Origin of the sequence: Ralstonia sp. Ralssp110 (genome assembly GCF_047325135.1) — a bacterium.
GTDB classification, from domain to species: domain Bacteria; phylum Pseudomonadota; class Gammaproteobacteria; order Burkholderiales; family Burkholderiaceae; genus Ralstonia; species Ralstonia mojiangensis.
This window is the reverse complement of record NZ_CP168609.1, coordinates 1,189,118-1,304,460: the sequence shown is the minus strand read 5'-3', so window position 1 is coordinate 1,304,460 and position 115,343 is coordinate 1,189,118. Positions and strand designations below refer to the sequence as shown.

Here is a 115,343-nt window from a genome sequence, read left to right as displayed (position 1 = left end):
CAACGGCACTGGATCGGCGGCCTCGTTCCGACAGCCGAGCGGTATTGCGCGAGACGCCTCAGGCAACCTTTATGTGGCGGATTTCGGCAACCACGTCATCCGCAAAATCGCACCGGGCGGCGTGGTCACGACCCTGGCAGGCACAGGAAGCCCGGGCCACGTCGATGGCATGGCGGGCAGTGCCAAGTTCGCGACTCCGGTCGGCATTGCGGTGGCAGCCAGCGGCAACCTCTATGTGTCGGAGTTCTACGGCAACGATATTCGCAAGATCACGCCAGGCGGCATCGTGACGACGCTTGCCGGTTCGGCAACTGCGGGCAGCGCCGACGGCATCGGCGCAAGCGCTTCGTTCAACAACCCGCTGGGCATCGCGGTGGATGCCAACGAAAACGTCTACGTGGCGGATTACAGCAACAACATGATCCGCAAGATCACGCCAGCCGGCGTGGTGACCACGCTGGCCGGCACAACAACAGCTGGCAGCGACAATGGCGCGGCTGCGCTCGCCACCTTCAATGGCCCTTCGGGCATCGCGCGCTCTCCGTCTGGCACGCTGTATGTGACGGAGTGGTTCAACAGCGATATCCGGCAGATCTCATCGTCAGGTGTTGTCACGACACTGGCGGGCTCCGGCGCGACTGGCAGTGATGATGGAGTGGGTACTGCGGCAACGTTCGCCCTACCGGTGGGCATCGCGATCGGTACCAACGGCGTGCTTTATGTCGCCGACGACGGCAACAACTTGATCCGCATGGTGACCCCGGCGGGTGCCGTTGCCACACTGGCGGGCTCCATCAACGCGGGCAGCGCCGACGGCGCCGGTAGCACCGCGATGTTCAACCAACCATCCGGGATCGCGGTCGACACCAACGGCAACCTGTACGTCGCCGACCAAGCAAATAACCTGATCCGCAACGTCGCACCCAGCCAGTAAATGTACGGCGTACCCACCACCTGATTCTGTTTCGTTTTCGCCCTATCGAAAAAAAAAAAAAGAAAGCCCCAAGGCGCTTGTAACCGCCCCGGGGCTTCTTGACCGCTCTTCACGGAGGCACGTGAATCATGGCTACGGATCAGTTTATTGGATCATCGCCTGCCAACGAACGTTGATGAGATTATTTGAACAACGCGCGCCTCACCGCCATGAAGCATTCTTCATTCAGTGCACCAAGCGATTTAATAAAGCGCTCGCGCTATTGAGTCGCCATTAAGCTAACGGCAGACAAACAAGAGAGACACAATCTATCCAATCGCTTGGAGTCCAATTGACCAGTGCATTTAGCGCCTGGCCGGCACCAGCATCACCGGAATCGACTTTGAAGTCGGCGTGCGAGCCTGGTCAGCGACGGAAGAGAGCGGCACCAGCGGGTTGGTTTCGGGGTAATACGCCGCCAGACACCCGCGCGGAATGTCATACGCCACCAGACGGAAGCCATCGGCGCGGCGCGTAGTGCCGTCTTCAGAGAGCGTCACCATGTCGACCCACTCGCCGTCTTTCATGCGGATCGTGTGCAGGTCTTCCTTGTTGATGAAGACCACGCGGCGCTGGCCGAACACGCCACGGTAGCGGTCGTCCATGCCGTAGATGGTGGTGTTGTACTGGTCGTGCGAGCGCACCGTAGCCAGCGTGAAGACCGTCGTATCCGCATGGCGCTCGCGGGCGCGATGGACTGGCGTGTCGGTCGGCACGGCGTGCGTGTGGAATTCCGCCTTGCCCGACGGCGTGCTCCACACCCGTTCGGATGCGGTGTTGCGCAGGCGGAAGCCGCCCGGCACGCGGATCTTCTCGTTGAAGCCGGCAAAGTCGTCGAACACGGCTTCGATGCGCTCGCGGATGCGGTCATAGTCTTCCACCAGCCAGCGCCACGGGATGGTGCTCTCGGGCAGCGTGGCTTCCGCCAGCCGCGCCACGATGGCCGGCTCCGACAGCAGATGCGGCGAGGCCGGCGGATTGATGCCTGCCGACATGTGCACCATGCTCATCGAGTCTTCCACCGTCACGCCTTGCGTGCCGCCAGCCTGCTGGTCGACCTCGGTACGGCCCAGGCAGGGCAGAATCAGCGCGGCCTTGCCGTGCACGATGTGGCTGCGGTTGAGCTTGGTGGTTACGTGCACGGTCAGGTCGCACTGGCGCAGGCCGGCCCACGTGGCGGCGGTGTCCGGCGTGGCCGCCGCAAAGTTGCCGCCCATGGCGAAGAACACGCGCGCCGCGCCATTGCGCATCGCCTCGATGGCGCCGACGGTGTCGTAGCCATGTTCGCGCGGTACTTGAATCCCGAAGACCTGCTCCAGCCGATCCAGAAACGCGGGGGCGGGCTTCTCGTAAATGCCCATGGTGCGATCGCCCTGCACGTTGCTGTGGCCGCGCACGGGCACGCGCCGGCGCCCGGGCGGCCGATGTTGCCGCGCAGCAGCAGCAGGTTGACGATCATCTGGATCGTCGCCACAGAATGCTTGTGCTGCGTGATGCCCATGCCCCAGCAGGCGATGACGCTGCCGGCCTTGATGTAGGTGTCGCCGGCCTGGCGGATTTCGTGTTCTGGCAGGCCCGATTCGGCTTCGATGGTTGCCCACGATTCGGCGCGCACGTCGGCGGCGAAGGCGTCGTAGCCGCCGGTGTGCTGGGCGATGAAGGCGTGGTCGATGATGGCAGGCTCTCCGCGGCTGCGTGCCACGTCGTCACGCTCGATCACGTGTTTGATGATGCCTTTGACGGTGGCCAGGTCGCCGCCGATGCGGACTTGGTGGTACTCCGTGCTGATGCGCGTGGAGCCCAGCGTCAGCATCTCGATCTTGCTTTGCGGATCGGCAAAGCGCTCCAGCCCGCGCTCGCGCAGCGGGTTGAACGAGACGATGGCCGCGCCGCGCTTGGAGGCCTCGCGTAGCTCACCGAGCATGCGCGGGTGATTCGTCCCCGGGTTCTGGCCGAAGATGAAGATGGCATCAGCCTTGGTGAAATCGTCGAGCGTGACGGTGCCCTTGCCGACGCCGATGCTGCCCCGCATGCCCGTGCCGGAAGGCTCGTGGCACATGTTGGAGCAGTCGGGGAAATTGTTCGTGCCGTAGGCGCGCACGAACAACTGGTAGAGGAAGGCCGCCTCATTGCTGGTGCGGCCGGAGGTGTAGAAGATCGCCTGGTTCGGATCGGGCAGCGCGCGCAGATGCTGCGCGATCAGCGCGAAGGCGGCGTCCCATTCGATCGGTACGTACTTGTCGCTGGCTGCGTCGTAGACCATCGGGTGCGTGAGGCGCCCCTGGTCTTCGAGCGCGTAGTCCGACCACTCCGTCAATTCCCGCACGGTGTGCTGCGCGAAGAACTCCGGCGTAGTGCGGCGCGACGTCGCTTCTGCAGCTACGGCTTTGACGCCGTTCTCGCAGAACTCGAAGGTGGAGGCGTGGTCGCGATCGGGCCAGGCGCAGCCGGGGCAGTCGAAGCCGTCGGGCTGGTTGGCCGACAGCATCGTCTTGGCGCCCTTGGCCGCGATGCCCTGCGACAGTAATTGATGCGCAACGCTTTTAAGCGCGCCCCAGCCACCGGCCGGGTGACGGTAGAACTCGATCTTCTGGTGCTTCACAGCGACCTCAATACAGCACGACCGAACGGATCGACTCACCGCGCTTCATCAGCTCGAAGCCCTCGTTGATGCGCTCCAGCGGCAGCGTGTGCGTGATGAGGTCGTCGATGTTGAGCTTGCCTTCCATGTACCAGTCGACGATCTTCGGCACGTCCGTGCGGCCACGTGCGCCACCGAAGGCGGAACCCTTCCACTCACGACCCGTCACGAGCTGGAACGGGCGCGTGCTGATCTCCGCGCCCGCCTCGGCCACGCCGATGATGATCGATTGGCCCCAGCCCTTGTGGCAGCACTCCAGCGCCTGACGCATGACCTTCGTGTTGCCGATGCATTCGAACGAGTAATCCGCGCCGCCGTCGGTGAGCTGGATGATGTGGTCGACCACGTTGTCCACATCATTCGGGTTGATGAAGTGCGTCATGCCGAATTTGCGTGCCATGGCTTCACGTGCGGGGTTCAGATCCACGCCGATGATCTTGTCTGCACCCACCATCTTCGCGCCCTGGATCACGTTCAGCCCGATGCCGCCCAGGCCGAACACGACCACGTTGGCGCCGGCTTCCACTTTGGCCGTGTAGACCACCGCGCCCACGCCCGTGGTAACGCCGCAGCCGATGTAGCAGACCTTGTCGAACGGCGCATCGGGGCGGATCTTTGCCAGTGCAATCTCCGGCACCACGATGTGATTGGCAAACGTGGACGTGCCCATGTAGTGGAACAGCGGCTTGCCGTCGAGCGAGAAACGCGACGTGCCGTCCGGCATCAGGCCCTTGCCCTGGGTGGCGCGAATGGCCTGGCACAGGTTCGTCTTGCGCGACAGGCAGAACTTGCACTGGCGGCATTCCGGTGTGTAAAGCGGAATCACGTGGTCGCCGGCCTTCAACGATGTGACACCTGCGCCCACCTCCAGCACGACGCCCGCGCCTTCATGGCCGAGGATCGCCGGGAAGATGCCTTCCGGGTCGGCGCCCGAGAGCGTGTAGTAATCGGTATGGCAGATGCCGGTCGCCTTGATCTCGACGAGCACCTCACCGGCGCGCGGGCCTTGCAGGTCGACTTCTTCCACGGTGAGCGGAGCACCGGCTTTCCAGGCGATGGCGGCTTTGGTTTTCATCAAACACGTCCTTACTCTTGATCTGAATGGGTTAACCACATAGTCAATCGGGCATTCGTCGCTCATGGCTCGGGGCGTAGCCAAACTGGGCCCGATACGCCTTGCTGAAATGGCATTGCGAGTGGAATCCGCAGACCGACGTCACGCGCGCGATCGACGCGTTTGTCGTGCGCAGCAGATCGCGCGCACGCTTCAGACGCAGCGTCAGGTAGTAATGCGTTGGCGACACGTTCAGGTAGAACCTGAACATCCGCTGCAGATGGCGCTGAGATAGATTCACGAGCCGTGTCAACTCCTCAAGTGACAGCGGTTCTTCAATATTCGCCTCCATCAATCGCAGCACTTCGATCAACTCGGCGCGCAGGAAGCCCACACGAACGTCAACCGGTATCGGCTGTATATCCGTCGTGCCGCGGATGCGCTCGAGGATGAACTGTTCAGCAACCTGCGCGGCCATGCGCTGGCCGAAGCGCAGACCCACGAGATTGAGCATCATGTCGATGGGTGCCGTACCGCCCGTGCACGTGAGCCGGTCACGATCGACCGCGAACAGCTCATCGGCAAACTGTACGTGCGGAAACTCTTCCTGCAGCGCACTCCGGTTTTCCCAGTGAATGGAACAGCGGTAGCCGTCGAGCAACTGACTCGACATCAGCGCATACGCACCGGTGCAGATGCCGCCAAGAGGAATGCCTCTCTCTGCAATGGAAGCAAGCAAGCCGCGCAACGAAGGATCAACGACGTCGCGAATGCGTGTGCCGCCGCAAACAATCATCACATCCGGGAGGTTCGCTCGGTCGACAGCCTGAGTCGGATGGAAAGCGATGCCGTTGCTTGCAGACACCGCTGCACCATCGAGTGAATAGATGGACCACGTGTACTGCTCGGCACGGCCAACGTAGTTCGCCATGCGCAGGACTTCCACTGCGCTGGAGAACGCGATCATCGAGAAGTTTGGCAGCGTCAGAAAACCGAAATGCGCGAGTGAGGACATCGATCGGGAACCGCTGACAGCCGGTTCAACCAAAGCGGAGGCAACAGACGCCATAGCTCTGTCTCCTGACGAATGAACGCACTCAGAAGGGCTCCGCAGCGGCACGCCGCGGATATCGATGGGAAGCGCGAAGGTTTTGGCTACCGCTCTCGCGCACGGGCAGATAGCCCCTCAGGTTTGCACGGGCGCCGCTTTGGCGCTGAAGAGGTGTCGCAGTCCAGTGAAAAGCGGGGCTCTTTCCGTACCGGGTGCGCGGCCGAAGCTTTCCGTAATGCGGTCCAGCACGATGGCCAGGAGCACCACCGACAGGCCACTTTCGAAGCCGAGCCCAATATCAAGCCGCTGGATGCTGGCGAGCACTTCATTGCCGAGGCCGCCGGCGCCCACCATTGACGCAATGATGACCATCGAGAGCGCCATCATGATGGTCTGGTTCACGCCTTGCATGATCGACGGCAGGGCGTTCGGAATCTGCACCTTGTACAACAGTTGCCGTGGCGTACAGCCAAACGCCAGGCCGGCTTCAACAAGCTCCATGTTGACCTGTCGGATACCGAGGCTCGTCAGACGGACTGCCGGTGGCATGGCAAAGATCACGGTCGAAAGAATGCCCGGCACACGGCCCAGGCCGAACAGCATGGCGGCCGGAATGAGGTAGACGAATGCGGGCATCGTCTGCATCAGATCCAGAATCGGACGCACGACAGCTGAAACGACCCGGCTTCTCGCCGCCCAGATCCCAAGCGGCACGCCAAGCGCCAGGCTGATGATGGTGGACGACAGCGTCAGGCCCAGCGTGACGATGGTCTGGTCCCAGAACCCCGTAGCGGAAATGATGAAGAACGACGCCGCTGTAAAGAGCGCGAAGCGCCAGCCCACGCGCCAGAGGCCAATGCCAATGAAGACCGCCATCATCAACCCCATCGGCACGGCCTGAAGGCTACGTTCGATGAGCGCGGCGAGCCCCTCGATGGCACGGCCGACCGTATCGAACGCGGCCGCGTCGTGATCCAGAAGGTAGTGGACTGCCTGGTCGACCCAGTGGCCGATAGGAAGGGTGTCAGACATGGTGGCCTCGCGATCGCGTAATGGCTTTCAGGATGAGGGCACGGCTCACCGAGCCGCAGTAGCAACCGTCGTGATCGACAACGGGCAACGCATTCGGATTCTCGACAACGCGATCCACGACCTGCTCAAGCGGCGCGTCGTACCGGATGCTCTCGACGGGTTGCATGTGTGGCGCGGCGCTTCGCGTGACACAACCGCGGATCCGGCGTTGCGCATCCAGCACAAAGGCATAGTCGATGCTGCCGTCCAGCGTCGCGGCGATGCTTGCCGCATCAAGCTTTGAAACCGTGGGCACGGCGTCCATCTGCATCAGGTCGCCTGCGGTCAGGTATCGGCTCGTGTCGATACCGTCGAAGAACGTGCGGACATAGTCGTTGGCAGGGCTGGTGATGATCTCCTGCGGGGTCCCGACCTGCACCAGACGACCGCCTTCCATGATCGCGATCCGGCTGCCGATGCGCAGCGCTTCTTCCAGATCGTGCGAGACAAACATGATCGTTCGCTGGTGGTCTTTCTGCAGTTGCAGCAGCACGTTCTGCATTTCCTTGCGCTTGAGCGGATCCAGCGCCGAAAACGCCTCGTCCATGATCATCAAGGAAGGATTGACGGTGAGCGCGCGCGCCAGGCCGACACGTTGCTGCATGCCCCCGGACAGTTCGCGCGGCAGCTTTTGCGCGAAGGCCGCCAGGCCAACCTGCTCCAGGATCTCCATGGCGCGCCGCTCACGTTCCACCCGGCCAACGCCCGCCACTTCAAGGCCAAATGCGGCGTTCGACAGCACCGTGCGCTGCGGCATCAGCGCGAACGACTGGAACACCATGCTCATGTCTTTGCGCCGCAGCGCGATCAGCTCCGATCGGCTGACGGCCGCCACGTCGCGGCCGCCGATCAGCACCTTGCCGGCGGTGGGCTCCACGAGCCGGTTCACAAGGCGGATCAACGTCGACTTGCCGGAGCCCGACAGGCCCATCATCACGAAGATTTCACCCTCTTTCACGTCAAACGATACGTCGTGCACGCCGACGACCTGACCGGTGCGCCTGAACACTTCGTCTTTCGTTGACCCGGCAGCGAGCATGTCGAGGGCTTGGCGGGGATTGCTTCCAAACACCTTGCTCAGACCTTCGACTACGACCTTGGGACTATTCATCGAACCCTCTCCTGGTACTGCTGGACCTACACGTCACATGGCGTGCCCGCACTTCCCTGGCATCTGGAAAGCGCCAGCGCTGCATCCCTATTTCTGTTGGTTTCCCTTCCCGAAACGCCAGGGTAAATCTGACGAATTGCATCCCCGCTTTATCGGTGCGATTTCCCTACATAGTTGCTAGAAACGACCACCATCTGCCGACGATTTCCGACAAGTGCTTGTTCAAATACGACACTGAAAACCCGACAAACCGATAGATGACATCGGCTTGTCCAGGAGCGACATCGACTGCCAGCGGCCATGGTCGACGCGCGGCTCCACGACACAACCAAAGTACACCTTCCCCGCTCACGTGGCGAACCAATACCAGCCACTCGGCGGTTCGGTTCTATCTGTGCACCGGGCGCCCTGCTCTACTTTCAGCGTGGCGGGCGTTTGCACGCTGCAAACGCCCCAGTCAACCGAGAAAGAGGAATCGCATGAACGCGCCATCCCGTTCACCATCATTCATTCTGACGCTGTCATGCCCGAGCGGCCCCGGCCAGGTGGCCGCCGTCGTCGGATTGCTCGAGCGCCATCAGTGCTACATCGACGAGCTGAACGTTTTCGACGACGAACTGAGCCAGCATTTCTTTGTGCGCTGCGTGTTTCATGCGACGGATGCACACATGCTGCACGTTGACGAACTGCGGCGAGAGTTTGAACCGATCGCGCAAACCTTCGGCATGCAATGGGCCATTCACGACGCGCAGGCGCGTCCGAAAGTCCTCATCATGGTGTCGAAACTGGAGCATTGCCTGGCCGATCTGCTGTTCCGCTGGCGCATGGGTGAACTGAAAATGGACATCGTCGGAATCGCGTCGAACCACCCCGACTTCGAGCCAATGGCACGCCAGCACGGTCTGCCATTCCGCCATTTTCCGATCACGGCCGAAACGAAGGCGCAGCAGGAGGCGCAATGGCTCGACCTGTTCGAATCGAGCGGCGCGGAACTCGTGATCCTCGCACGCTACATGCAGGTGCTTTCGCCAGAGACGAGCGCGAAACTGATCAATCGCGCGATCAACATCCACCACTCCTTCTTGCCCGGCTTCAAGGGTGCAAAGCCTTACCATCAGGCGCATGCGCGCGGAGTCAAGCTCATCGGCGCGACCGCGCACTTCGTTACCGACGATCTAGACGAAGGCCCGATCATCGAGCAGGTCGTCGAGCGGGTTGATCATTCCTACCGCCCCGAGCAATTGCTGGCGGTGGGCCGAGATGTCGAATGCCTCACCCTTGCACGCGCGGTCAAGGCGTTCATTGAGCGCCGCGTGTTCCTCAACGGTGATCGAACCGTCGTCTTCCAGTAGACCCAACGGAAACCGGCCACGATCGCAGGGCGATGGTGGCCGGTACTACTTCGATGCCGGTCGACAGACCGGGTTGGACAGTTACTGCGACTGCGCGCCTTCAAGCCATGCGTTCACACGATCCGCATGCGCGGCGATCCATGCATCGGCAGCCGCGTCCGGCTTCGTGCCATTTTGGATTGCCAGCATCACGCTATCGATCTCACCCGGCTTCCACTGAAATTTCTTCAGGAACGTGACCACCGGCTTCGCCTTGGTTTCCAACCCCGGATTGACAACGTTGTCGACGTGCTCCGCATCACCGAAGACCTTCTTCGGATCTTCAAGGAAACGCAGCTTCCATTTTGCGAACATCCAGTGCGGGGCCCACCCTGTGACGACAATCGGCTTATTTGCGTTCATTGAACGCGCCAGCTCAGCCGTCATTGCGCTGCCCGAACTCGGCATCAGAGAGTAGTTGAGCCCATAGGTCTTGATGGCATCGCCCGCCTTGCGCATCACGCCCGCACCAGCGTCAATACCGACGATGCGACCTTCGAATGCCGACTTCTGTGCGTTCAGGTCTTCGATGGTCTTTGCGCTCACGGATTCGGGAACGATCAGACCGATTCGCGCATCAGTGAAGTTCGGCCCGAGATCCACCACTTTGGTCTTGAACTGATCCCAGTAGGCACCTTGCGTCACGGGCAACCACGCGGACAGCGTAGCGTCCAGATCGCCCCGGGCGACGCCTTGCCACATGACACCCGCCGCCACCGGCACCAGTTGCACCGGATACCCCAGCTTCTTTTCAATGATCCGTGCGGCGACGTTCGTCGTTGCGACGCTGTCGTCCCACCCTTCGACATAGCCGATCTTCAGGCCGGGCTTGGTCGCTCCAAGCGCGAATGCACTCCACGTCAACATCACAGATGCCGCACTGGCAAAGACCAGCTTTTCGAGAAACTTCATGGTTATTCCTCCTTTGATTGGCACACAAGCGCCTCCGTTTATTCACTACCGACCCTGCGTCGCGACCCTGTTGTAATGCACGGCGCGACGTCGGTTCTTATTTGTCGATCACCAGATCCGACAGCGGTTTGCTGCAGCACAACAACACCATTCCCTGGTCGATCTCGCGCTGGCGGATCCCGCCGTTGTGCTTCATATCGACCTGGCCAGATACCAACCTGACCTTGCACGTTCCACACATGCCCTGGGTACACGATGCGGGCAACCGAACTCCGGCCTGGCGCGCCGCATCCAACACGTGCTGCGCCGCGCCACAGGCGATTTCCCGCCCCGTTTTCGCAAAGCTGACACTGAACTGCGGTGCGTCAGCGTCAGGGCTTTCCGCTGGAGCGGCATCCTGTACTGTCGCCTCTGGCGCCGCTTCGGCAGCCAATGATTCGAACGAGAAACTCTCTTCGTGGTAGTGCGTGCGGTCAAACCCGGCTTCGTCGAGCAGACCGCGCACCGCCTTCATGTACGGGGCAGGGCCGCAGGTAAAGATCTCGCGTTCCATGAAATCCGGCACGACAAGCTTCAGCAGCGGCAGTGACAAAAAACCCGTGATGCCGGGCCAGTTGGTGCGTGTACCAAGGCGCTCGACCACGAACGATGTACGAAAATTCGCGTGGTTCGATGCGATCAGATCCAGCTCGCGCCCAAAGATGATGTCGTCGGGCGTGCGCGCACTGTGCACGAATACGATGTCGCGATCTTCGGCAAGATCGTGATGCGCGCGGCTCATCGACATGAGCGGCGTCACGCCGGAGCCGGCAGAGAGAAACAGGTACTTGCGTGCTGGATGCCGCGCGCAGGTGAACTCTCCGGCAGGTCCCAGCACCCGGATTGCAGCGCCAGGCTGCAGATTGTCGTGCAGCCAGTTCGACACCTTGCCGCCCGGCACACGCTTGACGGTGATCGATATCGTATGCGGACGTGCAGGCGACGACGAGATCGTGTAGCAACGGTTGATCGTCTCGCCCTCGATGGCGAGTTCGAGGGTAATGAACTGACCTGGCTCGAACAGGAACATGCGACCCATCGGCGAACGGAAGAAGAAGCTCTTTACGTCGTGCGTCTCCTGCCTTACGTGGCAGCACACCAGCGTTTCTTCGGCATCGCTCGTCCAGCGTTCAGGAAGCGCGCTCCAGAACGCGAGCTGCGTCACCCGGCTGTCCATGACGTCCAATTGGCCCGCATCTCGCATCATGTCTTGCTCCCGTTTACAGGCTTAGTGCGATTCTGCGATCTGGTCGGCGAGTCGGGCGACGTACCAGGCCGCGAACTTCTCGACAAGACCTTCGGTGTACGGCGAATACGGACCCGGCTCGTACGCACTGCTTGCTGAACCCGCCTGGGAATACTCCACCAGCGCGCGATCCTGATCGTTGGTCGCGTTCCACACGGCGGTGAGGTTCTTCACGTCATAGTCAACGCCCTCGACCGCATCCTTGTGCACGAGCCATTTCGTGCGCACCAGGGTCTCTCCGGCGGACAGCGGAATCACCGAGAACGCCACGATATGGTCACTCATGAAGTGGTTCCAGGAGTTCGGCTGCGTCCAGAACGACAGCCCACCGAGATCCGCCTGCTTGAAACCGCCGAGCAGCTTCCTGGACGCAACCTTGGCATCCAGTGTTTGGGACTCACCGCTGCGATCAAGCGGCAGGCGTTGCGTACGGAAGCCGGTGGTATCGAGCAGGCGCTCGATCTCTTCCGATGGCAGCCCCATCTCCGCCCACTCCTTGCCTCGCTCGATGCAGGTCTGCACAAACGCATCCATGCCTTCGGCGTTGGCATCGGAGCGCTGATAGCCGAAGCCGTATTCATACAGCGAGATTGTCAGCTCAGGATGGTTCGCAACGCAGTGATAGCACTCGCGATTGTTCTCGAGCGTCAGCTTCCAGTTGCCTTTCTCAATGATGTCGACCTGCGCGGCGATCTTGGTGTTCGGCAAATCGTGCGGCAGCAGATACGGCTCCATGGCCTCGCGCATTGCAGAAAAATCGGGCGGGTTGTCTGCCAGGCAGATGAAGATCAGGCCCGCGAGGTTCTGCGTGTGCACCGATTTCAGACTGTGCTTGCAGCGGTCGAACTTCTCGCCCATGTGTTCCGCAAACATGAGCTGGCCTTCGAGGTTATACGTCCAGCTGTGATACGGGCATACGATATTGCCCACCGTGCCTTTCTCTCCGTTGCACAAGCGCGCGCCGCGGTGGCGGCACACGTTGTGAAACGCGCGAATCTGCATGTCGTCGTCGCGCACGATCAGGATTGAATCGCTGCCCAGCTCTACCGTGACGTAATCGCCCGGCTCTGGCATGTCCGGTTCAACCGCCACCTGGATCCAGTGCTGGCGGAAAATCGCCTCCATATCGAGCGCGAAGATCGCTTCACTATGGTAGAAGGGCGCCTCGAGGCTGTAGCCTGCTTTGCGTCGTTCGATCAACTCGCGAATATCTGCCGATACCTTCATCGTCTGCTCCGGATTCCTTGCGTCTCTTTAGTTCTTGCCGACAGGTTCAAATCAGTAGTCGATGAGCTGATGCTCGCGCAAATAAGCCAGGATGACTTGCGCTTTTTCGACAGAACTTCCGTCAATTACGACGTTGCCACCCCGGCTTTCGGTGGTGGTTGCCGAAAGCATCCGCGCGTGGCCGGAACGCTTCTCCGCCGCCGCGAGCTTGACCGGCTTGCGCTCGATCGGGCCGAGCGTCCACGCAGACGCCTCGGCATCTGCAACGGCCGTCACACTTGCCCAGCGCACATCGCCTGCCCGTAACCGCGCGTACGCGTAGCGGGGATGTGCATTGGCCAACGGGTGCACTGCAATGACGGCCGGCAACGAGGTATCGACGCGTCGGCGCAGCCCCTTGGGTAGGAACTGCCGCACAGCAGCACGGCCATCATTGACTGCAATGTCGACGGCCGCGCCAACAATCGGGTAGCCCAGCAATGCGGCAACGCGATACGGCAACACACCGGTGTCGTACGCACCTTCGGCTCGCACGCCGGTCAGGACCAGGTCGCAGCCCTGCAACCGCGCCGCGAGCATGGCCGCTGCATCGTCCCCCTCACTGCAAGTCAGCACATCGACTTCGCGTGCGCCGAGCGCGAGATATTCGGCAAGCGCCGGATTTGCCGGATCGCCCGCATGGATGACGTCAAGTTGTGCAACATGGCGATCGGCAAGCTGGCGGCCGATCTCAAGAGCAACCGCATCGTTGCGGCTGTAACGCAAGGCGCCGCTGACCGGATGACGGCCAACCGACACCAGCACCGCAATGCGCTTCAACTGTCGCGGGGCGCTCATGCTGCAACTCCTTCCGGTTCACGGTTACCCACCGCAGCCGGCGGCTGTCCGCGGGCCGCGTGGGCTGCGCGTGCGCTCTGAACCTGCTCGATCAGCGCCGCGATCGTTGCCTGAGCATCGCCCACCACGGTCAAGTCAGCACGCTTTGCAATTGGGGCGCTGCCGTCAAGATTCACGGCAATCACGTGGCGGCAATCCTTGATGCCTTGCAAGTGCTGCACGGCGCCGGAAATGCCAAACGCGATGTAGACGCTCGCGTCCACTGTCTTGCCTGTGGCGCCTACCTGTTTATCGCGCTTGAAATGTCCGTTGTCGACCGCGACCCGACTCGCTGCAACCGCGGCGCCCAGCACATCAGCCAATCGCTCGAACGATGGAATGTCGGATACGCCATTGCCGGCCGAGACAATGAAATCCGCTTCCTCCAGCGCCACCTGCGCAGCGTCGAGGTCTTCCAGGCCAAGATCGCGTGTTCGTTGCGCTGCAGGGGCCGCAACGTCTATGAAATCGCTGGGCAGCCGCTCGCCGGCGCCCACGAACGGCAGCTTCGCATCCACCGCGTTCTGTGCGAGCAGGATCACGTCGGGCAGCGAGCGCGTTGCGAACGCCCGCTTGGCGTGGGCATAGGCGCCAACATGCTGCGCGTTGATTTCGACGATGTGCGCGCCAATGCTTGCGCCGGCGGAAGCTGCATAGCGGCGGCCGAGGTCACCGTCGCCGATCGCGTTGTCAGGCAGAAATACGTTCTTCGGTGCAAATGCGGCAACGCACGCCTGCAGCGCCTGCAGTTCGCTTTCTGGAGCAAACACCCGGCGGTCAAAGCCCGCAAGCTCGACGAGCTTGTCGACACCAAGCGCCGCCGCGTCATCCTTCAGCTCACCGAAGACCACCAGCACGACTTCAGTGTGTGTATCCGCCAGCAGCGCAGCAGCGGCAACGGCTTGGCATGCGTGCTCGTCCAGTGCGCCGCGCTCGCTGTGCGCCGCGACGAGCAGCACATGCTTTGGGTCGGTCAACGTGCGGCGCGGCTTGGCCGCAGTGCCACCGTGGCTGAGCGTGGGCCAGTGCGCCACGTTGGCATCCGAGCTGCCGATCTCCCCGAGTGTGATCCGCTTCAGCCCGGCGGCCGTGATGATGAACGGCCGGCGCGGATCGATTCGTTTGATCGTGTTCATCGATTCACTCCAGCGAAGCAGCAACCAGTTCAGCCACGTCGAGCACGTCTGGGCGTGGGCCCACCACACCTTCGAGCATCGCAGTGCAGTTCGGGCAGGCAACCGCAACAACATCCGCGTTGACGGCACGCGCATCGGCAATGCGGATATCGGGAATGCGCTGCTTGCCGGGGATGTCCGTCAACGGAGCGCCGCCACCACCGCCGCAACAGCGGCCGCGCATGCCGTTTCGCTCCATCTCGACCACCTGGATGCCGATCGTCTTGAGAAGCTTGCGGGGGGCGTCTGTCTCGCCGTTGTAGCGCCCGAGGTAGCACGGGTCGTGATAGGTCGTGCGCTTCTCGCGCAGTGAGTCGACGGCCTTCGGCGCAATCTTTCCGCTGGCTGCAAGCTCCGCCAGGTACGTTGTGTGATGCTTGACGGTCACACGCAACCCGAGTGCGCGGTATTCGTTGCGCAGGCTGTGCATGACGTGCGGGTCAGCGGTGACGATCTGCTTGTAAGACAGCGTCGACAATGTGCCGATCAGCGTCCTCGCCATCTTCTGAAACGTTGCTTCATCGCCCAGCCGGCGCGCGACGTCACCCGTGTCCGTTTCCACGTTGCCGAGGACGGCGTAGTCGACGCCCGCCTTGTTCAGCACCTTGACGACCGCGCGCAAGGTACGTTGGTAGCGCATCTCAAACGCACCCTCGCCCGCTACGAAAAGCACGTCGACAGGCTTGCGAGCCTGAGCAATGGGCGCATTCAGATCGACCGCCCAGTCGTAACGCGCCGCCGTGTCATAACCACCCATGGTGCCGGTCTCGCGCAGGTTGGCCAGCACTTCAGCGCCCTTGCCCGGCACCGTGCCATGCACGAGAGTCTGGTTGCGCCGCATGTCGACAATCGCGTCTACATGTTCGATCAGCATCGGGCACTCCTGCACGCAGGCGCGGCAGGTTGTACACGACCACAGCGTCTGCGCTTCGATCAGCCCAGACACGATGGAACCGTTCGGCTCGCCACGATGCTGGCCGACCGCGAGACCTGGCGTGGGGCTGCCCGCATAGGCGGCATCGGTGCCGCCTGCCATTCCGACGACAAGGTCCTGGATCAGCTTCTTCGGGTTCAATGGCTGGCCGGAGGCGAACGCGGGGCAAGCCGCTTCACACTTGCCGCATTGCACGCAGGCGTCAAAGCTCAGCAGCTGGTTCCAGCGGAACTCGACCGGTTTGGCAACGCCGTATTCCTGGTGCTCGATGTCGGGCAGCTTCAACGCGGTCGGCGGCGTCGCCGTTCCGCTGCCGGTGAACGCTTCGGGCGTGCCAGCGAAACGCTCCTGACGCGGGTGGAAGGCCAGATGCAGCAGACCCGCCATCGCGTGCTTCATCGGCCCGCCCTTCGCGGCACCAAACGTCATCGCGAACGCACCGACGCCGATCAGCACTGCGCACAGCACGGCAAACGCACCTGACATCATCTCCGTCGGCACGACCACGAACAGAACAAGGCCGAGCGCGAACGCGCCGAGCAGCCATGGCAGCGTATTCCACGGACCGCGTGACAGGCGCGCAGGCACATCCTTCGCTGCACGACGTCGCCAGACGAACACCACACCAATCAGCATCGCCAGCGCTGCGACGAAGATCAGTTTGTCGAGCCACGGCGAATAGATGGCAAAGCCGTAGTTGACGAACACCAGCGCGAGTGCGGCAATCGCGCCGCCCGCGGTCGCCACGTGCGTCTTGGCGATGTACGGATCACGCGCCACCACGTGGTGCAGGTCGACAAAGTAGCGTTTCGGAATCGTGAACAAGTTTGCAATGCCGAACTCATCGCCCGCAGCCGCGCGCCCCAGACGCCAGTACGAGGCACGCTTGGCCACCGCAAACACGAGCCCCGCCACCGACAGCCACAGCAGCGCGGTAATCAGAAAGGCCGGATTCATGGTCAGAAATCCTTCACGAGGCGCAGCGCGTCGTAGATCGCGCCGTGAATGTTGTGCATCGAAATGCAGTCGCCAACGCGGAACAGCAGAAACCGGCCATTGCCCAGTTCCTCCGACAGCCACGGCTGCGGCTCGGCCGCAAACAGCTTATGCACGTCGATCTGCCCGCTGTTCACCGACTCCGGCTTCAGCTTCCAGTACAGCGCGTCGTTGGGCGTGCTGCCGTTCTCGATGACCACCTGGTCGACGGCTCGCTCCTCCAGTTCCTCGGTGTATTCGTTACGCAGCACCGCGATCTTCTTGCCGTCTTCCTCGTACACCCGGTCAAGCCAGTAGTTGGGCGTGTGGATGACCCCTTGCGCGTACAGGCGCCGGTAGAAGATCGGGAATGTCGTGCCGCCGCAATCGTCGGCAACCTTCACATCGGGCGTGACAATCTCGACCTTGGAGCCGCGGCTGGCGATGAAGTCGGCGACACCCGCGCCGGCGTGCGTGCTGACGCCGTCATAGACGAGTACGTTCTGCTTCGGCTCGACCTTGCCGGAGAGGATGTCCCACGAGCTGACCGCCAGCCCGCCGGCGACGCCCCAGTCCGGCACCTGATCAGAGAAGGCCCGGCCACCCGTGGCGAGCACGATGATGTCAGGCCGTTCGGCCATGATCGCCTTCGTGTCGACTTCCACTCCAAGCCGTCGGTCCACGCCCAGGCGCTTCGTCTCCATGTCGAACCACCGAACGATGCCCGACATCTGCTCGCGCTGCGGCGCCTTGGCAGCGAGCATGATCTGCCCACCCACCTCCTGATTTTTTTCGAACAGCACAACGTCGTGGCCACGCGATCGCGCAACGCGTGCCGCCTCGAGCCCAGCGGGCCCGGCTCCCACGACGACCACCTTGCGCTTCGGGCCGCGCGATTTCTCAATCACGTGCGGCATCGTCTGTTCGCGCGAGGTCGCAGCGTTCTGGATGCACAGAACATCAAGGCCGTTGTACTGGCGGTCAATGCAGTAATTCGCGCCCACGCACTGCTTGATCTCGTCCTCGCGGCCATCGCGAATCTTGATGACCATATGCGGATCAGCCATCTGCGCACGCGTCATGCCCACGAGGTCGATCATCCCGCTCGCAAGCAGGCGTTCGGCCTGGCCCGCATCGCGAATGCTCTGTGCATGCATGATGGGCACCTTCACGACTGACTTGATGCCGGCCGCAAGATGTACAAACGGCTCCGGCGGCAATGCCATGGGGGGCATGCAGTTCGCGAGCGTGTTATGGGTGTCCGCTCCCGAGCCGATCACGCCGAGATAGTCGATCAGGCCGGTTTCAGACATCGCTTGCGCGATCTCTTTCAGTTGCTCGTGGTCGAGACCGTCTTCATGGAATTCGTCGCCGCACATGCGCAGCCCGACACAGAAATCCTTGCCAACTGCCTCGCGTACTGCCTGCAATACCTCGACACCGAAGCGCAGGCGGTTCTCCAGGCTGCCGCCCCATTCGTCGGTGCGGTGGTTGGTGCGCGGGCTCCAGAACTGGTCGATCAGATGCTGATGCGCCGCCGAAATTTCGATGCCGTCCATGCCGGCCGCCTTGACTCGCTTCGCCGCTGCAGCGAAATCGGTAATGATGCGGCGGATCTCTTCCACCTCGATGATCTTGGCGTTGCCTCGATGCACTGGCTCGCGCACGCCGGAAGGCGACATGAGGTGCGGCCAGTGTTCACCGTGGAATGCAGAACGGCGACCCATGTGCGTGGCCTGAATCATGATCTTCGCGCCGTGCCGGTGCATCGTTTCGGCCAGCCGCGCGAGCGGGTCGATGATCCTGTCGGTAGCCAGATTCACAGACTTCCACCAGCCCTGGGGGCTATCGATCGACACGGGGCTCGAACCGCCGCACACGGCCAGGCCCACACCGCCCTTGGCCTTTTCCTCGTAGTAGCGGATATAGCGCTCGCCCGGCAGACCGTCCGGCTCCGCATACACCTCTGCGTGCGCCGTGCTGACGATCCGATTGCGCAACGTCAACTGGTTGAGCTGCAGGGGTTTAAACAGGTGGGGATAACGCATCGCTGGCGACCTCTGGCGTTCGTGTGTGTCGTGTTGCGGGTGTTGTCTTGTGTCAGCGCATCAATGCGCAATCGGCGACACTTCGAAAATGCAGTTGTCATGGCCTTCCGCCGCACACTGCACCTCCCTTGACTGCGCACGCGGCGCGCCCTTTCCTTCCGGCGCGGTATCGTTGACCCAGTCCATCGCCCCCGCAAACCAGCCGGCGAACATGTAGCAGAGCTTGCCTTCGCGGCCCGGTTGCGCGAGTACGAACGATGAGTGACACAGTTCGATCTTGGCGCGTGCTGCCGCTGGGTCCGCTTCCAGAATCGAGAACAGACCCCAGCCGCGCTGGGACAAACGCTTCAGGTAATGCTCGAACACGGCCATCCCCGCAAGGCAGTGCAGCTTGGCTTCCTTGTCGCACCAGTGGTATGCGGACTTGTAGCCGGCCTTGTAGAGAATCTCCGCATACGCATCGCGCCCCAGCGCCTCTTCGACAGCCGTGTGGTTGTTCGTGAAGAAATGACGGGGCACATACAGCATCGGCAGTGCATCGGTAGTCCAGACGCCGGTGTTGGGATCGACGTTGATCGGCAGTTGAGGTTGCATTGCAATGACTCCGTGAGGAAGGCCGTCGGTGTGCCGCTTTGCTGCAGGTATTGCAGACACGACATCCCCTGCGCACCCCGAAGCTTGCGGGGCACGGCCGGTTTTCTTGTAGATGAGATCGCTGAATTCGATGGGGCCTATGCGCCCCAGACGTCCTTGAACACGCGCACCCAGTTCTCGCCCATGATCTTGCGGATGCGCGACGCCTTCCAGCCATGGCGCTCCATTGCCGCGGTCAGGTTCGGGAACTCGCCGATCGTACGGATGCCGTCCGGGTTGATCACCTTGCCGAAGTTGGTCAGCTGGCGGTAGCGCCCCTTGTCGTGCGTGAGCATGTCGAAGAATTCCTTGGCGAAATCCTGCGTGAAATCCGTGCCGATGCCCACGGCGTCTTCGCCGATGAGGTTCACGACGTAATCGATCGCCTCAATGTAGTCGTCGATCGTCGCTTCGATCCCGCGCTTGAGGAACGGCGCAAACATGGTCACGCCGACGAACCCACCAGCATCGGCAATCTCCTTGAGCTGTGCGTCGCTCTTGTTGCGCGGGTGCTCCTTCAGGCCCGACGGCAGGCAGTGCGAGTAGCACACCGGCTTCTTCGAGAACGCGATCGCTTCCGACGACGTGTTGCCGCCCACATGCGACAGATCGACCATGATGCCGACGCGGTTCATCTCGGTGATCACCTCGCGACCAAAATCCGACAACCCGCCATCGCGCTCGTAGCAGCCCGTGCCGACCAGGTTTTGCGTGTTGTAGCAAAGCTGCACGACGCGCACGCCCATATCGGCAAACGCTTCGATGTAGCCAAGGTTGTCTTCGAACGCGTGCGCGTTCTGGAAGCCCAAGATGATGCCGGTCTTGCCTTCCTTCTTGGCGCGGAAGATGTCGTCCGTCGTACGCACGAGCGTCAGCAGCTCGCCGTTTTCGCGGATCTTCTGCTTCATCACGCCGATGTTGTCGACGGTCTTGGTGAAGTTTTCCCACACCGACACCGTGCAGTTTGCGGCCGTGATGCCGCCGCGGCGCATGTCTTCAAACACCGGCCTCTCAAACTTCGAGATGTTCAGACCGTCGATGATGATGCTGTCTTGATGCAGCGTGCTCATGTGTTCCTCCGGTTCGGTCAGTCAGCCAGGTCAGTAGATCGGAAAGCGATCGCACAGCGCGAAGATCTCGCGGCGCACACGCTGCTCGGTGGCTTGATCGCCGTCCGGATTGGCACGCAACGCGTCGAAGACCTCCAGGATCAAGCGGCCGATCTGCTCGAACTCGCTCACCCCGAAACCACGCGTGGTGGCGGCGGGCGTACCGAGACGGATGCCCGATGTGATGGTCGGTTTCTCGGTATCGAAGGGAATGCCGTTCTTGTTGCAGGTGATACCGGCGCGCTCGAGCGCCTGCTCCACCTGCGTACCCTTGAGCCCCTTGGGCCGCAGGTCAACAAGCAGCAGATGGTTATCGGTGCCACCGGTGACCAGGTCAACGCCGCCGGCCTTGAGCACTTCACCCAGCGCCTTGGCGTTGGCCAGCACGCTATCGATGTAGGTTTTGAACTCGGGCTTGAGCGCCTCGCCAAACGCAACGGCCTTGCCCGCAATCACGTGCATCAACGGGCCGCCCTGCAGCCCCGGAAACACAGCGGAATTGATCTTCTTGGCGATCTCTTCATCGTTAGTGAGCACGAAGCCGCCGCGGGGCCCACGCAGCGTCTTGTGCGTGGTCGACGTGACGACGTGCGCATGGTCGACTGGATTATCGTGGCGGCCCGCCGCAATCACGCCGGCAATGTGCGCCATGTCGACCATCAGCTTTGCGCCAACGCTGTCGGCGATTGCGCGGAACCGGGCGAAATCGAGTTTGCGCGGATACGCTGAAAACCCAGCGATGATCAGGCTCGGCTTGTGCTCGTGCGCGAGCTTTTCGACCTGTTCGTAGTCGATCAGCATCGTGTCGCGACTGACGCCGTACTGCACTGCGTTGAACCATTTGCCTGACAAGGCAGGCTTGGCGCCGTGCGTCAGGTGCCCGCCTGCATCAAGCGACATGCCCAGCACTGTATCGCCCGGCTTGGTGAGCGCAAGCATGACGGAGCCGTTTGCCTGGGCGCCCGAATGCGGCTGCACATTGGCAAAGCCAGCGTTGAAGAGTTGCTTCACACGGTCAATCGCGAGCGATTCCACCTCGTCTGCATATTCGCAGCCGCCGTAATAGCGCTTGCCCGGATAGCCTTCCGCATATTTGTTGGTCAACACCGAGCCCTGTGCCTCGAGCACGGCGCGCGACACGATGTTCTCCGACGCAATCAACTCCACTTGCGATTGCTGGCGCTCAAGTTCTTTCAGAAGCGAGCTGCGGATGGGCGTGTCGCGCTCGGCAAGTGATTGCGAGAAGAATGACTGCGTGTTCGACATGGGGCGTCCGTGAATGGAGTGGGAGGCTGCCTGATGGCTTGCGAAGCGCGCTATACCCGCTCTTTCGCTTGATCGGCATTGCGTTGCTGACGGCTCTATTCTTGACGCCCGGATTCGTCGTCGATTGGCGAATTCAGACGCGTTCTTTTCCTTTTCCGCCATTCGCGTCCGTTTTGCACAAATCCGGAAACGGGGTGCTGCTCGGAGGCGCCTCGGTCCTGCGCATGCTGCTTTGCAATACGCGTGCGCACTGCAGCGGTGCAGCCCGCGTCATGCGAGTGCGCCGGATCACGCATTCGGAGCGGCGTGCCGTGGTCACCCGCCTCCCCACTCCGGATGAGTAGGGTTTCGCCGTATGGCCCGGTTGTTGCATTCCCACTATCAATAGCGAATAGAGCCTGAATCGATGATCGGGATAACCCGGCACGAACGGCCAACGGAAATGAAGGAACGCCCCCATGTCGTCCGACCGAACTGCGTCACTGCAGCATTTCGCGTTCATGCCGCTGCCCAACTTCACGATGATCGCGTTCACAAACGCCATCGAAGTGCTGCGCATGGCGAACTATCTCAGTGGCCAAGAGCTGTACCACTGGTCCATTGTCAGTCCGGAGGGGGGCCCCGTCATGGCCAGCAATGGATTGGTGATCGACACCCAGCCCATGACGTCCATCGATCGGCCGGACATCGTCTTCGTCTGCGGCGGTATCGATGTTCAACGCGCAACGACCACTGAGCACCTCTCCACACTGCGCCGCGCCGCACGTGAGGGCATCGTCCTGGGAAGCCTGTGTACCGGCACGTATGCGCTTGCACGGTCGGGGCTGCTTGCCGGCTATGCGTGCGCGATCCATTGGGAGAACATGTCGGCGCTCAAAGAGGAGTTTCCAGAGACGCGCTTCCTCAAAGAACTCTTTGTGATCGACCGGGACCGCGTCACATGCACCGGCGGCGTGGCGCCGCTCGACATGATGCTGAACCTGATTGCCAAACGCGTGGGTACAGCGCGTGTCACGCAGATTGCCGAGCAGTTCATTGTCGAGCACGTGCGGGATACGGGCGCGCAGCAGAAAATGCCGCTCGTGGCGCGGCTCGGCTCGGCCAATAAATCGCTGTTCGAAGTCATCTCGCTCATGGAGAACAACATCGAGGAGCCGCTCTCGCGCGAAGAGCTGGCGCGCCTGGCAAGCATGTCGCAACGCCAGCTGCAACGGCTGTTTCGCGACCATCTTGGGATGACCCCGACGCACTACTACCTCACACTGCGTCTGCGCCGCGCGCGTGAACTGCTGCTGCAGACGGACATGTCGATCATGCATATCACGATGGCGTGCGGCTTTCAGTCGGCCTGCCATTTCAGCAAGAGCTACCGCGACGCGTTTGGCGTTGCACCTACGCGCGAGCGCAGGGCTCAAGCCGCTCCACTGGCCCGACCCACCACGCCCATTGGAGCGTCTGCGTTTTCCTCGTCCCCGATGTACGCCGCTTAAGGCAGGGGCGGCCAAAACCAGAGCACTCTCGCGCCAGAAAAAAAGGCGGCCCACAAGTGGCCGCCTTTTTTCTTTGCCCAGAACCGATCAGGCAGCCGCAAGCAGCCCATGGGGGTCAATGACAAATTTGCGCGGCGCACCGCCATCAAATTGCTTGTAGCCTTCGGGCGCCTGGTCCAGTGAGATAACCGACACGTTGACGATCTCTGCGATCGGCAGACGGTTGTGCAGAATCGCCTGCATTAGATTGCGGTTGTACTTGAGCACAGGCGTCTGGCCGGTATGGAAGGAGTGTGACTTCGCCCACCCAAGACCGAAGCGGATGCTCAGGCCCCCATGCTTGGCAGCCGCATCCTTCGCACCCGGATCATCGGTGACGTACAGGCCTGGAATCCCGATTGCACCGGCGGGCCGCGTAATTTCCATCAATGAATTCAGCACCGCTGCCGGCGCTTCCTCCGTGTGGCCAGAGCCGTGACCGTGCGCTTCGAAGCCAACGCAATCGACTGCGCAGTCAACTTCGGGCGTACCGAGAATCTCTGCAATCTGCTCGCCAAGCGTCGCGTCCTTCGACAGGTCGACCACTTCAAAGCCCATTGCCTTCGCGTGGGCAAGGCGTGCCGGATTCATATCGCCGACGATGGTGCACGCCGCGCCAAGCAGACGCGCCGACGCAGCGGCAGCCATACCGACAGGGCCCGCACCGGCGATATAGACCGTCGAGCCCGGCTTCACCCCCGCCGTGACGGCACCGTGGTAGCCAGTCGGCAAGATGTCCGACAGGCACGTGAGATCGCGGATCTTCGCCATGGCCTGGTCGCGATCAGGAAACTTCAGCAGGTTGAAATCCGCATATGGCACGAGCACGTATTCGGCTTGGCCGCCGATCCATCCGCCCATGTCGACGTAGCCGTACGCTCCACCTGCACGTGCCGGATTGACGCTCAGGCAGACGCCGGTGTGTTGCTCCTTGCACATTGCGCAACGCCCGCATGCCACGTTGAACGGTACCGATACGAGGTCGCCAATCTGCAATGTCTCGACGTCGCGGCCGATTTCGACCACCTCGCCGGTGATCTCATGACCGAGCACGAGCCCCACAGGTGCCGTTGTGCGGCCACGTACCATGTGCTGATCCGATCCACAGATATTCGTGCTCACGACCTTGAGGATCACCCCGTGACCAATCGCGCGACCACTCGGGTCGACCATCTTCGGATAGTCGATGTTCTGCACCTCGACCTTGCCCGGGCCAAGATATACGACACCTCGGTTGTTGCTCATCGCCTTGTCTCCATGTCCTGTTGATTCGTGGCTGCCTCGCCGACCCTCGCGACCAGCGCGGTAGCGTCTTCGAGAGTAGCGGCGCGGACCCGGGTATCGATGTGCAAAACACGACGCGTGCTTGGCTCACGCCGACATCGCAACGCAATGCCACAGCTGCCATGGCGGATTTGCGCAGGCTGGCGACGTTTTCCTGCCAGAGCGGTCATGGATAACCGCGTCTACTGAAGATCCGGGCCCTCCAACAACCTCCAACAGGGCTCGTTCTTTATGAGGACGCCATGCCAACCACTTTCCCCGTCTTTCCACAGGCGAACGCCGCAGCGCGGCTCGAACGCCTGCCGTTCTCCGGCTATCACAAGCGGATCTTCATCATCATCGCGATTGCATTCTTTTTTGATTCCGTCGATCTGGCCACGATGACCTTCGTGCTCGGCTCCATCAAAAAGGAGTTCGGGCTGTCCACCGCCACGGCGGGCCTGGTCGCCAGCTCAAGCTTCTTTGGGATGGTGATCGGCGCGGCGGTTGCCGGGCTGCTAGCAGATCGATTCGGGCGCCGGCCCGTGTTCCAGTGGAGCATGGTGTTGTGGGGCGTCGCGTCATATCTGTGCTCGACCGCACAGAGCGTTGAGGCGTTGATCGCCTGGCGCGTGCTGCTGGGCATCGGCATGGGCATGGAGTTTCCCGTGGCGCTGACGCTGCTCTCCGAGTTCGTGCCCGCAGCAAACCGCGGGCGCCTGATCGCGCTGATGGACGGCTTCTGGCCGCTGGGGTTCATCACCGCGGGCATCGCGTCGTACTTCGTGCTGCCGCAGTTCGGCTGGCGGGCCGTGTTTGCGCTGCTCGCGGTTCCGGCCTTCTTCGTGCTGATCGTGCGCCGCGCGGTGCCGGAGTCGCCGCGCTGGCTGGAGCACGTGGGCCGCGGCGCGCAAGCCGACACAGTCATGCGTGGCATCGAAGCCAAGGTGATGCGCTCGATGAACATCACCACGCTGCCCCCGATCGTTCAGCGTCCCGCGGCTCAGCCGGTGCGCCAGCACAGCGCGTTGCGAGAAATCTGGAGCGCCGCGTACCGCCGCCGCACGACAATGGTCTGGCTCTTGTGGTTCTTCGCGCTCCTGGGCTTCTACGGTTTGACGTCGTGGCTGGGTGCGTTGCTGCAGCAGGCGGGTTTTGCGGTCACGCAATCGGTGTACTACACGGTGCTGATCTCCCTGGGCGGTGTGCCCGGGTTCCTATGTGCCGCCTGGTTGGTTGAACGCTGGGGACGCAAGCCGACCTGCATCGCGTCGCTGCTGGGTGGTGGTGCCATGGCCTATCTGTACGGCCAAAGCGCGCTGTACGGTAACAGCGTCACGCTGCTCGTCTGCACTGGCTTGGCCATGCAGTTCTTCCTGTTCGGCATGTGGGCAGTGCTGTACACCTACACGCCCGAACAATACGGAACGGGCGCGCGTGCAACGGGCTCCGGCTTCGCGTCGGCCATCGGCCGGATCGGCTCCTTGATCGGACCTTACGCGGTCGGGGTTGTGCTGCCCGTGTTCGGCCAAGCCGGGGTGTTTACGCTGGGCGCGCTGTCATTTGCAGCTGCAGCGCTGGCGGTGTGGGCACTCGGTATCGAGACCCGTGGCGTGGCGCTGGAAACCTTGGCATCAGAAGAAGCCGCCGCTGAAACTGCAACGTACTCCACCGCTGCAGACAACGTCTCATAAGTAAAAGCCCGGCCCTGCGTCATACGCAAGGGCCGGGCGACTTGCCTGCGGCGCGGTATCAGAACTTGTGGCGAAGCGCGATGCGAGCCTGGAATTGACTTGCCGTGGACGAGGCGTTTGCTGCTCCAGGCAGATCCGCCAGATCCAGTGCCGTCCCAGTCTTGCCGCCGGAAACACGCAGATAGGCGCCCTGGAAGTAGATGTCCGTGCGCTTGGAGAAGTTGTAGTCCGCCATCACCCCAAAGGCATGCACCTTCGGCTTGGCATCGCCGGACGAGGCATGGAAATTCTCCAAGGTGAGCGTATACAGCGCCCCGGCATAGAACGCAGGCGTGAACTGGTACTTGAAGTTCGCCTCGATGTTCTGGAAGCGCAGCGAACTCAACGTCCCGCTCGCCGGCAGGATCGACCCGGAAATGTACTCGGTCGATTGCGGTTGGCTCAGATTCGAATTGGAATAGGCCAAGCCGGCCGTCGCTGCGCCGAACGTGTAGTTGATACCGGCACCGAAGATGCGCAGACGGTTGGCGAGGAAGTTCTGATCGCCGCCGTTGTTGATGGCACCGCCTGCCGTGGATGACGGGTTGTCAGCCTGCAGGTACGCGGCCGCCAGCAGCAACCCGCCGTTTGTATATTGCATCCCGGCGCTGTACTGGCGATTCTTCGCGAAGCTCGTATCGTCGCTAAAGCTGTAGGTGCCACCAAACTGGAACCCGGACAGGACCGGGCTCGTGTATTTCACGGTGTTGTTGACGCGGAACGAATAGATGAAGTTGTCGTTGTCATACGGGTGGCCGAACATGGTGCCACCCCAGTTCCCGGCGGCCGTGGTGGGCGACAGATAGTCGATCACCGAGTCATACTGCCGCCCAAGCGTGACGGTGCCGAACCGATTGTCGGAGAGCCCAACGTATGCCTGGCGCCCGAAGAGCAATCCGCCTTGCCCGGCTCTGCCGGTATCCACGTTGAACCCGCCTTCAAGCTGGAACAGTGCCTTGGCGCCACCACCGAGGTCTTCGGCACCCTTCAGCCCCCAGCGGCTGCCTTGCGCAAAACCGCTGGCCATTTCAACCAGGCTCTTTCCACCAACATTGTTGGTGTAGTTGATGCCTTCATCGATCACGCCGTAGAGCGTCACGCTGCTTTGTGCGAAGACCGGCGCGGAAAACATCAATGCAATACCGGAACCCAGCGCTGAGCCCAGTGCGATTTTTTTCATTGGATTTCCTCCTCGTATTGTGGAATCGCGCCGCAGCCATGCCCATCAGCAAAGACAGCAGCGGCTGTTTACGAGAGTAGTCTCCGGGGCTGGAACGCTTGATGCTAAACGCGACATGGGCTTGAACGCCGCCGCCATCTGCACCACGGCGGGGATCAGACGGGCCGTCCGCCGCGCCGCATATAGTCGGCACGTGTCCATTCGAGCGCCACGCCAACGCGTTGCGTACCCGGCCGGATCTTCGGCTTATGCACTGCCAGGGTCAGCGTACCGAGCGCCGGCCACTCACGAAATGAGAGGTCGGCAAGCTCGGCCGCCAGCGTCTCCAGAAGCCGTGTGTGCGGCTTGCTTGAGAGGTACGCCGTTACGCGTGCGCAGTAGCTTTCGTAGTTGATCCAGTCGCTCTCTTCGCTCGGCTCGCAACCGTAGCCAAGACGCGCATCGATCACGATAGGCTGCGGGGCCGCGTGTTCGTGTGGATGAATTCCGATCCGGACAGGCACGGTCAATGCATCGACGAACACGCTCCAACCCCGGCCAGGCAGGAGCGGTACATCGACCGCGGCAAGCGATTCGCTAAAGGCGGTGTCGATGGGTTTCATGCCGTCAATGGCGCGGCCGCGTCGAGCATGATGCGCACGAAGTAGTCGGCAAAACTACGCCGGACGACGATCTCATACACATCATTGCCGGTCGGAACCAGCACGATCGACGCCTTGAAGTAATGCGACTGCGCACACTGCCCGGGCTTGAATACGCGCGGATGCAGGTCGAGCGGGCAACCGCGGGCCAGGACATCCCGCACGCAATGGCCGCTGATCTCGACCACGGTGTAGCCACTGCCGACATCCACGGCCGCAGCGTACGAACCCCGCACGGCCTCGGCCAGCTTTGCCTCCAGCACCCCCGCCTGTACCGGCCCGATCGAGCGCACAAGCCATTCGTCGGGGCCAAGCCATAGCACGTCGTACTCCGTGCTGCGCGCCACCGTATTGGGATCGGCCGGGGGCCGGCAACCCACCACCCCCTGGAACGCGGCAACGAACGCCGGATCGTTCAGGTCGCCGCGCACGTTGACCAGATCGAGAAAGGGCCGCTCGCGGAACGCAAACTTTTCGGGTGCACGGTTCTGCCGGGTCTTCAGCAGGTCGACCGCGCCAATAAACGGCGATTCAAGTCGTGCGCTCGCAATGTTGCTCATCTGCGCTTCAGTTCTGGATTCATTCCACATGTTGGCGCACCCCTTCCGTATCGTAGAAAACCGGGCTGGAAACCTTCGCGGTGACGCGCTTGCCATTGGCCAGCGGAATCACCACGCTTTCGCCCATCTTGTTCAGGCCACCCTTGACCACTGCCAGCGCAATCGAACGGTTCAGGATCGGGCTGTAGTAGCTCGAAGTCACGTGGCCGATCATCGGTGTCGGTTCCAGCGCGGACACCTGCGTGCCGTTGGCGATAATCTGCGCCCCTTCGGGCAGCACAAACTGAGCGTCGTCGGTCAGCAGGCCGACAAACTGCTTGCGACCCTCCTTGGCGGTATCGGCGCGCGCAAGCGACCGCTTGCCGAGGCAGTCCTTCGTCTTGGCGACCATACCGCCCATGCCCAAGTCGTAAGGGGTGATGGATCCATCCGTGTCCTGGCCGACGATGATGTAGCCCTTCTCGGCACGCAGCACGTGCATGGTTTCGGTGCCGTATGGCGTGATGTCGAACTCGGCACCCGCCGCCATCAGCGCTTCCCACACAGCGCGGCCTGCATTGGCCGGCACATTCACTTCGTAGGCCAGTTCGCCCGAGAAGCTGATCCGCATCACGCGCGCCCGGGCGCCCGCCACAGTGCCGTTCCGGTAGGTCATGAACGGGAATGCCCCGTTGCCGAAGTCGATGTCCTGGCAGACCTTTTGCACCACCTTGCGGCTGTTCGGGCCAACCACCGCGAACGTCGCCCAGTGATCGGTGACGGACGCGAGCCGCACCCTCATGTCGGGCCATTCCGTTTGGAGCCAGCGCTCAAGCCAGGTCAGTACGCGAGCCGCGCCACCGGTGGTGGTGGTCATCATGAAATGCTGATCGGCCAGGCGCACTGTCACACCGTCGTCGAACACCATGCCGTTCTCGTCGAGCATCAACCCATAGCGGCACTTCCCCACTTCGAGCTTGCCCCACGGGTTGGTGTACATCCAGTTGAGAAGCTTCACAGCATCCGGCCCCTGGATGTCGATCTTCCCGAGGGTGGAGGCATCCAGAATGCCAACGCTGTTGCGCACCGCGAGGCATTCCCGCTTGACAGCCGCGTGCAGGTCTTCGCCCTTCTTCGGGAAGTACCAGGGGCGCTTCCAGTTGCCTACATCTTCAAACAGCGCACCGCGCTCGGCGTGCCATTCGTGAATGCAGGTCTTGCGGACGGGGTCGAGAAAATTGCCCAATTCCCGCCCTGCGAACGTGCCGAACGACACCGGTGTGTAGTTGGGCCGGAACGTGGTCGTGCCGGTTTCCGGGATCGTCTTACCAAGCGCCTGCGCGAGAATGGCCATCCCGTTGATATTACCGAGCTTGCCCTGATCGGTGCCGAAGCCCATGGCCGTATAGCGTTTGACGTGCTCGACCGATTCGAAGCCCTCGCGCGCGGCAAGCAGGATGTCGGTCACCGCAACGTCGTTCTGGAAATCGACGAACTGCTTCGGCCCACGTGTTGCAGAGTTGGTATCCCCGATGAGCCACAGTGGTTGGAGCGGGGTCTCCTTCACGTCGGTCACCTTGGGTGCAACAGGGCGCTGCGCAGCCGCGAACCCGGCAATCTTTGCCGCCTCGGCGCCTGCGTCCACGGCAAGCTTCAGGGCCTCTGCAAGCGCGAACTTTCCAGCCGCAGCGCCCACGCTCACTTCGGCTTGCATGGGCTTGCCGGGTACGAAACACGCCTTCCCATCGTCCCACTGCGCCTTTCCGCCCGATTGGGCGAAGAGATGCAATACAGGACTGAATCCACCCGACGTCGCGACAATATCGCAGGGCAGCGTTTTGATCTTCTCGCCGACTTTGCCGCCGTTGTAAGCCGCCACGTCGGCCGCCGACACGCGCATCTGCGCCGGGGCTGCCATGACAACGCCACCGCTCGTGTTTGAGTACGAGACAACATCGACCGACGATACGCGCCACTTGCCGGAGGCCGTGGTGACGACAGCGCCGTTCATCACAACCACGCCTTGCCGTTTCGCTGCGGCCGGCAGTGCACCCTCCGAAGACGCTCGCGAATCCACCACCGTGACCTTCGCACCGCACGCCTTCAGATCCAGCGCGGTTTGATATGCGCGATCGTTGTTTGTGAACACAACGGCTTCCCGACCGGGCAACACACCATAGCGATGGATGTATGAGGAAACAGCCCCGGCGATCATCACGCCCGGAAGATCGTTGTTACCGAACACGAGCGGGCGCTCGTGCGCGCCGGTCGCCAGGATGACGCGCTTGGCGCGAACCTTCCACAGCAGCTCGCGCGTGCCCTTGCGCATCGAAATCGGCAGGTGGTCGGTGAGGCGCTGCGTCACCGTCAGGAGGTTGTGATCCTGATACCCGAACGCCGTGCTGCGTTTCAGGATGGTCACATCGGGCAGTTTGCGCAGTTCGGCCTCGATCTTCTCCACCCATTGCAGCGCGGGCTTGCCGTCGATCTCTGCGCGACACGAGAGCAGGCTCCCGCCCAGCTCGCGCTGATCGTCCACGAGCATCACACGCGCGCCTGCCGTGGCCGCTGCATATGCAGCAGCCAGACCGCTTGGGCCACCGCCCACCACCAGCACATCGCAATGCGCATAGCACTTGTCATAGCGATCGGCATCGCGCATATCAGGCGCCTTACCCAGACCTGCCGCCCCGCGAATCTTCTCTTCGTATTTCGGCCACATTTTGCGCGGCCACATGAACGTCTTGTAGTAGAACCCGGCCGGCAGAAAGCGCGAGAACTTCTGATTGATCGCATAGCGGTCGTTTTCCAGCGAGGGCTCCGCGTTGACGCTGCTGGCAACGAGACCCTGGTACAGCTCGACCTCCGTCGCACGCGCGTTCGGCACGCTGTAGGGGCCGGCCTCAAGCTGCACCACTGCGTTCGGCTCTTCCACGCCTGCGGTCATGATCCCGCGTGGGCGGTGGTACTTGAAGCTGCGCGCCACAAAATGCACGCCATTCGCCAGCAGCGCCGACGCGAGCGTGTCGCCCTGGAACCCCTGATAGGTACGGCCGTTGAACGTGAATGTCAGCGGAATCGCACGGTTGATACGGCCCCCCGTACCGAGACGGTCTTTCTGGCTCATTTGCTCGCCCCTTCTTGCTTTGCGTTGACATCGGGTTGACTGCCAGCCTGGCCAGGCTGGGCACCAACAAATTTTTCGTAGCCCTTGATGTCGTATGAGACGGTATCGCGAGCGACCTTGAACCAGCGGCGGCAGCCCTGGGTGTGCAGCCATTGTTCACGCGCAACGCCACGCGGGTTCTCACGCATGAACAGGTAGTCGCCCCATTCGCGATCGGTCAAATTTTCGGGTTCGAGTGGACGTGCGATGTCAGCCTCGCCCCCGCACGAGAACTCGGATTCGGCGCGCGGCCCGCACCACGGACATTCGATCAGCAACATGGTTTTTCCTCGTGGTGATGGCAATCAATGGGCGACGGCGGCGGCGCCGTGCTCGTCGATCAGGTGGCCCGTGTAGAAGCGATCGAGCGCAAATGGAGCGTTCAATGGGTGGGGCTCATCGCGCGCGATGGTGTGTGCGAATACCCAGCCTGAACCCGGTGTCGCCTTGAAGCCGCCCGTGCCCCACCCGCAGTTGAAGTACAGGCCCTTCACATCGGTCTTGCCGATGATTGGGCAGGCGTCAGGGGACACATCGACAATGCCGCCCCACTGGCGGTTCATGCGCACGCGCGAGAACACCGGGAACATCTCGACAATGGCCTGCAACGTACTCTCGATGACATGGAAGCTGCCACGCTGCCCAAAGCCGGTGTATTGGTCGATACCGGCGCCGATCACGAGATCGCCCTTGTCGGACTGGCTGATGTAGGCATGCACGGCATTCGACATCACGACCGTATTGACCACCGGCTTGATCGGCTCCGACACCAGCGCCTGCAGCGGATGGCTCTCGAGCGGCAGGCGGATGCCGGCCATGTCGGCCAGCGTGGTCGTGTTACCAGCGGCAACCACGGCCACCTTTTTGGCCTTGATAAAGCCCTTCACGGTCTCCACGCCAACCACCGCACCGCCTTCACGCCGAATGCCCGTCACCTGGCAGTTCTGGATGATGTCAATGCCGGCCCGATCTGCGCCACGCGCAAAACCCCACGCTACCGCGTCATGCCGCGCGACACCGCCACGGCGCTGGAACGAGGCACCCAGCACCGGGTAGCGCGCGTTCAGATTGATCGTCGGCTCGATTTCCTTGATCTGGGCGGGCGTCAGAAACTCAGCGTCAACGCCGTTGAGCCGGTTTGCATTGACGCGACGCTCGGTATCACGCACGTCCTGCAGCGTGTGGGCGAGGTTCATCACGCCTCGCTGGCTGAACATCACGTTGTAGTTCAGGTCTTGCGACAGCCCTTCCCACAGCTTCATCGCCTTTTCATAGAGCGCGGCCGATTCGTCCCACAGGTAGTTCGAGCGCACGATGGTCGTGTTGCGGGCTGTGTTGCCGCCACCGATCCAGCCTTTTTCCAGCACCGCGACATTGGTAATACCGTGCTCCTTGGCCAGGTAGTAGGCAGTGGCAAGACCATGTCCGCCGCCGCCGACGATCACAACGTCGTACTCGCGCTTCGGTTCCGGGCTCTTCCACTGCCGCTCCCAGTTCTCGTGATACGAGAGGCCATTTCGGAACAGGCTGAATATCGAGTAGCGGCTCATTTTGAATAGACCTCTTCGTTAGCATTCGATAACGTTCACAGCCAAACCGCCGCGCGACGTTTCTTTGTATTTCGTTTTCATATCGGCACCGGTCTCGCGCATCGTCTTGATGACGGAGTCGAGTGACACGTAATGCTGGCCGTCGCCCTTGAGCGCCATGCGAGAGGCGTTGAGGGCCTTGATCGCGCCCATCGCATTGCGCTCGATGCATGGAATCTGCACCAGCCCTCCGACCGGGTCACAGGTCATACCGAGGTTGTGTTCCATGCCGATTTCAGCGGCGTTCTCAACCTGATCGGGTGTACCGCCCATCACCGCAGCAAGCGCGGCCGCCGCCATCGAGCAGGCCACGCCCACCTCGCCCTGGCAGCCGACTTCTGCGCCGGAGATCGACGCGGTCTCTTTGTAGATGATTCCGATCGCCGCAGCGGTCAGCAGGAATTCGACGATGCCGTTGTCGTTCGAGCCCGGCACGAACTTCACGTAGTAGTGGAGGACGGCGGGAATGACGCCGGCGGCGCCATTGGTCGGCGCGGTGACGACACGCCCGCCCGCTGCGTTCTCCTCGTTGACGGCCATCGCGTACAGGTTGACCCAGTCGAGCATCGAGAGCGGGTCGCGCAGCGACTCTTCCGATCGCGAGCGCAGACGTGTATTCAGCTCAGCCGCACGGCGCTTCACGCGCATCGGGCCAGGAAGCTCTCCCTTGGCCCCACAACCGCGCTCCACGCACGCCGCCATCGTTCGCCAGATGGTCAGCAGGCCGGCACGAACCTCGTCAGGAGAGCGCACCGTGCATTCATTGCGGAACATCAGTTCAGCGATTGACAGACCGTGCAGGCGGCACTGCCGCATCAGGTCGTCGCCAGTGCGGAATGGATACGGCATCTCGGCCGTCGCACGCACACCGTTCACGCGATCGCCATCGCGGTTCACGACAAAGCCGCCGCCGACCGAGTAATACTCCTTCTCGACCAGCAGCTGGCCGTTGTCGTCGAACGCCTGAAAGCGCATGCCGTTCGGGTGCACGATGCTGGTGCCGCTCATCAACTTTCGATAGAAGCCGATGTGCTCTTTCTCGTCGAAACGGATGGCATGCCTACCAAGCAGCGACAGCGACTTGGCCGCCCGGATTGCGGCAAGGCGCGACTCGATCAGGTCAGGGTCAATCAGATCCGGCAGGTTCCCCTCCAACCCCAGCAGCACGGCCTTGTCGGTGCCGTGACCCTTGCCGGTCGCGCCGAGTGACCCGTACAGTTCCACCCGCACGTGCTTGACGAACGCCAGCAGGTTGGTGTCTTCAATATGCGAGGCGAAGCGGCACGCGGCAATCATGGGCCCGACCGTATGCGAGCTGGACGGCCCGATGCCGATCTTGAATAAATCGAAGACGCTGACGTTCATCTGGTCGCCTTTGCGGATAGTCGCGTTGAATGACGTTGGACGTCAGTACAGCAAAGGTCGAAGTGGATCGATAGAACAAAAACGGCATTGGCATGGGATGCTGCCGCCAACTGCATCCGGCATGTCGGCTGCGGGCGCTTTGACGATGATTTGTGGCGGAAATCGACAAGTCCGCGTGCGGCAAATGAGCGACGCTGAGCCCATTGAAGCTTCACAACGCTGCTTCCTCCTGCGGTTGTGGTGTGCGCTGCACCAACGACCGCCGTGCCGGGAGTCGCCAACTTGACTTGCGGTGATGAACTCTGACGTGCAGGCTTCGCCCCTCTCCGAACCGGCACCCAAACGCATCCGGTTTGGCATCGTGCTGCTGCCGAACTTCACGCTGACCGCGTTCTCGGGGTTCGTTGACATGCTGCGCCTGTCCGCAGATGACGGCGACTACAGCAAACCAGTGCGTTGCGCGTGGAGTGTGATCGGGGAAACGCTTTCCCCCGTGCGCGCAAGTTGCGGGATCCAGGTCACGCCGTGGGAAACCTTCGACGAGGCCGAGCCTTTCGACTACATCGTCGTCGTGGGAGGGCTGCTGCATTCAGGACCGCAGGCCAGTCAAAAAACGCTGGAGTTCATCCAGCATGCAGCCGGCTCCGGTGCAACACTCGTCGGTATTTGCACCGGCGTGTTTTCGCTGATGCGCGCGGGCGTGCTCGACGGACATCGCACGTGCGTAAGCTGGTTCCATTACTGGGATTTCATTGACCGGTTTCCATCGGCCGACCCGAATCTTCTGATTGCGGACCGGCTATTCGTGATCGACAGACGGCGGATCACGTGTTCCGGTGGACGGGCGTCGATCGACGTCGCCGCGGCAATCCTGCTGCGCCACTTCGATCACGCGACCGTGCAAAAGGCCCTGCGGATACTGCTTGTGGGCGAAATGCAAAAGGGCAATGCGCCACAGCCGCAACCGACAGGTCTCGAACCCGCAACACATCCAAAGGTCAAGCGCGCCATCCTTCTGATGGAACAGCACATTGGCCGCGCATTGCCATTGGAGGAACTCGCCCGCAAGCTTGACCTGTCAGCCAGGCAGCTTGAACGACTGTTCAAAGCCGAAACAGGCAAGAGCCCGCAGACATTTGCGAAGCAGATCAGGCTACGCACAGCCGCCTGGCTACTGACAAGTTCAGACCGCGGGGTTGCAGACATCGCGTTCAGTTGCGGCTTCGCTGACGCCTCGCATCTGGGCCGCGAGTTCCGTAAGCAGTTCGGTATGCCGCCGGCAGCCTACCGAGACAAGGGCACAAATCCAGACGACCCCGCGCGCCATGATGGCGACGTCGCTACAACGCCGGAGTCGGAGGGCGATTTGATCTCGCTGGCGCAACATGTCATGCCCGGCCCGTCTCCCGCTGTCAGTGCGCTATTGCTCGCCACCCATCGAGTTCCGGAGATGCGCTAGCCCTTGGGCGTATTTCCGCCGCGGCCAGACAAAAACTCTGTACCAAGGAACGCCCGTTAGCGCGGCCGCCTGGCGGCACGACGGCCCGTGGACGCCTCGAACCAGAGCGCGGGGTGACTGGCTGCTCCGTCACGCACGGGCCCTCGGACGCTACCTGTTGCCGCTGGATTTATCGCTGGACTGAGCAGGTGTGGCGGGCTTCGGCTGGGCCTTGCGCTGCCCAAACAGCTTGCTGGACAGGGTGCCGGACTTTTTGGGAGCAGAAGCAATACCCGCCTTCGCATCCATTTGCTGTTTCAGTCGCTCCAGATGCGCGCGCGTGTCGTCGGGTCGCGAACGCGGCGGTGACATGGCCAGCATGTCGGCAAGCGACGGAGATCGCTGCTCGCGCGGCGGGACGGTAAGCGGTTCGCGGTCAGCCTCTTCGTGCGCCGGCTCGATTTCGGATCGCGCACCTTGCACGCTCTGATACAGCGGCGTGCCCGATGACCCCTGGCGCTGCATCGGGCGAGGCGATGGAGGCACGCCGGTTGGGACATGAGTCGCCGCCGGAGGCTCTGGTGTGCTCTGATCTTCCTTCAACTGCGCTTCATACTCCTTGAGCAGCTTGGCGTCGATCGTATCGAACACGATCTGCCGCTCGACCTTGAGCCCGGTGTTCTGCGTCAAGCGCAGCCCCGCGTTGACGTTGAATCCGTCAGCCTCACTGTATTTTTCATAAGCGCGCAAGCCAATCGGCATCCAGGAGTTGGGGGCGTTGATCGTCTTGGTGTATGACGCGGCGAGCTGCTCGTGCAGCTTTGTCTCGCTTTGCGGCGTCACCAGCGAAAGCTGCTGCAGATGGTTGAGCGTTTTCGCAGCGTCCGCGGTGAGTGCCCGGCGCACAAAGAAGGCGTTGTATGGGGTGTCCAGCAGACGCGCGGTATCGAGATTGTCATTGACGGCCTTGAGCCCCTTTGCTTGGCCGCCATCCGGATCGTTCCGGTGCGGATAGGCAAAGAACTTGACCCACTCCTGCTTGGTGGCTTCGACATACCGGGCGTAGTCGTGGAAGCTGTCGAATTCGAAATCGGCCACAGACTTTGTCGGCAGCACATTGTCCCGATCGATCGCCAGGCGCAGCTTCACGTTCGTGCCGCGCTCCTTGACCACCGCGCCACCACCGAACAGATCGGCCGAGGTGTTGCCGATCGTGCCCGTCACTGCTGACGTAGTGAGCCCAAGATTGATCTTGTGCCGGCTCAGTTTTTGCTCGCGCAGGTTAGCAATCCGGTATGTGCCGGTGGCGTCGAGCTGCTTGAATGTCGACAGCCATTGCTTCTCGAACGAGTAGCCGAGGCTGGAGCCGAGCGCACCTGTCTCCTGCCTGCTCGCGCGGTGTTGGCTGGGGTTCAGCAGCTTGCTGACGGATATGCCGATTCCCACTGACATCTCGCTGCGATGCGCGCGCGTCTTCTGGTTGATCCAGCTGATCGAAAGATCGTGCTCGGCGTAGAACTCGCTGGCAAAGGCGTGGAAAAGCGCATCGGCATCTGGCATGCCTTCGGGAGATCGGCGCCGGGCATCCGCGGCCGAGAACATGAAGTCGGTGACGCGCGAGAACAGCGCGCGGACTTCCGCATCTTTAGCCGCCGTCCGGCGCGGGATGCGGACCATGATGCCGGTGGCGTCCGTGCGCTCGTGCTCGTACGGATTCACATCAACGTTGGCGCCAGTGCGGCAGCATTTGAACAGCTTGGCGCCAAAGAAACAGCCCGCGCCGATGCGCCCACGGTGCCGCTTTTCCGTGCCGATAAACAGCTCGGCAGCGTGCACAGGGTACGACATGGAGACCGCCGCTTCACGCCCCTTCTCATAGCGCAGATCGACACGGGCATTGCCGGCAACCGGAACGCCAAGCAGCCGCTTCTTCGCTTTGACGAGCGCCTTGGTAATGCCCTTGGTACTGAAGCCGCCGGTGGTGCCGCGACTGAACCGGACCGTGTTGCCACCGGGAATCGTCTTCAGGTAGTCCACCAGCATGGCGCGCACGCTGTGCTGCGATCGGTCAGCCGGGGCCAGCGGCGGCGCCGTGGCAATTTTCCGGGCGGCTTCCATTGCCTTCTGAAACGGTTCGGCCCGCTCGACATTGAGGAAGTTCGCAAGCGCATGCAGGTCTTCAAAGCCAAGGCGGACATTGCCAAGATGCTGCCTGACGCTTGCAATCGCCTGTTCAAGGGCCTCCGGAGAGCCCGACGTCACCTTGTGTGCGGCGTCTTCAGTGAACCTGCGAATACGCTGCTCGACATCTTCCGGCAATGCTGCGGGCGAGAGTTCGCGGCCCAGCACGAGTTGATGCCCCTGGCGGGCGGCCTTGTGCTCGGGCAACCAGTCTTCAAGCGCGACGCGCAGGGCGATCCACTGGCAATGGGTGTCGCTCAACGCATTTGGGCGATGGGAAGTCCCTTCCCCGGCTTCAGTCTCTGCCGGCGGGGTGCTACCGCAAAGGTGCTCCATTTCAACAGCGACGGCCTGCACCACCTCGTCGACCGCCGGTTTCGCGAGCTCAGCCAACAACGCTTTCTGCTCGTTCGCCAAGACCGCGCGATCGCCCTGCGCCATGCCATTGCGCGCGGCGGAGAGCGGCGATTTGTGGTTGCTTGGCAATGTCGCGCGCCGGTCGTTGTCCATGCGGTCGACCCATGCAAGCGACTTGAACAAGCGAGCCTTGAACTGGCTCAATTCGGAACCCGGTGCATCGTCAGTGAAGCCGTTGCGCCACGCGACCAGATCACTCTTTTCAGCGGCGCTCAAGGTTGCCGGACCGACACCGTGGATGAGCTTTGCGCTTGCATCGCTCACGCGCTGGGCGAAGTTCGTCGCGCTCGACACGGCCTCGTGCGGAGCGAGCCGCGCTGCAATCAGCGCCTCCGGCGTGGGCTTGGCCTTCAGCGCGGTGGCAATCGCAGCGCCGGCTTGCAGATGGACGCGCAGGTTGCCTTGATCCGTGGCGCCAAGATTGCGGTTGCCCGTGGCGGCGAGCATGGCCTCGAAATTGCCGGTGGTCGCGGCATGCTGTAAAGCGCCCCACGCAACGGCCCGCCCCGATTCGGCATGCTTGAGCTGCTGGTCGTGTGCGTGCAGATGAGCCGGCGTCGAGACAGCCGCAATCATCGCCTCCTGCGCGTCGCGTATTTTCTCGACGGTGTGGGCGGAGACTTCAACCGCACCCTTTTGCCCGTGCGCAGGCGGTTGCGAGCCGATTTCATCGGCCACCGCTTCGAGCGTGGCCAGGCATGCGGCAGCCGCCTCGGCGTTGTGCGCATCGAACTGCGCGTGGCTCTCGCGCACCCCCGGCCAATCGGCGAGGGCCTGCGGCGCATGTCGTGCCGCCCCCCGCATGCTGATGGGGAAATCTCGCACCGTCTGGATGAAGGCCTGCAGCGCCTTGACATCGATTGCGTGGGATGGTGCCGACGAAGACTCACCGCCCGAACCGGCGCCCGTGGTGCACCGATTTGCCATCAAGGCCTCGCGCGTCTGCTCCAGCGCGCGCCGCAGTGCAAGGATATGAGAGTCGCGCGATGTCTCGGAATGCGTTTTCGCGTTACCGATTTCGGCACCCAGGTCCGCATGCTTCAGATAAGAAAAGACGTCGCCATTGAGCGTTGTGGCGTTGCCCGGATCGAGACGCTCCTTGGCCGACACGAGCGCCAGCGATACCGCCATGGCAACGGCTGGCGAATGTGCCGCGGCCATCTCCCGGACTCCCGCAACGAATGCCTCAGGTTCGCTGCTGACTTTCGCAGCCAGCGCTTGCCCTTGCGTCGACTCCCAGTAGGCAATGACATCATCGACGTGCTGCAGCGCCTGCGCCGGTTGCGGCTGACCGCCGTGGAGACTGGCGCTGGCATTGGTGATCGCAGAAATCTGGGTGCGCAGCCCCGTCATTGCCTGGTTGAGCGCCTGCTCCGTTCTACGTGCCGAACCAGAAGGACTACCGGGTTGCGGCGCGTCACCGCGCGCGGCGGCCATCCGCGCCGCAGATTGCTTGACGTGCGCGAAATCACGCAACGTGGTCGGTCTGCCGGCCCGCGAGTGCGCGCTGAACGGCGTGTTCCAATCGAGTCGACTCGCGCCGTCCTTCGTTACGCAGCTGAATGTGCTTTTGACTTGCGCACGCAATGCCTTGCCCACCCGCTTCACTACACCGACGTTGGTCTGCGGTGTGCCCGGCAGTGCAGGCGGCGCCGGGGGTGCCTTCTTCAAGCCGGCAAGTTCGCCACGCTGGCGAGACGCCTGTCTGGCAGGCGTGGATGGCGTATTTGTCTCGCCGGTCACCGCCTGTGACGACGAAGGTGTAGAGACAGAGGCACCGGACGAGATGCGGGGCAGTTTGAGTGGCATGGGTCAGCAGAGCGCATTGAACCAGGTTGGAACGCGTTCAAGTCTGCTTGCCCCACAGTGGGGCCGGCGTACACCATCCGAATGCGTGGCATCCAAAGCGAAGCTTGTCGAGCCATCGAGGTTGGACGAGCAACCCAGCGGTATTCAGTCTCCGTTTGAATGCTTCGATCTGAAATCACGCTGTACCACTGACAGCATCGTCAGGATGCATCGGGCATGTATGCACAGTTCATGACCAGCCGCTGTCATCTGGATTGGCTGCACGTCACGATTCACCAACGGAACGCTCGCCCACTTCTCCAACGACTGTATTTGCCTGGACAGGGCCGGTTGTGAAAGACAGCGCTTGCGTGCGGCGTGGGAAAAACTTCGTGTTCCCTCAAGCGCAATAAGTGCCTCCAGCCATTTCATTTGCATCGTCGAAACAAACTGCGCCAGTGATGATCAGGGAATGGGGTCTCAAGCAGAAACGGAAACGCATTCCGACGGCGTCTCACTGGCCAAAGCCAGTTTCTCGGGCTGGGCCAGGCCCACACAATGTCGCGCCAGCACGGCGGTGGGATCCACCAGCACAACGGATTTGCCGTTGGCCAGCGCAAACGCCGTCGTTTCTCCGTAGATGAGCGGCAGTTCGGTGCAGCCCAGGATGATCACCTTGGCGCCGGCCAGTGCAAGGTGCTCGATCGCCTCACGCAACGCCTCGCGACATGCGCCGTCGACATAGCCGGCCTTCACACCATGCTCGCCGTAGATGGCAGACATAACGCGTTCCTGGAACGGTTCCGAGGGCGTCATCAACGTGATACCGGCTGCCGTGGCAGCCTCGTGATAGACGCCGCTTGCGATCGTGCCGGAGGTCGCCAGCAATCCCACCGGCCGCACGGTGCCGTACTGCGAACGGATAAACGCGATCGTTTCTGTCAGCATGTTCACGATCGGGATCGCCAAGTAAGGCTGAATGTCCTGGACGAACGCGTGTGCCGTATTGCATGGGATAGCGATTGCGCTGGCGCCCTCAGATTCGAGCCGCTTGCACGTCGCGTAGAGGCTGACTGTCGGGTCAGCCTCCTGATGCAGCAAGTGTGCGGTGCGGTCTGGAATCTGAGGGTTCTGCTCCACGACCATCTTGATGTGGTCTTGGTCTCGGCTCGCTGGCGTGCTGCGTACAACTTTGTCCATGAAATCAACCGTGGCTGCCGGGCCGACACCGCCGACGATACCCAGCTTGAATACACGGCGTGGCCCCGATGCAGTGAATGACACCGCGTGCTCGGCATAGATGGCGTTGCCGTCGAGCACTGGGTAGCCGCGGCGCTGCAGCACCTGGCAAACCAGCGACAGCTCAGTCACCCCCGGAAGGATCCACTCCACGCCCTGTCGCTGCAGGCTTTCGCACGCATGCGCCAGGTGCTCGACGGCGTGACCTTCCAGCTTGCCTGCCTTGACACCGTCCTCGCCGTAGATGGCGTTCATGACGAAGGCTTGGTCGAGGCCGCCGGGATAGACGATGTCGTAGCGATCTGCAAAGTACCGCTCGAACAAGCCGGATCGCCGCACAAAATCCGACGCGACCACACCCAGCACGGCCCCTTTTGTGGCGATGCGGTCCACGTGCCGCCGCAACGCCGCCATCATGTCGACAATGGGCACAGTCAGCTCGCTCTGCAGTTCCTCGCGGAAGGTGTGGCTGGCGAAGCATGGCAGCAGGATGGAGTTCACTTCTCGCTGCGCAAGCGACTGGCACATCTGGAACACATACAGCTTGCGTGCTGTCATGCTGCACGTCACATTCAGCGGTGCACGTACATCCCGAAATGGATGCTGCTCGAATAGGAAGTGGAAGGCATCCTGCTCCGCCAGCACGGGCTCGCTACGTACCAGTTTGAAGAACAGATCGGCTCCGGCCAGCGACCCGAGTCCACCAATCACGCCAAATGTGTGCTGTTTCATGGTTGTCCCCCAACCGTCACACCGAAGGCGTGGCCGAGGTTGCGTGGCTGGACTCCAGCTCGCTCGGCTGCTCCGCCTGTTCGTACTTCGCCACCACGGCCGTTGCCAGGCTGTTGCCGATCACGTTGGTGGCCGTGCGGCCCATGTCGAAGAACTGGTCGATGCCGATAATCAGCAGCAGACCCGCTTCCGGCAGGTGGAACATCGGCAGCGTGGCCGCCACCACCACCAACGAGGCACGCGCCACGCCGGCCATCCCCTTGCTTGTTAGCATCAGCACCAGCAGCAGGGTGACCTGTTGGGTGAAGCTCATCTCGATGTTGTAAGCCTGTGCGATGAACAGCACCGCAAACGCCTGATACATCATCGAGCCATCCAGGTTGAACGAATACCCCAGCGGCAGCACGAAGCTGGAGATGCGCTTTGGCACGCCAAAACGGTCCAGCGCCTCGATCGTCTTCGGGTAGGCGGATTCGCTGCTTGCCGTGGCAAACGCCAGCATCGTCGGCTCGCGAATCAGCCCCAGCAAGCGGCCCAGCGAACGGCCCAGCAGCAGGTAGCCAACGAAGAACAGGATCGACCACAGCAGCGCCAGACCCAGGTAGAACTCGCCGATCAGCTTGCCGTAGGTCCAGAGCACGCCTACGCCTTCCACGGTGATGGCGGCGGCCATGGCGGCAAATACGCCCAGCGGCGCAAAGCGCATCACATAGTCGGTAATGCGGAACATCAGCTTGGTCAGCTCCTCCAGGCCACGGCCGATCACGCTGTCCATCGGGTTCTTCATGGTCGACAGCGCGGCGCCGAAGAACAGCGAGAACACCAGGATCTGCAGGATCTCGTTGGTGGCCATGGCCTCCACGATGCTGCGCGGGAACACGTGCGTGATGAAGGCCTTGAGCGTGAAGTCGCCGGTCTTCAAGGCTGCCGTGGCGGTAGCTTCCGGCAGCGGCAGGTTCATGTACACGCCCGGCTGGAAGAAGTTGACCAGCAGCATGCCCAGCGCCAACGAAGTGGCCGACGCACACACGAACCACAGCATTGCGCGCAGACCCACGCGGCCGACCGACCTGCCACCGCTCATGCTTGCCAGGCCTGTCACCAGCGTCGAGAACACCAGCGGCGCGATGATCATTTTGATCATGCGCAGGAAGATGTCCGTGATGATGCTGAAGTACGAAGCGATGTCCTTGGCCGCCGCGGCGTCCTTGGCGTATTCGTGGCAGCCCCACCCGACGGCAATGCCTAGCAGCATTCCGAGACTGATATGGGTGGTCAAGCGTTTGGTGTTCATGTTTCCCCCTTTTTGTGCACGGCCGGCCGCTCCGGCTCAATGCGCTGTCTCTGTGGCTTTCTTCTCGTAAGTCGCCATCCCGATGCTGCCCATGTTAGGCAAACAGGCCCCACTGGTTATGAGGATGTGGACTGGGCCTATGCGCATTCGGAATACTTTTCGCGCTGATGCGATCCATCATCTAGGGCATGCAGGAAGCGATATCGGATCGTTACTCGGCCGGCCACGCCCCTAATGAGCAAGGCTCGGAAAAATGTAGCTGAGCTAGGCAATCCGGAGCGGGACAGAAAACAGATGACGTCCGTCTAAGGGCGCTCCGAGCACAACTTTCGGCACTCAAAACACACCATGCCGAAGTTGCGCTGTCGCATTCGTCGGAGTCTTGCTGGCGACATGGCAAAGGCAACCGACTCTTTTGGGGGAGGAAACTAGCTATGCCACTGTTGTTCTCACGGGCGCGACCAATCGCAGCGCCAATTGTCGTCTTGCTGTCTATCTTTGCGCCGGGCCTCGCTCTGGCCTCTTCCACGCCGGTCCTTGACCGCATCCGCGATACGGGCACCATCCGCCTCGCATACCGCGAGAGCTCCGTGCCGTTCTCGTTCTACGACACCGACAAGAAGCCCGTTGGCTATGCCATGGACCTCTGTCTGCGCGTGGTCGACAAACTGCGCACCGACCTCAAGCGGCCGGACCTGAAGGTGCAGTACGTGATGGTGACGCCCTCCTCTCGCATCCCGACCATTGCCGAGGGCAAGGCCGACCTCGAATGCGGCTCGACCACCAACACGCGTGAACGACGCGAGAAAGTGGCATTCACCATCCCGCATTACATCGCGGGCAGCCGGATGATCGTGAAAACATCGTCGGGCATCCTGAAGTGGGACGATCTGCGCGGCAAGACTGCGGTGTCCACCAAAGGCACCACTAACATCACCGAACTGCGCAAGGTGAACGATGCACGCGTGCTGGGCATGAAGATTCTCGAAGCAAAAGACCATGCCGAAGCCTTTGCCATGGTTGAGAACGGCAAGGCCGATGCTTTTGCAATGGACGACGTACTGCTTTACGGGTTTCGCGCCAACGCCAGGAACCCGGGCGACTACGCCGTCGTCGGAGACATGCTGACGGTCGAGCCCTACGCAATCATGCTCAGCAAAGACGACGCTGAGTTCAAGCACCTGGTTGATCGCGCGATGACCAACATCATCCTCGACTACGACGCCGAGAAGCTCTACAGAAAGTGGTTCCTGCAACCGATTCCGCCCAACGGGGTGAGGCTGGACATCCCGATGAACTTCCTATTGCGCGACTCGTTCAAGTATCCGAGCGACAAGACCGCCGATTGAGTACTGAATCGAATATTTCCCATGGCCCCCCTTTGGTGCCACCGATGCATTCTTTGCATAGCGCTAAAGCCGGGGGGGCCTTGGATCGATTAGCGTGTAACCAGCCGGGCCTCTCTGCCGGCGGCACCTCACCGATACTTCAAGAGGCTGTTCATGTTTGCTTCCATTCGAACGAAGATTCAACTGGCGTGTGTGATCATCGTGGTCTGCGCGCTGGTTCTGGCGGGCGGTCTCAATTATCTGGTCGCACAGGCTCACAATGAGCAGGCCATCCAATCGAATCTGCAATCTGTCGCAAACGGACACGCAACGGGTATCGACGACTGGATTGCCAGCAAACTGCAACTGATCGTCGCGCTTCAGGATGCGGCGCTGTCAGACGATCCGGTTCCCATGTTCCAGACCGTAGCCAAGGCGGGTGGACTGATCAAGGTGTATGTCGGCTACCCCGACAAGTCGTACAAGTTCTCGAACCCCGAAGGCATTCCGCCGACGTATGACCCGACTGCACGCCCCTGGTACAAGCAGGCGGTGGAGGCCGGCAAGCCCGTGGTGACGCCGCCGTACGTGAGCGCGAGCACCGGCCAGCTCGTCGTGACCTTCGCCGTGCCCATCCTGGAAGGCGGCACGCTCAAAGGCGTGATCGGCGGCGACGTGGCGATGGACAGCGTGATCGCCAACGTGAAGGCCATTCATCCGACACCGGCCAGCTTCGGCTTCCTCGTCAACGCGGCCGGCAAGATCGTCGCGCACCCGAATGACAAGCTCACGCTCAAGCCGGCGACCGATCTGTCGGCAGGCCTGAACGAAGCCACGCTGGCATCGCTGGCGCAGGCGGAGAAGCCGGTGGAAGTGTCGGTGGATGGCGCATCCAAACTGCTCTACCGCCAGGGCGTAAAGGGCACCGACTGGGGCCTGGTGGTGGCGCTGGACAAGTCCGACGCCACGGCCGGCATGCGTTCGCTGGTGATGACGTCGATTGGCGCGCTGGTGGGTGTTGCGATTGTTGCTGCGTTGATCGTCGGTGCGATGACCTCGCGTGCGTTCCGCCGCCTGTCGATGATCCGCGATGCGATGGACGACATCGGCTCGGGCAGCGGTGACCTCACCAAGCGTCTGCCCTCAGATGGCGAAGACGAAGTCGCGCAGATCGCCCGCTCGTTCAACACGTTTGCCGACAAGCTGACGGCGGTGATGCAGCAGATTCGCCTGGGCAGCGACTCGGTGCGCTCGGCCGCGCAGGAAATTGCTGCCGGCAATGCAGATCTCTCGCAGCGCACGGAAGAACAGGCCAGCTCGCTGGAAGAAACGGCGTCGAGCATGGAAGAGCTCACGAGCATCGTGAAGCAGAACGCCGACAACGCGCGTCAGGCCAGCCAGCTTGCCGTGACGGCGTCGGACGTTGCCACGCGCGGCGGCAACGTGGTCGGCCAGGTCGTGCAGACCATGGGCGGCATCAACGAAAGCAGCAAGAAGATTGCCGACATCATCGGCGTGATCGAAAGCATCGCATTCCAGACCAACATTCTGGCGCTGAACGCTGCGGTGGAAGCCGCGCGTGCCGGCGAACAAGGCCGTGGCTTTGCGGTGGTGGCCAGTGAAGTGCGCAGCCTGGCGCAGCGCTCGGCGGGCGCGGCGAAGGAAATCAAGGCGCTGATTCACGACTCGGTGGATCGTGTGAGCAACGGCACGGTGCTGGTGGATCAGGCCGGCGTGACGATGGCGGAGATCGTCGATGCGGTGAAGCGCGTGACCGACATCATGGGCGAGATTTCGTCGGCGTCGGAAGAGCAGAGCAGCGGCATCGAGCAGGTCAACCAGGCCGTCAATCAGATGGACCAGGTGACGCAGCAGAACGCCGCGCTGGTGGAGCAGGCGGCGGCCGCTGCGGAGTCGCTGGAGGAACAGGCCCATAGCCTCAACGAAGCGGTAGGGATGTTCCGACTCTCACGTCAATGAGCAGGGGGGTGGCGTACTGCATGCTGATCGGTGCGGCGTCGGTATTCGCGGTCGGGCTCGATTCCAAGTGCCGGTTCGATATGGCCAAGAAGGCTGACCGCAATTTCCCAAATTGCTTCAAACAGATTTCACCTTGCGCGGAAGGATCGCGCTTTGACGGCATCGTATTTTTAACGGCAGACAAAAAAGGCTGTACCAAAATCGCCTGTAAGGCGTTGATTTGATTGAGCCGCTTCCATCTTGGCGAGAAGAAAAGTCTGTACCGAGGGGACTCATCGACAGACAAACGAGAGACACAAAGTCTGGCCACCCGCATGGCGCCTAGTTGGCCAGGCTTTTTATCGCCCAGCCGGGCCTCGACGTCCGGAGTGCACATTTCCCGCCGCCGCTATTGCGCCGAGATCGCTGACCTTGACTGCTTGGCACGTCGCCAACACCGGCCCGCGCCGTCGCCAAGAACGGGCAGTGGAATCCAGCGTGCGTTTACGCAACTGCCGACAAACCAGCAGCTACCTCGATACCTTGCCACATCGCAGCTGCCTTTGCGGCCATCATCATGATCGGCACATTCGGGTTGGCCGGAACAAGAGTCGGCATAACAGACGCATCCACAACACTCAAGGCGAGTGGGCGCCGCGCATACATATGCTCGAGTCCCGCCGCCTGATAGGAGAGAGGCACTCGCCACAGGGCGGTTCAAATCTGAATGCGAAGGTGGATTCGGATGGCCGGTCGAGTTACTGAATGGAGTCGGACTTCAGCTTTAACGGCTGCGTTGGCCGATCAAGACGCACCGGCCTCCGCGCCGCGCTTTGTTCATCGTCCAGTTCGCGATGAGAAGATCGCATCCGCCCCAGCGCCACCGGACCACCGGTCAGAGACATGGCAGGCGACCTACTTATTGTTAGGCAGCGAGCGCATCTGCCTTCGCACTAGTGCAAATCTGCGTGGCTAGATGTTCCGCATCGCGAGCAATCCCCGAAAAGCGGCCAGACCCCCAGGTATGCAGCCACGGCAGCCCGAGGAAATACAGCCCGTCGATTTTCGTTACACCTCGCACATGACCGGGGTAACCTCGGCCGTTGAAAACGGGAATATCGAGCCAACTGAAGTCCGGCCGGAAACCGATACACCAGAGAATTGTGCGAATTCCCGATTGAGCGAGATCCAGCGTCGTGCGCTCAGCAGGCGGTTGCCACACGGGCTGGTATGCAGCGGCCGCCGGTGCCTCAATACCCGCCTTTGCGATGTAACGGTCAATGCTCTCGTTGATGCGGTTGTATGTGGCATCGGCGCTGTCCAGGTTCGACTGCAAGTCTGGTGCAAAGCTCAGTTGCCCATCCTGATAATCTTGAAGGACGCCGTACAGCTCCATGCCCTCAAGGGCGAACTTGCGCAGATCGATATCGCGACCACCATCGCGACCCGTTACGTAGTGGTTGGTGTTGTCGCGCACGCCCTCCCGCAACGGATGCTCCTCAACCGGCATATCGTAATAGCCCATGTCGGCAAGCCAGTCGACCACATCTCGGCCGCGATAGAAGCGCGCGCAGCGCGGGGCCTCACCCACAGCCAGCGTCACCTTGCGCCCAGCAAGATGTAGATCCTCAGCAATCTGCGCCCCGGATTGGCCGGAACCCACCACCAACACGCCGCCTTCTGGCAGGCTCTGCGGATTGCGATAGTCGGCGGAATGAACCTGCAACACGTCATTGGGAAGGCGCTCCGCCATGCGCGGAACGATCGGCGCATGGTAGCCACCAGACGCAATCACTACTTGGTCCGCAGTGAAGTCACCACGTGACGTGCTGACCAAATACCCGCCCTTGTCACGCTGTCCCACGCGCTTGACTTCGGTATGTTCCAGCACTGGCGCTTGGACCTTGGCGATGAATGCATCCAGATAGGCGATGATCTCATCGCGCTTCATGAAGCCGTGCGGCTCGGTCCCCGAGTACGGATGCCCTGGTAGAGCACATTGCCAATTGGGCGTGACTAGGCAGAATGCATCCCAGCGCTGCGATCGCCAAGTATGTGTGACAGCATGCTTTTCAATCACGAGGTGATCGATTCCATATTGTTGAAGGTAATAGCTCATGGACAGGCCAGCTTGTCCACCGCCGACGATGATGACACTGTGGTGCTGTGCGCCGCCGTCTCGCAGCGGCGCATTGAGGGTACTGTTAGACATGCTGGTACTCCTGATGACGAATGTGGATGAGGTGGGATCGCGTTGGATCAGCTACTTGCTATGCGCTGAGGAACCACCATCGAAATCGATAAACCGAACCTTTGCATCGGGCCGATCACCAAACCGCTCGGCCGTCGCTTCAATGACGGCAAGCTGATCTGTGGCTGACGAGCAGAAATAGCCATATTTCGCTTTCACGCGATCCGATGCAGTTCCCAAGGCCTGTCTGGCGCGAGTCAGGAAATCATCGAGAGGGTATTCCTGTCCGACCGTGAAGTAATCTCGAACGATGGAAGATGGCGAATAGCAGACGGCAATGCTGTCGTCAGGCCACTGCAGTCGGAAATGGGTCACTGGCATGATGCGTCCTTATTGTGAAATGGCGGCGCTGCCTGCGACTGGCGGATCGGGCGGCATGATGAATGCGTGGTCGGTGAAGTCCCACAGCAGTGCCTCGTCGGAACCGGCATGGATGGCGACACGCCGCGTGTCGTCGATGCGGCCGATCTCGGCGCAAGCGATATTTCTGTCCTGAAATTTCGAGATCACCTGCTCGACGTTGACTTTGTCCACGGCAAGAACAAAGCCGTAACTGGGAAAGGCCGACAACCAGCGCGACATGGGAACACCAGGCGGCGTCGGAACGCACGTCAGATCGATGCGAGCGCCGGTGCCAGAGCATTCGAGCAACATGAGGGCCGTTCCCAATGCCCCGGCCATGCTGATGTCCTTCGCGGCCTCGCAAAGACCGGCTTCCGCCAATTGCGGCAAGATTTCAAGATCGCCCCTGAGCCGTTCAGCGGGTGCCGTGGTCGATGCGTTCCAATAGGGGTAGGGCTCAACAAACGCGCCACGCAAATCGACAGCCATCAGCAAACATTGCCCGGACTTGGCGACAAAACTCGACAACAGCCTGCGTGCGCGCCCGACAATCGCAACGGCCAACTGTGCACGGTCACTTTGCGCATTGCTATGGCCACCGACAATGGGAACGGCGTAGGCCTGTGCTGCGGCGTGCATCCCGTCGAGCACAGCTGCGGCTGCTTCAATGCCGTCGCTCCAGATCGCGTCCACAACGGCGACGGGGCGGCCGCCCATGGCATAGATGTCGCTCACGTTGACCATCACCGCGCTATAGCCGGCAAACCAGGGCATGGCTTGCATGAAGTCACTGACCATCCCTTCAATAGCGAAGAGTAGATGGCCGTCCCCATCAGGAATGGCTGCACAGTCGTCGCCGACGGCGACATCCGACAGGGGCGTGCCCGCAATGCAACTCCCCCGCCTTAGCGCGGACAACACACCCGCGATATCGGTCTTGTGGCGAAAGCCGCGGCTGGCGCGCAGATCGGCCGCAATTTTCTGAACATTCATCGCGCCTCCAAAACACCCGTCACATACCCGAGTCTTGGCGTCACGCATGGCGGGTAATGTGTGAGGTCCGCCTGCATCAGGTGGTGGGGATGATCGAAACGATCCCCCCGCGCCATCGTCGTCCAGTGCAACCGTTCGAACATGGGCACGTTCTGAAGTTGAACGTGCGCGAGGAATTGCTTGCACCCTTTGCCATGCGCGGTGCTTACAGCCAGACGGATCAACGTCGACCCGATACCGCGATGGTTGCGGTACGCAGCGTCTACCGCAAGACGGGAACCGAGCCAAATGCCAGGTTCTGACTCGTGAATCCGTACGGTGCCAACAACCGGTCCTGCCGGGCCAGTCTCTGGCTCGAGCACGGCGACAAGTACGAGTGCGACCGCGTCGATCTCGTCATGGTCATCGGATGGGAAGATTCGCTGCTCCCGACAGAACACCTCGCGTCGGAGCTGTCGTGCCAAGCCGATCTCGCGCGCGGATGTCGCCAAGCGTATCCGGCAAGTGGAAATCTGAGGCACCTCCACACAGAGATCGTCGATCACGCTGCAGTCTCCTCATAGGCGGAAAGCGAGGAGCAGGCGCCGCACTTCCCGCAGCCAGCACGAATGTCTGACGACCGCATGCCGGCACGATTCAGCATCACCCCCAGCGGTTGCAGAACCGACTTCATGAACTCCGTGCCCGGAGGCGGATGATCTTCCAGAGGCGTTCCAGAGATCGGCACGAACGGCACCACAAACGGATAGACCCCGAGCGAGATCAACCTGTCCGAGATTTCAAGAATTGCCTCACGGCTATCACCGAGGCCGGCAAGGATGTAGGTGCTCACCTGTCCGCGCCCGAATACCGCGACGGCGGCTTCAAATGCCTGCATGTAGCGGCTGATGGGAACGGTCGCCTTGCCCGGCATCACTCGCTCGCGCACTTCCGGAGTGACCGTCTCCAGATGCATTCCCAGCGTGTCGATACCCGAGGCACGCATGCGGGCGAACCAGCGGTCGTCATCCGGCGGCTCGCATTGCGCCTGGATGGGCAGATCAACGGCCGCCTTGATCGCGAAGGCACTGTCGCAAAGGATGCCGGCCCCACGATCTGGCGTTGGAGGCGTTCCTGTGGTCAGCACCATGTGGCGTACGCCATCCAGCAGTACGGCGGCGCGAGCTACCTCAGCCAGTTGTTCGGGCGTCTTATGCGCGATGGTGCGCCCTGCCGCCAGCGATTGGCCAATCGAACAGAATTTGCAGGTCTTGCGGCGGCTCTCATACCGGATGCAGGTTTGCAGGACCGTTGTCGCGAGCACGTCCTTGCTGTGCAAGGTTGCGATGTGCGAGTACGGAACACCCTCCAACGTCTGCAGACCGTAGAACCGCGGCGGCGCCGGAAAACTGATGTTGGCAATTGGAATTGCGGCACGTTTCAGAACGCTGATCCCCTGCGTATCAGCCGCGCCGGCAACAAAAGGCGAGTTCCAAGCGCTTGACGTATGCACCGGCACCATGATCGTCACGCCATCAATGGTGACTGCCTTGTGATCGGAGGGGCCGGCACCGCCACGGCGGCTTGCTGCGCCCGCGCTTGGGTCTTCCAGCCGCAGGCCTGCTGACTGGAGTTCAGTCATCAAGTGCCGGCTCGAGGCCGACGTCGTCTCGCTGGAGTTCATGGCGCAACGCTCCTATGGGTTGTGGATTGACGGCAGACATGAGCGACGTAGTCGTTGCCGGCCGGTCGTTGATTGCAAGGCTGAGTAGCTCGGGGCGCGCGTAATGTCCGACCGAGTCCATCATGCGCTTGCGCTTGGTGATGAGCGCCATGTCGAGGTCGGCAATCAGGATGCCCTCGCCTTCGCGCAGCGGGGGAACGACATGCTGCCCTTCCGGCGAAATGATTGCGGTGTTGCAACCTCCCCGCAGCGCTTTCTGAAGGGCGGGATCGGTAGTAATCGACTCAATCTGTTGATCCGTCAGCCAACCCGTGGCGTTCACCACGAAACAGCCCGATTCCAGCGCGTGATGGCGGATCGTGACCTCGATCTGATCGGCGAAGATCGGACCCACGAGTGAGCCAGGAAACTGGCTGCAGTGGATCTCTTCGTGCTGCGTCATCAGCGCATAGCGTGCGAGCGGGTTGTAGTGCTCCCAGCACGCAAGCGCCCCAACCTTTCCGATTGCGGTATCCGCCACCTTCAAGCCAGACGCATCGCCCTGGCCCCAGATCATGCGTTCGTGAAACGTGGGCGTCAGCTTGCGACGCTTAACCGCCAAACGACCGTCTGCGTCAAAAATGAGCTGCGTGTTGTACAAGCTGCCGTGATCGCGTTCGTTGACACCGAGTACTACAACCATGCCGTGCTGGCGAGCGCGCTCGGCGATCGCATGCGTTACCGGCCCAGGGACCACCACCGCCTGCTCATACAGCCGCAGATGATCTGCGCCGGATTGCACCGGGGGCCGCACAAACGAAAAGTACGGGTAGTACGGCACAAATGTCTCGGGAAAGACAATCAACTGCACGCCCTCACGCGCGGCATCATCGATCGTCCGGCATACCTTCGCGAGCGTGCCATCGGCATTTTCCAGATCCGGAGCGATCTGGGCGGCCGCCACACGCACTATGCGTTTCTGTGACATGGTGATCCCCGTCGATCCTTAGACTGTCCAGGTGTCGATGATCAGCGCGTCGTCCTTGCGATGCAGCAGCTTCAGATCGAGGACATCGAGCGGATTGATCGGGCGAATGCCGGGGATAAGCGACGGTTCGCCATGCCCATAGAGCGCTTGCAACGCAAAACGGCACGCATAGACTTTTCCGCCCTCGTCCATGAACTTGGTGAGTTGCTTGTTGAAGTTCTGGTGACCCGGGAAAGCCTCGTCGCCGAGCGTGGGGAAGCCGCGCTGCACACCGAGCGTCACGCCAGGCCCGTACAACAGGATTGAGGTCTCGAAGCCCTTTCGCTGCAGGCGGGTCGCTTGCAGCATGTTGACGAAGCCGATCGAACCTTCGAAAGCAACGGTATGGAACGTCACCAGCGCTTTCTCGCCCGGCTCGGCTTTTACGTCTTCAAATACTTTCTCTTCGTAGTCGACGAAGAAGTCGCCCTTCTGGTGGGCTGGTGCATTCACTGCAGGCATGCTGCGCTCCATTGAGTGGTTAAGTCAGTCAATCAACTCATCGGCGCGGGGCCGACATCGACCGTTGTGCAACGCCCATACCACCCGTTGCCACTCACCATCCGATCAATTCGAGATCAATGAACGATCAAAGCGTTGATCGGATCAATGAATCGATCATGTGTCGTGGCCTGTGCGGAAGAACACGGATGCGGACGGCCGGGAGAGGGGGCACATCGCGCACCGCGATTGGTCATCGGAAACGGTGTTTATGCACAAGAACGAGGCGATGCGCGCCAATTTTGGCGATCACTTTTGACGCACCCGTGCGATCAATCGAGTGGCCAAACTGATTCACCGGGCATCCGCATGCAACACGGTGAAAAACCGATCCGGCAAACCGTTTGGGGATTTGATAAACGTGACCGGCGATGCGTCGCCAAGGCGCAGGTCAGCAGCCACGCGGCGCAGGGGGAGGGAGCATCGCATCAGCCTCAGGAAAGCTTGCGCGATGCGCTGTGGGATCGTTCGCGTGACTGCTGCGTCAGCCCGTCGCACAAGCAAAACCTCTTGCTCGTGCTGTTAGTTTGGCTGCCAGCAAGGAGGCAATTGTCTCCATTGCGGTGCCGGGTCCAAATACCGCTGCAGCCCCCGCCTCTAGCAGTTGATGTCGATGATCAAATGGAATGACCCCGCCGACAACGACAGGAATATCGACACCGCAGCGACGAAGATGCGCAATACAAGCTGGGATGAGCCCAAGATGGGCCCCCGCAAGTGTGGAAATGCCAACGGCATCGTATTTGCCGCGAGCAATCTGAGCCGCCATCGACTCAGGCGTCTCGAACAACGGCCCCAGAGTCACGTCAAATCCGGCATCTGAAAGAGCTGCCGCAACGGACCTGGCGCCACGGTCATGGCCATCTTGCCCCAGCTTGCCGAGATAAAACCTTGGCGTCCGCCCCAAGATCCGGCGTAATTCGGAGACTTCGGCGCAAGCCGCGGCCCATGCCTCACAGCCATCTCGGCCCTCTCGATACGCTTGTCTGGAGTAAGCCGGCATCGCGTGGTAGCGCGGCCAAGTACGCTCGAGCGCCTGGACACATTCGCCTACGGTGGCACGATGGCGAATCGCATCGATCGTCAAAGCCAGCAGATTCGCATGCGGATCGTTCGCACCTGCAGCCAACGCAGCGAGCGCATATTCCACAGCTTTGCCATCACGCCTTTTTCGCAGCTTTTCGAGCCGCTCGCATTGAGATTTCCAGACGTGCCGGCCATCCACCTCCAGGCACACTGGTTCATCCTGTGCGCGCTCCGAAAAACAATTCATGCCGACGACGGGCAATCGACCTGCATCGATATCAGCTTGCGTCTTCAAAGCTTGCCGATGGATACGTTCACCGATCCATCCGCTCTCCAGTGCCGCCAACACGCCACCCTGATTCTCGATGTTGCGCATGAGCTCGCGTACTGTCTTCGCCATCGAATCAGTGAGGGACTCCATCATGTACGACCCCGCCCATGGATCGACGACGTCGCACAGCCCCATCTCATGCTGGAGAATCAGTTGCGTATCGCGCGCCAGTCTTGCCGCGTCGGCACTGGGCAACGCCAACGCTTCGTCGTAAGCGTTGGTATGCAAGGACTGCGTGCCGCCGAACACCGCCGCCATGGCCTGCACAGTGGTACGGACAATGTTGTTGTCCGGCTGTTGTGCGGATAGAGACCAGCCGGATGTCTGGCAGTGCATGCGGAGCATCGTGGCCCGGGCGGCAGTGCCCCCCAGTGACGAGACGATTTCATGCCACAGCAATCGCGCAGCCCGCAGCTTGGCAATCTCGATAAAGAATGTCTTGCCCACGCCGAAGAAGAAACTCAGTCGTGCACAGAACGCATCGATATCCAACCCTCGCGAACACATCTCTCGTACATAGGCTGCGCCATTGGCGAGCGTCAGCGCCAGTTCAAGGGCCGGCTCAGCGCCCGCCTCCTGGAAGTGGTATCCAGAGATCGACATGCCGTTAAAGCGCGGTGCGTGCCGGGATAGCCAAGCGACCACATCCCCGGCGATCCGCATGGAAGGCGTCGGCGCATGGATCCATGCGTTCCGGACCATGTACTCCTTGAGAATATCGTTCTGAATCGTGCCGCTGAGGCGATCGAACGGCACACCACTTTCCTCGCCTGCGACCAGGAATGCAGCCAGCACCGGCAGCACAGCACCGCTCATCGTCATTGAGACCGAGATACGATCAAGCGCAATCCCATCCAGCAAACGCTTCATGTCCTCGACCGAGTCGATGGCCACACCTGCCATGCCGACATCTGCCTGCGCAAGCGGGTGGTCAGAGTCGTAGCCCCGGTGCGTCGGCAGATCAAACGCGATCGATAGTCCCTGTGCGCCTTGCGCGAGCGCTCTGCGATAGGCCAAGTTGGAGGTGGCCGCATCTGCGTAGCCGGCATACTGGCGGATTGTCCAGGGTCGACCCACATACATGGAATGATGCGGGCCCCGAATAAACGGCGCCTGCCCCGGAAGGCTGTCGAGATGGCTCAAGCCGGCCAGATCAGCGGCGGTGTATATCGCCTTCGGTCGCAAGCTGCATTCATCCACAGGACCGCTCCCCTTTAAGAGGCATCATGACCTCCATCGCTTCACGGTGATGACGTCCGCAACTTTCTCTCCATCGCTTAACCGGCGAATCTCACACCAATGCGATAGGCCGCCACTATCCTGTCGCGCGATAGAGAAGCTCAACCCAAGCACATCTCCGATGTTGACGTTGCCGTGGAAGAAGAGATCCCTGGCGGCAACAACGGGTGGAGAGCTGATGCGTTTCCAGCCCCACTCGACGCGGTCCACCATTGCCTGGAAGCTGGCGAAATAGAGCAGGTGGGCACCGTTGAAATCGTTGTATGGGCAAGGCAGGAACTCGGCGACGTGATGGGCTCGACCGCTTAGCTGTTCCAGCCCTAGATGCGCTCCCCAGTTGCCAGCCCTGAAACGCCTTCGCAGCTTTACCATTTCTTGAGCCTCTACCGATATGGCACTTCGCGAACCCGGCACCGCAATCGGCATGGCTTTGACTACGGTACGGTTATCGCCTTCGCGTTGGCGACGGATGAATGTTGATGCCATCGAAACGCGCGCATACGATCCTGTGCTGCTTTCGACTTCGTGCGTGCTGAAATAGTGCGCGCCACCGCTTGACGTCAGGGTGGATTGGATCGAGAACCTGTCGTTTTCACCCAGCGCTTCAAGTGCGGTTCCGCGCAGACTCACCGCTGTAAACGCCGCATAGACAGAGTTTCCGTCGGCATCACGAAACTCTGGCTCCGACAAGCCGGCCTCATTGGCCAGACTCTGCCAGTGGCGATCACCACATGTCTTGAGCAGCCAGTTTTCCGAGAGGCCGGTGTAAGCAAGTTCAGGCATGCCGGCCACGTACTGTTTCTGCGTGCGTGCAGGTCTGTCGGGCTCGCGGTGTATGCGTTGAGAAACTTCCATGCTCATCTCAATGCCTCCCTATCGACGGCGAATCCGACGCGTGGGGTATGGCAGGGCGGGTAATAGTGCAGATTCGCCTGCATCAGGTGGTGTGGCCGACCAAGCAGGGTTTCCTCTTGTAGAACTGCCCAATGCAGACGCCGGAACAACGGCACGTTCTGGCTCTGCACGTGTGCAAGGAAACGCTCGCAGCCCAGTGCATGGGCGCTGCTAACGGCTAGCCGGATCAGCGCCGCGCCGATCCTTCCATGCCGGCGTGACTCTGCCTCTACGGCTAGACGGGAGCCGAACCACACTCCCGGCTCGCTTTCATGGATGCGTACAGTGCCAATGACCACCTCGCCACAATTGCCGGGCTCTGCATCCTTGCGCACGGCAACAATCAGTTGCGCCGCATCGTCTAGAGCATCGCGATCATCGCCATCAAAGATGCCTTGTTCTTGGCAGAACACGGCCTCACGCAGACGATAAGCCTGCTCGATCTCCCAAGGCTGCTCTGCCCACCGAACCCAGTAGGTCAGTGCTTCGCATCGCTCCACCGTCTCCTCATTGATCCGGGCCGTTGCCTGTCGCGGGTTCATGGTGTGCGCCTCCCTCGTTTGATCACGCCGGGCCGTCGATAGAGATGGTTTGGCGTGCGCCTCATACGAGCAACGCCCATACCAATCACTTCATCTGGAAATGCGATCAATTAGCGATCAAGTACGGCGCGCGGGATGGATCGTGCAGGCAATCGCACATCGCGTTATTGAGGAACCCGGATTGACCAGGAATACCCGCCATACAAGGCTTTCTCGAGAAACTCCCCAACTTCCAGAACAGGTCATAGCATGCCCATAACGAGTGCATGTCGCCCCCGGCAGCACCATCATTGGGAAACCAAAAAACGATCATCGTCGTGCTTTCAAAGCAATCAATGTGGTGCTAACGTCTGTAGCCGTATTCGAGATTTCCGCACGGGAGGGGAATGTGCCAGGCCTCACAAATCAGTGGATCAAGCGCATTGCTGGCAGCTCCAAGCCAGCTTATCTGCTGATACCCGACCTCATCGAAGAGGCTGTGAGCAGCGGTCAGCTCCGCGCCCGAGATCGACTCCCTGCGCTACGCGATCTGGCGGAGGCGCTGCAATTGAATTACACGACCGTCGCGCGTGGATACAGCGAAGCGCGCAAGCGCGGCCTGATCGACACTAAAACAGGCAGCGGCACGTACGTTCGCGGGCGGTCTCAATCAATTCCCTTGCGAGCCGGAACCGCAGCCGAGATGACGATGAACATGCCCCCGGAGCCGCCGTCCATGACTGCGCTACTGCGGGAGTCGATGATCAGTGCGCTTGCCGCAAGCGACCCCTACGCGCTAATGCGCTACCAGGATTTCGGCGGCACGCCAGCAGATCGCTCAATTGCTGCGGCTTGGCTTAGAAGGCTGGTCCCGGCTAGCAAGGCGGAAACTGTGCTAATCACACCGGGCATACACAGCGCCCTGGTCGCGTTGTTGTCTCAACTGTCGGGCCCGGATCAGGTCATCTGTGTCGACAACTTGGCTTACCCGGGGGTCAAGGCGATAGCGGCTCAGTTCAATATCCGGCTGCAGGCATTGTCCGGTGACGAAGATGGTCCTCTGCCTTATGCGTTTGAGCTGTTATGCAAAACACAGCGGCCGGCAGCGCTGTACTGCAACCCGACCATTCAGAACCCGAGCACAAAGACCGTGTCGCAAACGCGCAGGGAGCAATTGGCCGAAATCGCGTTGCGCTACAGCGTGCCAATTATCGAAGACGACGCGTACGGCATGCTGCCTCAATCAACGCCGGACACATTCGCAGCGCTGGCGCCCGAGTTGACGTACTACGTCACAGGTATGTCGAAGTGCTTTGGAGCGGGCCTGCGGATCGCTTTCATCCACGCGCCAACGCCTCGCCAAGCGCAACGGCTTGCCGGCGCGTTGCGTGCGACCACAGTCATGGCAAGTCCGGTCAATACCTTGCTTACTACCTCCTGGATCAAGAACGGTACTGTCGACGCCATGCTCAAGGCCATCCGTGAGGAGAATATCGCCCGACAGATCATTGCGCGCGACGTGCTTAACGGCCGCGACTATGATGCCGACCCGGAAGGCTTTCACTTATGGCTTCGACTACCCCCCAAAAGTGAATGGCGTCCTTCTGAACTGGCCCTGCATCTGCGCTCACGTGGCATCGGTGCGGTCTCCAGCGCGGCGTTCTCGACCGATGGAAACCCGCCAGATGCGATTCGCGTATGCCTTGGCGGGCCAAGTGAGCGTGACGAGGTAGAGGAATCGCTACGCATCATCAACGACACGCTCGATGATCCGCACCATCTGCATTCGGCGCTGCTTTGATGTCGCTGGCGTCGAGGTTGAGATACACCACGACGACCCAAAGTGAATTGGCGCGTGGCGTAGGCCACGCGTCGCGGGCACCGTAATCAGCCCCCAGCAATCACGGCAGATCCACCTCAAGAAATACTGCGGCCGTATCTCCCGGATTCTGCAACGCATGCCCTTTCGGACCCTGGCTCGCATAAGCCTGCCCGGCCACAAGTTGCCTGCTCTCGGTGCTGCCTTCGATATGTTCCGTCAAGGTTCCCTTCAGCACATATGAAACCGACGGGCGATCACTATGGCTATGCATCGGCAGGGTGCCCCCCGGCGCAATCGTCACCTCGCGCATTCTCAAAGTCCGACCTTTGCTGACATTGAAGTCGGTGGGGAGCTTGATCGCGGTGAGTTCTTTGCCCGATACGCCGACTCGCTCCGTCGGCAAGACTTGCGCGTAAGCGCCGCTGCAGATCAAAGCGGTCAGCCCGGTAATCCACAACCGATTCACGATGGCAGGGAAGTGTTGACACGTCACGATAATTCTCCAAAAGGCGATTGGAAGCTGGCGCGGATGCACCAACCGGGAACTACTTCACATTGGCGTCGACCCAGCGATGCAAGCGATCGGCGATCTCAAGATTGTTCTTCTCTTGCATCATCAGATGACCGTTTCCGTGGATGCCTTGGTCCTCTAACCGCCAGTATGTTGTCGGCACACCTGCCTGCGTGAGGAATGCGGCGGTGCAATGGTCGTACGGCGCGTGATATGACGCCTCCGCGGTTACCACCAGGACAGGGATGTGTTGGAGATTGACCAGCTTCCGCGCTGGCTCGCGTTGTCGCCAACATTTCACGAGGCCTTCACCATCGGGCTGCGTCTGTTGCTCGATCTCGAGCGCCTCGGGGTTGTCAGCGGCAGGCTGGTAGTGCAGGGGGATATCCGTCAATCCCCACGGCAACTCACGAGTCACCTGCGTGGCATTCTGAAACGGCGGGCCTGACGGCTCTACGGCGACGATTCCCTTGACGAGCTCGGGGCGCGCGTCTGCAATCGACCAGCCAAACAGGCCCGCCTGAGAATGGACCAGGATCACCGCGGGCCCGATCTTGTCGAGAAGCGCAGATGCCGCGTTCTGTACCAACAACTCGCTCGTCTTGTTGTCTGCCAAGGACGGCACGATGCCGGCATAAAACGCGTCGAACAAAGGAGCACCTCGCTGCCCGCGATCGGCTCCGTCACCAGGCCACTGCGTATGCTTGACGGCTTGTGGCCATGCCTTGTAGTTCTCAGATGCAGTGAACAACCGTTGCACCAGCTGCAGATCGCTCGTACGCAGCTTCCCGCCATGCTCCGGTAGCCACGGCGATCGGCCTCGGCTCGGTTGATCGACCATGTACACCACATAGCCTTTGTCGACAAAATAGTCCGCCCAGCCTTTGCGACCGTCGGCGGTGCCCATCCAATTGGTTGCGGTTTGCCCAAGTCCATGGATCAAGACAAGCGGGTACTTGTGGCGAATTTTCGCTGGCGCCCAGGCTTGCACGTACATCTGGCCCGACATGAGAACCTTGTCGCCCTCGTTGACGTACTCGCCGCCAACGTAGAACGACGCGTGTCGCGCGACATTGGTGGCTACAAACTGTTCAGGGCCGAACGTAGCGGCAGATGCCCTGGTGGCTGACAACCATCCACATAAGCAAGCAGCAGCCAGTAGCCATACTGTTTTGAACTTCATCCGATCCTCTCCATGAAGAAATTAAACGTTGTGTTTGGCAGGCTTTAGTAGCGCAATCCCTGGCCGTACCGGCAGGCAATGGCATCGCGTTCGAGTGGCCCTGGGTCAGGAGTCCAGGGGAGGTCAAAGGGCAGTCGGGCGCTGGGGGCGTACACCCCGGTCAGCACATCGAGTAGCGCTTCCGAGCCAACACCGAAGTTGCCGACGATCGCTGCCGCATGGTCAGCGACTCGGGACAGGTCCGCCGGGCGCTCCAGGTAAAGCGAGACAATCGTTGGCAAACGCGCACTGACGCGTTTGAACTCTTCAAACGCTGCATCGCCATCGGCAAAGCCCGTGCTGCCTTCCCGGTAGCGAGAGCCAAAAAAATAGTTGGGATGCAGAACCTCATACGGTGTCGACATGGCGACGATGGCGAAATCTGCCTCCTCTGGCTTCTCCACTACCTGAAAGCCTCTCTTGCGTACCGAGTCGGCATCCACCCGGTAGAGGTACACCCGCGATCCGCGACTTGCTTGAAGCGGTAGCATGTGTCCGCTGTTCTTGATCAGTACTACGGAGCGGCGCTGCGCATCCATTGCCATCGCCTTGAACGCTGCATTCCCGACAATGCGTGGCGCCTGCGCGGCATCGACGTATGGGTTCTCAAACAGACCGAGTAGAAATTTCTGCGTCATGATGCGTTTCACGGCGGCATCCAACGCGGTCTCACTCAACTGCCCGCTCTTCACCAGGTCGATGATGATCTCGGGTTCTTTGGCTCCCCCAAACTGGTCGACACCCGCCTGGACAGCCTTCGCAAATCGAGCGGGCTTGCTTAGGTTTTCCACGCCCCATGGCATGGCGATGTCCGTAGGGTTGAACTGATGGCCTGGCGGCGCGCCATCACGACACACCGTGGTGCAGTCATCGGTGATCTGCCAATCGGACAAGATCACGCCATCGAACTTGAATCGCCCGCGCAGCACGTCGGTGAGCAACTGGCGATTGAACCCTACCCCTACGGGTTCAATCGGACGATCGCTGCCGCGAACGGTAAGGCCACTCGGCGGTTGGCCGTAAGAGGGCATCACCCCACCAACCTGCGCGGCAAATGCTCCGGTGAACGGCAAGATATGTTGCTCAATCGTGTCGTCGCTCAGATTCAGGTGCCGTCCGTAATAGTTGTGCGCATCGAATCCCTCTTCCCCAGTCGCGCCATAGCCGACCCAATGCTTGACGACGGAGATCACGCTGCCTGGGCCAAGTCCTTGTTCGCCGTTTTGCATGCCGCCGACATAGGCGCGCACCATCTTTTCGGCAACATGGGGCGCGGTTCCGAAGGTTCCGTTGACACGGTGCCAGCGGGGGTTGACTGTCAGGTCCGCTTGCGGCGACAGCGCCGTACGGATGCCGACGGCCAGATACTCCTGACGCACGCTGTCGGCAAACTTGCGTACAAGTTCAGCGTCTCCAGCTGCGGCAAAGCCAGCTGGATCCGGCCATTGGGTAAATGCGCCGGCGCGCACGCTAACCCCCTGGGCGTAGCGAAATTGACTACGCGGGTCAGAGCTGAGCGACACCGGAATGCCGAGTCGGTCGCGCTCAGCCACGGCCTGCACTTCGTTGTACTGCCTTGCCATGCTCGCGACGTCGGTATCGAGCCGGTTAAGGAATGCTGTGATGTGCTTTGTGAGGATGAACTGCGTGATCTGATCCATGTTCCACGCAGTGCCGGCTCCTGGAATAGCCGATGCGCCAACCGTGGGCGGATTGGCGTGCATCATCGCGCCGGCCTTCTCTTCGAGTGTCATTCGGCTCACGATATCTTGCGCACGAACGGCTGCCGGAAGGCGCCAATCTTCATAAGGGTCGAGCCCCCCGCTGCGATTGAGATCTTTGAACCGCAGACCGTCGACAGCGATGAGAGGCACTTGATTGCTTACAAGTCTCACCTGCTGGGGGCTGCTCCCTTGAAATGCCGAGCAGCCGACAAGAAACGCGACGATTGAAGCTGCAGAGGCGACTTGGTAAAACTTGCGCATGGAGGGGAGGTGCTTTGGAGTCGCATTCACCGTGACCCGCCACCTTGAAAGGCTCACATACTCGGCTCGATCCGGAACAGTTGTCTTATCCATCATTGGCATCGTTTCAGTGCGACGTTGTCCCGGAACGCACTGGGGTTCGCGGGCAGGCGTCATGAGTATTCACCGCAGGTGGAAACTTGGCTGGCGGGATACCGGGCGACATTCATCGCACAAAGGCGGAATAAAAAGGAACCCTGCCCCAAAGGCAGGGCTCAACGATCCCGATGGAGCACGGGATCTCAGCATGCATCACTCAAAACCGATGACTCACGCCCAACTCGCCGCCGCGTAGACGGCTTCCAGGCGGCTGGGAAGTGCCGAAGTTGAACGCCGACGTGCCCTTGTTGGCCAGATAAACCAACGTGCCATATAACGTTGTTCGTTTTGAAAAATCGTACGTGAACCCCATTGCAATCTGGGTCGCGTGGTTTGGGTCAATCGACGCACCATTCAACGCTCCGGATTCGCTCGCACGCGTGTAGTTGGCTCGCACACTCGCAGCTGGAGAAATAGGCACGACAACCCCAACTTGCGTGACCTGCCGCGCGGCCGAGAGGTACTGATTGCGTACGGTCGACGCCAAAAATCTGGCGACGCCGAAGTCGTAGGACGCCGCCAATGCTGAGCGCTTCAGGTTTCCTTTCAACCCGTCAAATACGCTGTAGGCCGCCGTGACGTTCAACGGACCACTTGCATAACCGATGCGTCCACCGTTGTACTTCTTGGCGGCCACGTTCTCGCCGAAGGCGGTGGCAAGGTTCGCGTAGAACCCTCCAAGGCTATTTGGAGTGAAGTAGCTGATCATGTTGTCAGCGCGCGCCCACAGGCCGGTGGCCTCAATGCCGCTACCGAAAGCGGTGGAATAGAACTTTCCTTGATCAGCTAAACCGCTCACGCCAAAGGTATCGAACTCGCCAAAAGAGGTATAACCCGGCGTTAGATCATGGCCGAGGCGAACCTCACCAAGAGGGCCGAGTAAGCTGACGGTGGCACGACGATTCCAGAATCGTGAGCTATTCCCTGTCCCATCGTTGTAATTCACGGTTCCTTCCATCCAGGCACCGGCTGCCATGCCATTGCCCAGATCCTCTTGCGTCCGGATCCCGAAGCGACTGGCGGCAAGCCCACCGCTACCAATGCTGTATGCCGTACCATTTCCACCGTTGACCACGCGGACGGAAGCATCCGCGACGCCAAACAGTACGACGTTCGATTGCGCTGCTGCTACCGCCGGAAATGACAGCGCTGTCATTGCAAGCCAAAATTTCCCCAATTGAACACCCCAAAGGTAAGCTCTCTATTTCATCGTGGATTGATACTGGCGCCTCTGATTGGCGGCCTGTTCATTTCGCTCCATATCTCATATTTTTAATTCACGTCACCCATCCCCGTTCAATATGGAAACACGGTCACTCGTAGCAATCTTGCAGCGTTCATGCCATGAGTGCGAGAAAGGCTCGCAATCAATCTGCGATCAATCCGAATAATCCTTCGATCATCCGGTATTCCCACTAACGTCGGCTTTGGTGGCTTGTTGTTCGGCCGCCCACTGAGGCACCACGGCTGGGCAGCGCATGCACCAGCGAAATCATTCGTATGTTCGCGCCATGGAGATCGCGCGAAGATGCACGACCCGTTCATTCAAGTGCCGAAAATCAGTACGTGCTAACGACGCCGCCCCGCGGAAAAAATGGTGTGGTAAGCCGCCCCGATGCTTGGATCGACGAAGCTATCCGAGCAAATCGACTGTGAATCTTTGTGGAGTGATAGCCAGCCTGGGCGGTACACGCGCATTGCAAAGACAACTAATTGCTCGTCAATGACAAGACAACGCGTTCCCGCAATATCGCGATAAAGGCTAGTACAAGCCGAGTTTGATTTTTCGTACCATGTTGTCTCCTGATCTTTTATTAGCTTTTGTTCAGCAGAAGCTTAGATGTAGTCAAGATTTCCAACAAAGACCATATCACTATAGAAAGCCATAACATACGGGCATATCTCCTTGGCCGAAGGGCTTCGCTTTGGAAATGAATCACGAGAGCCGTGTGTTGGCCGTGCTGGTCTCACCGCGAAGTCGAAAATCCATAGAGGCGCGCTGGGTTCTCTACAAGAATCCGATGTCGGATCATTTCGTCAGGAGCCCACTGCGAGAGCAAATCGAACAATGTCGCATCATCCGGCTTATGCTTGCTTTCGGTTGGGTGCGGCCAGTCACTGCCCCAAACCATCCGCTCCGGGGCAGCCTCGATGAGGGATGTGGCGATCGGTATGGTGTCTTGATAGTTCTTGGCGGGCTCTGCGGTATTCAAATACGCCGCTGAAACCTTGACCCAAGCCTTGCCCGAATCCAACAGCTTCAGAATGACTTGGCGCGCCGCGCTGCCGAGCACAGGATGCGGCAGGCGCGCCATGTGATCGAATACCACGGGACAAGGCAAACTTTGCAGTAGCGACGCATTTTCGACGATGAGATCCGCGCGCATCTGAAGTTGAATATGCCAGCCGAGCGCATGCACTCGCTGCGCCAGCGGCGCGATCATGTCGACTCGAGCTAACGCATGTTTTGGCTGAAATAACGAGAAGCGAATTCCCCGGATTCCGCCGTCATGCATGCGTTGCAGTTCACGATCTGTCACCTCCGGTGTCACGACAGCAATGCCGCGCGCATTTTCGACACCCAACTGGGCAATAGCGTCGAGGGTGACCCGGTTGTCAGTCTTATAGTTGGCCGGCTGCACTACAACAGTTCGCGTTGTACCCAGACGCTGCTGCATACGTCGATAGTCATCGACCGTCGCATTCAACGGCAGCGACGCCTCTTCATTCAGAATGGGAAAGCGGCGGCTGTAGATATGGATGTGTGAATCGCAAGCCAATGCTGGTGCGATGAGCGACGGGCGATCAATGCCAGAGGAGTTTGGAAATACGCCTGGCAACTCTGCCTTGGCGCCGTTTCGCAGCCCCAAACTGCCCACTCCAAGAGCCGAGATGCCCCGGAGGATGGTGCGACGAGTCTGATCCGCCATGTAGCTCCCCATGTAATGGCGTTGACACTAACCGTGGAGGCAAGTCACGCGACCGGCCTCCATATGACAGGCAATCCCGATTACTGCTTGGCGGGTTCCGCGTACACGCGCTTGGCGAACGTTGCGATCGCATCAGCCATCGCCTTGGGCTGATCGGGCGCGAATGCATGGCCTGCGTTCGGCACCACGACCACCGTCACGCGATTGCCCAGCATCGATTTCAGAACCTGCGAGAAGCGGCGCGGCGCCACTGCGTCGTGCTCGGCCGGCAGGTCCAGGATCGGCGCCGCCCCGGGCACGAACAGGTTAACGAGCACAAAGCCCAGCGCCATTGCCACCGTGCTTACCACCTCGAAGTACACCAGCGACTTCACGCCCATGCGGCCCAGCGTGCGCAGGTCGCGCACATGCGCCAGACCCTGCACCAGCGTGCAGAAGATGATCGGGGCCAGCATCATCTTCAGCAGCGCGATGCACGCCTGCCCAATCGGCTTCAGGGCAACGGCTCACTGCGGTGCAGCGATGCCGAGGACGAGCGCACACGCCAGGCCGATCAAGACCTGCACATGCGGCTTCTTCAGATGTTTCATGGTGTCTCCTGCGTCCAGTCATTCACCGCTCTGCCGCTACCAGGCGGCACTAGCGTGCTGGACTTGTCTTGCTTGAAAGGCGGTCGTCACTGGGGGCGTGAACGCCACTGGCCGTGAAGCCTAAGGGCGAACCGTCTCCTGTACGAGTTTGGTGATTTGTTATTTGTGGAAAGCATAGATTGACGGTCTTTTCTTGACAAAGACCATGTGAACATACAAACCTATGCTGACACGGCATATCTCAACGCAAGCATGGACATCCGAGAACTCAAGAGCTTCATTCGCGTGGCGCGTGCCGGCAGTTTCAGCCGTGCAGCCGCCGAGCTGTACATCGCGCAACCCGCGCTGAGTCGGCAGATTGCAAAACTGGAGGCCGAGATTGGCGTGCCGCTGCTGGTTCGGCATGGCCGGGGCGTCCGGCTCACCTCGGCGGGCTCGCGTCTGCTGGAGCGCGCTGAAATGATCACGCACCTCCTCAGCGAAACCAGCGAAGACGTACGTGCCAGCGCCGACGAGGAGCGCGGGCATCTGGCCGTTGGCCTGCCGCCGACCATGGGCGCGCTGATCGGCGCCGATCTCGTCCAGGACTTTCGGGCGCAGTGGCCCCGGGTGTCACTGCACGTGCGAGAAGGCCTGAGCAGCTCGCTGCAGGAGTGGGTGCTGGACCGGCGTGTTGACCTTGCCGTCGTCTACAACCAGCCGCCGCTGGATGCGTTCCACGTACGCCCGTTGTTCAGCGAGCCCATGATCCTCGTGGGACCGCCCGGCTCAGAGGCTGACAAGCGCGAATACCAGATCCGCGACCTGGCCAGCATTCCGCTGATCTTGCCCGGCCTGCCGCACAGCAACCGGCGCCTGGTCGAACAGGCGGCGATCCAGCACGGTGTGCGCCTGCGCATCGCCCTGGAGGTCGACAGCGTGTCGCTGACGAAGCAATTGGTGAAATCCGGCGCCGGCTATTCGATCCTCACCTACATCGCGATCAAGGAGGAGATCGCGCGTGGTGAACTCGTGGCGCATCGCATCGGCCGCCCTGGCATCCGGTCGAGCGTGGCAATCACGACGTTGCGCGAGGATCTCGAAGCTAGCGATTTCGCGAAAAAGTGCATACAAGCCGTTTCGCCCTCCCTGGCAGTTCGCCCCATTTAGATCTAGGTGGTCATTTGCCTTCTTTCCGACGCTGGCAGCGACTCGTTCGGCATACACCTGAGTAGGGTTAAGGCCATAGGGGCACTGCCCGTCTTTGTTGCGAATCGACCCAACACAGTCATCAGGCGGCGCGTAGACCGACATAATGTCGAATGCCGAGTACGCTCGACCTGATTCAAATTTTTTCCGTATCCATAAGCCCCACGCTGCGGTGCCGCCCTCAACTGAGTCGAAGACCGCATGCCCTCGTTTGTCCTTTGCGATTTGCCGAGGCCATGGCGACTTCGCGGGTGTTTTGAGGGCTCCGGGATTGTTGTAACGCAACGGAATCGGGAGGCAGGCCGGGCGCTTGTCTGGAATCACAGTTGCTTCGCCATCTACCCAAATCCGAACTCCTTGCCCCAGGGTCTCGACAGGCGCAAATACCTGCGGTGACCTTATATAAGGAACTTCAACTAGATTCTTGCAAGCAGCGTCGCATGGGCATCGATACACAGAACGGTTGAGCTCAATACGATGGCGACGAGTGCGGATTGCCGAGCTACGTTTGTGGGACCGACCATTGGATTGGTCGACTGAAGAAGAGTTGGCGCCGAAGCGCCTGCCGCTGGGCCGACGGTAGCTCGGCTGCTTTTTCGCCGCGCTTGATGCCTTTGTTTCCTAGGCGGACACTTGGCGGCTACGGACGCGGAGCTACAGTCCGCGCCGCGCTAAGGTGTTGCATGGAGAAACAGGGGTGTCGGAGTTGGTTGAGAGCGGACTGGCGTCAACAGTCCCCAACCCCGCTGTTGGTACAGACTTTTTTGTACAGGTACGGACTCTTTTGTATGCCGTCAATTTTACGAAAACGACTAATCCGGCACCACCGCCGTCACCTCGATCTCCACCTTGGCCCGGTCTTCCACGAGCGCTGCCACCTCCACTGCCGTCATCGCAATGCTGAAGCTGCCGATCAGCTCGCGGAACGCCTTGCCGATCTCGGGGTAGGCCGCCACGTACGCCTTCTTGTCGGTCACGTACCACGTCATGCGCACAATGTGCTCGGGCTTGGCATCGCCGGCGGCAAGTACCTCGACGATGTTCTGCAATGCCTGACGAACCTGCCCGGCCAGGTCATCCGTGTGGAACACGCCCTGCGCATCCCAGCCGATCATGCCGGCCACGAACACCATGCGCCCGCGCGCGGATACACCGTTGGCATAGCCCTTGGGGCGCGGCCAGTTAGGGGGGAGGAGTACTTCCATGATGCGATTCCTTCTAGTTCTATCGGGACTGTTGAACGCTCGCCTCGATCGCCTGCCGCACATCGGACGGCATCGGCATCGCTCGATGCGTATTGAGATCGGTAAACACCAGTACCTGCTGCGAACGCACGCGCTGCTCTTCGCCCGCCCAGCAATCCAGGCCTAACGTGAGCGACGCATTGCCCAGCCGCTCCAGCTTCAACTTGAACTGCACGTCGTCGCCCATGCGGCTGATGGCGCTGAACTCGCAATGCAGCTTGACGATGGGCAGGCCGATGCGGCGCGGGCCAAGCATCTGCGCATACGAAACGCCCAGTCCGTCGGTAAACCAGTCTTCGACCAGGCCGTTGAACAGCACGAGGTATTGCGGAAAGTAGACGATGCCGGCCGGGTCGCAGTGGGCAAAGCGGATGCGGGCAGCGCGCTCGAAGTGGTAGCTGCTCATGATTTGTCGTGTTCGCGCAGGCGGTAGCGCAGCAGCTTGCCGACTTCACTGCGCGGCAGGCTCGTACGAAACTCGATGGCGCGCGGGTACTTGTAAGGTGCGACGGTCTGCTTCACGAAGTCCTGCAGTGTCTTGACCATCTCCGGCCCCGCCGTGTGGCCCGGATGCAATACGACGAAGGCCTTGACGATCTGCCCGCGCTCTTCATCGGGCTCTCCGATCACGCCGCACTCGGCTACGGCCGGATGCTGCATCAGCGCATCTTCCACCTCGGGCGCGGCAATGTTGTAGCCCGACGAGATGATCATGTCATCGGTGCGCGAGTGGTAATGGAAGTAGCCTTCCTCGTCCATCAAGTAGGCATCCCCCGTGAGGTTCCAGCCGTTGCGCACGTAGGCGCGCTGGCGGTCATCGGCCAGGTAGCGGCAGCCGGTCGGGCCCTGCACGGCCAGGCGGCCCACGGTGCCCGGCGGCACGGGGTTGCCGGCGTCGTCCACAACCTGTGCGACATAGCCGGGGACAGCCTTGCCGGTGGCGCCAGGGCGCACGTCGGCATCGGCGGCGGAGATGAAGATATGCAGCATCTCGGTCGCGCCAATGCCGTCGATCAGCTCGATGCCGGTGGCGTTCTTCCAGAGCGTGCGTGTGGCAACCGGCAGCGCCTCGCCCGCTGACACACAACGGCGCAGAGGCGTGGCACGCAGCTCGTCTCCGCGCGCCGCGATGTTGCGGTACGTGGTCGGGGCCGTGAACAGCACCGTCGCGCCAAACGTGCGGATGCCGTCGACCAGATCGTTCGGCGACGCCTTCTCCAGCAGCACCGTCGATGCACCCACGCTCATCGGAAACAGCAGCAGGCCGCCGAGCCCAAACGTAAACGCCATCGGCGGGCTGCCGATGAAGATGTCGTCCGCGCGCGGTTGCAACACATGCGGCGGCCAGCACGCGCAAATGGCGAGGATGTCGCGATGAAAATGCATCGTCGCTTTCGGCACGCCCGTCGTGCCCGACGTGAAGGCGAGCAAGCACGTGTCATCTGCTGCCGTGTCGACGTTGGTGAAGGTGGCTGGCTGGCGTGCCATGGCGGCCTCCAACCCTTCCGGCGTGTCATCGTGAAAACACAGCGTCTGCACGGGCTTGGCGGCTTGCGCTACGGCATCGCGTAACTCGTCGACGAGCCGCGCATCGCACAGTGCGAAGCCGATCTCAGCCTTGCCCAGAATCTGCCCCAGCTCTTTGGCGCGCAGCAGCGGCATGGTCGTCACGGCAATCGCGCCCACCTTCATCACCGCAAACCAGCAGGCGGCCAGCATCGGGCTATTGGGCGAGCGCAGCAGCACGCGGTTGCCCGGCACCACGCCCATCTCGTTGACCAGCACGTTGGCGATGCGGTTGGCGTGCGCCTGCAGGTCGGCATACGTCCAGCGGATGCCGGGCGCCTGGATGCAGAGGCGGCCGCCCTCGCCTGCAGCAACACGGCGATCGAGCAGTTCGGTTGCACAGTTAAGCTGCGGCGGAAACTGCAGCGCCGGCAGGTCGAAGCGGTACACCGGTTGCAGCTCTGCCGGCGGCAGCCGGTCGCGGGCGAAGGTGTCGATATGGGCGCTGGGCATGGAGAACTCTCCGTCTCTGTCGTGGACGTGGGCGTGTTCAGGGCTTGGCGGGCGCCGCCGCGCGCAGCAATTCGCGCGCGATGATGAGTTGCTGCACTTCAGTAGCGCCTTCGTAGATCCGCAGCGAGCGGATCTCGCGATACAGGCGCTCGACCGGCTGCTCGCTCACCACGCCCAGGCCGCCCCACATCTGCACGGCGGCGTCGATCACCTGCTGCGCGTTCTCGGTGGCCGCCAACTTGGCCATGGCGGCCTCGCGCGTCACGTTGCGGCCCTGGTCGCGCTGCCACGCGGCGCGGTAAGTCAGCAGCGCCGCGCTGTCGATGGCGGTCGCCATCTGCGCGAGCTTGGCCTGCGTCAGTTGGAAATCGGCCAGCACGCCGCTGAACATCTTGCGGGTGGTAGCGCGCGCAAGCGCTTCGTCCAGCGCACGGCGCGCAAAACCCAGCGCGGCTGCGGCCACCGACGTGCGGAACACATCCAGCGTGCGCATCGCCACCTTGAAGCCCTCGCCTGCCGCGCCCACGCGCTGGCTGGCCGGAATGCGGCAGTTGGTAAAGCGCAGGCGCGCGAGCGGGTGCGGTGCAATCACGTTGATGCGCTCTGCAATCTCAAAGCCAGGCGTACCGGTCTCGACGATGAACGCGCTGATGCCGCGCGAGCCCGGCGCCTCGCCGGTGCGGGCAAACACGACGTAGAAGTCGGCGATGCCGCCGTTGGAAATCCACGTCTTCTCGCCGTCGAGCACGTAGTCGGTGCCGTCTTCACGCGCGGCGCAAGCCATGGCCGCAACGTCGGAGCCGGCATCGGGTTCGGACAGCGCAAACGCTGAGATGGCCTCGCCGGGCGCGACCTTCGTCAGATAACGCTCGCGCTGCTCAGGCGTGCCGTGCAACGAGATGGCGCCCGACCCCAGCCCCTGCATCGCAAAGGCAAAGTCGGCCAGGCCGGAATGGCGTGCCAGCGTCTCTCGGATCAGGCAGATGGCGCGCGTGTCGATGGTCTCGCCCGCGCCGCCGTGCGCGGTACCACCCACGGCGTGGCGCAGCCAGCCAGCTTGCCCGAGCGATTTGACCAGCGCGCGGCATTCGGCATCCACATCGGGGCCGTGGTCGTGCGGGATGTGCTTCGTGGCCCAGGCGTCCAGCTCGGCTTCGAGCTGCCGGTGCTTGTCGTCAAAGAACGGCCATTGCAGATAGTCCTTGTCGCTCATCTCAGTTGCCCTCGAATACCGGTTTTTGCTTGGCGACAAACGCGTGATAGGCCCGCGAGAAGTCTTCGGTCAGCATGCAGATGGCCTGTGCCTGGGCCTCGGCCTCGATCGCCTGCTCGATCGTCATCGTCCATTCCTGATGCAGCATCGTCTTGGTGATGCCGTTGGCGAAGGTCGGGCCGGCGGCCAGGTCGGCCGCCAAGGCTTGCGCTTGGCTCAGCACCTCGGCCGGTTCGCACAGGCGGTTGAAGAAGCCCCAGCGCTCGCCCTCTTCGCCGCTCATCGATCGGCCGGTATAGAGCAGTTCGCTTGCGCGGCCCTGGCCGATGATGCGCGGCAGGATCGCGCAGGCGCCCATGTCGCAGCCGGCCAGGCCAACGCGGTTGAAAAGGAACGCCGTCTTGCTGCGCGCGGTGCCCAGGCGCAGGTCGGAAGACATCGCCAGGATGGCGCCTGCGCCGGCGCATACGCCGTCAATGGCAGCGACGATTGGCTGCGGGCACGCACGCATCGTCTTCACCAGTTCGCCTGTCATGCGCGTGAACATCAGCAGCTCGGGCGCCTTCAGTTGCACCAGCGGGCCGATGATCTCGTGCACGTCGCCGCCGGAGCAGAAGTTGTCGCCCGCGCCCGCCAGCACGATGGCCTTGACGTCATCCGCCCACTTGAGTTGATGGAACAGGTCGCGCAGCTCGGCATACGAATCGAACGTGAGCGGGTTCTTGCGCTCCGGCCGGTTGAGCGTGATGGTGGCAACGCCGCCTTCCACGCTCCACAGGAAATGCTTGGCTTGATAACCCGCCAGCGGGCGGCGGTTGCCGGCCAGCAGGGCCGGGTCAATGCGGTCGGTCATGGTTTGGTCGGGTTCGTTTGAAGTTGTTCGTCGCGCGCGTCCAACTCGGTCTCACGCTGTGCAAGGTGCACGCGCAGGTGGCCGAGCTGCGCATACAGTGCGTCTTTGTTGGCGATGCCAAGGCCGTCGAACATCTCGATCAGCCAGCGTTCGTGCTCGGCAGCCATCTCGGCAAAGTGGCGGCGGCCGGCGTCGGTCAGCAGCACGCGAAAGGACCGGCGATCATCCGGATCCGCCTCGCGTTTGACAAGCCCCTCCTTCTCCAACTGATCGGTCAGGCCGGTAACGTTGCCGCCGGTCACCATCAGGTAGCGCGACAGCACGTTCATGCGCAGTCCGTCCGGGTGGCGATCGAGTTGCGCCAGGTAGTCGAAGCGCGGCAGTGTGGTGTTGAAGCGCGTGCGCAGGCGCTGGCGGATCTGCTGTTCGATCTGCGTACTGCAGGCCAACAGGCGCAGCCAGATCTTGACGTCCATGTGATCGTCCACATGCGCGCGCGCTTCCAGGCCGATATGTTCGTCGCCCAGCGCCTGCACGACGGCGTGATGGCCGGAGGCTCGCGTGGCGAGTGCGGTTTTGCGCCGGGTGCGTTCGGTGCTCACATCACCTCCCCGCCAGACACCGAGATGGCCTGACCCGTGATCGACGACGCGCCATCGGAGCACAGCCACGCCACGGCGTTCGCCACTTCGTCGGGCGTGATGAGCCGGCCTTGCGGGTTGCCCTTCACCAGCTCGGCCCGCGCTTCTTCTGCGCTGCGGCCGGTGCGGGCGACGATGCGGTCGATGCTCTCGCGCACGATGTCGGTTTCGGTATAGCCAGGACACACCGCGTTGACGGTGACACCGCGCGCCGCCAGCTCCAGCGCGAGCGAGCGCGTGAGCCCGATCACCCCATGCTTGGCCGCCACATACGCCGACACATACGCATAACCGCGCTGCCCCGCCGTGCTGGCAATGTTGACGATGCGGCCGCGGCCCGACGCCTGCACATCGGCCAGCGCCGCCTGCGTGCACAGGAACGTGCCCGTCAGGTTGACGGCCAGCATGCGCTGCCATTGAGAAAGCGTGGTCTTCGCAAACGGTGCGCTCTCCGCCTGCCCCGCGTTGTTGACGAGGATGGAGATGGGGCCGAGCCCCGCGCGTGCGGATTCGAATGCCGCTGCCACACTCGCCTCCTCAGTCACGTCGCACGTAACGACCTGCGCACGGGCGCTGTCGGGCAACGTCCTGGCGGTGGCTTCCAGCACGCCAGCATTGCGGCCCATCAGCGTGAGCGTGGCCCCTTGCGCGGCCAGTTGTGCGGCAATCGCAGCACCAATCCCGCGCCCTGCGCCGGTAACGACGGCGTGGTGTCCGGTGAGCATTGCAGGGGTCGCCATCTCAAACCCCCTGCATGCGGTTGGCCTGCTCCAGCGGAGACAGCCCCGCCGCCTGCGCCGCCATGGCGCGCTCGCGCTCCAGGTTGCGCTCCAACTGCAGCTTGCCCGCGCGGTACTGCTTGGGCCACGGCATGTCGAGATAGCCGATGCGTGCGGCCTCGTTGAGCGTCCAGGCCGGATTGGCCAGGTGCGGACGCGCCACGGCGCACAGGTCGGCACGGCCGGCCGCGATGATGCTGTTGACGTGGTCCGCCTCGGAGATGGCGCCCACGGCGATGGTGGCGATGCCCGCCTCGTTGCGCACGCGGTCGGCAAACGGCGTCTGGAACATGCGGCCGTACACCGGCTGTTCCTTCTTGCTGACCTGCCCCGACGAGCAATCGATCATGTCCGCGTCCGCGGCCTTGAAGATGCGCGCAATTTCCACCGCATCGTCCGGCGTGATGCCGCCCTCCACCCAGTCGTGCGCGGAAATGCGCACCGACATCGGCTTGTTGCTCGGCCACACCTCACGCACGGCGTGGAAGACTTCCAGCGGAAAACGCAGCCGGTTCTCCAGCGATCCGCCATATTCGTCGTTGCGCTGGTTCGTCAACGGCGAGATGAACGACGACAGCAGATAGCCGTGCGCGCAGTGCAGCTCCAGCCAGTCGAACCCGGCTTCTGCCGCCAGGCGCGCCGAATGGACAAAGTCGTCACGCACGCGGTCCATGTCGTCGCGCGTCATGGCGTGCGACCACTGGCTCACGCCGTCCAGATACTGCTGGGGCGATGCGGAGATCAGCGGCCAGTTCTGCCCGTCTTCCAACGGCAGATCGATGCCCTCCCACGCCACGCGCGTCGAGCCCTTGGCACCCGCATGGCCAAGCTGGACACCCAGCTTCGCATCGCTGTTGGCATGCACGAATTGCACGATGCGCGCCCAGCCGTCGCGCTGGTCGGTGTTCCACAAACCCGGGCAGCCGGGGGTGATGCGCGCATCGGGCGATACGCACGTCATCTCGGCCATCACCAGGCCGGCACCGCCCATGGCGCGAGCACCCAGGTGCACGAGGTGATAGTCCGCCGGCTGGCCGTCTTCGCACGAGTACTGCGCCATGGGCGACACCACCACGCGGTTCTTGAGCGTGACCCCGCGCACCGTGAACGGCGTGAACATCGGCGGCACGGGTCCGTGCTGCGGGCCGCGCGGGGCACCGGCCTGCTCGGCGATCCAATCTTCAAACGATTCGAGATAGCGCTTGTCGCGCTGGCGCAGGTTTTCGTGGCTGATGCGCTGGCTGCGCGTGAGCAACGAATACGCAAATTGTTCGGTCGGCAGGTTGGCGTAGCGGTCTACGTTTTCAAACCACTCCGTCGAGTTGCGCGCCGCGTTCTGGATACGCAGCACTTCCACGCTGCGCACGGCTTCATAGTGTTCAAGTGCCGCACGCAAATCGCCCGGGTGCTGGCCGATGCTGCGCGCCAGCTCAATCGAATCTTCCAGCGCCAGCTTCGTGCCGGAGCCGATCGAGAAGTGCGCCGTGTGCGCGGCGTCGCCCATCAGCACCACCGGCGTGTTGTGCGCATTGGTATGCACCCAGTGCCGGCAAACCACGCGCGGAAAGCGAATCCACTGCGCAGAGCCCCGCAGGTGCGTGGCGTTGGAAATCAGCTTGTTGCCGTCGAGGTACTTGGCGAAGAGCCGCTCGCAGTACGCGATGGCCTCTTCCTTCTCCATGGTCTCCAGCCCGGCGGCGCGCCACACCTCTTCGGGCGCCTCGACAATGAAGGTGGAGGTTTCGTCATCAAAGCGGTACGCATGCGCCTGGAACCAGCCGTGCTCGGTTTCTTCAAACGCAAAGGTGAAGGCGTCGAACAGCTTGTGCGTGCCCAGCCAGACAAAGCGGCAGCGGCGGGTGTCGATATCGGGTTGATACGTCGCTGCGTACTTGGTGCGGATGCGGCTGTTCAGGCCGTCGCTGGCGATGATGAGGTCGGCATCGGCATAGGTGGCGTCATCCTGCACGTCGGTTTCAAAGACGAGCTTGACGCCCTCTTCCTCACAGCGTGCCTGCAGGATGTTCAGCAGGCGCTTGCGCCCGATGCCGCAGAAGCCGTGCCCCCCCGAGCGCACCACCTGGCCACGGATGTGGACTTCAATGTCGTCCCAGTGGTTGAAGGCGTCGAGGATCTGCGCGGCGCTCTTGGCGTCGGCGCGCTGCAGGTTGCCCAGCGTCTGGTCGGAGAACACCACGCCCCAGCCGAACGTGTCATACGGGCGGTTGCGCTCCACCACGGTGATGTCGTGCGACGGGTCCTGCAGCTTCATCAGCAGGGCAAAGTACAGGCCGGCCGGCCCACCACCAATACAGACAATCTTCATGACAACGGCTCCGCATTTGATGCGGTATTACCTTAGTCATGAATAGTTTAGTTGTAAAGTAATTTGCCCAGCCGGCGCCCCGGGGTTTACACCGAACCGCGCGGCGCCAGGCTCACACTCGCATGTGAGCCCCCACTTAGCACAGGCGCTGTCGGAAGAACGCGAGGATCTCGTCACGGGCGGCGAGCGTGGGCTCCCCGGCCGCGTCGATCAGGTGGGCGGTCACCACGCTGTGCGGACAAGGCACATGCTGGGCAAAGAACGACGGCGGGTTCGGGTGCGCGGCGCTGTCGGGCAGCACGCGCGGCACAAAGCGAGGGCCCAGCTCCTGTTCATAGGCAGCGAAGCGCTCGGCGCGGCAGAAGCGGTCGCCCTCAAACCGATAGGCCAGCACGGTCAGGTCTTCCTGCTCCAGCCGCTGGCGCACGGCGGCCGCTTCCTCCCGCGCAATCTCGATCCCGCCCGGCTCGTTCAACGGCAAAGACGGCTGGCACAGCACAGGCGCCAGCATGGCCGGCTCCAGCATCATCGTCAGCGCAAAATTGCCTGTGAAGCACATGCCGATCGCCCCCACGCCCGGGCCGCCGCACTCCGCATGGGCCAGCCGCGCCAGCGCGCGCAGCCATTGCGTGACGGGGCTCGACTGGTTGGCCGCAAAGGCGCGGAACTCCGCGCTCACGCACGCATGGCGGAACACCTCGGCCCCCGCATCCGCCTCGGGCACCGCGCCATCGCGCCCGAACAACGACGGCATGTAGACAGTCAGCCCCGCATCGCGCACCCAGCGTGCAAACCGCGCCACGTGCGGGCTGATGCCCGGCATCTCCGCCATGACGATCACGCCCGGACCCGTGCCGGCCACGTAGACGGTTTTGGTGATGCCATCCAGCGTGATCTGGCGGCACGTGAAGTCTTCCAGGCGGTCGTCTTGCTGCGGGTGCTGGCTTGTCATGCGTGGGCTCCGGTGAGTTGATCCGGCTCAGGCGACGAGGTGCTGCAGGTGTGCATAACCTGCCGCCCTGGCGAAATCCGGCAGCGTCCACAGCGCACCGTTCACGCCCCAGGTGCCGTCGGCCACGTCATGCAGCATCACGGAGGTCACCACGCGCCGGCCATCGGCCGCCGGCAGCGACTGCACGAAGGCATCGTGCATCTGCAGCACGAACAAGGCCCGTGCATCGGCATCCAGCACACCCGCCGGCACGTGGGCGATGGCCAGGCACGGCACCACCTGCGTTGTCACGTCCACCCTGCCGCACCACCAAGAGGCGGCCGGCACGTCTTCCATCACCACCCAGGTTGTCGCCCGCCGGCGAGGATCATCGGGAATCTGCTCGGCCTGCACCGCAGCCTCGGTGATGCGGCGTGCGAGCGCCGCGCGTGCGTCGCCGTCAAAGGTGTTTGCAGGAATCTTGACGAGGATGTTCGGCATGTGGGCACTCGTGAGCGTTGTTGACATGCCTGCATTGAATCCGCGCAGCCGCTAGACTGGCAGTGTCGATTTCGACATCTTTCGGGCAACTTTGGTCATGGCGGATTTCACCATCCTCGTACTCTCCGGCGCGTACGCCACCAGCGTGGCGGCTACGCTGGACATCTTGCAGGCCGCGTCGACACTGGCCCCGCGCATCAAAGCCGCACGCCCCACGTGGCGCGTGCTGTCGGCCGACGCAACCAGTGTGCAGCTGAGCAACGGCATGCAAGTGCAGGCCACCGCGCTGCCAAAACGCCCGCGCCCCGATGGCGGCACCTGGATCGTGCCCGGCCTGGGCCTGGACCATGCCGAGATGATTGCCACGCGCCTGGCACAAGACGATGCCCAGCGGGCAGCGCGCGCCCTGGCCGCCCAAGTGGCGGCGGGCGGGCAGGTGGCGGCATCGTGCTCGGCGGTGTTTCTGTTGCAGGCAGCGGGGTTGCTGCCCGGGCGCTGCGTCACCACGTCGTGGTGGTTGGCCGCGACGTTGCGGCAGTGGGAACCCGCATGCGCTGTCGATGCCGACCGCATGGTGTGCGCCGACGGCCCGGTCGCCACCGCCGGCGCCGCCTTTGCGCAGACCGACCTGATGCTGCACCTGCTGCGCACGCGCTTTGGCGTGGCGCTGGCCGATGCGGTAGGGCGCGTGCTGCTGATCGACGGCCGCCACGCGCAGGCGCCGTTCGTGGTGCCCGCCATGCTGGCCAACGGCAATGCGCTGATTGCCCGACTGGTGGCGCGCATTGAAGCCGCCCTGCCCACCCCGCCCAGCGTGCAGACGCTGGCCGACGAGCTGGCCATGTCGCAACGCACGCTGTCGCGGCACGTGCGCGAAGCCACCGGCAGAAGCACCCTGGCCCTGGTGCAGAGCGTGCGCCTGAACCGCGCCCGCATGCTGATCGAATCCAGCCGCATGACCATCGACAGCGTGGCCGAAGCCGTAGGCTACGAAGACGCCACTGCGCTGCGGCGCCTGATGCGCAAGGTGTCTGGCACCAACCCCAGCCAATACCGCCCGGCCGCCTAGGGGCCTGGGGTTACAGGCCGTTACACAAGAAGCTGCAGGACTTTAATTTTCGTTTAAGACTTGACGCCTAACTTGGTCACGTCGCACCCACCAGACAGGAACGCACACCATGTCCCCGCAAGAACAGCAAGCGCTGGAAAACTTCCTGGCCCAACTGACGCAAGCCCGCGCCGCAGCCAAGGACCCGCAGGCCGAAGCCCGCATCCTCGACGCCGTGGCGCGCCAGCCAGACGCGGCCTATCTGCTCGTGCAGCGCGCCATGCTGCTCGACCAGGCGCTGGCATCGGCGCAGGCGCAAATCGCCTCGCTGCAAAACCAGTTGCAGGCGGCGCAAGCCGGCCGCAGCGCGTCGTTCATGGATTCCGCCAACAACTGGGGCAGCCACGCCAACAGCCCAGCGCCCAACCCCGCCTACGCCCCGCAGCAGGCCGCCCCCATGCAGATGCCGCCGCAAGCGCAGCCCGCTCCGGCGCAACCCGCGCGCTCGGGCTTCTTTAGCGGCGGCCTAGGCAGCACGCTCGGCAGCGTCGCGACCACGGCAGCCGGCGTGGCCGGTGGCGCGCTCCTGTTCCAGGGCATCGAAAACATGTTCCACCACAACAGCGGCGGCGGCGGCTTCTTCGGCCAGCAGCCCGTGATGGGCGGCACCACGGAAACCGTCATCAACAACTACTACGACAGCGACAGCAGCGGTAACAGCGGCAATACCAACACGGCCTCGCGCGACGACAGCCTCGGGCTGATGGACGATAGCGACCTGGGCGGTAGTGATTATTCGGATGACGATCCGATGTTCAGCTAGGCACGCGACGCCCGCCGCGCAGACTCCGGTCCGAGGGCGCGCGGAGGCGTTTCTTCGATTGGAGTAAAGCATTCCGGCCCGGAATGCCTTCATCCGTCGTTACTGCTCGCTATAGCCACGCCGCTCGATGGCGGCCAGCACATCCCACCCTTGCGGATCGACGTCGCGGCCCCCTAGCGACATCGACACGTACACATCGATCGCATCGACAAAGCCCTTCACGAATACGGCTGGAAAGCTGTGAGCCGAGAAACTCTGGAGCTGCTCGCGCAGCATGCCAGGCCGGCATTGGCCATGCGTGCACATCGCGGTGCGCGTGCGCTTGAGATAGGCCTGGCCCGCGAGCGCGCCGTTCAGGTAAATGCGATTCTTGGTGAGCTTGCCCGCTGCCGCTGACATGGCGTCGGCGCGAGGGGCGGAAGGTGGTGGCGAGGGGTATGAAGCGATTGGCATAGAGCCTCCTTGGGTAGTTGGAGACCCGCCGCTCATTTCCACGTGAGGGTGGCGGGCCCGACAGCGGAGGTGGAAAACTGACACCCAAGGAAGCCAGCCAGCCCGTAGGCTGCTCCGCCCGGCCCGCCATAAAACAGGCGTGCGTAAGCGTCTCGGACAAAATGCTGTCCGCCTTGGGTCAATGTCGGGTTTCCACGCCCGGCTGCCGTTGGTCCGGCAGCGGAGGGATTATAGCGACGGGCCCGGCAGCCGAGGTCTGATTTGTCTTTGTCGGGGCCCGGCGCCACACAGCCCACCCCCAAACCCTCGCGCCCCACTCCCAGACACCCAAGCGCCAACCCCAAAGCCCCACGCTCGACCCTCAAACACTCGATCTCGCCCCCCGAGCGTCGAGCCTCACCGTCAAACAGTCGCTCTCCACAGTCCGCACCTCGCGCTCGGCTCTTCGAGCTTCAAATTTTCGACCTCGGAGAGCCGCGTTCCAGCCTCAAACAGTCGATCGCCACGGTTGAAGGCTGGCGCTCGACAGTTTGACCCTGACGCACGACTCTCGGAGGTCGAAAATTTCGAGCGAAAACAGCGGCACTCCACTGTTTGGGTACCGTGCGCGGGCCTCCGACTGTGGAACACGAGTCTTTGAGGCCCAAACGCCGCGCTCAAACCTCCAAGCTCGGTTATGTATCGGTGGTCATCCGCTCAAGCGCCATCATCGATTGCAGTGCCTGCTGCAATTGATCGAGCGTGTAAGGCTTGCGAAGCGCGGTCCACTTGAACGCAAAGCTGTCGTGGTCTGGGATGGGGTTTCCGGAAGCAAAGACCACGCGTAGTTCCGGATGCTGTGCAAACGCCCGCTGCGCGAGTTCAATGCCGGACATGTCAGGCATGACGATGTCCGTAAACAGAACGTCGACGGAGCCTGCGCGCAGGGCTGCGAGCGCCTGCGCGCCGCTGGCCGCCTGCTGCGGCGTGATCCCGATGAGCATCAACAGCTCGCATACCGCGCCACGCAAGGAAGCGTCGTCCTCCACCACGAGAATGCGCAAGCGCGCCGGCTCCCATACAGGGCCCGTGTTGAGATCGAGCCGCGTCTCTTCTACGTCGGGTCCGGTCGCTTCCACCGCGTCGCCCCCAAGCACCTGGCGAATCTTGAGTGCAAGCTGCTGGCGGCTGTAAGGCTTGCTCAGTAACTCCACACCCGGATCGAGCCGCCCGCCATGGACGATGGCGTTCTGCGTGTAGCCGGAGGTGTACAGCACCTTCAGCGCAGGCAGCGTCTGAACCGCCCTGCGCACCATCTCCGGACTGCGCAGTGCCCCTGGCATGACCACGTCGGTAAAGAGCATGTCGATGTGCACGCCGCTCTCGACCACGGCCAATGCCTGCTCTGCGTTGTTGGCCTTGAGCACGGCATAGCCGAGGCCGCCCAACAGATCGACCACGGTTTCGCGAACTTTTGCATCGTCTTCCACGACGAGGATCGTCTCATTGCCGTGCTTGAGCCCGCTGGCCTTGGAGCGTGCAGGCTCGACCGCCGTGCCGGTGGAGCGGGGCAGATAGACCCGCACGGTCGTGCCCTCCTCAACTTCGCTGTAGAGCCGGATATGGCCGCCGCTCTGCTTGACGAAACCGTATGCCATGCTGAGCCCGAGCCCCGTGCCCTCACCCTCGCGCTTGGTGCTGAAGAACGGGTCGAACGCCTGCTCCATCACGTCGGGGCTCATGCCCGTGCCCGTATCCGTGACGGCGAGCATGACGTACTGCCCGGCCGACACGTCGGGGACCGACATCACATATTCGTCGTCGAGCGTGGCATTGGACAGTTCCAGGGTGAGCTTGCCGCCCTCCGGCATCGCATCCCGGCCGTTGATCGCCAGATTCAGGATGACGTTTTCCAGCTGATGCGGATCGACCGCGATATTCCAGAGGCCGCCCGCAACCACAGATTCGATCTCGACCGCTTCGCCCAGTGCCCGCCGCAGCAAGTCGTCCATGGCGCGCAGTTGCCGGGCAGGGTTGATCACGACAGGCGCGAGCGGTTGCTGACGGCCGAAGGCAAGCAACTGGGCGGCGAGCTTGGCGCCACGATCAACGGCATCGATGGCGTTACTGAGCCGCTCGGCGCTCCAGCCATCACGGCCATGCCGGCTCTCGAGCAGTTCGAGATTGCCCCGCAGGACTTGCAGCACGTTGTTGAAGTCATGGGCAACGCCGCCCGTGAGTTTGCCCAGCGCTTCCATCTTTTGGGCCTGGAACAGCGCCCTTTGCGTTTGCTCGAGCTGCTCGTTGGTGTGCCGCCGTTCCGTGATGTCGCGGGTGACCTTCGCAAACCCGACCAGCTCGCCATCTTCGTAGATGGCATCGATGATGACGTGCGCGAAGAAGCGGCTTCCGTCACGCCGCACGCGCCAGCCTTCTGCCTCGAAGCGCCCGTCGCGCCGGGCGGTCTCCAGGCCCCGGAACGGTACGCCCGCCGCGACATCCTCTGGCGTATAAAAGCGCGAAAAGTGCGAACCGATGATCTCGGCCTCGGTATAGCCCTTGATGCGCCGCGCCCCCGCATTCCAGCTTGTGATGTGCCCGTCGGTCGACAGCATGAAGATGGCGTAGTCCGTTACGCCCTGAACAAGCAGGCGGAAGTTGCGTTCGCTCTTCAGCACCGCGTCGTGAGCGGCCTTCTTGTCGCTGACGTCCCTGATCACGGTCCCGAACCCGATCAATGCGTTGTGGCTGTCACGCAGTGCCGTCATGGCGACATTCGCCCAGAACGGCGCACCGTCCTTGCGCATGCGCCATCCCTCCTCGACATGCCGCCCTGTCTCGGCGGCGGCATGCAGCGCGGCCTCGGGCGCACCGGAGGCTCGGCCCTCGGGCGGATACAAAAGTGCGAGTGGCTGGCCAATAATTTCGTCAGCCCGATAACCCTGCATGAATTCGCCGCCCGGATTCCACGTCGAGACAATGCCCTCGATCGATAGTGCAAAGATGGAGTAATCCAAGGTCGATTTGGCCCACAGCTGAAGCCATGCAGAGCCAAATTCTGAGGACGAAGAGGCGGCGGCGTTCATTCAGGTACCAGGTAAGCGGACAGCGCCGCAAGGAGCGCCAGGCGCAGCAATGTGCCCAGGGCTGCCCCTCACGCACCGGCGCGGTCAGCGGTTGCGGGGCGGAGAGCATCTCCACACCCGGCTAGCAACTGGAACGCAGTTTGCATACCTTGTAGCGGTAAAACGGGCAACGACCCTTCCCACCATGTGGGCAATGGCCTCATTGCACCCAATCGCCCGTCTCAACATGGCTTTCGCAACCATTGAGGAAAACCATGACGCTATCCGACTTTATCCAGGCAAACCTCGCCGGCATCGTCGACGACTGGACGGAATACGCGCGCACGGTCAGCAGCGGCCGCGCCGGTCTTTCCGAATCCCAGTTGCGCAATTCGATTCGTGACCTTCTCGGCCGGATTGCCGCCGACATGCGCGAGCGGCAGACGCCCGAGCAACAGCGGGCCAAATCGCAGGGCGACCGAGCGCCTTCGGAGTCCGGCTTCAATGAAGCGGCCCACGAGCATGCCGACGACCGCCTCTCGCACGGGTTCGACATCAACGATGTGGTGGCGGAATACCGCGCACTGCGCGCCAGCGTGCTGCGCCGGTGGCAGCAGGATCCACAGTCACACGCGCTCGCACTGCAAGAGATGACTCGGTTCAACGAAGCCATCGATCAGATGCTTGCCGAATCGGTGCGGCAACATGCCCAGAAAACCGAGCGCATGCGCGACCTGTTTGCCGGCGTGCTCGCGCATGACCTGCGTTCGCCCCTCAGCGCGATCCTGGCCTCTGCCGAAACGCTGCTGCATGACGACGGGCTGTCGTCGCGCAGCGTACGCGCGGTCGCATTCATACAGCGAGGTGCGATGCGCGTGCAACAGATGATCGACGATCTGCTCGTCTTCACCCGCACGCGGCTTGGCGACTTTCTGCCGACGACGTTCAGCCCCCAGGATATGGGGCGGCTGTGCAGCGATGCCATTGACGAAGTGTGCGCGTCTTACCCCGAAGCGCAGATCGATCTGCGCCTTGCGGGCGAACTTCGTGGCACCTGGGACGGGAGCCGGATCGGCCAGCTGCTGGTCAATCTGTTGGCCAACGCGGTGCGTTACGGATCGGGGCGGGTCGCCCTCGAAGCGGCCGGGCGCGACGGGCAGATGACGATTGCCGTTTCCAACGAGGGCAACCCCATACCGCCCTCCGCTTTCCCAACACTGTTCGATCCGCTCACCCGCGCCAAACAGCCCGACCACAGCGGGAGCGCCGCCGGCATTGGGCTTGGCCTGTATATCTGCCGCTGCATTGTGCAGGCGCATCACGGGACGATTGATGTGCAATCGTCGGAACACGGCACGACGTTCACTGTACGGATTCCTCTTTCGGCGACGGCTTGACTGTTGCCGCTCGCCCAGCATGAAAAAAAAAGGGCCGGCACCCTGAGGTACCGGCCACTTCTCTTCTTTCTTCCTTCTTGCGAATCGCAGCGTCGATCAGCCCGCCTGACGCAGCGCAGCGGCTTCCTCCCCACGCTTGCCCATCAGCAACTGCACCACCACCGCAACGATGATGTTGAAGGCCAGTGCCGCCAGGCCCGTGTAGATGGTGTACTTGTCACCGCCAATCACAAAGGTGTGCACGGGCTTGATGCCGTCGGAGAACGCCAGCCAGCTGCCGGCAATCATGCCCGCTGCCCAACCGGCCAGCAGCGCGGGTGCGCGGAAGCGGTTCGAGATGTTGAACAACCCGAACACGACCGACGGGAACGTCTGCACGATCCACACGCCGCCCAGCAGCTGCAGGTCCAGCGCGAACTTGGTCGGCAGAAACAGGATGAACACCAGAGCGCCCGCCTTGACGATGAGCGAAATCACCTTGGCGACCTTTTCCTCACCGGCATGCGTGAGGTCCGGGGCCACGTAGGGCTTCCAGAAGTTGCGCGTGAACAGGTTGGCCGCGCCAATCGACATGACGGCCGCCGGCACCAGTGCACCAATAGCGATGGCCGAGAACGCAAAGCCCGTGAACCAGCTCGGGAACAGTGCGTTGAACAGCGCGGGCACGACGTCGTTGTTGTTCGTGACCTTGATGCCTGCCGCATAAGCCATGAAACCCAGCAGCGCAATCAAGCCCAGCAGCACCGTATAGGCGGGCAGGAAGACGGCGTTCTTGCGAATCGTGTCTGCACTGCGCGCGGCAAAGATGCCCGTGAGCGTGTGCGGATACATGAACGCCGCCAGTGCCGAGCCAATTGCCAGCGTGGCGAACGGCAGGAACTGCGCAGGCTTGAGCGTGAGGCCCGTGGCGCCGCCCTTCAGGGCAAACGCATCATGCGCGGTGGCAAACACCGCACCGTAGCCGCCCAGCTTGGCCGGCACCAGCACCACCGCCACCAGCACCACGATGTAGATCATGATGTCTTTGACGAAGGCGATGAGCGCAGGCGCCCGCAAGCCGGCGGAATACGTGTACAGCGCCAGGATGACGAACGCGGCCGCCAGCGGCAGCTCGCCCGTCAAACCCAGCGCCTTGATCACGACTTCCATGCCGATGAGCTGCAGGGCGATGTAGGGCATTGTCGCCACCACGCCCGTGAGCGCCACCGCAAACTCCAGGGAGCGCGAGCCGTAGCGGCCATACACGGCATCGGCCGCCGTGACGTGACCGTTGGCATGCGCCACCTTCCACAGCTTGGGCATGATCAGGAAGACGATCGGGTACACCAGGATCGTGTACGGCAGCGCGAAGAAGCCATACGCGCCCACGGCATACACGAGTGCCGGCACGGCGATCACGGTGTAGGCGGTGTAGAAATCGCCGCCCACCAGGAACCACGTGATCCAGGTGCCGAAGTTGCGGCCGCCCAGGCCCCACTCTTCAATGTGGGCGCCCTTGTCGGAATTGCCCCGCTGCCAGCGCGAGGCGATGAAACCCAGCACGGTGACAAGCGCGAAGAAGAAGATGAAGACCGCCAGCGCAGTCCAGTTGATTTGTCCGCCCATCATTCTTCTCCTTTGCTCTGACCGTTCTTGAAGACGATCCAGATCAGCAGCGAAGTGATCGGCACCCACAGGAACTGGTACCAGTAGAAGAACGGAAAGCCGAAGAGCGCAGGCATTTCCTGGTTGTAGAACGGCACCCACAGCAGGCCGATGAAAGGCAGCGCGAGCAAGAACTTCATGGGTTGTCTCCTAGTTCGGGGACTTCGGATGTTGTTTTGAACAGGTGAGGTGCCACGCCCGATGCGCGGCCAGACGGATGTCTGAGGGAATGCTTTCCGCCTTTGTTGTTATCCGGCGCACTCTGATCGCGCGCCCCCGGGAAAGCCATCCGCACCTGTACGCAGCAGCCACACGTAGTACTACGTAGTAAGCGTAGGCTTTTCGCATGAAATAACCAATCGCTAAGGTGGGTGCGGGTTTCCTAGGGTTTTCACGAATTCCTGTCATGACAGACAACCGAAAAACGCGTGAGCAAAACTCGCAAGCCACCACGGTGCCGCATGGCACCAAGCACAACGGGGAGCCGCAGTGGCTCCCCGTTGATTGTTGTGACGCAGCATAAGCCCTGGCGTGCCCAGGGTTTCTGCACGGTGCAGCGCTGCCGCGTTGCGGCCGGCTTACCAGTTCCAGCGCATGCCGAGCTTGCCGTCGTAGCCGTGCCGGCGGCGGCCGTCCGAGTACTTCAAGCTGAAACCCTCGGCGCTGAACCGACACATAAAGCCCCGAATTCTTGCCGGCCGACGCGCCCCGAAATTCGATCAATGCAAATGCCTGCTCATGCAGTGGTGCGCGTGCCGATGGGCTCCTGGCGGCGAACATATCCGGTCAGATCGACAATTAAAAACGGAATTTGATTGAATCAACTTCCCAATTCAGTTCAATCCAACAAAGTCTTTTTCATTTGGTTTTTTAGCTTCTTTTTTTACTTGAAAGGCACCGCCATTGAAATTCCTCTTTCAAGAGGAAATCGTTTGCCATCAACCCGAAAATGGCGCAGCCATCAGGAAAAACCCGCACACCGGTTGATACTCAAGCGCCCGTTTCTTTAGAGCAAATCCTCAAAAACGTGTTGTGTTTTAAATTTGTTTTCAATCTGATCAAAGAAAATCTTGTAAGGTGATTCTGTCTTATGCATTCACATCCCACTTAGCCCGGCAATCCCCTCGCCGGGTATTTTTTTGCGATGCGTCAGATGGCCTTGCCTGTTCCAATCCGGCGTAAAAGCGGCAGGGCATTGCAGCGCGCTCAGTGGCGCTCAGCGCCATGCCGCCACGCCACGGCGGCGCATGCGAGCTGTACCGCGCCACCGCACAACATGGCCACGCGCAACCCCGATGCGCCGCTGCCGCACACGGCATACACCGCCCCCAGAATTGCCACGCCCAACGTCGCCCCGGTCATGCGCGCCACGTTGACAAGCGCCGATGCCGTGCCGGAACGCTCCGGCCCCACGGCGCCTACCGCCGCGCCCATCAGCGGGCCGGTGGCAAAGCCCATGCCGAGCCCCGTGAGCGCCAGCCCGATGGCTGCCGGCACCACCGATGCGACACCTGCAAACGCCCCCACCGTGAGCAGCCCCAGCGCGATGATGCCCACCCCGCCCGCCGTGGCCAGCCGCACGCCGTGGCGGCGCGCCACCGTGCCCGACAGGGGCGACACCGCCATGAAGACCAGCGCCATCGGCATCAGCGCAATGCCTGCACCAATGACGTTGAAGCGCCTGGTGCTTTGCCACATGAGCGGCAGCAAAAAGAGTGCGCCGTACATGCCGAACGTCATGCCCGCCGTGGCGACAATGGCGCCGCGAAACTCCCGCACGCGAAAGAGGTCCAGCGGCACCAGCGCCTCCCCGCCGTGGCGCGCCTCAACGCGGATGAACCACGCCAGCGCGAAGATCGCCACGGCCAGCACGGTTGCCGCCACAACGGGCGCCTGATGCGCTTCGATAGCGGCAAAGGCCAGGCCACCCAGCGTGATGGCGCCCAATACCTGGGCCAGCGCATCGAAACGGCGATGCGCGGCGTCGGACGATTCCGGTACCACGCGCACGGCCAACGCCATGATGGCCACGCTCACCGGCACCACCACCCAGAACACGGCGCGCCAGCCGAAGTGCGTAACCAGTACGCCGCCCGCCGTCGGCCCAATCGCCATGGCCAAGCCGTTGCATGCGGCCCAGACGCCCAGTGCATGCGCACGTTCGCCCGGGTCGCGCCACACCACCCGCAGGATCGCCAGCGATGCCGGCAGCAGCAACGACGCACCTACACCTGCCATCGCACGCGCCCCGATCAGCCATCCGATCGACGGCGCCAGCGCGCACAGCACCGATGCCACCGAGAAGACCGCCGCACCCGACACAAATGCCCGCCGCCGGCCATACAAGTCGGCCAGCAGGCCGCCGCTGAGCAGCAATGCGGCATAGGCGAGGTTGTAAGCGTCGATCACCCACTGCAGCGGGCCAACCTCCGCGTGGAAGAACTGACCAATCGGGCGCACCGCCAGGTTGACAACGGCGGTGTCGATCTGTGCGACCAACACAGCCATCGACAGCACGCACAGCACCAGGCGCTTATGTGTCGCGGTGTTGGCATGCGCGTGTTGCATCGTGATTCCATCCATCTTGGAGCCTCTGGTTTTTGGCTTTAGCAAGCGATGGCCCCAGCGTAGTGCCGGCACCCTTGGCAACGCTTCGATGCGTGTCGAAGCATCGCGGCGCGCAGCTCCCTAGAATGGCCACATGACAAGGAGTCGGACATGTCGCATCCGAACAGCTTTTCCGGCACGGCCTTCCTGATTGCAGACCCGGCACGGGCGGCCATGCTGACGGCGTTGCTTGATGGGCGCGCGCTGCCCGCGGGGGAGTTGGCGCATGCCGCGGGCGTCACCGCGCAGACGGCCAGCACGCATCTGGCCAAGTTGCTCGACGGTGGCTTGGTGGTGGTGGAAACCGAGGGACGGCACAAGTACTTTCGGCTGGCCGGGGCACATGTAGCGCAAGCGCTGGAACACCTGGCGGCCATCACGCCCGCAGCGGCCGTGCGACGCGCCACACCCAGCCCGAAGGCGCGAGAGCTTGGCTTCTGCCGCTGCTGCTATGACCACCTTGCCGGGCAGGTGGGCGTGGCCGTCACGCACGCGCTGCAATCACGCGGCTATCTGCTGCCGATGCCAGACAAGCAATACGAGATCACGCCCGCCGGCATCACCTGGTTTGGCGACGTGGGGCTTGATGTGTGCGCCATTCGCCCGACGCGACGCGGGCTGGCGCGGCAATGCCTGGATTGGACGGAGCGCACGCATCACTTGGCGGGGCCGCTGGGGGTGCAGTTCCTGCGTCGCCTATGCGATGTCGGCTGGATGCTGCGCGCACGCGATTCGCGCGCCGTGCTGGTCACGCCCAAGGGCTGGCAGGAATTGCATCAGCGCCTGGGCGTGGATGAAGCGACGGTGCGCAGCGAGGCCGAACACCGTCACGCATAACGCCGTCGATCAGTGCCCTGCAAAGGCGAGCACTTCCGGCAGGCGGGCAAGCAGCGCATCGCGCGAGCGGATGCCGCCCGAGGTCGGCTCCACCTTGTCGTCCTGGATCAGGTTGGCAAATACGTAAGTCTTGTCGCCCTTCTTGGCCCAGCCGACAAACCAGCCATAAGCGTGCGCCTGATCCCACGTGCCATCAGGTGATGTATTGCCCGGCGCCGGGCCGGCCGTGCCCGTCTTGCCCTGCACGGCCCAGCCGCCCGGCACCTGCCAGGTCTGCACGGTACGGTCGACCATCTCGTAGGTGCGCGCCGACACCGGCAACTGCCGGTTGACGATCCTGCGCATAAAGCCGACCTGCTCCTCTGGCGAGATCTTCAGCGACGAGGTGATCCACGAGCGATCCATGCCGTTGTTCTTGCCCGGGTCACCGCTCACGTCCATGTTGCCGTAGCCCAGCTTGCGCACGTATGCCTGGAAGGTCTGCGCGCCCATCGCATGCGTAATGCGCTGCGAATACCAGACCACCGAATATTTGAGCCACAGCGCCGGGTCGATGGGCTGGTGCCAGGCTTCGCCGCCCCAGTCGGGGTCACCACGCTTGAAGTGCTCGACCGGGGTGTGCTCGTCTTTGAGGAAGCCGTGGTCAAAACCCATGACCGCGAGTGCGAGCTTGAAGGTGGAGGCGGGGGTCACGCGCTCGTCGCACTTGCCTTCGTGCAAGACGGCCTTGCCGGTGGCAGCATCGGCCACGATCGTGCAGATCGGGTGCTCGGCGTGGGCAAAGGTGGCAAGCGCGGCCAGCAGGGCGCCGGTGGCGGCGTGGCGGAGTTTCATCATCGATCAACCTCAGTTTGGGGGGAATGCAAATAGCTGCGTGGCAGCGTAGCAGCGAGGTTGCCGTCCTGCTGACCACCACACGCGTAACGGCTGTAACGCTGGCGCGCCGGTGGAATAGCCGAGCAGAAAAGAAGGGCTTGCAAATTTTTTGGCGGTCGGTAAAATGCGCCGCTCACCTAGCCCAGGTGGCGGAATTGGTAGACGCACTAGTTTCAGGTACTAGCGGGTAACTCCGTGGAGGTTCGAGTCCTCTCCTGGGCACCAAGACACAGTCCCAAGCAGTTCAGGGGCGACAAAAAACCCGCGTGGCGATGAGCCTCGCGGGTTTTTTGTTGTCCGGGCGGAGACGAGATTCAAACCGTCCTGGATCGCCTCACATTGCTCTGGTGACGTCCGGCGCCGCCGATTCCATGCAAGGCAGAGCACACGGCTCGGATCGTTGCCGGCTCCAGGAAGGGGTACGAACGCGCCGTATCGGAATCTGGCGGTCGAATGCGCCCGCTGCATCAACGGCTTTGCAGCGGCAAGACGAGCCGAAAACACGTGCCACGGCCAACTTCGCTGCGCACGTCGATCTGGCCACCATGCTTGCGCACGATGCCGTAAGAGACGGACAGGCCGAGCCCCGTCCCTAGGCCAACGGGCTTGGTGGTGAAGAACGGGTCGAAGATGCGGCTGAGATGCTCGGGCCGGATACCGCCCCCGGTATCTTCCACCTCCACCCAGACGTTGTCCGCGTCGTAGCCAGTTCGCAGCGTGATGCGTCCGTGGTCCTGAATGGCTTGTCCGGCATTGACCAGCAGGTTCATGAACACCTGGCTCAGTTGGGCGGGCCTGCACTCGATGTCTGGGATTCCGCCATATTCGCGCACCAGCTCCACCTTGTACTTCAGCTCATTCCAGACGATCTTGATTGTTGTTTCCAGACACGCTTCAAGATTGGCGGGTTGCGGCTGCGCTTCTTCTACATGGGAGAAATCCTTGAGACCCTGCACGATTGTCTTGACCCGCTGCAGCCCCTCCTGGGATTCCGCCAACAGCCCCGGCACATCTTCGCGCACGTACTCGAGATCAGCCGCCAGCTTGACCTGCGCAAGCGCAGCCCGCGTGGCGGGCGCCAACTCTGCCTCGTGGGATTCGTAGGCTGACAGCGCGTCGAGCAATCCTCCAACGTATCGCTGCAAGCTGCCCAGATTGGCTTTGACAAACGAGACGGGATTGTTGATCTCATGGGCCACGCCGGCAGCGAGCTGGCCGATCGACGCCATCTTTTCCGATTGCAGCAGCTGCCCCTGCGTCTGGGCCAGTTCGTGCAGCAGCTGCTCCTGGCGCGCACGCTCGGCCTGCAGTGCCTCGTGGGCCAGGGCAAGCTGCCATCGGTCACGCTGGAATTGTTCGACCGCGCGCGCCATCTGACCGATCTCATCGTCGCCATCGACGGGTACCGCACTGGGCGCCCCGTCCGAACGTCCTTCGCGCAAGCTGCGGCTGACCTGCAGCAAGCGCTGAAGCACATGGCGCCCGAGCAACCCGTAAGCCGCCAGGCAGGCAAACACCACGCTGGTGGCGAGCAGCGCTGTCACCCAGCGCTGATTGCGCTCGGAAACCACCGCCAACGCCTGCATCGCCTGCTGAAACGCCCGCGTGTGCTGCTCCGACACCTGCTGTGCCGAAACCACCATGGCGCCGGCTTGCATGTAAAGCGCATCCAAGGAACGGCGCCCGGCAAGGTTGCGTTCAGATGCCGGCGCCTGTGCAGCCGCGCCGGCAGTTCCGGCATGCTGCAGCTCGCTTTCCCACCACTGCGCGACGATATTGACGACGTTGCGAAACAGCTGAGTCGACTGATGCAGATCGAGCACTTCAATATCGTCGTCGGTTGCAGCAAGCCGTTCGGACAACTGCTCGAACGCCTCAAGGTTGCGCAAGATCTCGGCATAGTGCCGGCGCAGGGCTTCCACCGACGAGGTCTTTTCCAACTGCGCCGATTCGCGCTCAATCAACAACGTGCGCTGAACGAGTTCCTGCGCCTCGCGCAATTGCATGAGCTGCTCGCTGGCGAGCCTGCGGGTAGCTTCCGCCGAGGTGCGCAGCGCATAGACCGCCGTGATGCCGCCTGCCGAGATCAGCAGCGCCAGCATGGCGACGACCAGCATGAATTGACGCCCGAGCGATCTGGGCCACAGACCGTACCGCGGCGTGCGCGCACAGCGGATGGCAGCGGCTGCGCTGAACATTCAACGGCCCCATATCCGGCGATACACGGCCCGGTAGCCGTTGTCGGGGTCGTATTGCCCGAGTGGTCCACCATCGAAAGCGACGTTCTTGACCGTCACAAGGTGCACGGGGGCCACATACCCGGTGACCACATGATGGGCCAGCAGCCGATTCACCTCGTCTACCAGTTGCCAGCCTTGCAGGTTCAACGGCTCGGCCACCGTACTCGTCTGAAACGCTCCAGCCTGGATGCGCAGGAACGCCGCGGCGCTGCCGTCGCCGGCAGACAGCATGTGGATGCCGTCGGGCTTGCCGGCGCGGGTCAGCTCGGCGGCGGCGTAATCGAAGTAGATGTCGTTGATGGCCAGCGTATGCGTCCACACGCGGCCATACCGCTCCAGCAGACGTCGCATGACGGCGGGCATGGCCTGCGCACTGCCCGAGATAGGTACGTCCTCGACGGCCAGCAAGCGGCAGCCCTTGCATGCGCTGATCACCTCAGCCATCGCCGCAGCCTTTGCGCTGGCGATCTGGAAATTGGAGTCGGTAAAGATGACCACGTTGGCGTGGCCCGCCGATTCCACTACAGCCGCCATGGCCGTGAGCCGGGCAACTGCCATCGGGTCGGTGGAAACATTGATGGCGATCGGACTGTCCGTGATGGCGCCGGCCGTTGCGGCTACGTGCCAGCCGACCACGGGCCTGCCCTGCCGCACGAAGGGCACCAGTTCTGACTGCATCTCATGCGCGTCACCTCCGACGAGCACGACGCCGTCCGGTTGCAGCGCCCAGGCCGATGCCATCGCACGCTTGCGGCCCTCCGGCGTCCCGCCGGCGTCATAGACGCGGATCTTCCAGCCGATGGCCCCAGCGGCCTCCTTGATGCCTTTCGCAACACCAAGAATGCCGCCGTTGCGCAAGTCTTCACTCACGACGGCCAGCGTGATGCCGACCTGCGCACGAGGACCTGCCTGGGGCCCATCCCAAGGGGCCCCGTGTTCGCTGGCGCGCGCGACGATCTGCTGCATGCGTGCGTCGTCGGCGATGCCGCCGGAGGCCATCGCCTGGCTTGCCATCGCTCCCCACCCGAATACGCACAGCAGGTATGCCAGCATTCGCTTGCCGCTGCCTGGGGCCATCGCCGCCTCCCGAAGGTCATCCTTCACGCTGCTGGTGGCACGTCTGCCGCATCCGTGGGATTGGGCACAGGCGCATAGACAAGAATCGCGAACGGCACATCCTCATGGGTTTCGAAGCGCCTGATCTGCAAGACCTGATGCGCACTGACGATGCTGTCCCGCGTAATGAGCAGCACGCCGCGTCGCGTGAGCAGATCGTCGGCCAACCGCATGCCCTCCCGCAGTTCGGCCGCAGAGATCTGCCGCACAGGCATCACCTCGCCCTGCTGTCTGAGCACAGCCACGAAGCGCACAACCACGTCGGGGTCATAGCGCAGGCCCGATTGCGCCTTGACCATCTCCATGGCTTGATCGCCCGAAACGTGGTCCTTGATGATCTCGCCCGTCAGAAGCCCCTCGAAATCGCGTGCGACAGCCACGATGCGTGCGCCGACCGGGATCGCCGTTCCGGCCAATCGGTCGGGAGTACCGCGGCCATTGAAGCGTTCGTACTGGTGCCGGATGATTTGCGCCACATGCTCGAGCTGCGGCACGGGTGTGAGCACCATCTGAGCACGCAGCGGATGCTGATAGAACTGCTGTGCCTGTTCAGCGGAAAGCCTGTCGAGCGACGTATTCAGCAGGGCATCGGGCAGCGACAATTTGCCAATGCCGTGCAGCAGGCCGGCGTGGAAGATGTCCTGCACCTGGAGCCCCGTCAACCCGCATTCAATGGCAATGCGGCGCGCCAGATCGGCCACGCGCAGCGACTGGCGCGCCATGGCACCACAGCGCATCTCGATCATGCTGGCGCATACCTTGACCATATTCGTGAAGTTCGCTTTCTGGTCCCGCTGAGCACCTTCCAGGAACATCACGGTCTGGCGAATTTCTTCGGTGCGCGCCAGCACCTGGGTTTCCAGCCCGGCATTCAATTGCTGCAGCGTTTCGTTCTGCCGCTGCGTCAACTCGCTCAGGCGGCGCGCCTCGCATGCAAGCGTGCGCTGCTCGATCGCGTGCTTGACGGTGAGCAACAGGTCCTGGTCATCCCACGGCTTGTTAAGGTAGCGATAGACGCCACCCTCGTTGATGGCACGCACAGCCGAATCGACTTCGGAGTAGCCGGTCAGCAGGATCCGCATGATGTCCGGATAACGCTCACGAGCACGTGCCAGGAACTCAGCGCCGTTCATGCCGGGCATGCGCATGTCGGAAATGACCAGATCCACCGGATATACCGGCAGCATGTCGAGCGCCGCCGCACCGCTCTCGGCGGTAATCACGCGGTAGCCCGTGGGCCGCAACAGCCGGCGCAGCGACGAGAGCACGCCTGGCTCATCGTCCACCAGCAGGATCAACGGCGTGGCGTCCGCAGACGTTGCAGAAGCGGGCGCGCTTTCTGGCTGCGCGGCGGCTTTGATGTCGGGCGCGCTCGCTTGCGCGGTGTCTTCGTCGTAAACAAGCATGGCTGGCGTCTCACGGTTCGATGGCTGGCGGGGCGCGTCTCAAAGCGCCTGCAGGAATTGCTCCAGCGCGTGCTTCATTTTTCGGATGGCGGTTTCAGGTAGCAGCATCACCAACTGGGCCACAAAGCCGCCGCGCTCGAGGGTGAAGCGCACTTCCAGCAACAGCGCCACATCCCAACGATTGAACTGTTCGCCCGACAAGGCTTGCTGCAGCACCGCAGCCGGAACGAAGCTTGGCCGCGAGAACGACAGATTGCGGCCGAGCTGCTCGAAGACGCTGCGCACACAAGCACCCACGAGCAAGTTGGCGATATCGGACAGGGCTTCGCTTTCGCTGTTTACGTCGGCGTCGCCGTAGCCCATCAGCTCTTCGAGTTCTTCGCGGCCGTCCTTGCCGAACAGCACGATCGCCTCGCCCGAAATATCGGACTGAAACGCCTGCCGCACCGGCGAGGGCGCGTCGCCGGCCATGTCGCGGCCCAGCAGCTCCACCTTCAGTTGTGCCGCGTTGACAAGCTTGATGCCCGGCACCGAGAGCGTCACAAAGGCGCCCAGCAGTTCAGCCAGTGCCGCCCCCGCTTTACCCATCCCGATATTGGCGATTTCCTGCAGAGCGTCGCGCTGGTCTTCATTCAGTGTCAGGTCATTCATAGAGACCGTACCCCCGCAGGATCGGAACAATGCGCTCAGCCGATACGGGCTTCGGAATGAAGCCGATGGCGCCGAGATCCTTGACGCGCTCGACAGCACCCGACTGGATGTCGGCGGACACCACGATGACGAAGGCGTCGTCGCCGGCCTTGCGGATGTGTTCGAGCACCTGGAAGCCGTCCATGTCCGGCATGGTCAGATCAAGAAAAACGACCGTGCCCTTACCGGCACGAAACAGCTCCAGCGCCTGCGCACCGTTGGATGCCTGCGTAACCTCGACATCCCAGTCATCAGGCAATGCGTTGATCAGAAGCTTGCGCGCCAACGATGAATCGTCGGCAACGAGCACGGGTAGCGCCATGATGTTGTCCCCCTTCAGGCGTAAAGCGTGAGGCTTGCGTTATATAGCCAGCGCGGTAGCGGCCAGCGGTTGTTGTTCGACAGGCGGAGCTTCGGGCCTGCATCGTGGCAACGTCACGCGGAAGGTCGTGCCCACACCCACCGTGCTCGACACGTCGATGCGTCCGCCATGCGCTCTGACAATGCCGTAGGTGAGCGACAGCCCCAGCCCGGTGCCCTTGCCGACCGGCTTGGTGGTGAAGAACGGGTCGAAGATGCGCTTCAGGTTTTCGGGCGCGATGCCGCTGCCGGCGTCTGCTACCTCAAACCAGATCGATGCAGCGTCGGTTGCGTCAGTTCCGGTGCGGACGGTGATGGTGCCGCGCCCGCCGCCCTGGGTGCTTTTGCCCGCATACGACTGCGCCGCGTTGACCACCAGGTTCAGCACCACCTGATTGATCTGCGACGGGATGCAGGTCACGGCCGGCAGTTCGCTGTACTCGCGCACGAGGTCAGCCTGGTATTTGATCTCGTTGTGGACGATGTTGAGCGTCGACTCGATGCAGCGGTGAATGTCCACCTGATCCCATTGGTGGGCGCTGTCGACGCGTGAGAAATCGCGCAAGTCCACCACAATGTCGCGCACCCGGGTCAGGCCTTCCTGCGATTCGGCCACGAGTGCGGGAGCGTCTTCGGCCAGAAACTCGATGTCGGCCGCCTGCGCAAGCGCCAAGAGCTGTGCGTCGAGTGACGGTGCATGCTGGCCAATCAGCTGATCCAGGCTGCGTGCGTAATCGAGCAGCGTGCTCATATAGCGCTGCAAGCTGTTCAGGTTCGAGAGCACGAACCCCACGGGGTTATTGATCTCGTGCGCAATACCGGCGGCGAGCTGGCCAATGGCGGCGAGCTTTTCGGACTGCAGCAGCTGCTGATGCGCCTGGGCCAGCTCTTCATTCAGTGCGGAGAGTTGGGCGTTACGCACAGTAAGTTCCTGAAGCGCATCGGTTACGGTTTTTTCGCGCTTCTTCAGCTCGCCATAGGCAAGGCATACGTCCGTCGCATCGAGCAACGTAATCCCCACCGCGATGACCACACCATTTCCATCTTCGATCGGAATAAAGCTGCAGTTCTGCTGCATCCATTCAATCGTGTCGGTAATGGGCCGCGTATGACGAAAACGGAACAAATACGGGCGGTGCTCCCAAGATGTGTACGCAGAGACACCCAGAACGAATACGCTTTCGATTTTCTTGCGCAGCCATTTTTCCGGCAGTTCCGGAAACAGTGCGAACATGTCCTTGCCGATCACATCCTCGCCGGAAAAACCGCTGTGATATTGCATGAAGCGGTTCCACGACAGGATCTGCATCTGGCGATCCACGGAAAACACGCCGCAACTCACCAATTGTGCAATGGCATCAGATAACTGGGGTTGGGTAATGTCTGCCATGTTTGGCATGCTTCCTGCGAGGCAATAGTGTTCGCTATCAGCCACTTGGATTCCGTGGTCGTCTCTCTGTTTATCGGCCGGATTTTGCCCAGGCAGATGCGTACAAATCCCTATTAACCCTTGAATATCTGGATCGTCGGCAGCCTGCGCAAAATAATCTAGAGTTAAGTGCGAGACACTTGTCGCGTGTGGTATTACCGCTGTCCCGACATACTGCTCCTTGGCGCTCCACTGATGCAGAAAATGGGTAGACGGTCACTCGCCGGAAAAATGATCCGGCTAAGGAGAGAGAGGAATTGGAGCACCTTCTCACCAGTAGCCTCATCGAGGCCGACCTTGAAGCGACTGCGCACATTGCGCAAATTCTGCGTGCCGTCCGGACGCATTTGGGAATGCCTTTCGCATTTGTCTCTGAGTTCGTCGAGTCAAAACGTGTCTTCCGGTATGTCGATAGCAGTGCTGAGCGGCCGCCCTTCAGCGTCGGCGATTCCGGACCGCTGGCTGACAGCTATTGCACTCGGGTGATTGACGGCCGCTTACCGCCACTGATCCAAGACGCAGCCAAACTTGCAGCCGCGCGCGAGTTGCCCATGACCGCCGCATTTCCCATCGGCGCACACATCAGCGTGCCGATTCAATTGGCCGACGGATCCGTGTTCGGCACGTTCTGCTGCTTCAGTGACCGACCCGACTACTCTCTGAACTCCCGCGACCTGGAACTCATGACCGCATTCTCTGGGGTGATCGCGCGCCAGATCGAACGACACAAAGCGGCAACACAGCAGGTGAGCGAAAAACTGTCGCGCGTGAAGCGCACGATCGAACATGACCAACTCTCGATCTACTTTCAGCCGATACGGTCTTTAGTGGACGGACACCTGGTCGGACTTGAGGCCTTGTCCCGGTTTCCCGGTGGGCAGCAACGGCCACCGTATCGCTGGTTTGCAGATGCCTGGGAAGTCGGCCTTGGCGTTGAACTCGAAATGCTTGCCATCAAAAAAGGCCTGCGCGCATTGCACTCGATTGCCGGCGCCTATCTGGCTGTCAACGTGTCTCCTGCCACGGTACTCAGCGGCAAGCTGGAAACATTGCTGCCCGATGTCCCGCCTCATCGCGTGGTACTGGAAATCACGGAGCACGCCCTGGTCGACGACTACCCCAGCCTGCAGGAAGCACTTCTTCCGCTGCGTCGCCACTTGATCCGTATCGCGATCGATGACGCAGGTTCCGGCTATTCCACGATGAACCACATCATTGCGCTCAAACCGGACCTCATCAAACTCGACGCATACCTGACAACCAATCTGGAAGACGACCCGATCAAGCGCGCGCTGCTCAAGGCCATGGTGACGTTCGCCAACGAAATACGATGCGATCTCGTCGCCGAAGGTATCGAGACAGAGCCCCAGAAAACGATGCTGGCCGACCTGGGCGTGCGCAACGGGCAAGGCTATCTCTTGGGGCGGCCAAGCCCACTCGAAGCCGTTTCGATAAACACCACGGTGTAGTCGGGGCTCGCCGGGCACGCGGTCTTCACCATTGCGTCCGACGCATGCGTGCCGCCTAGGCCGGCTTCAGCTTTGACTGAGCAACGCGGTTGCGACCCGTTGCCTTCGCGTCGTACAGGGCTGCATCTGCCGCACGGATGACGGCCGACACATCGACATCCTGTTCCGGCGTCCATGCGGCCGCGCCGATGCTGGCAGTCACGCGGCCATACTCGCTGGCCTTGTGCTCGATGGCGAGGTTGGAGATGGCCGCGCGTATTTTTTCTGCGATGGAGGCAGCGCCTTCTGGCGACGTGTCCGGCAAGACCACAACGAACTCCTCACCGCCATACCGCGCGGCACTGTCGGTCGGCTGGCGAATATTGTCGCCAATGCACTTCGCGACCGCCGCCAAGGCATCATCGCCAGCCTGATGCCCGTAGGTATCGTTGTACATCTTGAACCGATCGATATCGACGAAGAGCAAGGACAGAACGCTGCGCGTCCGCTTGGCGCGACGCCACTCTTGATCGAGGATTTCGCCAAGGGTGCGGCGGTTGTTCAGCCCCGTCAGCCCATCAGTGCGTGCCAGCATTGCCAGCTCCGACTCCGCGCGCATGCGCCGCCGCAACTGTGCCCCGAAGGCGAAGGACAGCGCGATGAAGCCAAGTGCCAGCGCGGCCATCAGCAAGGCGATGATCAGCGCGCGACGCTTCCAGGCCGCGTAGATGTCGGCATGTGCTTCCGCCACCATGATGATGAGCGGCAGGTTGGGCAGGTTCTTGAAGTAATACAGCCGCTCGACGCCATCGAGTGTCGATGTGTCCGAAAAACTGCCCTCCGGCGCCGATAGGAACTGCTTGAACGTACTAGCGTTGCGGATATTGCGCCCAATGACCTTCACATCGTAGGGCTGCCGCATGACCATCGTGCCGTCTCGTGCAATCAACGCGACTGATCCGTGCGGCCCCAGGGATAGCGCGGCAAACAGCTTGTGAAAATATTCGAGCTGGAGCGCGATCAGCACAACGCCGGCAAACGAGCCGTCCGGCCGCGACAGCCGCCGACTGAGCGGAATGCTTGGCGCCCCATCCCGCAAGCGGGACGCGTAGGGATCGCCAACGTACAGCCCGACGTTCGGATTGTCGCGATGGACTTTGAAGTACTCGCGATCAGAGAAGTTGGCTTTGCGCGGCACGTCGCCAGCGGAATCGATGACGATATTGCCCTCGGTATCCAGCACCAGCATCGAGCCCAGATACGTTGCGGTTGCGGCACGGTCGAACAAGGCAAAGCCACGCAACCTGGGCGACGCGCTCATCACTTCAGGATCGTTCACGCCGTCGACGACGGCCTGGAGCGACAGCGTATAGAGTTCGAAATTTCTTTCGATGTCACGCTCCGCCAGCAAAGCGAGGTTACGCGAGGTCTCGGCGGCGCGGGCCATCGCGTCCAGCCGGCTCTGATACAGCACCACCGCACAGATCACCACCATCGACATCGCGATGACAACCCCCGCGGCCACGATTGCATGGGGTGTCGTCACCTTGCGGTGATCCCAATAGGGGAAAAGCCAGCGAAGTCGATTGGTCTTGTGATTGCTCTTCACCGTGATCGCCATATTCGTGTGCTCTTGTCAGGAAGACCGCGAAACGCCCGAATAGATCAACGCCACCCTCATCGTGGCCGGCCTGACGCAGCGATGGCCGCAGCAAACCCGTCAAGAACAGTCTAGAAGATCGACGATGCTTCGTGCCTGACAGCCGATTCAAACGCCTGATCTCAACATCGCCCCTAGGCGATATGGCTGAGACGTTGACGTCTCAAGGTTCCAGAAGCCGGACCGATAAACCCCGGGAGAACATAAAGACGAACGGGGTTTCCACATGAAAGTTTTCGATCTGATTGGCGCAGCGTGTGTCGCCCTCATGCTTTCGGGATGCGGTGGCGGCGACGGCGCATCCGACTCGGGCGCCGCTGTGCAGACGAACACCCCCACGACGTCCACCAAGACCGCCGCGGCCGCGCCCAAGGTGCTGCTGGGCTACGCATTGGGCAGCACAACGTCGATGGCATCGGCCATGAGTGCGGCCACGCCCGTCACTGCCATCTCGGTGGATGTGATCCGCGCCGATGCAAACGGTAGTTTGAACGGCACGCTCCCAACAGCACTGCTCTCCGGTAACCAAGCGGCGGGCAAGCTTTCATACGCGTGTATCACGAATTTCGGCACCGATTTCGATCCGGTCATTGCGCACGGCGCGCTCGTCACCAATCGCGCGACGACGTTGCAGAACATCGTTACGCTGGCCAAGACGCAGAACCTGGCCGGTATCAACCTCGACTTCGAGGGCCTGTACACCACCGATCGCGACGCCTACACCAGCTTCGTCGTCGATCTGGCGGCGCAACTGCATGCCAACCATTCCACGCTGATGCTCAGCCTGCCGGCCAAGAGCGCAGACGTGATCGGCAACACGTGGACGTGGCCCTACGACTACGCCGCCCTCGGCCAGAGCGCCGACTTCATCCAGGTGATGACCTACGACGAGCACATCCCCAGTGGCCAGCCCGGCCCGGTGGCTGGCAGCGACTGGATGCTCGCAGCGCTGCAGTACGCCGCGAGCCTCGTGCCGTCGACCAAGTTGCTACTGGGCCTGCCGGCCTACGGCTACGACTGGAATCGCACGCGGAACACCGGCACCTCGGTCGCCTTCAAAGACATCCCCACGTTGATTGCCACGACCGGCGCTACGGCCCAATGGGACGCCGCCACGCAGTCCGCTCATTTCAACTACACCGCCACCGATGGGAGCGCGCACGAGGTCTGGTACGAGACCGCGCAAGGCTTGCAGACCAAGGCCGCCATGGCCAACACGCTGAACCTGGCCGGCGTATCGATGTGGGTGCTGGGTGCGGAAGACACGAGCTTCTGGGGTGCCATCACCGCTGCAATCCACTAGGCGACCGGGCACCGGGCGTAAAGCGAAACGCCCGCATCACGAATTCCACCGGTTGCCCGTTCTGCGGCGGCTTGCCCCGAAACAGCCACAGGTTCAACTGGAGGCGCGCGTCGCCCGCATCGGGCACGCCCGCTGTGCGAGACCAGTGCTGCAACACGGCGCCGTCGGCCGCCGTAGCGCTGAACTCGGCCAGGCCGTGCTCCCAGCGGATGCGATACGTCACGTGCCCCTGGTTGACCTCGAAGCGGCGCAGCGTGTCTGGCGTACCGGACGGCTGCACGACAAACTGCGCGTTATTCGGCTCGTCTGGCCGCGCCCAGTACGACAGCTCCACATCCAGCTCGCGGTGCGCCTGTTCCGGTGCGCTGCTATAGGTGAAGAAACCGAAGACGGCCTGGCGGTCCATGCCGAATGGATCGGTTTCCACTTCAAGCTCGTAGGTGCCGTAGCCCAGCGGGCGCGAGAGCGTGACTTCGGCGCTGTGCCAGCCCTGCCCTGCCTTGACGATGGCCATGCGCAAACGCCCTTGCGCATCAACGTGCACCGCATCCGGCCCGTCCGAGAACACGTTTGGACCGGGCCCGCTCAACTGGCCGCCGGATGAACGTACCACCCATTGCTGACCAGAGAACGTGATCTCCCGCGCCGTTGCTACCGTGCATGCACACGTCAGGCTCGCGAGCAGACAAACCAGTCGACGGAACATGGCGCGCCTCACAGCAAAAGCGGCTTGCGCCCGAAGAAGACGACGCGGCTGGTGCTCGAAGCCGGATCGGTGAAGTTCACCTCGACCAGCTTGCCTTTCAGGTCGTAACGGAACAGCGGATGTTTTGCATATTCCTCGGCATCGTAAGTGGCGGCCACCTTGCCGACCTGCTTGCACAGGAAGATCTGCAGGATGCAGTCATAGACCGGCTCGCCCGCCTTGGCGCGTTCCATGTTTTCGTACGGCACGAAGGCCACCGACACCGGCTGTGTGAGCGCCTTGTAGTACGGCGAGCGCATAGCCACCGCGAGGATGCGCTCCGACTCCTTAATGCCCGCGCGCAGCACGCCCAGGTTCCCCTGTGCCGAATCGATTTCGGCCTTGAGCTGCATACGCGAGAAGATCATCTGCTGCGTCTGCGCCAGCGTGGTCATGGTTTGCAGGTCGTCCGCCGCGCCGCCCAGCGTGGACATCACCGCGCGGCTCTGCGTGGAGTTCACGCCCACCTGCATCGCGGCGATCTTGGAGTCCGTCAAAGCATTTGCCGACGATTGCAGCGTCACCATGCGCGCGGCCGCGTCTTCCTTGGAGATGAGGCCCGCGCGCATCTCTGCATCGGTCGAAGCCATCATGCCTTTGAGCTGCGCGTGCGCGCGCTCGCTGTCGGCAATGTCACCCGACTTGAGGCTGACCAGCCGGCTGAGGTTTTTCGACACATGCGACATGTTCTGAATCTGGCGCTGTTGCGCCTCGGTGGTGCGCGCGATCAGCGCGTCAAGCGCTTGCAACCCCTCTTGCTTGACGGCGAGCTGCGCGGTGAGGTCCACCAAATCTGTGCGTTGCTTGTCGAGCTGCGCGCGCAGTTGCGCCACCTGCGGCTGATACGACAGCACGCGCTCCTGCGCGGGCGAGATCACGAGCGGCGCGCCCCAGTTGTTGCTCTGCAGGTAGAAGAAGAGCAGCGCGATGTAGCCAAAGATACCGCCAATGATGGCGATCAGCACAAAGAAGGACGCTAACCGATAGACGACGAGCATCTTCGACTGAAAGTAGTTGGAGAAGGCGGCAATCATGGAGGTGCCCCGCAGGTTGATGAGTTCGAAATCAGTTGGTCGGATTGGCCTTGAGCCACGTGCCGATGTCCTGGATGCGCGCGTTGCTGGCGGCCAGCTCGGCCGAGGTGGTCAGACTCTCCACCGACATGTTGCGCAGCAGGCGGCGCGCGGCATTGGTGTCCACGCCTTGGGCGCGTTCGATCATCGTTTGGATGGCCGAGTTGCGTTGCGCCAAGCTGCCTTGACGCAGGGTTTCGGCGCTCAGCGCGCCTTCGAGCGACTGCCTCATGCGCAGGACTTGCTGATATGCACCGTCGCGCTGTTCGCCGACGAGCTTGGCAGTCAGTTCGCCCACCCGGTTCGACGCCCGCACGGAGGCGTCATAGCCGAAACTGCGCGACGCAGTGAGCCCGATGAACGGCGACTGTGAACCCGATGTGAAATCGTGGCGCATGCCCGCCAGGATGGTGACGTCCCAGCCGAGCGTGGCGCTCGCGCGCGAAGCCAGTTGAGCAGCGCGCGCCTGGGCGGTGGCGTTCTGACTCACGAGTTCGCTCAGCGGGCGTTGAGCGGGGTCGGCGGCCGTGGACAGTTCGGCCTGACGTTGGCGCAGTGCGGCCAGATCCATCGCAATGCCGTCGCGCAGGCGCAGCGCCGCCGTGAGATCGGCCAGCGTGGCGTCATTGCTCGCTAGCAGGGCCTGCTCGGTAGCGAGGTTGCGCTCGGCGGCCTGCAGCGCGTGCTCCAAACCCAGTTTCCGCTCCGCCAACGAATGCAGCTCGATCTTGGCGGGCACGCCTTCCACCGACTCCTTGAGCGCCAGACCTGAGCGATAGGCCTCGCACTCGGCCGCCGCGCGTTCCTGGACCAGACCCGCGCGCCGGGCCTGCGACAGGCTCTTGCTCACACCCGCCGACACGACCTTGTTGGAGATGGACGGATTGCCCACATTGACAAAAGCGTACGGTGCGTCGAGCACCTTCGATTCCGCGTCGGCCTGCACGCCCGACAGCTCGCAGAACAGATCGGCCTCGCCCGCCACCGCAAGCATCGGCAAAGCCGCGCACGTAAGAAACACTGCGCCCGTCCAGCGCATAGAACGACGAACCATGTCTGAGCTCCCCCGGCCGTCTCCGCGTATTCATCTTGTGGACCCGGCACGTTCGATTTGTTTTTTTGTGTGTGTCAGCCTTGTTGTGGCTGCATGCCTTCAAGTTCAGCGCCGTCCTCTGCGGTGCCTGCGGATTCCTCCGGTTTCTTGGATACGCGCGTACCCCAGCTGCTTGAGTCCATCGTGAAGATGGCCATCATTGCGCACGTGACTGTGCCCGCCAGCGCCCATGCCGCAATGAACGGCAACAGCGGCAGCGGCCCGCCCTTCACGGCCTGATCGGGCGCGCAACGCTTGGCCCAGAAATGCACGCCAAACAGGAACGGCGCGAACACCGTGTACGTGAACACCTGGTGCGACACGATCCACTCAAGCGCGTTGCCCGACGCGATGGCGAAGATGAATGTGAACAGCATCAAGTAGTTCACCGTCTCTGGCAGGATCAGGTTCATGGCCGAGAGCGGATGGACATTGCGCGCGTGCCGGCCCAACGTGCGCAACGTGAGAAGGTAGTCCTGCGTGCCGCTGCGGCGCCAGCGCCACTGCTGCGTGAAGAACTTGCGGAAAGTGGTCGGTACCTCGGTCCAGCAAATAGCGTCGAGGTTCACCGCAGTCTGATAACCGCGCAGCATCAGCAGGTGCGTCATATAGCGGTCTTCACCCGCAGAGAACTTGGCGCCGAGGAAGTTGCACGTCTTCACGTCTTCTTCGATCTCGAAAAACGCATCGCGGCGGATAGCAAACAGGCAACCGCTGATGCACGTGACATTGCGCAGGCGGTTCTGGAACATCTTCATCACCTTGTAGGCGTAGAAGTACACCGTGGCCTGCGTCTTGGTGACGAGGTTCTCGTTCACGTTGCTCACGCGCACGTGCCCGCCCACGGCCGCGATCTTGTCCGAAGCAAACGACGCTACCAGTTCGCACACCGCATCTGGATGGAAGGTGCAATCGCTGTCGATGCAGATGAAGATATCTGCGCTGGTGGCAATGTTGGCCGCCCGGTTCAAGGCTTCGTACTTGCCCTTGTTCACGGGCTGGCGATACGCGGCGATCCTGACCGCACCCGAGAAGTCGTGCTGCGCTTTCTGGATCCATTCCCAGCTGTCGTCGGTGGAATGGTCATCCACCGCAACGATCTCCAGCAACTCTGCCGGATAGTTCGACTCGCTGATGCTCTTGATCGTGTCATACGCGTGCGGGCCTTCATTGAAGCAAGGCAGCAGCACCGACACGCGGCGCTGCACGGTGTAGTCCTTCGCAAGGAAGGTCTCCTTGCGCCAGACAATCACGCACAACAGCGGGATCACGTACAGCAGGGCAGACAGCACCCAGCCGAGCGAAAGCGTCAGCAACAGATAAGCGTCCATGAAGAAGCCAGGGCGATAGAGAAAACGGAGGAACAGAAGAAACGAAAGCGGCGAGGATCAGGCCTGCGCGAAGCTCAAGGCCGCCAAAGCACAGCCCGGTCCGGGCAGGTATCCCGATCCAGCACCGCCTTGAGATCGCTCACCACGAATGGCGAGCCCGGTCTGGCGAGCGACTCCACCAGTGCCCAGCCGCCCTCGCGGTACTCCGAGTGCGGCACGGCCAGCACGATGGCGTCGGCGGACTTGGCATCGGCCAGCTTCGTGAGGCGGAAGCCGTACTCGTGCGCCACTTCGTTGCTGTCCGCAAACGGGTCGATCACCTGTGTACGGATGCCCAGCGCGCCAAGCTTCTTCACGATATCGGCCACCTTGGAGTTGCGGATGTCCGGCACGTCTTCCTTGAACGTGGTGCCCAGGATGGTGACGAGCGTGTGCGGCCCGAGCAGATGGCACTGCGTCATGCGACGCATGAGCTGGTCGACCACGAACTGCGACATGCTGTCGTTCGTCTCGCGCGCGGCCAGGATGAGGCTTGCGTTGAAGCCGCACGACGCCGCCTTGTGCGTGAGGTAATACGGATCAACCGAGATGCAGTGCCCGCCCACCAGCCCGGGGCGGAAGTCCAGGAAGTTCCACTTGCTGCGCGCAGCGGCCAGCACGTCGTGCGTATCCACACCAAGCGCGGCCAGCAGTTGCGACACCTCGTTCATCAGCGCGATGTTCACGTCGCGCTGCGTGTTCTCCAGCACCTTGGCAGCCTCGGCCACCTTGATGCTTTTGGCGGGATGCACCTGCGTGACGGCGCCGTACAGGCTCACAAGCGCCTGGAGGGTTTCGGGCGTGTCGCCAGCCACGATCTTGGTCATCGTGGTCAACGTGTGCACGCGGTCGCCCGGGTTGATGCGTTCGGGCGAATAGCCGACGTGGAAATCCTTCAGATGCTTCAGGCCGCTGTGGCGCTCCAGCAGTGGGATGCAGATCTCTTCGGTCACGCCGGGGTAGACGGTGCTTTCGTACACCACGACCGCGCCGCGCTTCATGTTCTTGCCCACCGAGACGGACGCTTGCATGACCGGGTTCAGATCAGGCACGCGGGCCTGGTCCACAGGCGTGGGCACCGTCACGACAATCACGTCGGCCTGACCGAGCACAGTGGCGTCCGTCGTGAAGCGCGCGCCCGATTCAAGGAGCTCGTTGCTGGTCAGTTCGTTGGTGCGATCACGGCCTTCGCCCAGTTCAGCGACGCGCGTGGCGTCAATGTCGAGGCCAGACACGGCAAAGTGCTTCGAGAACGCCACGGCCAGCGGCGCACCCACATAGCCGAGACCCACCACCGCAATCTTGACTGTGGCCGGCTCGACTGCCGGCGCGACCGGATCGGGCCAACGCGGCGCTGGCTTGATGAATAGATTTTCTGCACACGTCGACTTGCCACTCAGTGACATCGCCCACTCCCCTCGTTGAACCAGACCGGCTACCCGTGGGCCGATCCGTTGTGATGGCTCACTCAGACGCAGTTCCGGCGGCGGCTGGTGACCATTTTTATGGGGTCATTTCTGCAAAGTGCGTGCCATGCGCGGTTGCAACATCACCTAAATCAGATGAAAACGTTGCCGTACAAGGCGATGCGGGCGACACAAAGTGTCAGAATCGTCAGGGGAAAGCGGCCCCAACGACACTCAAAAACGTTTCGCGTTACGTAACATGCGCACATTCCCATCATGCGCATGGCGGCGATAATCACGAAATTTGCATAATGCGGCACCTCATTGCCAGCGTGCACTGCCACCAGCACGAACGTGCATCTGTAGCGCAAATGCGCTACACGGTCAGTTGCCCGGGACTCGTACAATCGGTCCATCATGCAATCCGTCCGTACCGGCTCCGAGCCGCAACCCATCCACGTCGCCATCGTCGAGGACGACCCCGGCTTTAGCGACGCGCTCAGCCGCGCCGTGCAGGCCGCGCCTGACATGCGGGTGGCCGGCATCGCCATGTCGCGCGCTGACGGCCTGGCCCTGCTGCAAGGTCCGCCCGCTGATGTGCTGCTGGTCGACCTCGGCCTGCCCGATGGTTCCGGCATTGACGTGATTCGCGCGGCGGCGCAGTTGTGGCCGAGCTGCAGCATCATGGTCAGCACCAACTTTGGTGACGAGACGCACGTCATGCGCTCGATCGAGGCCGGCGCGGCGGGCTATCTGCTCAAAGACAGTTCGCCTGCCCGGATGGCCGAAGAAATCCGCAGCCTGGCAAGCGGCGGCAGCCCGATCAGCCCGATCATCGCGCGGCAGATTCTGGCGCGCTTCCAGCAAGGTTCAGCCGGCACCGCCACGCGCTCAGAACCTGAACCGGCCGCACCCAATTCGCCAGCACCGCTGCTTTCGGCACGCGAGAAGGAAGTCCTGGACTACATCACCAAGGGCTTCACGACACAGGAAATCGCCAAGCTGATGGAGCTATCGCACTTCACGGTGCGAAGCTTCGTGCGGCGCATCTATAGCAAGCTGAAGGTGACCTCCAAGGCGGAAGCCATCTATGAAGCGAGGAATCTCGGACTGCTGTCCGAGTAGCGCATCGCCCCGGGGCCGAGGGGCCAGCGCGTGGTGTTGCCCCTCGTGAGCGGGGGTTCCCAAGCAGCGTCGAAACGCATGTCATATTGGCCCGCCCACTTCTTCGAGCGTTGCCCCACGCGCGTTGCATGAGCACCCGTCCTGCGCCCCTCTTTGCCAAAGCGATGTTTGTCTTTTCACTGGCGTTGCTGGTGATTGTTGGCATGTTCTACGCAGAAGCTGGCAGCGAGCCTTCGTCGGCCGACAGTCTGCACCTGACGCAGGCCGATTGGCAGACGACGGATGGGTCAGGCTTCCAGGCACCGCCGCCAACGTTCGACAGCGCATCGCTACCCAACGTCTGGCAGCACGCCGCGCTGCCGTATGCGCCCGCGATTGCGCTGCTGCGCCAGGCCGGCGCGAAGGCGCAGTCCCGTGCCGTACATACGACGTGGCTCAGGATCGCCGTACCCGCGTCGCCCGTGCAATCGGGGCCGCTGGCGCTGTACGGCGTGCGCATCAAGACCGACGGCACGATTGCGGTGTACGTCAACGGCCGGCTGGTGCATCGGGCGCAGGAACGCGGGCCGCTATGGAACAGCACGCGTACGCCGCTGTGGGTCGCGCTGGACGAGCCGGGCGACGACGAGCCCGTGCGTGAGATTCTGCTGCGCCTGGAACACACCCAAGGCACGCAGGTGGCCGTCTCGTCGCTGTGGCTCGGCCCGATCGACGCGTTGAAGGGCCGCTACAACATCCGCCAGTGGCTGCAGCAGGAATTGCCCGCCGTGTTGAGTGCAGCGTTCCTCGCCATCGGCATCTTCGCGTTGTTCGTCTGGTTTCGGCGCGGCCACGAAACCGCCTATCTGCTGTTCTTCAACCTGGCTGTCACCTCGTTCCTGCGCGGACTGCATTTCTACGTGGCGCAGCCGATTGCCAACGACTGGTTTGCCTGGCTGACGGTCAATTCGCTGCTGTGGCTTGTGCTGGTGGTGCACTTCTTCCTGCGCCAACTGCATGGGCGACCGCTCGTGTGGTTCACGCGCACGCTGGTCATGGCGACTGTCGCGATTGGCGTGCTGACGCTGCCCATGCTGGCCGTGCTGCCCAACACGCCCAAGGTCACGCCGTTGATCTACCCGATTGCCGCGCTCATGGGCGCCGCCGTTGGCGTGGTGGGTGCCGCCAACGCCTGGCGCCGTTCCAACGAAGGCGTGCTGGTGGCCATTGGTGTTGGCATCTGCACCTTGCTTGGCGTGACGGACTGGCTGCTGCAGAACAATTTCAGCAGCCCGGAAGGCTGGTATTTCGGCGCGTACACCAACGCCATCACGTTCGGCATTTTCGGCACGCTGATGTATCGGCGCTACGTCAACGCCATCGACGAAGTCGAACAGGCCAACGCCAACCTTGCACAGCGCCTGAAAGCGCGCGAGGCCGAACTTGAGCTCAGCCACCAGCAACTGCGCGAGGCCGAACGGCAGCGCGCCATCAGCAAGGAACGCCAGCGCCTGATGCAGGACATGCACGACGGGCTGGGCGCATCGCTCATCAGCGCAATCCGCTCGGTGGAGCGCGGTGCCGTGAGCGAGGTGGATATCTCGCACATCCTGAAAGGCTGCCTGGACGATCTGAAGCTGACCATTGATTCGATGGAACCGGTCGAGGCGGACTTGCTGCTGTTGCTCGCCACGCTACGCTTTCGCCTGGAACCGCGCCTGGATGGCACGGGCATCGCCCTGTTGTGGGAGGTGCAAAAACTGCCGACGCTGCCATGGCTCGATCCATCCAGCGCGCTGCATATCCTGCGCATCGTGCAGGAGTGCATTGCGAACATCCTGCACCACACGCGCGCCAGCGAGATCCGCGTGGGTACCGCAGCAGACCCGGACGGCGTGCGCGTCGTCATCGAAGACAACGGCCAGGGGTTCGACGTGGAAACTGCCCTGCGCGACGGCAAGGGGCATGGCCTGCGCAATCAGCAGCGCCGCGCGCAGGCGTTGGATGGGGCTGTCGATTGGGCCTCGGGGCCCCGCGGGACGCGCTTTACGCTGTGGCTACCGCTGGCGCGCAGCGCGTAACGCCCCCGGCCCATGGCTGTCTGGCGCGCACCGCTGTTCCCGCTATGCAGTGCGCGCCGCAGCTCTCCCCCGTTTTGATCGGTGCTCTTTTCTTTTTTTTTTGGAACCGTCGCAGCATAGCGACGCGGGCTGGATTCGTCTGTGGAACAAATGCGCTACATGGCCCCACATCAAGCCGCAACGGCTTCGTGTATTCCAAGCAGGGCCAACGCCCGCGCAACACATGCTTCGGCCGGTTGCACGCCGGTATCCAGAGTCAGTTGTGGATGTAGCGGCGGCTCGTAAGGGTCGCCGATACCGGTGAGGTTGGCGATCGTTCCGGCTCTCGCCTTGCGATACAAACCCTTCGGGTCACGCGCCTCACACACGGACAGCGGTGTCGCGACATACACCTCAAAGAAGCGCGATGCGCCCACGATCTGTCGAGCGCGCTCCCTGTCTTCACGGTACGGCGAGATCAGGGCAGCAATGGCCCAGGTGCCGGTGTTGTTCATCTGTGCGCACCACTGCGCCACACGTCGCGCGTTTTCGCTGCGATCTGTCCGGGAGAAACCGAGATCGGAGCAGAGCTGTTGACGCAAGGCGCTGCCATCGAGCACCCGGCACGGCAAGCCGCGCGCCGTCAGCGCCTCCGCCACGGCCAGCGCCAAGGTGGTCTTACCGGCCGCGCTCAGCCCGGTCAACCAGAGTGTGGAAGGTGAGGGTTGCATGTCATGTGGTCGGCCGCTGTCGCCTCGCGCTGCTGCGACAGATTCAACTGCCTGTTGCATCCGAGTATACGAAGGCAGTGCAGTGCGGCTCTGTAGAACAAATGTGCTACAGCGCGCTACGGGGTAGCGTGTTTACAATTCCGACACCTTGTCGCTGTTGGCACGGGTTCCGATTCGCTCCCCGGCCATATCGGAACCATCAAGCGCGGCTCGGGCTTGGGCGTCCTCAGCCGCGCAAGAAGCATTTGGTAGATTCGATTCAAGCAAAAGGCCCGCAGGAACACGCTGCGGGCCTTTTGCTTTTCGGCATGCCGGGTGTGTGGCTCACCAGCCGTGGAACCGCGCCCACGTCTGCACCGTGCCCCGCGACGGCACCGCTTGGTATTCCGGGAACTGGGCACCCGTCGCGCACGCGTGGTTGGGCAGTACACGCAGCTTCGTGCCGACCGGAAATCGCGCCACCAAGTCGTCGCGTACCGAGCCATCGCTGGCCGCCAGAATGCCGTGCTCCTGGTTCGCGCCAATCAGCATGAGCCCGTCGAGCGGCGTGCCGTCCAGCGCGCACGGCTGCCCATAGCCGAAGTCATGCGACTGCTTGGCGGTGCCGCGGTCACGGCTCATCGCCATCCATCCGGCGTCGACAATCACCCAGCCTTTGTCGGGCTGATGGCCAATCACGGTAGTCAGCACGCTCAGCGCGATCTCGTCCATCGCGCATACGCCCACGTTGTGCATGACCAGATCGAAGAATACGTAGACCCCCGCGCGCACCTCCGTCACGCCTTCGAGGTGCTCGGTGGCCAACGCGGTGGGCGTGGAGCCAATGCTCACGGCCGCGCACGGCACACCGGCATCACGCAGGCGCTGCGCGGCGCGCACGCAACCGGCACGCTCCTGCTCGGCCAATGCGGCCAGCGCGGCGCGGTCGTTCAGGTCGTAGCTGGAGCCAGCGTGCGTCACCACGCCGCCCACGTCGATGCCGCCGTCTTTCAGGATGCGGCCGACCTCCAGCAGCGCATCCTGCTCGGATGTGATGCCGGAGCGGTGCCCATCGGTATCGACTTCGATCCACACTTCACAGCGCTCGCCGTGTGCGCGGGCGTAGTCGACCACCGCGCGAGCAGCCTCGGCGTTGTCGACCACGAGCTTCAGATCGCAGCCCCGCTTGCGCAGCGCCATCGCACGCGGCAGCTTGGTGGCGACAATGCCCACCGCGTACAGGATGTCCTTGATGCCGGCGGCAAAGAAGGCCTCGGCCTCCTTCAACGTCGATACGGTGATGCCTTGTGCGCCGGCCGCCAGCTGGGCGCGCACCACGTCGAGGCACTTGGTGGTCTTCACATGCGGGCGGAATTTCACGCCCAGCGCGTTCATGCGGTGCTGCATGCGGGCGATGTTGTGCTGCATGCGCGGCAAGTCGATCAACGCCGCAGGCGTGTCGAGGGTTTCCAGGGTGTGCATCTCAAGGGTCATGGTTGCATCCTCATGCGGCAAAACGGCGGGCCCAGGGCAGCAGATCTTCGAGCGTGGGCGAGGTGATTTCCGGCAACCGGGCGCCCTCCACCGGCGTCAGGCCGATGCGGTTATGCCAGTACGTGCGCAGACCCACGGCCGCTGTGCCAAACATGTCGTAGCTGGAGCCTGCAACAAATGCTGCGTCGGCCGCGTCCACGCCAAGTTGTTCAAGTGCCATGCGATACGGCTTTGGATCGGGCTTGTACACGCCAGCCTGCTCGGCCGTGACAACAACATCCCACGTGACGGGCAACAGCGCTGCGGCTTGCCGGCCCAGCCGTTCCGAACAGTTGGTGACAACGGCCAGCTTGCAGTGCGGCTGGAGCTGGGCCAGCGCTTGCGCGGCGCCGCTCCAAGGTGCCAGGTACAACCAGTTGGCTTCCAGCGCTTCAGGGGCGGAGGCCGGCAAGCCGACGTTCTGCGCGGCCTGCCGAACCATCGTTTCATAAGGAACGTACGTGCCGCAGCCGTACGTGAGCCGCAGATACTCGGCGCGCCACGTGCGGCCTGCCTGTTCGGAGCCAGCGGCGCGGTTCCACAACGACCACGAATCGAGCAGCGCGGTCAGCAGATCGAACAGGACGGCTTTGGGATAGCGGGTATCGGGAGAAACCGTGGAAGCATTCACGCTTGTCACCTGCAAATCGGTAGAGATCGATGCAGCCGATTGTAGGTACCGCGCACCGGCTTTCGGTAAAGCCGATTTGAATCAAAGATTCAGTGAAGCTGCATCATGCGCGCCAAGGCGGCTGCGGCTTAAAACGATTCTGCAGCGCCTGCATGAAATGACGCGTACGTTGAGGCAACCCGGCGCGGTTGTGCGTAAGCGCGATCACGTTGGCGTCGGGCGCTTTCCAGCCGGGCAGGAGGCGCACCAGCCGGCCCGCGCGCAAATCATCGGCCACATCCCATTCGGAGCGCAGGATCACGCCACGCCCTTCGCATGCCCAGTGGCGAATGACATCGCCGTCGTTGCAGATGAGCTGCCTCGGCACGCGCACGCTGCGGCTCGTGCGACCTTTGCTGAAGTGCCAGAGCGACACGTCTTCCTTGTTCTCGCGCAGCACGATGCAAGGCAGCGCGGCAAGGTCA

Annotated in this window: 92 protein-coding genes, 1 tRNA gene and 2 pseudogenes (2 of these 95 running past the window's edge); 20 read left to right on the top strand and 75 right to left on the bottom strand. The window is 62.2% G+C overall.

All coding sequences use genetic code 11. The annotated features are described in order from the left end of the window. A protein-coding gene (locus ACEN9T_RS06490) for an NHL repeat-containing protein (protein ID WP_413705844.1) crosses the window boundary here: on the top strand, positions 1-934 show its 3' portion. 461 nt of this gene lie to the left of the window's left edge; the window shows 934 of its 1,395 coding nt (coding positions 462-1,395); its start codon lies beyond the left edge, outside the window; it ends in the stop codon at positions 932-934. 344 nt (positions 935-1,278) lie between these two features. Here the strand turns inward: ACEN9T_RS06490 and ACEN9T_RS06485 are convergent. The 5 genes and pseudogenes from ACEN9T_RS06485 to ACEN9T_RS06465 all read right to left on the bottom strand — a co-directional run. Next, positions 1,279-3,575, bottom strand: a pseudogene (locus ACEN9T_RS06485) (FdhF/YdeP family oxidoreductase). Between the two features lie 7 nt (positions 3,576-3,582). Further along, positions 3,583-4,689 carry an S-(hydroxymethyl)glutathione dehydrogenase/class III alcohol dehydrogenase gene (locus tag ACEN9T_RS06480; protein WP_260780148.1) on the bottom strand — a complete coding sequence of 369 codons (1,107 nt, stop codon included), beginning with the start codon at positions 4,687-4,689 and terminating at the stop codon, positions 3,583-3,585. Positions 4,690-4,732: 43 nt separating this feature from the next. Beyond that, the gene (locus ACEN9T_RS06475; protein ID WP_092976981.1) at positions 4,733-5,737 is read right to left on the bottom strand and encodes a GlxA family transcriptional regulator; all 1,005 of its coding nucleotides are present in this window, start codon (positions 5,735-5,737) and stop codon (positions 4,733-4,735) included. 117 nt (positions 5,738-5,854) lie between these two features. Then, a complete protein-coding gene (gene choW, locus ACEN9T_RS06470) occupies positions 5,855-6,751 on the bottom strand; it encodes a choline ABC transporter permease subunit (RefSeq protein ID WP_092976978.1) in 897 nt (298 codons plus the stop codon). After that, positions 6,744-7,901: pseudogene (locus ACEN9T_RS06465) on the bottom strand (quaternary amine ABC transporter ATP-binding protein); the annotation flags it as partial. The gene choW and the pseudogene ACEN9T_RS06465, both read right to left, overlap by 8 nt. 479 nt (positions 7,902-8,380) lie before the next feature. Here ACEN9T_RS06465 and purU point away from each other — a divergent pair. Continuing rightward, entirely contained in the window at positions 8,381-9,253 is an 873-nt protein-coding gene (gene purU, locus ACEN9T_RS06460; protein WP_092976972.1) for a formyltetrahydrofolate deformylase, read from the top strand. Positions 9,254-9,334: 81 nt separating this feature from the next. Here purU and ACEN9T_RS06455 read toward each other — a convergent pair whose 3' ends face one another. From ACEN9T_RS06455 to ACEN9T_RS06410, 10 genes are all read right to left on the bottom strand, one after another. Beyond that, the gene (locus tag ACEN9T_RS06455; protein ID WP_092976969.1) at positions 9,335-10,204 is read right to left on the bottom strand and encodes a glycine betaine ABC transporter substrate-binding protein; all 870 of its coding nucleotides are present in this window, start codon (positions 10,202-10,204) and stop codon (positions 9,335-9,337) included. Between the two features lie 97 nt (positions 10,205-10,301). Continuing rightward, positions 10,302-11,450, bottom strand: a complete 1,149-nt coding sequence (locus ACEN9T_RS06450) for a hybrid-cluster NAD(P)-dependent oxidoreductase (protein WP_092976966.1) — start codon at positions 11,448-11,450, stop codon at positions 10,302-10,304. A gap of 21 nt (positions 11,451-11,471) precedes the next feature. Then, the gene (locus ACEN9T_RS06445) at positions 11,472-12,716 is read right to left on the bottom strand and encodes an aromatic ring-hydroxylating oxygenase subunit alpha (RefSeq protein ID WP_092976963.1); all 1,245 of its coding nucleotides are present in this window, start codon (positions 12,714-12,716) and stop codon (positions 11,472-11,474) included. Between the two features lie 51 nt (positions 12,717-12,767). Further along, positions 12,768-13,553: an electron transfer flavoprotein subunit beta/FixA family protein gene (locus ACEN9T_RS06440; protein WP_413705843.1), complete on the bottom strand. Its 786-nt coding sequence runs from the start codon at positions 13,551-13,553 to the stop codon at positions 12,768-12,770. Then, on the bottom strand, positions 13,550-14,728 hold the full coding sequence (locus tag ACEN9T_RS06435) for an FAD-binding protein (protein WP_413705842.1): 1,179 nt from the start codon (positions 14,726-14,728) through the stop codon (positions 13,550-13,552). Before ACEN9T_RS06435 ends, ACEN9T_RS06440 begins: the two co-directional genes overlap by 4 nt. A 4-nt stretch (positions 14,729-14,732) precedes the next feature. After that, positions 14,733-16,658 (bottom strand): (Fe-S)-binding protein, encoded by a 1,926-nt coding sequence (locus ACEN9T_RS06430; protein WP_413705841.1) that lies wholly within the window; start codon positions 16,656-16,658, stop codon positions 14,733-14,735. Positions 16,659-16,660: 2 nt separating this feature from the next. Next, the gene (locus ACEN9T_RS06425) at positions 16,661-18,724 is read right to left on the bottom strand and encodes an NADH:flavin oxidoreductase (protein ID WP_316676473.1); all 2,064 of its coding nucleotides are present in this window, start codon (positions 18,722-18,724) and stop codon (positions 16,661-16,663) included. Between the two features lie 60 nt (positions 18,725-18,784). Then, positions 18,785-19,318, bottom strand: a complete 534-nt coding sequence (locus ACEN9T_RS06420) for a DUF5943 domain-containing protein (protein ID WP_413705840.1) — start codon at positions 19,316-19,318, stop codon at positions 18,785-18,787. A 137-nt stretch (positions 19,319-19,455) separates the two neighbouring features. Next, positions 19,456-20,427 (bottom strand): dipeptidase, encoded by a 972-nt coding sequence (locus ACEN9T_RS06415; RefSeq protein WP_092976945.1) that lies wholly within the window; start codon positions 20,425-20,427, stop codon positions 19,456-19,458. 30 nt (positions 20,428-20,457) lie between these two features. Next, positions 20,458-21,732: a serine hydroxymethyltransferase gene (locus tag ACEN9T_RS06410; RefSeq protein WP_413705839.1), complete on the bottom strand. Its 1,275-nt coding sequence runs from the start codon at positions 21,730-21,732 to the stop codon at positions 20,458-20,460. Positions 21,733-22,190: 458 nt separating this feature from the next. On the opposite strand from ACEN9T_RS06410, the gene ACEN9T_RS06405 reads away from it, so the two are divergent. Then, positions 22,191-23,222, top strand: coding sequence for a GlxA family transcriptional regulator (locus ACEN9T_RS06405; RefSeq protein WP_092976939.1), 1,032 nt, complete (start codon positions 22,191-22,193; stop codon positions 23,220-23,222). An 87-nt stretch (positions 23,223-23,309) separates the two neighbouring features. Here the strand turns inward: ACEN9T_RS06405 and fdhA are convergent, their stop codons facing one another. Beyond that, complete coding sequence (fdhA, locus tag ACEN9T_RS06400) at positions 23,310-24,506, bottom strand: formaldehyde dehydrogenase, glutathione-independent (protein WP_413705838.1); 1,197 nt, start codon at positions 24,504-24,506, stop codon at positions 23,310-23,312. A gap of 281 nt (positions 24,507-24,787) precedes the next feature. Between fdhA and ACEN9T_RS06395 the strand changes: the two genes are divergently transcribed. Continuing rightward, the gene (locus ACEN9T_RS06395) at positions 24,788-26,218 is read left to right on the top strand and encodes an MFS transporter (RefSeq protein ID WP_413705837.1); all 1,431 of its coding nucleotides are present in this window, start codon (positions 24,788-24,790) and stop codon (positions 26,216-26,218) included. 58 nt (positions 26,219-26,276) lie between these two features. Here ACEN9T_RS06395 and ACEN9T_RS06390 read toward each other — a convergent pair whose 3' ends face one another. The 7 genes from ACEN9T_RS06390 to ACEN9T_RS06360 all read right to left on the bottom strand — a co-directional run bounded on the left by ACEN9T_RS06390 (position 26,277) and on the right by ACEN9T_RS06360 (position 34,737). Continuing rightward, the gene (locus ACEN9T_RS06390; protein WP_413705836.1) at positions 26,277-27,437 is read right to left on the bottom strand and encodes a porin; all 1,161 of its coding nucleotides are present in this window, start codon (positions 27,435-27,437) and stop codon (positions 26,277-26,279) included. Between the two features lie 155 nt (positions 27,438-27,592). Next, positions 27,593-28,039 (bottom strand): dihydroneopterin aldolase, encoded by a 447-nt coding sequence (locus ACEN9T_RS06385; protein ID WP_413705835.1) that lies wholly within the window; start codon positions 28,037-28,039, stop codon positions 27,593-27,595. After that, positions 28,036-28,668 (bottom strand): sarcosine oxidase subunit gamma, encoded by a 633-nt coding sequence (locus tag ACEN9T_RS06380; protein WP_092976924.1) that lies wholly within the window; start codon positions 28,666-28,668, stop codon positions 28,036-28,038. The genes ACEN9T_RS06385 and ACEN9T_RS06380 overlap by 4 nt, the downstream gene beginning before the upstream one ends. Further along, on the bottom strand, positions 28,658-31,744 hold the full coding sequence (locus ACEN9T_RS06375) for a 2Fe-2S iron-sulfur cluster-binding protein (protein WP_413705834.1): 3,087 nt from the start codon (positions 31,742-31,744) through the stop codon (positions 28,658-28,660). Before ACEN9T_RS06375 ends, ACEN9T_RS06380 begins: the two co-directional genes overlap by 11 nt. After that, entirely contained in the window at positions 31,741-32,064 is a 324-nt protein-coding gene (locus ACEN9T_RS06370) for a sarcosine oxidase subunit delta (protein WP_092976919.1), read from the bottom strand. The genes ACEN9T_RS06375 and ACEN9T_RS06370 overlap by 4 nt, the downstream gene beginning before the upstream one ends. Positions 32,065-32,088: 24 nt before the next feature. Then, positions 32,089-33,333 (bottom strand): sarcosine oxidase subunit beta family protein, encoded by a 1,245-nt coding sequence (locus ACEN9T_RS06365; protein WP_092976916.1) that lies wholly within the window; start codon positions 33,331-33,333, stop codon positions 32,089-32,091. Positions 33,334-33,351: 18 nt separating this feature from the next. Further along, positions 33,352-34,737, bottom strand: coding sequence for an L-serine ammonia-lyase (locus tag ACEN9T_RS06360; RefSeq protein WP_413705833.1), 1,386 nt, complete (start codon positions 34,735-34,737; stop codon positions 33,352-33,354). A gap of 295 nt (positions 34,738-35,032) precedes the next feature. Here ACEN9T_RS06360 and ACEN9T_RS06355 point away from each other — a divergent pair, with 295 nt between their 5' ends. Beyond that, positions 35,033-36,196 (top strand): GlxA family transcriptional regulator, encoded by a 1,164-nt coding sequence (locus ACEN9T_RS06355; RefSeq protein WP_413705832.1) that lies wholly within the window; start codon positions 35,033-35,035, stop codon positions 36,194-36,196. A gap of 150 nt (positions 36,197-36,346) precedes the next feature. On the opposite strand, the gene ACEN9T_RS06350 is transcribed toward ACEN9T_RS06355, so the two are convergent. Then, the gene (locus ACEN9T_RS06350; protein WP_413705831.1) at positions 36,347-39,067 is read right to left on the bottom strand and encodes a hypothetical protein; all 2,721 of its coding nucleotides are present in this window, start codon (positions 39,065-39,067) and stop codon (positions 36,347-36,349) included. Between the two features lie 222 nt (positions 39,068-39,289). On the opposite strand from ACEN9T_RS06350, the gene ACEN9T_RS06345 reads away from it, so the two are divergent. Beyond that, positions 39,290-40,525, top strand: a complete 1,236-nt coding sequence (locus ACEN9T_RS06345) for a hypothetical protein (RefSeq protein WP_413705830.1) — start codon at positions 39,290-39,292, stop codon at positions 40,523-40,525. 201 nt (positions 40,526-40,726) lie between these two features. Here ACEN9T_RS06345 and ACEN9T_RS06340 read toward each other — a convergent pair whose 3' ends face one another. From ACEN9T_RS06340 to ACEN9T_RS06330, 3 genes are read right to left on the bottom strand one after another with little or no spacing between them, the layout of a single operon-like run. Then, positions 40,727-40,993, bottom strand: a complete 267-nt coding sequence (locus tag ACEN9T_RS06340) for a LysR family transcriptional regulator (protein ID WP_392397901.1) — start codon at positions 40,991-40,993, stop codon at positions 40,727-40,729. A gap of 48 nt (positions 40,994-41,041) precedes the next feature. Next, positions 41,042-42,532, bottom strand: coding sequence for an aspartate/glutamate racemase family protein (locus ACEN9T_RS06335; protein WP_253535622.1), 1,491 nt, complete (start codon positions 42,530-42,532; stop codon positions 41,042-41,044). Between the two features lie 16 nt (positions 42,533-42,548). Further along, positions 42,549-43,826: a dicarboxylate/amino acid:cation symporter gene (locus ACEN9T_RS06330; protein ID WP_413705829.1), complete on the bottom strand. Its 1,278-nt coding sequence runs from the start codon at positions 43,824-43,826 to the stop codon at positions 42,549-42,551. Positions 43,827-44,260: 434 nt separating this feature from the next. On the opposite strand from ACEN9T_RS06330, the gene ACEN9T_RS06325 reads away from it, so the two are divergent. The 3 genes from ACEN9T_RS06325 to ACEN9T_RS06315 all read left to right on the top strand — a co-directional run bounded on the left by ACEN9T_RS06325 (position 44,261) and on the right by ACEN9T_RS06315 (position 47,358). After that, a complete protein-coding gene (locus ACEN9T_RS06325; protein WP_092976893.1) occupies positions 44,261-45,175 on the top strand; it encodes an amino acid ABC transporter substrate-binding protein in 915 nt (304 codons plus the stop codon). A gap of 153 nt (positions 45,176-45,328) precedes the next feature. Further along, on the top strand, positions 45,329-47,134 hold the full coding sequence (locus tag ACEN9T_RS06320; protein WP_413705828.1) for a methyl-accepting chemotaxis protein: 1,806 nt from the start codon (positions 45,329-45,331) through the stop codon (positions 47,132-47,134). 20 nt (positions 47,135-47,154) lie between these two features. Beyond that, a complete protein-coding gene (locus ACEN9T_RS06315; protein ID WP_139219416.1) occupies positions 47,155-47,358 on the top strand; it encodes a hypothetical protein in 204 nt (67 codons plus the stop codon). A 680-nt stretch (positions 47,359-48,038) separates the two neighbouring features. Here ACEN9T_RS06315 and ACEN9T_RS06310 read toward each other — a convergent pair. The 10 genes from ACEN9T_RS06310 to ACEN9T_RS06265 form a co-directional block, all read right to left on the bottom strand. Further along, positions 48,039-49,325, bottom strand: a complete 1,287-nt coding sequence (locus tag ACEN9T_RS06310) for an MSMEG_0569 family flavin-dependent oxidoreductase (protein WP_092976990.1) — start codon at positions 49,323-49,325, stop codon at positions 48,039-48,041. A gap of 51 nt (positions 49,326-49,376) precedes the next feature. Then, positions 49,377-49,685 (bottom strand): MSMEG_0570 family nitrogen starvation response protein, encoded by a 309-nt coding sequence (locus tag ACEN9T_RS06305; RefSeq protein ID WP_413705827.1) that lies wholly within the window; start codon positions 49,683-49,685, stop codon positions 49,377-49,379. Positions 49,686-49,694: 9 nt separating this feature from the next. Continuing rightward, complete coding sequence (locus ACEN9T_RS06300; RefSeq protein ID WP_413705826.1) at positions 49,695-50,699, bottom strand: sll0787 family AIR synthase-like protein; 1,005 nt, start codon at positions 50,697-50,699, stop codon at positions 49,695-49,697. After that, positions 50,696-51,244, bottom strand: coding sequence for an MSMEG_0567/Sll0786 family nitrogen starvation N-acetyltransferase (locus tag ACEN9T_RS06295; protein ID WP_413705825.1), 549 nt, complete (start codon positions 51,242-51,244; stop codon positions 50,696-50,698). The genes ACEN9T_RS06300 and ACEN9T_RS06295 overlap by 4 nt, the downstream gene beginning before the upstream one ends. Next, positions 51,241-52,362, bottom strand: a complete 1,122-nt coding sequence (locus tag ACEN9T_RS06290; protein WP_413705824.1) for an MSMEG_0568 family radical SAM protein — start codon at positions 52,360-52,362, stop codon at positions 51,241-51,243. Before ACEN9T_RS06290 ends, ACEN9T_RS06295 begins: the two co-directional genes overlap by 4 nt. Next, positions 52,313-53,329, bottom strand: coding sequence for a Nit6803 family nitrilase (locus ACEN9T_RS06285; RefSeq protein ID WP_413705823.1), 1,017 nt, complete (start codon positions 53,327-53,329; stop codon positions 52,313-52,315). Before ACEN9T_RS06285 ends, ACEN9T_RS06290 begins: the two co-directional genes overlap by 50 nt. An 18-nt stretch (positions 53,330-53,347) precedes the next feature. Next, positions 53,348-53,830, bottom strand: coding sequence for an MSMEG_0572/Sll0783 family nitrogen starvation response protein (locus ACEN9T_RS06280; protein ID WP_092977026.1), 483 nt, complete (start codon positions 53,828-53,830; stop codon positions 53,348-53,350). 523 nt (positions 53,831-54,353) lie between these two features. Continuing rightward, positions 54,354-56,426, bottom strand: coding sequence for a methylmalonyl-CoA mutase (scpA, locus tag ACEN9T_RS06275; protein WP_413705822.1), 2,073 nt, complete (start codon positions 56,424-56,426; stop codon positions 54,354-54,356). Positions 56,427-56,450: 24 nt separating this feature from the next. Further along, complete coding sequence (locus tag ACEN9T_RS06270) at positions 56,451-57,320, bottom strand: Pnap_2097 family protein (RefSeq protein ID WP_413705821.1); 870 nt, start codon at positions 57,318-57,320, stop codon at positions 56,451-56,453. A 2-nt stretch (positions 57,321-57,322) separates the two neighbouring features. Next, positions 57,323-57,901, bottom strand: a complete 579-nt coding sequence (locus ACEN9T_RS06265) for an MSMEG_0567/Sll0786 family nitrogen starvation N-acetyltransferase (RefSeq protein WP_413705820.1) — start codon at positions 57,899-57,901, stop codon at positions 57,323-57,325. Positions 57,902-58,289: 388 nt separating this feature from the next. Between ACEN9T_RS06265 and ACEN9T_RS06260 the strand changes: the two genes are divergently transcribed. Further along, positions 58,290-59,681 (top strand): PLP-dependent aminotransferase family protein, encoded by a 1,392-nt coding sequence (locus ACEN9T_RS06260; protein WP_092977032.1) that lies wholly within the window; start codon positions 58,290-58,292, stop codon positions 59,679-59,681. A 100-nt stretch (positions 59,682-59,781) separates the two neighbouring features. Here the strand turns inward: ACEN9T_RS06260 and ACEN9T_RS06255 are convergent, their stop codons facing one another. The 6 genes from ACEN9T_RS06255 to ACEN9T_RS06230 form a co-directional block, all read right to left on the bottom strand. Then, the gene (locus tag ACEN9T_RS06255) at positions 59,782-60,195 is read right to left on the bottom strand and encodes a cupin domain-containing protein (RefSeq protein ID WP_413705819.1); all 414 of its coding nucleotides are present in this window, start codon (positions 60,193-60,195) and stop codon (positions 59,782-59,784) included. Positions 60,196-60,247: 52 nt separating this feature from the next. Next, positions 60,248-61,396, bottom strand: coding sequence for an alpha/beta hydrolase (locus tag ACEN9T_RS06250; protein WP_413705818.1), 1,149 nt, complete (start codon positions 61,394-61,396; stop codon positions 60,248-60,250). Between the two features lie 44 nt (positions 61,397-61,440). Beyond that, positions 61,441-63,420 carry a glycoside hydrolase family 3 protein gene (locus ACEN9T_RS06245; RefSeq protein WP_413705817.1) on the bottom strand — a complete coding sequence of 660 codons (1,980 nt, stop codon included), beginning with the start codon at positions 63,418-63,420 and terminating at the stop codon, positions 61,441-61,443. A 295-nt stretch (positions 63,421-63,715) separates the two neighbouring features. Beyond that, positions 63,716-64,714 (bottom strand): porin, encoded by a 999-nt coding sequence (locus ACEN9T_RS06240; RefSeq protein ID WP_092977020.1) that lies wholly within the window; start codon positions 64,712-64,714, stop codon positions 63,716-63,718. Positions 64,715-65,525: 811 nt separating this feature from the next. After that, on the bottom strand, positions 65,526-66,488 hold the full coding sequence (locus ACEN9T_RS06235) for an amidohydrolase family protein (protein ID WP_413705816.1): 963 nt from the start codon (positions 66,486-66,488) through the stop codon (positions 65,526-65,528). Positions 66,489-66,568: 80 nt separating this feature from the next. Continuing rightward, positions 66,569-66,946: a cation:dicarboxylate symporter family transporter gene (locus tag ACEN9T_RS06230; RefSeq protein WP_413705815.1), complete on the bottom strand. Its 378-nt coding sequence runs from the start codon at positions 66,944-66,946 to the stop codon at positions 66,569-66,571. A gap of 384 nt (positions 66,947-67,330) precedes the next feature. Between ACEN9T_RS06230 and ACEN9T_RS06225 the strand changes: the two genes are divergently transcribed. Continuing rightward, on the top strand, positions 67,331-68,227 hold the full coding sequence (locus ACEN9T_RS06225) for a LysR family transcriptional regulator (RefSeq protein WP_413705814.1): 897 nt from the start codon (positions 67,331-67,333) through the stop codon (positions 68,225-68,227). Positions 68,228-69,078: 851 nt separating this feature from the next. On the opposite strand, the gene ACEN9T_RS06220 is transcribed toward ACEN9T_RS06225, so the two are convergent. From ACEN9T_RS06220 to ACEN9T_RS06175, 10 genes are all read right to left on the bottom strand, one after another. Continuing rightward, a complete protein-coding gene (locus tag ACEN9T_RS06220; RefSeq protein WP_027679568.1) occupies positions 69,079-69,471 on the bottom strand; it encodes a RidA family protein in 393 nt (130 codons plus the stop codon). Between the two features lie 19 nt (positions 69,472-69,490). Next, positions 69,491-69,916 (bottom strand): acyl-CoA thioesterase, encoded by a 426-nt coding sequence (locus tag ACEN9T_RS06215; protein WP_092977170.1) that lies wholly within the window; start codon positions 69,914-69,916, stop codon positions 69,491-69,493. Further along, complete coding sequence (locus ACEN9T_RS06210; protein WP_413705813.1) at positions 69,913-71,529, bottom strand: AMP-binding protein; 1,617 nt, start codon at positions 71,527-71,529, stop codon at positions 69,913-69,915. The genes ACEN9T_RS06215 and ACEN9T_RS06210 overlap by 4 nt, the downstream gene beginning before the upstream one ends. Before the next feature lie 37 nt (positions 71,530-71,566). Beyond that, positions 71,567-72,742 carry an acyl-CoA dehydrogenase family protein gene (locus tag ACEN9T_RS06205; protein ID WP_413705812.1) on the bottom strand — a complete coding sequence of 392 codons (1,176 nt, stop codon included), beginning with the start codon at positions 72,740-72,742 and terminating at the stop codon, positions 71,567-71,569. Position 72,743: 1 nt separating this feature from the next. Then, entirely contained in the window at positions 72,744-73,595 is an 852-nt protein-coding gene (locus tag ACEN9T_RS06200) for an enoyl-CoA hydratase family protein (RefSeq protein WP_413705811.1), read from the bottom strand. Further along, positions 73,592-74,197, bottom strand: a complete 606-nt coding sequence (locus ACEN9T_RS06195) for a MarR family winged helix-turn-helix transcriptional regulator (RefSeq protein ID WP_092977162.1) — start codon at positions 74,195-74,197, stop codon at positions 73,592-73,594. The genes ACEN9T_RS06200 and ACEN9T_RS06195 overlap by 4 nt, the downstream gene beginning before the upstream one ends. Then, positions 74,194-74,976: an SDR family NAD(P)-dependent oxidoreductase gene (locus tag ACEN9T_RS06190; protein WP_413705810.1), complete on the bottom strand. Its 783-nt coding sequence runs from the start codon at positions 74,974-74,976 to the stop codon at positions 74,194-74,196. Before ACEN9T_RS06190 ends, ACEN9T_RS06195 begins: the two co-directional genes overlap by 4 nt. Before the next feature lies 1 nt (position 74,977). Continuing rightward, positions 74,978-77,341, bottom strand: a complete 2,364-nt coding sequence (locus tag ACEN9T_RS06185; RefSeq protein ID WP_413705809.1) for a bifunctional salicylyl-CoA 5-hydroxylase/oxidoreductase — start codon at positions 77,339-77,341, stop codon at positions 74,978-74,980. Positions 77,342-77,477: 136 nt separating this feature from the next. Next, positions 77,478-78,293, bottom strand: coding sequence for a dienelactone hydrolase family protein (locus ACEN9T_RS06180; RefSeq protein ID WP_413705808.1), 816 nt, complete (start codon positions 78,291-78,293; stop codon positions 77,478-77,480). A gap of 27 nt (positions 78,294-78,320) precedes the next feature. Next, positions 78,321-78,773: a tautomerase family protein gene (locus tag ACEN9T_RS06175; RefSeq protein ID WP_413705807.1), complete on the bottom strand. Its 453-nt coding sequence runs from the start codon at positions 78,771-78,773 to the stop codon at positions 78,321-78,323. 97 nt (positions 78,774-78,870) lie between these two features. On the opposite strand from ACEN9T_RS06175, the gene ACEN9T_RS06170 reads away from it, so the two are divergent. Further along, on the top strand, positions 78,871-79,842 hold the full coding sequence (locus tag ACEN9T_RS06170; RefSeq protein ID WP_413705806.1) for a GlxA family transcriptional regulator: 972 nt from the start codon (positions 78,871-78,873) through the stop codon (positions 79,840-79,842). Between the two features lie 109 nt (positions 79,843-79,951). Then, positions 79,952-80,644, top strand: coding sequence for a DUF2076 domain-containing protein (locus tag ACEN9T_RS06165; RefSeq protein WP_092977150.1), 693 nt, complete (start codon positions 79,952-79,954; stop codon positions 80,642-80,644). A gap of 99 nt (positions 80,645-80,743) precedes the next feature. Here the strand turns inward: ACEN9T_RS06165 and ACEN9T_RS06160 are convergent, their stop codons facing one another. Together ACEN9T_RS06160 and ACEN9T_RS06155 are read right to left on the bottom strand one after the other, a co-directional pair. Further along, a complete protein-coding gene (locus ACEN9T_RS06160) occupies positions 80,744-81,097 on the bottom strand; it encodes a hypothetical protein (protein WP_413705805.1) in 354 nt (117 codons plus the stop codon). A 674-nt stretch (positions 81,098-81,771) separates the two neighbouring features. After that, the gene (locus tag ACEN9T_RS06155; RefSeq protein WP_413705804.1) at positions 81,772-84,162 is read right to left on the bottom strand and encodes a PAS domain S-box protein; all 2,391 of its coding nucleotides are present in this window, start codon (positions 84,160-84,162) and stop codon (positions 81,772-81,774) included. Between the two features lie 254 nt (positions 84,163-84,416). Here ACEN9T_RS06155 and ACEN9T_RS06150 point away from each other — a divergent pair, with 254 nt between their 5' ends. Beyond that, positions 84,417-85,538, top strand: a complete 1,122-nt coding sequence (locus tag ACEN9T_RS06150; RefSeq protein WP_413705803.1) for an ATP-binding protein — start codon at positions 84,417-84,419, stop codon at positions 85,536-85,538. 96 nt (positions 85,539-85,634) lie between these two features. Here the strand turns inward: ACEN9T_RS06150 and mctP are convergent, their stop codons facing one another. From mctP to ACEN9T_RS06135, 3 genes are all read right to left on the bottom strand, one after another. Then, the gene (gene mctP / locus ACEN9T_RS06145) at positions 85,635-87,143 is read right to left on the bottom strand and encodes a monocarboxylate uptake permease MctP (protein ID WP_092970767.1); all 1,509 of its coding nucleotides are present in this window, start codon (positions 87,141-87,143) and stop codon (positions 85,635-85,637) included. After that, positions 87,143-87,322: a DUF3311 domain-containing protein gene (locus tag ACEN9T_RS06140; RefSeq protein ID WP_024978098.1), complete on the bottom strand. Its 180-nt coding sequence runs from the start codon at positions 87,320-87,322 to the stop codon at positions 87,143-87,145. The genes mctP and ACEN9T_RS06140 overlap by 1 nt, the downstream gene beginning before the upstream one ends. 1,066 nt (positions 87,323-88,388) lie before the next feature. Then, entirely contained in the window at positions 88,389-89,750 is a 1,362-nt protein-coding gene (locus tag ACEN9T_RS06135) for an MFS transporter (RefSeq protein WP_413705802.1), read from the bottom strand. A gap of 150 nt (positions 89,751-89,900) precedes the next feature. Between ACEN9T_RS06135 and ACEN9T_RS06130 the strand changes: the two genes are divergently transcribed. Next, positions 89,901-90,626, top strand: coding sequence for an ArsR/SmtB family transcription factor (locus tag ACEN9T_RS06130; RefSeq protein WP_092970771.1), 726 nt, complete (start codon positions 89,901-89,903; stop codon positions 90,624-90,626). A gap of 9 nt (positions 90,627-90,635) precedes the next feature. On the opposite strand, the gene blaOXA is transcribed toward ACEN9T_RS06130, so the two are convergent. Then, positions 90,636-91,463 (bottom strand): OXA-22 family class D beta-lactamase, encoded by an 828-nt coding sequence (gene blaOXA, locus ACEN9T_RS06125; protein ID WP_260801133.1) that lies wholly within the window; start codon positions 91,461-91,463, stop codon positions 90,636-90,638. A gap of 179 nt (positions 91,464-91,642) precedes the next feature. Here blaOXA and ACEN9T_RS06120 point away from each other — a divergent pair. Next, positions 91,643-91,727 (top strand) — tRNA-Leu (locus tag ACEN9T_RS06120). A 242-nt stretch (positions 91,728-91,969) separates the two neighbouring features. Here ACEN9T_RS06120 and ACEN9T_RS06115 read toward each other — a convergent pair. The 6 genes from ACEN9T_RS06115 to ACEN9T_RS06090 form a co-directional block, all read right to left on the bottom strand. Continuing rightward, the gene (locus ACEN9T_RS06115) at positions 91,970-93,619 is read right to left on the bottom strand and encodes an ATP-binding protein (protein ID WP_413705801.1); all 1,650 of its coding nucleotides are present in this window, start codon (positions 93,617-93,619) and stop codon (positions 91,970-91,972) included. Positions 93,620-93,700: 81 nt separating this feature from the next. Then, entirely contained in the window at positions 93,701-94,756 is a 1,056-nt protein-coding gene (locus tag ACEN9T_RS06110) for a substrate-binding domain-containing protein (RefSeq protein WP_413706603.1), read from the bottom strand. 86 nt (positions 94,757-94,842) lie between these two features. Further along, on the bottom strand, positions 94,843-96,264 hold the full coding sequence (locus ACEN9T_RS06105) for an HD domain-containing phosphohydrolase (RefSeq protein ID WP_413705800.1): 1,422 nt from the start codon (positions 96,262-96,264) through the stop codon (positions 94,843-94,845). Positions 96,265-96,303: 39 nt separating this feature from the next. After that, positions 96,304-96,915 (bottom strand): chemotaxis protein CheC, encoded by a 612-nt coding sequence (locus tag ACEN9T_RS06100; RefSeq protein ID WP_092970776.1) that lies wholly within the window; start codon positions 96,913-96,915, stop codon positions 96,304-96,306. Continuing rightward, positions 96,908-97,276 (bottom strand): response regulator, encoded by a 369-nt coding sequence (locus tag ACEN9T_RS06095; RefSeq protein ID WP_092970777.1) that lies wholly within the window; start codon positions 97,274-97,276, stop codon positions 96,908-96,910. The genes ACEN9T_RS06100 and ACEN9T_RS06095 overlap by 8 nt, the downstream gene beginning before the upstream one ends. Positions 97,277-97,315: 39 nt before the next feature. Beyond that, entirely contained in the window at positions 97,316-98,704 is a 1,389-nt protein-coding gene (locus tag ACEN9T_RS06090; protein ID WP_092970778.1) for an ATP-binding protein, read from the bottom strand. A gap of 296 nt (positions 98,705-99,000) precedes the next feature. Here ACEN9T_RS06090 and ACEN9T_RS06085 point away from each other — a divergent pair, with 296 nt between their 5' ends. After that, a complete protein-coding gene (locus ACEN9T_RS06085) occupies positions 99,001-100,212 on the top strand; it encodes an EAL domain-containing protein (protein ID WP_092970779.1) in 1,212 nt (403 codons plus the stop codon). Positions 100,213-100,267: 55 nt separating this feature from the next. Here the strand turns inward: ACEN9T_RS06085 and ACEN9T_RS06080 are convergent, their stop codons facing one another. Then, complete coding sequence (locus tag ACEN9T_RS06080) at positions 100,268-101,692, bottom strand: sensor domain-containing diguanylate cyclase (protein ID WP_254775639.1); 1,425 nt, start codon at positions 101,690-101,692, stop codon at positions 100,268-100,270. Positions 101,693-102,077: 385 nt separating this feature from the next. Between ACEN9T_RS06080 and ACEN9T_RS06075 the strand changes: the two genes are divergently transcribed. Next, a complete protein-coding gene (locus tag ACEN9T_RS06075; RefSeq protein WP_413705799.1) occupies positions 102,078-103,154 on the top strand; it encodes a glycosyl hydrolase family 18 protein in 1,077 nt (358 codons plus the stop codon). Here the strand turns inward: ACEN9T_RS06075 and ACEN9T_RS06070 are convergent. From ACEN9T_RS06070 to ACEN9T_RS06050, 5 genes are all read right to left on the bottom strand, one after another. Next, positions 103,135-103,860: a glycoside hydrolase family 16 protein gene (locus tag ACEN9T_RS06070; protein ID WP_413705798.1), complete on the bottom strand. Its 726-nt coding sequence runs from the start codon at positions 103,858-103,860 to the stop codon at positions 103,135-103,137. The genes ACEN9T_RS06075 and ACEN9T_RS06070 overlap by 20 nt on opposite strands. Before the next feature lie 8 nt (positions 103,861-103,868). Further along, positions 103,869-104,933 (bottom strand): hypothetical protein, encoded by a 1,065-nt coding sequence (locus ACEN9T_RS06065; protein WP_092970783.1) that lies wholly within the window; start codon positions 104,931-104,933, stop codon positions 103,869-103,871. Positions 104,934-104,964: 31 nt separating this feature from the next. Beyond that, complete coding sequence (locus ACEN9T_RS06060) at positions 104,965-106,026, bottom strand: hypothetical protein (RefSeq protein ID WP_413705797.1); 1,062 nt, start codon at positions 106,024-106,026, stop codon at positions 104,965-104,967. A gap of 74 nt (positions 106,027-106,100) precedes the next feature. Continuing rightward, on the bottom strand, positions 106,101-107,396 hold the full coding sequence (locus ACEN9T_RS06055; protein ID WP_092970785.1) for a glycosyltransferase: 1,296 nt from the start codon (positions 107,394-107,396) through the stop codon (positions 106,101-106,103). 74 nt (positions 107,397-107,470) lie between these two features. Beyond that, complete coding sequence (locus tag ACEN9T_RS06050; protein WP_092970786.1) at positions 107,471-108,841, bottom strand: nucleotide sugar dehydrogenase; 1,371 nt, start codon at positions 108,839-108,841, stop codon at positions 107,471-107,473. Positions 108,842-109,258: 417 nt separating this feature from the next. Here ACEN9T_RS06050 and ACEN9T_RS06045 point away from each other — a divergent pair, with 417 nt between their 5' ends. Together ACEN9T_RS06045 and ACEN9T_RS06040 are read left to right on the top strand one after the other, a co-directional pair. Beyond that, the gene (locus tag ACEN9T_RS06045) at positions 109,259-109,966 is read left to right on the top strand and encodes a response regulator transcription factor (RefSeq protein ID WP_092970788.1); all 708 of its coding nucleotides are present in this window, start codon (positions 109,259-109,261) and stop codon (positions 109,964-109,966) included. 128 nt (positions 109,967-110,094) lie between these two features. Next, positions 110,095-112,026 carry a sensor histidine kinase gene (locus ACEN9T_RS06040; protein ID WP_413705796.1) on the top strand — a complete coding sequence of 644 codons (1,932 nt, stop codon included), beginning with the start codon at positions 110,095-110,097 and terminating at the stop codon, positions 112,024-112,026. Positions 112,027-112,196: 170 nt separating this feature from the next. On the opposite strand, the gene cysC is transcribed toward ACEN9T_RS06040, so the two are convergent. The 4 genes from cysC to ACEN9T_RS06020 form a co-directional block, all read right to left on the bottom strand. Next, entirely contained in the window at positions 112,197-112,736 is a 540-nt protein-coding gene (gene cysC, locus ACEN9T_RS06035; RefSeq protein WP_413705795.1) for an adenylyl-sulfate kinase, read from the bottom strand. A 324-nt stretch (positions 112,737-113,060) separates the two neighbouring features. Further along, complete coding sequence (locus ACEN9T_RS06030) at positions 113,061-114,209, bottom strand: DSD1 family PLP-dependent enzyme (protein ID WP_413705794.1); 1,149 nt, start codon at positions 114,207-114,209, stop codon at positions 113,061-113,063. 10 nt (positions 114,210-114,219) lie between these two features. Continuing rightward, complete coding sequence (locus tag ACEN9T_RS06025; RefSeq protein WP_413705793.1) at positions 114,220-114,888, bottom strand: HAD-IA family hydrolase; 669 nt, start codon at positions 114,886-114,888, stop codon at positions 114,220-114,222. A 94-nt stretch (positions 114,889-114,982) separates the two neighbouring features. After that, positions 114,983-115,343, bottom strand: the 3' portion of a protein-coding gene (locus tag ACEN9T_RS06020; RefSeq protein WP_413705792.1) for a LysR family transcriptional regulator. The gene runs 545 nt beyond the window's last position; the window shows 361 of its 906 coding nt (coding positions 546-906); the start codon falls outside the window, past its right edge — the gene reads right to left on this strand; it ends in the stop codon at positions 114,983-114,985.

What these genes read in the sequence shown, in the direction of transcription:
- ACEN9T_RS06155 (WP_413705804.1), bottom strand. Translation starts at nt 84,162, where the DNA reads ATGAACGCCGCCGCCTCTTCGTCCTCAGAATTTGGCTCTGCATGGCTT.
- ACEN9T_RS06180 (WP_413705808.1), bottom strand. Translation starts at nt 78,293, where the DNA reads ATGACAAGCCAGCACCCGCAGCAAGACGACCGCCTGGAAGACTTCACG.
- ACEN9T_RS06220 (WP_027679568.1), bottom strand. Translation starts at nt 69,471, where the DNA reads ATGGAAGTACTCCTCCCCCCTAACTGGCCGCGCCCCAAGGGCTATGCC.
- ACEN9T_RS06045 (WP_092970788.1), top strand. Translation starts at nt 109,259, where the DNA reads ATGCAATCCGTCCGTACCGGCTCCGAGCCGCAACCCATCCACGTCGCC.
- ACEN9T_RS06065 (WP_092970783.1), bottom strand. Translation starts at nt 104,933, where the DNA reads ATGATTGCCGCCTTCTCCAACTACTTTCAGTCGAAGATGCTCGTCGTC.
- ACEN9T_RS06280 (WP_092977026.1), bottom strand. Translation starts at nt 53,830, where the DNA reads ATGCCTGCAGTGAATGCACCAGCCCACCAGAAGGGCGACTTCTTCGTC.
- ACEN9T_RS06415 (WP_092976945.1), bottom strand. Translation starts at nt 20,427, where the DNA reads ATGAGCACGCTGCATCAAGACAGCATCATCATCGACGGTCTGAACATC.
- ACEN9T_RS06480 (WP_260780148.1), bottom strand. Translation starts at nt 4,689, where the DNA reads ATGAAAACCAAAGCCGCCATCGCCTGGAAAGCCGGTGCTCCGCTCACC.
- ACEN9T_RS06150 (WP_413705803.1), top strand. Translation starts at nt 84,417, where the DNA reads ATGACGCTATCCGACTTTATCCAGGCAAACCTCGCCGGCATCGTCGAC.
- ACEN9T_RS06240 (WP_092977020.1), bottom strand. Translation starts at nt 64,714, where the DNA reads ATGACAGCGCTGTCATTTCCGGCGGTAGCAGCAGCGCAATCGAACGTC.
- ACEN9T_RS06115 (WP_413705801.1), bottom strand. Translation starts at nt 93,619, where the DNA reads ATGCTGGTCGTCGCCATGCTGGCGCTGCTGATCTCGGCAGGCGGCATC.
- ACEN9T_RS06425 (WP_316676473.1), bottom strand. Translation starts at nt 18,724, where the DNA reads ATGCGTTATCCCCACCTGTTTAAACCCCTGCAGCTCAACCAGTTGACG.
- ACEN9T_RS06290 (WP_413705824.1), bottom strand. Translation starts at nt 52,362, where the DNA reads ATGAACTCCAGCGAGACGACGTCGGCCTCGAGCCGGCACTTGATGACT.
- ACEN9T_RS06070 (WP_413705798.1), bottom strand. Translation starts at nt 103,860, where the DNA reads ATGTTCCGTCGACTGGTTTGTCTGCTCGCGAGCCTGACGTGTGCATGC.
- ACEN9T_RS06170 (WP_413705806.1), top strand. Translation starts at nt 78,871, where the DNA reads ATGGCGGATTTCACCATCCTCGTACTCTCCGGCGCGTACGCCACCAGC.
- ACEN9T_RS06430 (WP_413705841.1), bottom strand. Translation starts at nt 16,658, where the DNA reads ATGAATCCGGCCTTTCTGATTACCGCGCTGCTGTGGCTGTCGGTGGCG.
- ACEN9T_RS06090 (WP_092970778.1), bottom strand. Translation starts at nt 98,704, where the DNA reads ATGGCAGACATTACCCAACCCCAGTTATCTGATGCCATTGCACAATTG.
- ACEN9T_RS06160 (WP_413705805.1), bottom strand. Translation starts at nt 81,097, where the DNA reads ATGCCAATCGCTTCATACCCCTCGCCACCACCTTCCGCCCCTCGCGCC.
- ACEN9T_RS06075 (WP_413705799.1), top strand. Translation starts at nt 102,078, where the DNA reads ATGAAAGTTTTCGATCTGATTGGCGCAGCGTGTGTCGCCCTCATGCTT.
- ACEN9T_RS06215 (WP_092977170.1), bottom strand. Translation starts at nt 69,916, where the DNA reads ATGAGCAGCTACCACTTCGAGCGCGCTGCCCGCATCCGCTTTGCCCAC.
- ACEN9T_RS06030 (WP_413705794.1), bottom strand. Translation starts at nt 114,209, where the DNA reads ATGACCCTTGAGATGCACACCCTGGAAACCCTCGACACGCCTGCGGCG.
- ACEN9T_RS06445 (WP_092976963.1), bottom strand. Translation starts at nt 12,716, where the DNA reads ATGAAGGTATCGGCAGATATTCGCGAGTTGATCGAACGACGCAAAGCA.
- ACEN9T_RS06435 (WP_413705842.1), bottom strand. Translation starts at nt 14,728, where the DNA reads ATGAACACGATCAAACGAATCGATCCGCGCCGGCCGTTCATCATCACG.
- ACEN9T_RS06250 (WP_413705818.1), bottom strand. Translation starts at nt 61,396, where the DNA reads ATGAAGTTCAAAACAGTATGGCTACTGGCTGCTGCTTGCTTATGTGGA.
- ACEN9T_RS06365 (WP_092976916.1), bottom strand. Translation starts at nt 33,333, where the DNA reads ATGAGCCGCTACTCGATATTCAGCCTGTTCCGAAATGGCCTCTCGTAT.
- ACEN9T_RS06370 (WP_092976919.1), bottom strand. Translation starts at nt 32,064, where the DNA reads ATGTTGCTGATCGAATGTCCGTGGTGCGGGCCGCGCGCCGAATCCGAG.
- ACEN9T_RS06040 (WP_413705796.1), top strand. Translation starts at nt 110,095, where the DNA reads ATGAGCACCCGTCCTGCGCCCCTCTTTGCCAAAGCGATGTTTGTCTTT.
- ACEN9T_RS06330 (WP_413705829.1), bottom strand. Translation starts at nt 43,826, where the DNA reads ATGAACACCAAACGCTTGACCACCCATATCAGTCTCGGAATGCTGCTA.
- ACEN9T_RS06135 (WP_413705802.1), bottom strand. Translation starts at nt 89,750, where the DNA reads ATGCAACACGCGCATGCCAACACCGCGACACATAAGCGCCTGGTGCTG.
- ACEN9T_RS06385 (WP_413705835.1), bottom strand. Translation starts at nt 28,039, where the DNA reads ATGAAACCCATCGACACCGCCTTTAGCGAATCGCTTGCCGCGGTCGAT.
- ACEN9T_RS06325 (WP_092976893.1), top strand. Translation starts at nt 44,261, where the DNA reads ATGCCACTGTTGTTCTCACGGGCGCGACCAATCGCAGCGCCAATTGTC.
- ACEN9T_RS06235 (WP_413705816.1), bottom strand. Translation starts at nt 66,488, where the DNA reads ATGGCGGATCAGACTCGTCGCACCATCCTCCGGGGCATCTCGGCTCTT.
- ACEN9T_RS06300 (WP_413705826.1), bottom strand. Translation starts at nt 50,699, where the DNA reads ATGAATGTTCAGAAAATTGCGGCCGATCTGCGCGCCAGCCGCGGCTTT.
- ACEN9T_RS06245 (WP_413705817.1), bottom strand. Translation starts at nt 63,420, where the DNA reads ATGCGCAAGTTTTACCAAGTCGCCTCTGCAGCTTCAATCGTCGCGTTT.
- ACEN9T_RS06080 (WP_254775639.1), bottom strand. Translation starts at nt 101,692, where the DNA reads ATGTCGATGGTGGTGATCTGTGCGGTGGTGCTGTATCAGAGCCGGCTG.
- ACEN9T_RS06100 (WP_092970776.1), bottom strand. Translation starts at nt 96,915, where the DNA reads ATGAATGACCTGACACTGAATGAAGACCAGCGCGACGCTCTGCAGGAA.
- fdhA (WP_413705838.1), bottom strand. Translation starts at nt 24,506, where the DNA reads ATGAGCAACAACCGAGGTGTCGTATATCTTGGCCCGGGCAAGGTCGAG.
- ACEN9T_RS06375 (WP_413705834.1), bottom strand. Translation starts at nt 31,744, where the DNA reads ATGAGCCAGAAAGACCGTCTCGGTACGGGGGGCCGTATCAACCGTGCG.
- ACEN9T_RS06055 (WP_092970785.1), bottom strand. Translation starts at nt 107,396, where the DNA reads ATGGACGCTTATCTGTTGCTGACGCTTTCGCTCGGCTGGGTGCTGTCT.
- ACEN9T_RS06205 (WP_413705812.1), bottom strand. Translation starts at nt 72,742, where the DNA reads ATGAGCGACAAGGACTATCTGCAATGGCCGTTCTTTGACGACAAGCAC.
- ACEN9T_RS06200 (WP_413705811.1), bottom strand. Translation starts at nt 73,595, where the DNA reads ATGACCGACCGCATTGACCCGGCCCTGCTGGCCGGCAACCGCCGCCCG.
- ACEN9T_RS06390 (WP_413705836.1), bottom strand. Translation starts at nt 27,437, where the DNA reads ATGAAAAAAATCGCACTGGGCTCAGCGCTGGGTTCCGGTATTGCATTG.
- ACEN9T_RS06395 (WP_413705837.1), top strand. Translation starts at nt 24,788, where the DNA reads ATGCCAACCACTTTCCCCGTCTTTCCACAGGCGAACGCCGCAGCGCGG.
- ACEN9T_RS06185 (WP_413705809.1), bottom strand. Translation starts at nt 77,341, where the DNA reads ATGAAGATTGTCTGTATTGGTGGTGGGCCGGCCGGCCTGTACTTTGCC.
- ACEN9T_RS06320 (WP_413705828.1), top strand. Translation starts at nt 45,329, where the DNA reads ATGTTTGCTTCCATTCGAACGAAGATTCAACTGGCGTGTGTGATCATC.
- ACEN9T_RS06355 (WP_413705832.1), top strand. Translation starts at nt 35,033, where the DNA reads ATGAACTCTGACGTGCAGGCTTCGCCCCTCTCCGAACCGGCACCCAAA.
- ACEN9T_RS06265 (WP_413705820.1), bottom strand. Translation starts at nt 57,901, where the DNA reads ATGAACCCGCGACAGGCAACGGCCCGGATCAATGAGGAGACGGTGGAG.
- ACEN9T_RS06405 (WP_092976939.1), top strand. Translation starts at nt 22,191, where the DNA reads ATGTCGTCCGACCGAACTGCGTCACTGCAGCATTTCGCGTTCATGCCG.
- ACEN9T_RS06225 (WP_413705814.1), top strand. Translation starts at nt 67,331, where the DNA reads ATGGACATCCGAGAACTCAAGAGCTTCATTCGCGTGGCGCGTGCCGGC.
- ACEN9T_RS06165 (WP_092977150.1), top strand. Translation starts at nt 79,952, where the DNA reads ATGTCCCCGCAAGAACAGCAAGCGCTGGAAAACTTCCTGGCCCAACTG.
- ACEN9T_RS06440 (WP_413705843.1), bottom strand. Translation starts at nt 13,553, where the DNA reads ATGAGCGCCCCGCGACAGTTGAAGCGCATTGCGGTGCTGGTGTCGGTT.
- ACEN9T_RS06345 (WP_413705830.1), top strand. Translation starts at nt 39,290, where the DNA reads ATGCTTGAGCTGCTGGTCGTGTGCGTGCAGATGAGCCGGCGTCGAGAC.
- choW (WP_092976978.1), bottom strand. Translation starts at nt 6,751, where the DNA reads ATGTCTGACACCCTTCCTATCGGCCACTGGGTCGACCAGGCAGTCCAC.
- mctP (WP_092970767.1), bottom strand. Translation starts at nt 87,143, where the DNA reads ATGGGCGGACAAATCAACTGGACTGCGCTGGCGGTCTTCATCTTCTTC.
- ACEN9T_RS06210 (WP_413705813.1), bottom strand. Translation starts at nt 71,529, where the DNA reads ATGCCCAGCGCCCATATCGACACCTTCGCCCGCGACCGGCTGCCGCCG.
- ACEN9T_RS06360 (WP_413705833.1), bottom strand. Translation starts at nt 34,737, where the DNA reads ATGAACGTCAGCGTCTTCGATTTATTCAAGATCGGCATCGGGCCGTCC.
- ACEN9T_RS06380 (WP_092976924.1), bottom strand. Translation starts at nt 28,668, where the DNA reads ATGTGGAATGAATCCAGAACTGAAGCGCAGATGAGCAACATTGCGAGC.
- ACEN9T_RS06310 (WP_092976990.1), bottom strand. Translation starts at nt 49,325, where the DNA reads ATGTCTAACAGTACCCTCAATGCGCCGCTGCGAGACGGCGGCGCACAG.
- ACEN9T_RS06410 (WP_413705839.1), bottom strand. Translation starts at nt 21,732, where the DNA reads ATGTCGAACACGCAGTCATTCTTCTCGCAATCACTTGCCGAGCGCGAC.
- ACEN9T_RS06105 (WP_413705800.1), bottom strand. Translation starts at nt 96,264, where the DNA reads ATGCTTGTTTACGACGAAGACACCGCGCAAGCGAGCGCGCCCGACATC.
- ACEN9T_RS06060 (WP_413705797.1), bottom strand. Translation starts at nt 106,026, where the DNA reads ATGGTTCGTCGTTCTATGCGCTGGACGGGCGCAGTGTTTCTTACGTGC.
- ACEN9T_RS06140 (WP_024978098.1), bottom strand. Translation starts at nt 87,322, where the DNA reads ATGAAGTTCTTGCTCGCGCTGCCTTTCATCGGCCTGCTGTGGGTGCCG.
- ACEN9T_RS06050 (WP_092970786.1), bottom strand. Translation starts at nt 108,841, where the DNA reads ATGTCACTGAGTGGCAAGTCGACGTGTGCAGAAAATCTATTCATCAAG.
- ACEN9T_RS06305 (WP_413705827.1), bottom strand. Translation starts at nt 49,685, where the DNA reads ATGCCAGTGACCCATTTCCGACTGCAGTGGCCTGACGACAGCATTGCC.
- cysC (WP_413705795.1), bottom strand. Translation starts at nt 112,736, where the DNA reads ATGCAACCCTCACCTTCCACACTCTGGTTGACCGGGCTGAGCGCGGCC.
- ACEN9T_RS06475 (WP_092976981.1), bottom strand. Translation starts at nt 5,737, where the DNA reads ATGGCGTCTGTTGCCTCCGCTTTGGTTGAACCGGCTGTCAGCGGTTCC.
- ACEN9T_RS06285 (WP_413705823.1), bottom strand. Translation starts at nt 53,329, where the DNA reads ATGTCACAGAAACGCATAGTGCGTGTGGCGGCCGCCCAGATCGCTCCG.
- ACEN9T_RS06335 (WP_253535622.1), bottom strand. Translation starts at nt 42,532, where the DNA reads ATGAAACAGCACACATTTGGCGTGATTGGTGGACTCGGGTCGCTGGCC.
- purU (WP_092976972.1), top strand. Translation starts at nt 8,381, where the DNA reads ATGAACGCGCCATCCCGTTCACCATCATTCATTCTGACGCTGTCATGC.
- ACEN9T_RS06340 (WP_392397901.1), bottom strand. Translation starts at nt 40,993, where the DNA reads ATGAAATGGCTGGAGGCACTTATTGCGCTTGAGGGAACACGAAGTTTT.
- ACEN9T_RS06130 (WP_092970771.1), top strand. Translation starts at nt 89,901, where the DNA reads ATGTCGCATCCGAACAGCTTTTCCGGCACGGCCTTCCTGATTGCAGAC.
- ACEN9T_RS06315 (WP_139219416.1), top strand. Translation starts at nt 47,155, where the DNA reads ATGCTGATCGGTGCGGCGTCGGTATTCGCGGTCGGGCTCGATTCCAAG.
- ACEN9T_RS06230 (WP_413705815.1), bottom strand. Translation starts at nt 66,946, where the DNA reads ATGATGCTGGCCCCGATCATCTTCTGCACGCTGGTGCAGGGTCTGGCG.
- ACEN9T_RS06110 (WP_413706603.1), bottom strand. Translation starts at nt 94,756, where the DNA reads ATGGCAAGCCAGGCGATGGCCTCCGGCGGCATCGCCGACGACGCACGC.
- ACEN9T_RS06175 (WP_413705807.1), bottom strand. Translation starts at nt 78,773, where the DNA reads ATGCCGAACATCCTCGTCAAGATTCCTGCAAACACCTTTGACGGCGAC.
- ACEN9T_RS06455 (WP_092976969.1), bottom strand. Translation starts at nt 10,204, where the DNA reads ATGAAGTTTCTCGAAAAGCTGGTCTTTGCCAGTGCGGCATCTGTGATG.
- ACEN9T_RS06420 (WP_413705840.1), bottom strand. Translation starts at nt 19,318, where the DNA reads ATGCAACCTCAACTGCCGATCAACGTCGATCCCAACACCGGCGTCTGG.
- ACEN9T_RS06450 (WP_092976966.1), bottom strand. Translation starts at nt 11,450, where the DNA reads ATGATGCGAGATGCGGGCCAATTGGACGTCATGGACAGCCGGGTGACG.
- ACEN9T_RS06270 (WP_413705821.1), bottom strand. Translation starts at nt 57,320, where the DNA reads ATGGAAGTTTCTCAACGCATACACCGCGAGCCCGACAGACCTGCACGC.
- ACEN9T_RS06190 (WP_413705810.1), bottom strand. Translation starts at nt 74,976, where the DNA reads ATGGCGACCCCTGCAATGCTCACCGGACACCACGCCGTCGTTACCGGC.
- ACEN9T_RS06095 (WP_092970777.1), bottom strand. Translation starts at nt 97,276, where the DNA reads ATGGCGCTACCCGTGCTCGTTGCCGACGATTCATCGTTGGCGCGCAAG.
- blaOXA (WP_260801133.1), bottom strand. Translation starts at nt 91,463, where the DNA reads ATGATGAAACTCCGCCACGCCGCCACCGGCGCCCTGCTGGCCGCGCTT.